This window comes from Vreelandella sp. V005 (assembly GCF_052645115.1).
In genome coordinates, this window is sequence record NZ_JBQXYA010000003.1 from 57,672 (window position 1) to 171,478 (window position 113,807).

Below are 113,807 nucleotides of genomic sequence, written 5' to 3' on the forward strand. Positions count from 1 at the left end.
CGGCACTAGAAACGGCAACGTGCCACGCATGCATTTTTCAAAAGAGATGCCGGACACCCGCGACAGCACATACAGCACCATGCCCACCGGTGGCGTTAGCAAGCCGATCATCAGGTTGAGCACCATGATCACGCCGAAGTGCACCGGATCGACACCGGCGGTAACGGCCACCGGCAACAATACCGGCACCAGTATGGTGATCGCCGCGATGGTCTCCATAAAGCAGCCCACTAAAATCAGCACCAAATTGATGATGATCAACGTGACGATGGGATTATCGGCAAATGGGCCAAGCAGGGTAACCACATGCTGAGTGACTTGGTTGCTAGTCAATATCCAGGCAAATATCGAGGCACCAGCGACGATCAGTAGGATAACGGCGGTGGTTTCGATCGTTTCCATGCTCACCTTGAGCAGGCGGCGCCAGGTTAGGCTACGGTAAACTACGCCCCCCAGTACCAAGGCGTACACCACTGCAGCAATCGCCGCTTCGGTGGGCGTGAAGGCCCCTGTCATGATGCCGCCGACGATGATGACCGGCGTTAGTAGCGATAAAAATGCACGCTTGAACGTATGACCAAGCACCGGAAGCGAGAACACCGCATCGCGGGTGTAACCGCGGCGCCGGGAAATGATCGTGATCATGGCCATGAGCACCAGCCCCATCAACAGGCCCGGCACCAGGCCGGCGACGAACAGCTGGCCGACCGACACTGACGCCATGACGCCATAGATAACCATTGGCAGACTCGGCGGAATAATCGGGCCGATGGTCGAAGACGCCGCGGTGATCCCCACCGAGAACTCTTCGTCGTACCCGGCATCTTTCATGGCCTTGATTTCAATGGTACCCAGCCCCCCTGCATCGGCGACTGCGGCACCGGACATGCCGGAAAAAACGATGCTGGCGCCCACATTGACGTGACCCAGACCGCCCCGCATCCAGCCCATCAACGCTTTGGCAAAATCAAATATCCGCACGGTAATGCCGCCGTTGTTCATCAAGTTACCGGCAAGTATAAAAAACGGAATAGCCAACAGAGGAAAGCTGTCGACACCGTTGATCATACGGTGCATCACCACCACATCGGGCACTCTGCCGGTCAGCAGCACATACAGCAGGCACGAGCCAGCAAGACTGATGGCGATCGGCACCCCCATCACCAACAGAGTGAAGAGCGCCGCAAACAGGAACAGTAAGTAGTGCTGGGTGACGGCCAGGGCGATACAGCCGAGTATCGCAATAGCCGCGACCAATGGCGGTACTATCGCACCGCCGCGCCGCACAGCCAAAATGTTGGGCATTGGGGTGATCTCCGAGAGAGTAGCGTGTTGGCGTGTTGTTATTGGGTATCGAGTAGTTCACTGGTGCCCGAGCGCCAGTGACGAATAGCCACCTGCACTCCTCTCACCAGCATGAGGATAAAGCCCACCATCACTAGGTAGTAAAGCCAGCTTTTAGGGATATCCACCGAGGCCATCATGGCACTGGTGCGATCAGCCAATTTGAAGGTGATCCAGGCCATGCTGGCGAAGAAGGCAATGTTGATCAGATCTACCAGCGTCGACATCACGCGTCCCAGCCACCCTGGCATGTAGCGATAGAAAAATTCCACAGCGATATGCGACCCTTTTCGCACCGCCATGGTGCTACCCATAAAGCCCACCATGACCAATAAATAGCGCGCCATCTCCTCCGTCCAAGCGATGGAGTTACCCAGCACATAGCGGCTGAAAAATTGCATAAAGACATCCAGTGCTAGCAGCCAGAAGATCCCAAGCGTCACGAAATCCTCCACGGCATAGTCACGAATGTTAAAAGAATCATCATCGAGGCCGGCGAGGCTGGTCTCGTCAGTGGGGTCAGTTTGGTGCATGAAAGGCTCCCCCTGCGCCCCACCCAAGGCTTGGGTGGGGCGCATCTTGGTCTACGAAAAAAACGATCCCGGCAACGTATGGATTCAGGAAAAACCAGGCCTCACGGTATTACTGGCCGATCGCCTGAAGACGATCATAGGTTTCCTGATCCCATGTCGCCGCTTCACCGTTATGGGCCGGAATCGTGGCTTCGCGGAAGGGTTCGATATCCACCTCATTGACGGTCACACCCTGCTCTTCGAACCAAGCCACCAGCTCTTCCTCGGATTGAAGGATGTCCTGGGTGATGCGCTGACCCGCTTCGGTGTAGACCTCACGGAAAATCTCGCGATCTTCCTCGGAGAGACGGTTCCACAGCGGACCACCGGCAATGGTAATTAGCGAATCGGTAATATGCCCGGTCAGGTTGATGTAGTCCTGTACCTCATGAAACGCTTTGGCGCGAATGGTCGGCAGCGGATTTTCCTGAGCATCCACGACGCCCTGCTGGAGTGCCAAATAGACTTCAGCGAAAGCGATAGGGGTCGGGTTAGCACCCACCGCTTCGGGGAACATCATGTACATTGGCGCATTGGGCGTACGAATTTTCAGGTCTTGCATGTCCTCCGGCGTATTGATCGGTTCATTGGAGGTCACATGACGGCGGCCATAGTAATTCATGGCTAACGGTACGTTACCGGTTTCATCCTGGTAGCCCTGGGCGATTTCATCGAACAAATCGCTATCAGCGTAAGCCTGCCAATGCTCAAAATCGCGGAACATATAGGGCGCACCGGCAATGCCTACCGGGCCATAGAAGCGTCCAGCAAACTGGTTACCGGTATAGATCAGATCGACGGTACCAAGCTGCAGCCCTTCGTTGATATCCGATTCCTTACCGAGCGAAGACGCCGCATGCACATTGATTGAATAACGACCGTCAGTGCGTTCCTCGATTTCATCCGCCGCCCACAGCGCCCACTCGTGGTAGGGCTCGGATGTCTCATAGACGTGAGCGAAGTTGAGTTCTTCCTGCGCATGCACAGCGCCGGTCACTGATAGCCCCCCGGCGATAAGCGTGGCCGTTAGCAGGCGGGCCATCTTCAGCGAGTGTTGGCGTTTGTGGCTCATCGTGTACTCCTCATAACCATTGGATTTATTGTTGGCTATTGTGATCTGCAGTTAATTATTAGGTGAGCAGTGGTAGACGACATAACCGACCATAGAGCTGTATACGTGTCATACCACCAGTTTCAAACCTAGTTGGTCACCTACCATTGCGCAACCTTCTCACTCAGGATTTTCATCGTCATGATCACGATTCAGGCGAAGAGTGAACTGTTCATGTAAGCGCACTAGCAGCCGTGGATCGCCAAAGCCCCCCGCTTTGGTCATCACACGGCGCTGGGGATCGCCATCGATATAGCCGAGCGCTACGCCGGGTGACCACTCGGCTTCAACGCCAATATGGCTCGCGCCTAGCCGAGACAGCACTGCCATGGCGATATCTCCACCGGTTAAAAACAGCAGGCTCTCATCATCCTGCTGCCAGTTCGAGGTGATCGACGCCACCTGGGCGGCTATTTCCTCGGCTACCTGATTGGCCGTACGCTCGGATTCACCACCGCCAGGCACCACCACACACGCATTTGAAGCGTGAAACCCATTAGGCTTATCTCCACACGCATCAATGACAGCTAAATGGGGAAAGCGTTGGCGCAGCTGCCTCAGTTGCTCACTAGCGCGTGCGCTTCTCGACCCCACCGCATAAAGCACCGCGTTGATACGATGCAGGGAACGACACGGCAGTTCAGATGCGCCAAAGTGACGCTGCGCTATCGCCGTTGCCAGCCCCGCCGCCCCGGCCAGTACACGGCAACTGCCAGTATCGAGGAGGGCATAAATGGCGGTGAGCTCCTCGTCACTGGCGGCATCGGCGATACAGTCTTCGCCTGGGAGTGGCGTTGCCTGCCCTGGGCAATAGCGTTGCAGGGGCAAGCCACCGGCGGCAAAAGCGACATCGATGGGGCCTGCCAGCGGCGCTGAGCGGGCATCCTGCTGGTAGCCTGTTTCTGCCAGTGGGTAACCATCTACCCATACTCCTGCGTCGCGAACGGTTCTACCCTGGGTGGGCACCGCAGGCGCCAGCAGCAGGGGTAAACCAAGCGACGCTCGCAGCACTTTACACTCAGCAACTACTTGGCCACGCAGGGTCGAATCGACTTTTTTAAACCACTGCTGCGGTGCTACTCGCCTGAGTAAACGCACTGCTTCACTTACCCGATGCGCCGCCTCCTCGGATGGCAGATGGCGGGATTCGGTATTCACGGCGATGATCGCTGGCCACTGACCTTGCCACGACTCCAGCGTTGTTGCTAATGCCTCCAGGCTGATCACCGCGCGGGCATCTGCGCCTTGCGCGGCGAACGGGGCGGCCGTGTCCAGCGCGCCTGATAGATCGTCGGCAATAATCACCAATCGGCAGCTACTCATGCCCTGGCGCCACTGGCTAACCGCCGGGCGTAGGCAATCGCTGATCCCATGTTGGTGGCATCGGCCTTACCCTGCCAGGCAATATCAAAGGCGGTGCCGTGATCCACCGAGGTGCGCTGAAGCGGCAAGCCGAGGCTGACATTCACCGTGGTATCAAAGGCGATCAGTTTGACGGGAATATGCCCCTGGTCGTGATACTGGGCGATGACCAAATCGAACTCACCTTTTGAGGCGCGGTAAAACACCGTATCCGCAGAGATAGGCCCGCTCACGTCAAAGCCACGCTCGCGCAAGTGCTCCACCGCTGGGGCGATACAGCGGCTATCTTCATCGCCAAAAATACCGCCTTCACCGCAGTGGGGGTTGAGGCCTGCGACAGCAATGCGCGGTGCCTGCATGCCCAACGCTAGCAAGTGCGCATGCCCCGCCTCAACGGTGGCAATGATCCGTTCGGGCGCGACCCGATCGATCGCATCGCGCAGCGAAACGTGAGTGGAAACATGCAGCGTCGAGAGCGTTTCCGATGCCAGCAGCATGAACGACGAGGGCGCATCAGTCAGCGACGCCAGCATTCCGGTGTGGCCATCATAGTGGTGCCCGGCTTCATGCAGTGCGGCCTTGTTCAGTGGCGCGGTGACGATCACCTTCGCCTGCCCCGACTGCACCAATTCCACGGCTTTGTGAACGCAGCGAAACGCCATATCACCCGCCCCGGCGCTGATTTTTCCATCGGGAATCTCAACGCCTTCCGGCATCTCGACCACACCAACCGCCACATGATCCTTACCGCTTTCTGCCTGCTCCAGTGGCACGAATTCCAGCGCGGCGCCAATACTCGCCGCCGCCCGGCGATAAATCGCCGGGTCACCGATGATCATCGCCGTGGCGCGCTCAGTAGCGGACATAGCACTCAAGGCGCGGCAAATGATCTCCGGGCCAATACCGGCAGGATCGCCCATGGTGATCGCAATATCGTAATATTTTTGACGTTCAACAGGTGGCGAGCTATTCATGGCATTAGCTGCCCGCCGTTGACCTCGATGATCTGGCCGGTGACATAGCCACTCAGCGTCTCTGTTCCGAGGAAAACATAAGCTCCGACACACTCTTCCGACGTGCCCAACCGGCCCATCGGGATCGATGCCCGCGCTGCATTGAGGTGCGCCTCGCTTGAGTGACGATCATGAAAATCGGTGGCAATCGTACCGGGGGCAACGGCGTTAACGCGGATATTATCCCCTGCCAGCTCCTTGGCCATATTGCGGGTGATGGTACTCACAAAACCTTTGGCAGAGGCATACAACCCAGCACCTCCTCCACCGCCGTTGCGTGCAGCAATCGAGGTGGTATGGATGATGTTACCGCCACCGGCGCGCTGGAAATGTGGTAGCGCTGCACGGCTGGCCATGATCACCGAGCGAACATTGAGATCCATGACCCGGTCATACTGGCCATCGTCCATCTCATCCAAACCTACCCGCCCCAGCATGTCCCCCGCGTTATTGATCAATAGATCTATACCGCCAAGCCACTCGGCGGCATCGTCGACGAGTTTTTGGGTTTCTCGGGTGTGGCTGACATCTGCTTTCAGCGTAAAAGCGTCGCCACCCGCATCGCGAATCGCCTGAGCCACTGCCTCGGCAGGCCCTTCACTGCTGTGATAGTGCACCGCGACGTGGGCTCCCAGCGCCCCCAGCTGTTTCGCAACCGCCGCGCCAATGCCACGGCTGGCGCCGGTGATCAATACGCGCTTTCCTTTCCACTCGTCTAACATGCCATTCTCCTGACCACTTTTTGTTTTATGGTGAGCGTTGTACTAAGCGCCGGCGTCATCGCGATAGATTTAACTATCGACCCGAAATGGAGCGGTGCGCTAAAGTAAGCCTATAACTGGCATACCTGTCATACAACACGACATCTATAACATGATAGGCCATGGCGTACTAACCGCCAGCCAACCTCACTGCTAACGTTTAATAACGACTTATAAAAAGCTATTTTTTAATAAAGAGCTTTAAGAACGAATGGAGACGCACATGAAGCCCCTTTCATCGACTGACACACTGCCTGAAGATCTGGGTAATGCACTGCTGGTTGGCCGCGTTTGGCTGGAGGGCAGTCACCCCGGCCCCGCGCTAGTGACGGTCAACAACGGTCAGGTCATCGACATGACCGCCTTCGGCCCCACCATGGCTGACCTGCTGGAACGCGACGATCTACAGGAAGTCGTGCAACGGGCGGAAGGGCCCCATCTGTGCAGTGTCGAGGCACTGCTGGAAAACTCTCAGTTATCCCAACCCCAGGCGCCCTACCTGCTTGCGCCTTGCGATGTACAGGCCGTTAAAGCGTGCGGCGTCACCTTTGCGGTCAGCCTGATGGAGCGCGTGATTGAGGAGCAAGCGGGCGGCGACCCGGCTCGGGCGGTGGAGCTTCGCGACGATTTGCAGGCACTGATAGGCAAAGATCTTTCTAAAATTAAGCCGGGCTCTGACGAGGCGATGTCGCTGAAAAAGGCGCTTCAGGCACGCGGGGGGTGGTCACAATACATGGAAGTCGGCATCGGCCCCGATGCGGAAGTGTTCACCAAATCCCAGCCACTCTCATCGGTGGGTTTCGGCACCCCGGTGGGCTTGCACCCCTCTTCTCAGTGGAATAACCCCGAGCCGGAGATCGTGCTGGCCGTCGATAACCGTGGCCAGGTGCGCGGTGCCACGCTGGGCAACGACGTTAACCTGCGCGATGTCGAGGGGCGTAGCGCCCTGTTGCTCGGTAAGGCGAAAGATAACAACGCCTCCTGCTCACTCGGCCCGTTCATTCGCCTGTTTGACGATCACTTCGATATCGACAGCGTGCGCAACTGCCAGGTATCGCTGCGTATCGAGGGCGAAGATGACGATTTCTTACTACAGGGCGAGAGCGACATGCGCGAGATTAGCCGCGACCCGCTGGATCTGGTTAGCCAAACCATCGGCGCCCACCACCAATACCCGGACGGTTTCATGCTGTTCCTGGGCACCATGTTCTCGCCCATTCAAGACCGCGACGGCCAGGGCCAGGGCTTTACCCATCACCTGGGTGATCGCGTCACTATCGCCACGCCAGCACTGGGCGCACTGGTCAACGGGGTAGGCAGAAGCGATCAGCTACCGCCCTGGACCTACGGCATTCGCGAACTGATGCGCCACTTAGCGCAACGCTGATACTGACAACCAACACGCCACTGATGGCACCGCCAAGGAGAGCACAATGACAACGATTACTCGCATCGAGATTCAAGACATTCGCTTCCCCACCTCGCGCTCGCTAGATGGCTCGGACGCCATGAATGCCGCGCCGGACTACTCCGCCGCCTACGTCATCCTGCACACCGATGACGGCAGCCCCGAAGGGCATGGCCTGACCTTCACGATTGGTCGCGGTAACGAGATTGTCGTCACGGCACTGCAGTCGCTGGCGCCGCTCATTGAAGGGAAAACACTTTCCTCAATTACCGACAACATGGGCACCTTCTGGCGGGAAATCACCGGCGACAGCCAGCTACGCTGGATCGGCCCCGATAAAGGCGCGATTCACTTGGCGACCGCCGCCATCGTCAACGCCGTGTGGGATATGTGGGCGAAAAAAGAAGGCAAACCGGTGTGGAAACTGCTGGTGGATATGACACCGGAGCAGTTGGTTCGCTGTCTCGACTTCCGTTTTGTGACGGATGCATTAACGCCAGAAGAAGCGATCTGCCTGCTACGCCGTCAAGCCCCTGGCAAAGCAGCACGGGAAGCCGAAATGCGCAGTGACGGCTACCCCGGCTACACGACCTCCGCAGGCTGGCTGGGTTACAGCGACGAGAAAGTGCGTGGTCTGGCGCGTGAAGCGCTGGCCGAGGGCTGGACGCACTTCAAACAGAAGATTGGCGGCGACATCGAAGAGGACGCCCGCCGTGCAGCGCTGCTGCGCGAAGAAATCGGCTGGGATAACGTGCTGATGATGGACGCCAACCAAGTGTGGGAAGTCGACGAGACGATCACCAAAATGCGCCGACTAGCCGAGTTTGATCCACTATGGATCGAAGAACCCACCAGCCCTGACGATATTCTCGGCCACGCCGAGATCCGCCACCGCGTGGCACCCATTGGCGTCGCTACCGGCGAACACTGCCACAACAAAGTGATGTTCAAGCAGTTCTTCCAGGCCGATGCCATCGACTACTGCCAGCTTGATGCGGCGCGATTGGGCGGACTAAACGAGGTTATTCTAGTGGTACTGATGGCCGCTAAATTCGGCGTACCGATTTGCCCCCATGGCGGCGGCGTTGGGCTATGCGAATACACCCAACATATCTCACTGTTCGACTACATCGCGGTATCCGGCAGCCTTGAAGGCCGCGTGCTTGAGTACGTGGATCACCTTCACGAGCACTTTATCGACCCAGTGGTCATCAACCGTGGCCGCTATCAGGTGCCCGAAGCGCCGGGTTACAGCATTGCCATGCACGCAGAATCCCAAGCACAGCACCGCTTCCCCGAGGGTGCAGCCTGGCAGGAAGAGCGTTAATGACCGACACCACACCCTTTTTAAATGAGTTAACCAGCCTGCTCGGCGAGCGGGGTTTACTGCGCGAACCTGACGCCATGGCGCGCTATATGAGTGATTGGGCGGGCGATACGTTGGGCATGCCGCTGGCCGTGGCTCGCCCGGCCAATACCGCTGAAGTCGCCGAGGTAGCAAAGCGCTGCTATGCACAAGGTGTCGCGATGACGCCACAAGGCGGTCATAGCGGCCTGGTGGCAGGCGCCTTGCCCGCCGCCCATGGCCAGGAGCTAGTGATCAGCTTGGAACGCCTAAACAACGTGCGTGCCATTGACCCGATCAACTTCACCATCACGGTAGACGCAGGCTGCATTCTTGAGAACGTCAAGCTGGCCGCCTTTGATCATGACTGCGACTTCCCCCTCTCACTAGGCGCGCAAGGCAGTTGCCAGATTGGCGGCAATATCGCGACTAACGCAGGCGGGCTTAACGTGCTGCGCTACGGCATGATGCGCGAACTGGTGCTGGGCCTTGAAGTAGTGCTACCCGACGGACGTATCTGGGAGAGCCTGAATGCGCTGCACAAGGACAATCGCGGCTACGACCTTCAGCAGCTGTTTCTGGGCAGCGAAGGTACCTTGGGGATCGTTACTGGGGCGGTGTTAAAACTATCACCGCGACCCACCCAGAACCGTACGGCGCTGCTGGGCCTTCCTTCTGTTCAGGCGGTGATTGACCTTTACGGTTTGGCGCGTCGGGAGTGCTGCGATCTGCTGACGGCGTTTGAGCTGATTCCCCGCCGCTGTATCGAGCTGGCGATCGAAGCGACCCCCCAACTGCGCGACCCGCTGGATAGTGCCTACCCCTGGTACGTGCTGATGGAAGTCGCCGCCACAGGGCCCGTGGACCTGACCGCCTTGCTGGAAGCGCTGCTGGAAACCGGCATGGAGCGCGAGCTGGTGCTGGATGGCGCGCTGGCTGGCAGTGATACGCAATCGGCCCAGCTTTGGCAGTTCCGCGAAAGCATGCTGGAAGGCCAACGGCGGCGCGGCGAGCACCTGCGCACCGATATCGCGGTACCCATCTCAGCGATTCCCGACTTCGTTAGCCGGGCAAGCGAGGTGGTGATGGCGGCGTCACCCGAGTGCGAAATTATTGCCTACGGCCATGTGGGCGACGGCAATCTGCACTTCAATATTCTACCGCCCACGGCCATGGCGGATAGCGATAAGAAAGCCCATCTGCATGTTTTGGAGGAGCGGCTTTTTGAGGTGCTCGACGATGTTCACGGCAGCATCAGCGCAGAGCACGGCATTGGCCGCACCAAGCAAGCGCCTTATCTGGCGCGGCTATCGCCGATTGAGCGTGAGATGGTCAGCGGCGTTAAAGCGCTGTTCGACCCCAAGGGGCTGATGAATCCTGGGAGGATTTTGCCTGCTGGGGAGTAATCCCCAGCGTGGTTCACACTATTTGGTTCATTCCTGCCTGAAACGCTCCGCTAGACTGCGCAACGCATTGGCGTAAAGCAGCGTATCAATGCCGACACCCACGAAGGTACAGCCCGCGGAGAGATAGCCGCGGGCTGCCTGCTCGTCCACCGTGACGATACCCGCTGCCTTACCCGCAGCAAGTATTTTGGTAATAGCATCGCTGATCGCCACGGTTACCTCGGGATGCCCAGCATTGCCGAGATGCCCCATAGACGCCGACAAATCCGCCGGTCCAATAAACACCCCATCGACACCTTCTACTGCAGCGATGGCCTCCAGATTAGCAAGCGCCTGGGGGCTCTCCACCTGCAGTATTAGGCAAATTTCGTCATCGGCGCGTGAGAGATAGTCTTCTGCCTGCCCCCAACGCGAGGCGCGTGCCAGCACATGACCAACGCCGCGAATACCGTGGGGTGGATACCGGGTAGCCGCTACTAACTCAGCCGCTTGCTCGGCGGTCTCGACCATGGGGATAAGCAGGTTTTGCACGCCAATATCCAGGTAACGCTTGATCAGCACCGCATCGCCAGTGGGCGGACGCACCACCGGGTGGCTTGGATACGGGGCCAGCGCCTGCAGCTGAGCCAGCAGGCTGGCGAGATCATTAGGGGTATGTTCCACGTCAATCAACAGCCAGTCGAAGCCCGCCGTGGCGGCAATCTCAGCAGTATAAGCACTGGTCAAACCGAGCCAAATACCCGTTTGGGGCTGGCCCGCCTGTAGCTGTTGCTTAAACGCGTTGCGCGGCATTTTCATGCAGGTTCCTCAATAGCCCATGATATCCGGCAGCCATGTAGCCAGCCCCGGTAGGGCGATCAACAGCAAAATGGTGGCAATGATCGGCAGCAGGAACGGCAAGATGGCAGTGACTACCTGGCCGTAGCGTAGCCGAGTAATACCCACCATCAAGAACAGCACGGTTCCGAACGGTGGCGTAATGACCCCCACCGATAGCGTGATGACCATCACGATACCGAAGTGTACGGGATCCAGACCGGCGCTGAGTGCCGCTGGCACCACAATCGGTGTAAAAATCAGGATGCTTTCGATCACCGACATAAAGCAACCGATCAGCAAAAAGAACAGCGCAAAACAGAGCAGGAGTGCAAACATCGGCATATCGATGCTGGCGACCTGGCCCGCTAACGCCTGAGGAATGCCCATGCGCACCAGTATCCAGCCATAGAAACTGGAGACTGCGATAATCAGTAGGATGACCGCACTGAACATCAGGGTGCGGCGAAAAGCGCTGAAAAGGTCCCGCCAATTCAAATCACGATACACCAGCCCGCCCAGGATCACCGCGTAAAGCGATGCAATGGCGCCGGCTTCCGTCGGAGTGAAAAAACCACCCCAAATACCGCCAACGATAATCGCTGGCATCATCAGTGGCAGAATGGCGCGCTTGCCGGTGCGGACGACTTCACGTGCGTCAAAGGGTGTGGGTTTAGGCATCACCACCCTACCACTGGCAGACAGCAGCACGGTCATACCCATTAGCAGCAGCGCCATCAAGATACCCGGCAGCAGCCCCGCCATGAACAGCCCGCCAATACTAACATTGGCCAGCCAGCCATAAACCACGAGCGCGATACTGGGCGGCAGAATTGGCCCAATCACGCTAGAGGCGGCCGTGATGCCGGTTGAGTAACCCAACTCATAGCCACGCTCTTTCATCGCCTTGATTTCGATACTCCCCAGCCCGGCAGCGTCGGCTACCGCGGTGCCCGACATCGTAGCGAAAATGGAGCTGGCCACCACGTTGGCGTGGCCAAGGCCACCTTTGGTGAAACCCACCAGCGCGGTAGCAAAATCAAAAATCCGCGTGGTGGTGGAGCCAATATTCATGATATTGGCGGCCAGAATGAACAGCGGAATTGCCAGCAGAGTAAAGTTATTGAGGGTTTGCACCATGCGCAGCGGCAGCAACTCGACGGGTAGCCCGCCGGTACCGGTCGCCACCAAGGCGATAAAGGAGGTCACGCCAATGGCGACCACCACGGGCAAGCCAATGGCCATTAGAACTAACAGGCCACCGACGAAAATCAGTAGTTCGGTCATGGCTTGGCTATCTCCTCATTACGCTCCTCATCATGGGACGTTTCCAACCACACCACCGGGCCGCGCAACGTTTGCCAAAAAGCAATGAGTGCCATGCCCAAAAAGCTGAAAAAGATGCCGTAATAGAGATAGCTGAAACTGATACTTAACGAGACGGTTTTATTGTTGGCGCTCATGTCCGACATGATCCAAGCCCCCCAGGCGGCCAATGCAAAAAAGCCGCAGGAGATCAGCGCGGTGAGCCGGTACTGGATATTTTTACCCAGCCCGGAAAGCTTATGGCTGAACAAGTCGACCACCAGATGCTCGCTGCGTACCCAGGCGGATAGTGACCCAAAGCCAATCGCGTAAATCGCCAGCATGGACGCCACTTCTTCGGTCCAGGGCATCCCCACCCCCAGCAGGTCACGGGCAATCACGGCCGCCACGATCAGCAGCAGAATGGCGGCCATCAGCGCCACGCCCACGCCATCGCACAGGCGTGTAACGCCGCGCAGCGTATAAAAAGCAATTCGATCCGGCCCCTTGTTGGGCACTACCGCGTCTTCCACAGGAGAACTCCTTACCCTGACGTCTTCTTGCTCGTGGATGAAAACTTATTGATCTTGAAACTTAGTGATCATGAAAGCTTAAGGGACAGGAAAAACAACGACGGCCCAATGGGCCGTCGCGGTGGTTGTCCGGTGCCGCGTTATTCGCTGTCGTTACCCAGCGCATCTTCACGAACGCCCTCGGCCATGTCGGCCATCACACGATCGATAGCCGGTAACGCTGCCTCGCGGAAAGGAGCAACATCCGGCTCGATGACGGTCATGCCTTCATCCTGCAGCGCTTGCAGATAGAAATCATCGAGTTCGCGTTCTTGCTCTGACCCGTACTGGCGGGCCACCTCAATGGCCTCTTCGATCAGCGCTTGATCTTCCTCTTCTAAGCCATCCCACCAACGAGAACTGGCCACCCAGCTCCACGGAAACTGCACGTGGCTGGTCATGATCAGGTAGTCCTGCACTTCCCATAGGCGCCGGGTATAGGGGGAGGAGAGCGAGTTCTCGTGGCCATCGACCTGACCGGTCTGCATGGCAAGATAAATCTCAGGTGCGGGCACGTTGACTACCTGAGCACCAATTTCTTCCCACACTTCCAGCCATACCGGCAGTGAGGGCAGGCGCAGGCGGAAGCCTTCCAAATCCGCCGGGGTGTGGATCTCTTTATTTGCGGTCATGTGGCGGGGCCCGCGGTGCTGCAGCCCAAAATATTTCAGACCGCCCTGGCTTTCTGCTTTCTCGACCAATGCTTGGCCGGAAGGGCTCTCCATATAAGCGTCGACTTCATCCCAGGTAGTGAACACAAAAGGAACCGTAATGGCATCGTACTCAGGCGCATATTGTTGACGCCAGTTACCACCGGTCAGAGAGAGCTGGGTTTGGCCCAGGTTAAGCAGCTCCAACACGGCATTCTCACCGCCCAGAGAACCCGCTAAAAAGGGACGCACCTCAAAGCGGCCTGGCGCCTGCTCTTCTAAATATTCCGCAAAGCGTTCCACCGCGGCACTTTCCGAGCCGCCTTCGCTCATGGTGTTGTTGACTTGAATTTCGATGGGGTCAGCCAGGACGAACGGCGCCGTCGTTAGCATTCCTAGGGTAGCCAGCGTGGCAAGCAATTGTTTCCGCATGGGATCACTCTCTACGGTTGTCGTTGTTGGGTGTGGTGCCTGGGTAGCTCCTGTCGGCAAGAGCTGATGTCGCTTGTCTGATCTTGAAACAAGCAGCCGAAGGGCTCAAATCGACGTTCAAGAAGGATGACTTCGTCGAATACGATGGCTAGAAACGCCGACATGACGCGCTTTTTAACCGATGCACTTGTGACCATACGACCAAAGGTGAATGGCCGGCCACCTTCAAAGCTCTCTTTAGAGGCAGTGTTGGCGCGTTTCAGCGGCACGTTTCAGCGCCGCCATTCAGGGTATGGTGCCACCCTAGATATTGGCCAGCTTTCACAAAGCGCGAAGCCATGCGCAGGCATTTGCCGCTAGCGCTCGTCTGTATTCTGGGTGAGGTGGTCGACAAGATGCCGTGCCGTCACGTGCAGCGAGGCGTAGCGGCGCATGCCAATCACCAGTTCACGCTGGGCCCAAGGGTCGCTAAGCGGAATACTTTTAAGTTGAAGATCACCCAAATCGCGGTAGATGGTCTGCTCGGGGAGTACGCCAACGCCCATGCCGTGGTGAATCATCCGGCAAATAGCGTCAAAGCTACGTACCTGAATGCGCATACGCAGCGCTTTGCCTGCTAGGTTGGCTTGTTCATTCAACAGCGATTGCAGCGAGGCATCCTGCTGCAAGCCAATAAAATCGAAGGCCAGCGCTTCGTTAAAAGCGATGCTTTCTCGCTTAGCCAAGGGGTGATCAATGGGTGTCATCAACACGAGACGGTCATGTCGATAAGAGAGCTGCTGAAGGTCTGGGGCGGGCACATGCCCAGCGAAAATGCCGATATCGGTCAACCCATCGCGCACGGCGGCAATGATTTCACTACTGACCCGCTCCTGCAGGTCGATCTTGATTTCAGGATAAAGTCGCGAGAAAGCACTGAGGTCCTGAGGAAGAAAGGCAATGATTGCCGAGGTATTGGAGTGGATACGCACGTGGCCGCGCACCCCTTCGCCGTACTCGCTGAGTTCGGCATGAAGGCGCTCGATGTTATCCAGAATACGCCTAGCATGGTGCAAAAAAGCCTGCCCGGCGGGCGTCAGCTCAACACCGCGCGGGCGACGATACAGCAGCGTGGTACCTACCAGCGCCTCCAGATCACTGATCCGCTTGCTCACCGCGGCGAGCGCCAAATGCTCACGCTCAGCGGCGGCGGTCAGGCGGCCTTCATCCGCCACGGAGATAAACAGCTTAAGAGTGACGAAATCGAAGCGGCGCATGACACATGACTCCCGTAAGACAAGCGCATTATGCTAACGCACCCCTTCGCTAACCACGAACCCTTTGTTACCGATTGCCTAATTGTCGGCCTGTATTGGCTCACGCATGCTGAACATCAATGACGATAACGACAAAGAGAGGAAAGCCTAGATGAACGCTACCGAAGCCCGCCAGCTTCCGCTAAGGGGCTTAAAAGTGCTTGAGCTTGGCCAACTGATTGCTGGGCCTTTCGCCACCAAACTGCTGGGGGAATTCGGCGCCGACGTCATCAAGATCGAACCACCCGGCACCGGCGACCCACTTCGCAAATGGCGAATGATAGAGGATGGCACCTCGCTCTGGTGGCATGTGCAGACCCGCAACAAGCGCTCGGTGGCGCTGGATTTAAGAAGCGAGGAGGGCCAGGCCTTAGTGCGAAAGCTCGCCACCGAGGCAGATGTGGTAGTGGAAAACTTCCGCCCCGGCACGCTGCAAAATTGGGGGCTGGGCTGGGAAGCGCTCTCTACACTCAATCCACGACTGATCATGGTGCATATCTCCGGCTACGGCCAAACCGGGCCTTACCGTGATAAACCCGGTTTTGGCGTGATTGGCGAAGCCATGGGTGGGCTGCGTTACCTCACCGGCCAGCCGGGCGAGCCTTCGGTACGTGTAGGGGTAAGTATTGGCGATTCACTTTCCGCGCTCTACGCCGTCATCGGTACGCTGCTGGCGCTTCAAGAGCGTAACCGCAGCGGCCTGGGCCAAGAGATCGATGTTGCGCTGTATGAGTCGGTGTTTTCGATGATGGAGAGCCTGCTGCCTGAGTTCGATGCCAGCGGCCAGGTGCGCGAACCCAGCGGCAGCGCCCTGCCTGGCATTACCCCTTCCAACGCCTACCGCTGCCTGGGCGGCGATTACGTGCTGATTGCCGGTAACGGCGACAGTATCTTCAAACGCCTGATGGGCGTGATAGGCCGTGACGACTTAGCCAACGACCCGGCCCTGGCCCACAACGATGGGCGTAGCCAGCAAGCTGAGATGATTGATGCAGCGATTCAAAGCTGGACCGAAGAGCGCCCACGCGATGTCATTCTGCAAGCCTTGGATGACGCCCGGGTGCCCGCGGGCTATCCCTATACCGCAGAAGACATCGCCTTTGATCCCCACTACCTGGCGCGCGAGATGATTCAAACGTTCACTCGTCCCAACGGCAAACCGCTCAAAGTACCTGGGGTACTGCCCAAGCTGAGCGCTACCCCAGGTCAAATCGGCGATGGTGGCCCCACCCTTGGCCAGCATACCGACGACGTATTGGATGAGTTGGGGATTGATCACGAAACCCGCACCAAGCTGCGCCAAGCGGGCATTATTTAAGGAACACATCATGAGCCAGCCAATGCCCTGCCCTGCAAAGATCGAAATCAACGAAGTCGCCCCCCGGGATGGCCTGCAAATCGAGGCACGCTTTGTACCCACCGAAGAGAAAATTCGCTGGATCGATGCGCTCTCTACCACTGGCCTGCGCCGCATCGAAGCAACATCGTTCACCTCACCCAAAGCGATTCCCAACCTGCGTGATGCCGCCGACGTAGTCACCGGCATTCAGCGCCGGGATGGCGTTGATATCACCGTGCTTGTGCCTAACGCAAAAGGCACCGAGCGGGCGCTAGCCTGCCAAGTGGATGAGATCAATCTGGTGATGTCCGCCAGCAATAGCCACGGACTGGCCAACCTGCGCATGACACCGGAACAATCCCTTGAGCAGTTCGCGGCGATTTTGGAGGTCAGCAAGCATTTCGATAACGGTAAAAATAGCGGTGTGTTTATCAACGCATCGCTTTCCACGGCCTTTGGCTGCCCCTTCGAAGGCGAGGTGCCCGAGGCGCGGGTATTAGCGCTTGTTGAAAAGCTGATTGGCCTTGGCATTCAGGGCGTCACACTCTGCGATACCACCGGCATGGCCAACCCGGCACAGGTGAAGAGCCTCTGCGAAGCCGTGCTTGAGCGCTGGCCGCAAACGCCGTTCACGCTGCACTTTCACAACACTCGCGGGATGGGATTAGCCAATGCATTGGCCGCTTGGCAGGCAGGCATTAACCGGTTCGATGCCTCGTTAGGCGGGCTGGGCGGCTGCCCCTTCGCCCCAGGGGCAACGGGCAATGTGTGTACTGAAGACCTAGTGCATATGTTCGAATCCATGGGTGTCGATACTGGCGTCGATCTGGATGCCCTGCTGGAAGTCGCCGCCACCCTCCCCGACCTCATCGGCCATGATGTGCCGGGGCAGGTGGTCAAAGCTGGGAAGTCGACCCGCCGTTATGCGATGCCAGCAGCCCATACCTGATACTCAAAACGGAGAGTTAAGTAACGACGGTAAACTGCCGAAGCAGATTTATGCATTTTTTACAGATGCTACTAACATAAAGATTGGCCTATGAGCCGTACAACATAATTACAATAAGGACAGCCTGTCATGACACTCCCTGTATTAACGCGTCTGACCCTCGCCATTTCCGCCGCCAGCCTTATGTTGACAAGCACCATGAGCGCCGCGGAAGAACAACAAGCCCCTGCCTGGGCGCAGGGGCGCTCGGCCGAGATGGCCGAATCACCTTTGGCGCCTCACGCCACCCCGATGACCACGACTACAGAAGAAAATATTCCTGTTGATGACATTCGTTTACCAGACGGCTTTAGTGCTGAAGTTTGGGCTCATGGCATGCCCGGAGCAAGGATGATGGCGTTGGGCGACGATGGCACCTTGTTCGTAGGCACAAGAAGCATTGGCCGCGTCTATGCCGTGCAGGATAATGGCGAGGAACGCGAACATCAGATCATCGCTGAAGGGCTAACTCAACCCAACGGCCTCGCCTTTAAAGATGGCAGCCTGTACGTTGCCGCGATCAACCGGATTTTGCGTTATGACAATATCGAATCGCAGGTAGCCGATGGCGATATTGCCGAACCTGAAGAGCTAACAGACGCCTTTGGCTTGCCTGATGACGAGCATCATGGGTGGAAGTTTCTCGCTTTCGGCCCCGACGACCGGCTGTACATACCGGTGGGCGCGCCCTGCAATGGCTGCGAAGTCGATGAAGACACCCATGCCACCATCAACAGTTTCGAGCCGGACGGGTCAGACATGCAGGTTGTTGCACGCGGCGTTCGCAATAGCGTTGGCTTCGACTTTCATCCCGAAACAGGTGAACTGTGGTTCACCGACAATAACCAGGATTGGATCAGTGAGCATGGTCCCAATGACGAGCTTAACCGAGTAAGCGAGCCCGGTGCGTTCTATGGCTTCCCGGTTTGTCATGGCGTTGGCGTTGTCGACCCAGCGCTGGGGGCAGAAGGAGCCTGTGAGGGGGTTACCATGCCGGTAGCGACGATGGATCCCCACAGCGCGCCACTTGGTATGCGCTTCTACGACGGCGAGATGTTCCCAGAGGAGTACCAAAACGCCATTTTTATTGCTCGCCGGGGTTCTTGGAACCGTTCGCTCAGCGCAGGGTATGACGTTCAGGTAGCCAAAATCTCCGAGGATGGCGAGCGCGCTGGCCTGTCGCCCTTCATGGTGGGATTTCACGATCCACGTGAAAACGATTTTTCGGGTCGTCCGGTAGATGTCCTACAGATGCCCGATGGCGCACTGCTGGTGGCCGATGAGCAGAACGGTGCAATCTATCGCATCAGCTATGAGACCCCTGACTACAGCGCGGAGTAATCATTATGCCATTATCCCAGCGCGCGCCCCTGTGGCGCGCACTGCAGGCAATGACGTTTAGCGCATTTGCACTGCCTTTTGCAGCCGCTGCAGACGAGACCTCGCCAGCAGCGGGCCTGCCATTGGACGAGCAAGTTCAGTACTGCGGGTCATGCCACGGAAGCGACGGAAATTCGTCTCAGGCAGGCACGCCTTCGCTCGCGGGGCAACCAGCGCTCTCGATCACCAATCAGTTGATCTATTTTCGCGAGCGGCTGCGTCAATCCGAGATAATGACACCTCAGGCGAGAGGTCTCGCTGACGAGGAGATCCAGGCCCTGGCTGATCATTATGCCGACCAGCCGGTTGCTGAGCCCACCGAAGAGCGTGACGCCGACCTAGCGACAAAGGGCCAGGATATCGTCGCGAGTAGAGGGTGCGCCAGTTGCCATAGTTCCGACTATAGCGGCCGCGAACAGATGCCCAGACTCGCCGGGCAGCGTGAGGACTATTTAGCTGGGGCGATGCAGGCCTATCGAGACCGCACGCGCGGCGGCCCCGATACCACCATGATTGACATCATGCGCGGCTTTTCAGATGAAGAGATAGAAGCGATGGCCCATTACCTAGCCCACTTTGAAGAGTGATGGAGTTTTCGAGCTGCACTATCAGGCAGCAGGCCCAATCACATGCTTCACTTCCAGATAAGCACTTAGCCCCCAAGGGCCCAATTCACGACCAATGCCGCTGCGCTTGAAGCCGCCCCAGGCGGTTTCGGGTAGCACCAACTGCTCGCTGTTGTACCAGATGCTGCCAGCCTTGAGCTGGCGGCCGATGCGTTTTGCCCGCTCAGGGTCACCGCTGATGACCGTTGCTGCCAGGCCAAAGCTGCTGTCGTTGGCGAGCTGAATGGCCTCGGCTTCGCTTGTCACGCTGTGGGCGCAGAGCACCGGGCCGAAAATCTCCTCTTTCCACAGGCGGCTCTCGAGCGGCACGTCCCGGTAAAGCGTGGGCGCCAGGAAGTAGCCCTGGGCCGGCAGCGTGCGGTGTTTAGCATCGCGTACGACTGTCAGTCCTTCCTGTTCGGCCAGATCCAAATAGCGCTGTACCGCGTCGCGCTGTTTGGCGCTGGTCAGCGGGCCTAAGTCGGTGCCTTCGGCAAGCGGGTCGCCTAGCGTTAGCGCATCCATTCGCTCTCCAAGCGCGGTATAGAGCGCTTCCGCAATGTCTTCGTGTACCAATAGGCGCGACGTTGCTGAGCAGATTTGTCCGGCATTGAAGTAAATGCCCGCCATTACCCAGTCAGCGGCTTGGGCTGGGTCGGCGTCTTCCATCACTAGAATGGGGGATTTTCCGCCTAGCTCCAGCGATACACTCGCGGTGCGGGCGCTGGCTGCCTGCATGACCGCTTCGCCCACGCGGTTGCTGCCGGTAAAGGAAATTTTATCCACATCCGGATGGTTGGTCAGCGGTGCGCCAATGCCCTCACCGTCGCCGTTGAGCAAGTTGAGCACACCCGTGGGCAGGCCAATCTCTAGAGCGATTTCTGCCAGCACTAACTCAGGGAGCGGTGTCACTTCCGATGGTTTAAGCACCGCGGTACAGCCAGCGGCCAAAGCAGGCGCTAGCTTCCAGGCGCTGGTGACAAGTGGAAAATTCCACGGCGCAATCAGTCCCACCACGCCCACTGGGTCGTGATAGGTGCGCGCTTCAACACCCTCCATTTCAACACTGACTAACTCACCCTGGCGGGCATCCAGCGCTTTAGCCTGCTTGGCGTAGTAGCGGTAGCAGGCAATGGCATCTTCCAGGTCGATCCCCGCCTCCGCCAACGGCTTACCATTGTTGGTCGCTGACAGCGTGGTAATCGAATCAAGGCGGGCTTCCAGTGCATCGGCGAACCCTTCCAAATACTTTGCACGTGCGGCACCACCCAACGCCTGCCAACCAGGCTGCGCCTGCTGGGCGGCTTGTACCGCCGCATCGACGTCGGCTGCGTCCCCAGCGGTTACTTGGGCAATACGCTCTTCGCGGTAAGGGTTCATCACGTCGAGTAGGCGCGTGCCTTTTGAGGGCACCCAATGGTTGTTGATAAATTGCTGGTTGAGTAACTGCATGATGGGATCCTATTCAGAAAATGCGCACGCACGCTGCCAGGCAGCGGCGTCAATTTCGATCAGCAGCGGCCCGTTGGGCTCGCGATTGTCGAGCGCTTTGGCAAGTTCGGCGGGGCTCTCTACCAGCATGCCGGGGCAACCAAAGCCTTCGGCCAGGGTGAGGAAGTTGGGCGCCTGAATATCCACCCCTAAGCGCGCTACGCCGTTTGCGTCCATATAGCGACGGATCTCTTCGTAACCGGCGTTGTGCCACAAAACGATGACGACTGGTAGGCGGGCTTCCACGGCCGTGGCGATTTCCGACAGCGTGAACATCACACCACCATCTCCCACCAGCGCCACCACCGGCAGGTCAGGCTGCGCCAGCTGTGCTCCCAATGCCGCGGGTAACCCATAACCCAAGGTGCCGTAACCGGTAGAGGCATTGAAATAGCGACGTGGTGCAGGCTGGCTGACCAAGTGGTTACCGGCATACACCGGCGCGGTGGAATCGCCTACCAAAATGGCTTCGGGAAGGCAGTTGGCAAGCGTTGTATAGAGGGGCACGAAATCGCTAAATGCAGAATCGTTTGCCAGATCAAGCGCGCCCAACGCTGCAGCGGTTCGCTCAATGCCTTGACGATTGAGCTGCTCGGGGAAGTAGCCAAGCAAAAGCTCCAAACTACGCCCTGCATCGCCCACCAGACCCAGCGTGGTGCGCTGGTTACGCACCAGTTGTTCGGGATCAAGATCAATCCGAATCAGCGTGCCGTTGAGGTGGAAACCATCGTCAAAGACAACGTCGTAGTCGGTTTCACCCAGTTCGGTCCCTATCGCTAGGATGACGTCCGCCTTGGCGGCAAGCTCACGAACCGCGGGCAGCGCGGCATTGGCGCCCAAATCCAACGAGTGATCGCGGCCTAGCAGCCCTTTGGCGTTGATAGTCGTTACCGTAGGGGCATCAAGCTTTTCTACTAATGCTCGTGCTGCTTCAGGCGCTGAAACGCAACCACCGCCCAATAGCACCAGGGGCTGCTTCGCTGCTTTTAGCAAACGAGCCGCCTCGGCAAGCCCTTCCGGGTCGGGGGCAGCTCGGTAAAGTGTCGGCGCTTGCCAGTTAGCTGGCACGCTGACCGGCGCATTGAACAGATCGATGGGGATTTCGATATGCACCGGGCCTGGGCGCGCCCCATTGAAAACGGCAAAGGCGCGGGCCAGCACCTCAGGTAGCGTGCTGGCATCCAGCAGCGTGTGGCTAAACCGCGCCACGCCGCTAATCATCTGCTGCTGGCTGGGCAATTCGTGCAGCCGCCCTTGGCCTAAGCCCAAAGTATCGCGGCGGTTCACGCTGGAGATCACCAGCATGGGAATGGAGTCCGCCAGGGCTTGGCCCATGGCGGTGGCAATGTTGGTCATGCCCGGTCCGGTGATAATCAGGCACACCCCAGGTTGGCCGCTGGCGCGGGCATAGCCGTCGGCCATAAACCCCGCGCCCTGCTCATGGCGCGGCGTTATATGCTGCACATCGCTGCCTTCCAACCCGCGATAAAGCTCTACCGTATGGACACCGGGAATGCCAAACAGCGACCGCACGCCGTAAGTATCGCGCAGCAGGTGAATCAGCAATTCGGCGCAGGTCATTGTCTTGGACTCTTTCATGCATGGCCCCTTAGAAGAAAAACGTGTGGGCCATAAAGGCGATGATTGGCAGCGTAATCGCGGTACGCAGCAGAAAGATGGCGACCAGTTCCCAGAGTTTGATGGGGATTTTCGACTTAAGCAGCAGCGCGCCTATTTCTGACATGTAAATCAGCTGGGTCAGGGAAAGACAGGCAATCACAAAACGAGTGAGCTCGCTTTCAATATTGGTCGCTAATACCGCCGGGAGGAACATATCGGCAAAGCCTACCAGCGTTGCGGGGGCTGCCGCTTCTGCCTCTGGGATACGCAGCAGTTCCAGCACCGGTACCATCGGATAAGAGAGCCAGGTAAACAGCGGGGTAAACTCCGCCAGAATGAGTGCCACCGTGCCAATGGCAAATACTAAGGGCAGTAACCCGAGGAAAATATCCATCACGTTGAGCAGCGCCAAACGTGCTAGCTCGCGAGGACCGGGAGCGCCAGCGGCGCGATTGGTGGCTTGAATCAAGCTATAACGAAACAGGCCGACCTTTTCGGTGCGTTCTTCGTTTAACTGACAGCCAACCGGTTCATAGTAATCATTGGACTTGCGCGATAGCGGCGGGATACGCGGCACAATGACCGCAGCGATTAATCCTGCCACTACGACCGTCGTGTAAAACTGTACAAACAGGTGATTAATATCGACGAAGCTGGTCACTAACAGCGCAAAGGCAATGGAGACCACAGAGAAGTTGGTAGCAATCACCGAGGCTTCGCGGCCATTGTAATAGCCCTGCTCATACTGTTGTGTGGTAATGAGCACACCCACGGTACCTGACCCCATCCATGAAGCAGTGGCATCAATGGCGCTGCGTCCCGGCAGGTTAAAAATTATCCGGAACGGTTTGCGTACCATGCTGCCGATAAACTCCATAAAGCCAAACTCGACCAGGAACGGTAGCAACAGCGCGGCAAAGAAGAAGAACGTTAAGAGCACCGGCGCAAGGTCATTGAGCATGACGCCACCAGTAAAAGAGGCAGTGACGAACTCAGGCCCAAACTGGAAATAGGTCATCACCGCAAACAGGGCGCCTAAAGCACGCATTGCCAACCACAGCGGCCCAACATGAAACATCTCGTGCAACATGCCTTTTTTGGCCCAGCCAGGGTTAGCTAGCTTGGCATAAACAGTGACTACCACTGACAGACAAAGCACGACTACCGCGATAGCAGGCAGCGCTGAGCCTAATAGCGTTTGCAACCCCTCCGCCATAAGGCCCATACCAATATTGATGGTATCGCCAAATTGAAAAGGGACGAGGAACAGCAGAACCCCAATTAAAGAAGGCACTATAAACTTCAGTAAATGCGCCTGGGGGATCGGCCCCGACGAGGTCGGCTCTTCGGTCTTAACGGTGCTATTCGACATAGGGTTCACCTATTGGAAGTGATTATTGGAGGTGGGCTAGCGGCGTCCTGGCAGGAAGCAGTACTTCCTGCCATATGTCTTTTTTATTAGCGCCTTGTTAGATCGGCGCTTTTTGAATCAAAACTGTTTTAACAGCGGCTTAGTCGCCACGCTTCACGCCCGGCAGGACGCAGAGCATTTCATACAGCAGCGTGGCGCCCATCAGCGCCGTGTTGCCGCTGGGGTCATAAGGCGGCGAGACTTCAACCAAATCACCGCCGACGATGTTCAAACCCGCCGCGCCGCGCACAATCTCGAGCCCTTGGGCGGAGGTCAGGCCACCCATTTCCACCGTGCCGGTGCCGGGCGCGACCGAGGGGTCCAGTCCATCGATATCGAAGCTGATATACACTGGGATATCGCCCATCTTCTCGCGCACTTCAGCCATCAACGGCGCCAGCGAGCGATGCCAGCACTCCTCAGCCTGCACCACACGAAAGCCCTGCTCGCGACACCAGTCGAAATCTTCAGGGGCGTAACCGGTCCCGCGCAGGCCGATTTGCACGACTTTGTTGTGGGCCAGCAGCCCCTCTTCCTGGGCACGACGAAACGGCGTCCCATGGGCAATCGGCTCGCCAAACATATGCTCGTTCACATCGGCATGAGCATCGATATGAATCAACCCCACCGGGCCGTGCTTTTTGGCCATGGCGCGCAGAATCGGCAGCGTCAGCGTGTGCTCGCCACCTAGCGTCAGCGGAATGCAGTCATGCTTTAACACGTCGTCGTAGAAGGCCGTGATGATGTCGACGCTTTTCGGCAGGTGGAACGTATTAATCGGTACATCACCGATATCGGCTACCTGCAGACTTTCAAACGGCGCGGCGCCGGTGGCCATGTTGTAGGGGCGTAGCATGCGCGACTCATCGCGAATCTGCCGCGGCCCAAGGCGTGTGCCGGGGCGATTCGAGGTACCGATATCCATGGGAATGCCAATAAAGGCGGCATCCAACCCTTGGGCGTTCTCTTGCGTGGGCAGGCGCATCATAGTGGCGGGGCCTGCAAAGCGCGGCATGGTATTACCGCCCAGCGGCTGATTAAACTCTGACATCGTTATCTCCTTGGATTTATTGTGGCGTTTAGGCACGGCTTATCCATGCTGCCTAGTTGAGTTCTTTGTCTTCTTGGGTTTTTTGTCTTCTAAGACACTGCACAGAACGTGCCAACCCTGCGCTAGCGATAAACAGGTAGGATTGCTGGCAAAACGATGCAAAAATGAATCAAATAGGCACACCAACGATTCATAAGTGAATCAATCATTCATTTATGAATTACTTGGGCAAGACTGGCTGCCATGAGAGATGGCGTGAGAGAAACAGAATGAGTGAAATAGACAAGCACGTACTGCAAACCATTGTAGAAACCGCCAACGATCACTTCTTTATCGTCAGTGGCGATGGGCAGATCGTGGATGTCAGCCCAGGGGCCGAAGCGGTTTATGGAGTGTCGAGAGAAGAGCTACTTTCCAGCAGCGTTCAACAGCTTCAGGCCGCTGGGGTATTGAAGCCCTCCATCACCATGGAAGTCATGCGCACCCGCCAGCCCGCTCAATTGATGCAAATCACGGGTACGGGCCGCCGCGTCATTGCGGAAGCCTATCCGGTGTTCGTAAATGGCAAGCTGGAACGCATTATCAGTCGCTCGCGAGATTTAACCGATCTGCAGTTGCTGCAAGACGAGTATGCGCTGCTACAAAAACGCTTTAGCGAACACTTAAAGCGCAGCCAGGCCGCACCGGATGCCGAAGAGCAGGCATTGGATGACGCCCTGGATAACCTGCAGGTCAGAAGCCATGTGATGCGGGAAATTGCCCTGCTGCTCAAGCGGGTCGCCCCTTCAGACGCCAATGTGCTGATGCTGGGGGAGTCAGGGGTGGGCAAGACCGCTTTTGCCAAGCAGCTACACCGCTGGAGCCAGCGCCATAACGGCCCTTTTATCGATGTCAACTGCGCGGCAATTCCTGAAAACCTGTTCGAGTCCGAAATGTTTGGCTACCAGCCCGGCGCATTCAGCGGTGCGGCACGGCAAGGTAAAGCCGGGTTATTGGAGCAGGCCGAAGGGGGCACGCTGTTCCTAGATGAAATCGGCGAGCTGCCGCTGTTGATGCAAACCAAGCTGCTCAAAGTCATTCAGGATGGCAGTCTGACTCGCTTGGGCGATACGCGCTCGCGCCGGGTCGATTTTCGCTTGGTGGTGGCAACCAATCAGGACTTGGGTAAACAGGTGGAAGCCGGGCTATTTCGCTTGGATCTTTACTACCGTCTCAACGTGATCCCAGTCACCCTGCCGCCGCTGCGCGACCGCCGCGAGGATATCCCCGATCTGGTCGAAGCGTGCTTAAAACGGCTGAACCAGCGTTATGGGCGGCAAAAAATTCTCGGCAATCAGGTATGGTCGACCCTGATGGGCAGCGACTGGCCGGGGAATGTTCGCGAGCTGGAAAACTGGCTGGAGCGGGCCTGGCTATCAAGTCCTACCGATCAAATTGAAGCCCCTACCGCACAGGCACCTACCGAGCAGCGCGCCGACAGCTTGCCGAGTGGCTCCCCTGCACCGCTGGTAGCACCGCTTGCGCCGGAAGAAAACCTCAAACAGTACCTCGAACGCTTAGAGCGTGAAGCGCTACAAGCGCTATGCCAGACGCTCCCCAGCACCTACGGCATCGCCGAGCGGCTGGGCATCAGCCAATCCAGCGTGGTGCGAAGGCTGCAGCGCTACGGCATTAAAGTCACCAAATGATTTTCTGCTTGACACAACGGCTGTCATAAACGATCCATATAAGTGTCATGCAACGGCAACACCTTCAACACAAGCTGACCTAATAACAACCAACAGCCGGTGATGTGTGTGCTATGTCTAATCAATCGCGTATCCGCCTGGAACACGTCACCAAACGTTGGGACGCGGCCACTGCTGTCGATGATATTTCCTTCGACGTTGCGCCTGGGCAATTTGTCATTCTGCTGGGCCCTTCGGGCTGCGGCAAATCAACCACGCTGCGTATGATCGCAGGCTTGGAAGAAGCAAGTAGCGGGCGCATTCATATCGGCGAGCGCGACGTCACGCGCTTGCCGCCCGGCGACCGTGGGCTGAGCATGGTGTTTCAGTCCTATGCCCTGTTTCCGCATTTAAGCGTTGCCGATAACATCGTCTTTGGCCTACGCAGCCGCAAGGTGCCCAAAGCTGAACAGCGCGAACGGCTGACCAAGGTGGCTGAGCTAGTCGATCTCACCGATTACCTGGACCGGAAACCTGCCAAGCTTTCCGGTGGACAGCGCCAGCGAGTCGCCCTGGCACGCTCGATTATCTCCGAACATCCGATCTGCCTGATGGACGAGCCGCTCTCCAACCTGGATGCCCGTCTGCGCAGCGACATGCGCCGGGAAATCAAAGCGCTCCAGAGCCGCCTGAACATGACGGTGATCTACGTCACCCACGATCAGGTCGAAGCCATGAGCATGGGCGACCGTGTCATCCTGATGCAACACGGCAGAATCGTACAAGACGGCTCTCCTGACGAACTTTATAACCGCCCCGCGAGCACCTTTGCCGCCAGTTTCATCGGCAGCCCGGCGATGAACCTGTTGCCACTGGTAGCGGGTGAAACAGGCGCTGTTATAGAAGGCGAGCCAACGGCCCCGGTCGCGCCTTTTGAAGCCGTGGGTGGCCAGCTGGGCATTCGCCCCGAAGACATTGAGTTACGTTCTGCCTCGGCTCCCGGTGTGCCTGCCAGGGTGTTGAGTGAAGAGTACCTGGGGGCGGACACGATTGCGTATGTCGCGGTGGGATCGCACAGCTTACGCGTTCGGCTCAGCGGCAAACAGACGTTGAGCGGGCAGTCATGCAGCCTCACCTGGGCGGCGGAAAATACGCATCTTTTCGATATAGACGGCTTGCGTCGTGATGACATGCCACCGGGCGTTATCGCGTCCGCTTATCGAAGCGTTCCTCGCCCACCGGCCGTGGGTTCTTTCCAACATTGATCACCGTCAACCCCTGATCACTTTCTAACCTTGGAAACTGATCTGATACTAGTGGAGTCTTTTATGTGTGCGCGGATCCCTTTTGCGATGACGGCCCTGGCAGCGGGCTTATTAAGTGCTGCCCAGGTTAACGCTGATAGCGTCGACTTGACCATGTACTACCCGGTCTCGGTAGGCGGAGCACTCACCGATGTGGTGGACAACCTAGTGGCGGAGTTTGAAAGCGAACACCCCGATATCAACGTCGAAGCGATCTACGCCGGCAACTACGATGATACCCGTGTACGCGCCATGTCGGCGATGGAAGCAGGCGACACGCCGCAACTGTCCGTGATGTTCTCCATCGATCTGTACGAGTTACTTGAGCAGAATGCCATAGTGGCTTTCGATGACCTGGTGGAAACCGACGAGGAGCGCGAATGGCTGGATAGCTTCTACCCCGGCCTGATGGAAAACGGCAAGTTGGATGGCAAAACCTACGGCATCCCCTTCCAGCGCTCCACTATCGTGCTGTTCTGGAACAAAGACGCTTTTGAAGCCGCTGGCCTAGATCCCGAAACACCGCCTGAAAACTGGGAAGAGATGGCCGAGATGGCCGCCACTGTTCGGGAAGCCTCCAACGGCGAACAGTGGGGCGTGATGGTGCCCTCTACCGGCTACCCCTACTGGATGTTCCAGGCCTTCGCGTTTCAGAACGGTCACCGGCTAATGAGCGAAGATGGCACCGAGGTCTACTTTGACGACCCCGCCGCGGTTGAAGCGCTGGAGTACTGGGTATCGCTTGCTGACGAGCATAATGCCATGCCCGATGGCACCATCGAGTGGGGCACGCTGCGCCAGAACTTCTTGGAACAGTCCACCGCCATGATGTGGCATACCACGGGCAACCTGACCGCCGTGCGCAGCGAAGCTGATTTCGACTTTGGCGTTGCCATGCTGCCGATGAAAACCCAGCGCGGCAGCCCCACCGGTGGCGGTAATTTCTACATCTTTGAAGAAGCCAGCGAAGAAGAGCAGCGCGCGGCGATGACATTCATCCGCTGGATGACCGCCCCCGAACGTGCCGCGGCCTGGTCGATTGAAACCGGCTATATGGGTGTTAGCCCCGCTGCCTACGAAACCGAGGCGCTAAACAGTTATGTTGAAGAGTTTGCGCCCGCGGCGGTGGCCCGCGATCAGCTTGAGCACGGCACTGCCGAGCTTTCTACTTACCAAGGTGGCCGTGTGCGCCGCGCACTGGATAACGCCGTGCAAGCGGCACTGACTGGCCAACTGACGCCAGAAGAAGCGCTAAGCCAAGCGCAGCAAGAAGCCGATAGCGTGCTGCGCCGCTACGCCCGCTAAGCGTTATAGGTTTCACTGTTCGCCGGGGCTCGCCCCGGCTTCTTTCACTTGTGGTGTGCCATCATGTCCTTAACCGCCTACCATAAAATGCAGCTTTACGGCGCGCTACTGTTGTTACCGGCGGCGGTACTGCTGACGACTTTCGCTTACCTTCCGACGATCACGACGGTGATCAACAGCTTGTTTTTACCCGGCTTTCGCGGCGCACCCACTGAATTCGTAGGCCTTGAAAATTATCAGGTGTTGTTCGATGACCCGACGTTTTGGAAAGTAGCTCGCAACAACTTAATCTACGCCGTCGGTACGATCCCCACCTCTATCGCGCTGGCCTTATGCATGGCGCTATTCGTTAACGGCAAACTGCGCGGGCGCGGCGTTGTACGCATGGCCTATTTTACGCCGACCATTCTGCCGATGATCGCCGCTGCCAATATTTGGATGTTTTTCTATGCTCCCCAGATTGGTCTATTTAATCAACTGCTGGGTATCCTTGGGTTTTCCGGCGTTAATTGGCTCGGTGACCCCAGCGTTGCATTGGGTTCCGTGATTGCGATGTCGGTATGGAAGGAGGCCGGCTTTTTTATGATCTTCTACTTGGCGGCGCTGCAAAGTATGCCACCCGAGCTAAAAGAGGCATCCGACCTTGAAGTTACCAGCCGCTGGAGCTTTTTTTGGCGGGTCACCTTCCCCCTATTGATGCCCACCACACTGTTTGTGCTCATCAACGCCTTGATTAACGCGGTAAGGGTGGTGGATCACTTGTTCATTTTGACCAAAGGCGGCCCGAATAACGCCACCAACCTACTGCTCTACTACGTCTACGAGAACGCCTTTTCATTTTTTGACGGCACAACAGCCGCCACTATTACGGTGGTTATTCTGCTGGTACTCGCCGTCGTTGCCACGCTCAAGTTCACGATTCTAGATCGTAGGACGCACTACCAATGAACACCGCCACCTATGCGTCCCGCTCCCGTTTCGACTCCATTCCAGCACTGGAAACCGTGGCCGCGTGGCTGTTGGCGATTATTTGGATTTTTCCGTTGCTCTATGCCTTTTGGGCCGCCTTTCACCCCAGCGAGTTTATGGTGAACTTCGAGCTTTTCGCCCCGCTGACGCTGGAGAACTTCGCCAACGCCTGGTCGCAAGCGCCCTTTGCCCGCTACTACCTGAATACCTTCGCCCTGGTGACGGGGGTGGTGATCGGTCAGTTTGTGGTCTGTACCCTGGCGGCGTTTGCCTTTGCGCGCTTCCCGATTCCCGGCAAAAACGTTCTGTTTATGCTGGTGCTGATCCAGCTTTTCGTGTTCCCCGAAGTGCTGATTGTAGAGAACTACCGCATCGCCAGTGAGTTGGGCCTGATCAACACCATCACCGGGATTGGCCTGCCCTATGTCGCCAGCGCTCTGGGTATTTTTCTGCTGCGCCAAACCTTTAAAACCATCCCAAGGGAGCTTGAAGACGCCGCCCGCATCGAAGGCTGCAACTGGCTGGAAATTCTCTGGAAGGTGTACGTACCGCTCGCTAAGCCTACCTACCTGGCTTATGGGCTGGTCTCGATTAGCCACCATTGGAACAACTTTATCTGGCCGCTGGTGGTGACCAACTCGGTAGAGAGCCGCCCATTAACCGTAGGGCTAGGGGTCTTTTCCGCTCCCGAAACCGGCGTTAACTGGGCGACCGTCAGTGCCGCAACCCTGCTCAGTATCGCCCCGCTGCTGGTCGCCTTTCTGCTGTTCCAGCGCCAGTTCGTACAATCATTTTTACGGGCGGGGATTCGCTAGGCCAACTCCTTTGAATTTTCGTGCGACAATTCGCTATCTAGCACGAGACAAGGAGAGCATTGATGCACGGCGACCCGGCAGCCCTCAAGGTACTGCAGGAGGTATTTGGCTACGACAGCTTTCGTGGCCCGCAGCAGGCGATCATTGAGCATGTGATCGCCGGTGGTGATGCGCTGGTGCTGATGCCTACCGGTGGAGGCAAGTCGCTGTGTTATCAGATCCCGGCACTGCTGCGCGAAGGCACCGCCATTGTGGTCTCGCCGCTGATCGCGTTGATGCAGGATCAGGTGGCAGCGCTTAAGCAGAACGGGGTTAGGGCGGACTACCTCAACTCCAGCCTCGACTATCACGAGGCAGTCGAGGTAGAAAATCGGCTACGGGCAGGCGAGCTGGACCTTTTATATGTCGCGCCCGAGCGGCTGGCCACGCCGCGTATGCAGATGCTGCTGGAACAGACTCAGATTGCGCTGTTCGCGATAGATGAAGCCCACTGCGTCTCCCAGTGGGGCCACGATTTCCGCCCGGAGTATCGCCAGCTTTCCCACCTGCATCAGCGCTTTCCCCATGTACCCCGCATCGCCCTAACCGCCACCGCCGATGTGCCTACCCGAGGCGATATCATGGAGCATTTGCAGCTCCAGGAGGCGGCGCTTTACAACAGCGGCTTTGACCGCCCCAACATTCGCTACCATATCGCCGAGAATCAGGGTAACGCCAAGGAGCAGCTGCTGCGCTTTATCCGCGAACACCATGACGGCGAGGCGGGTATCGTCTACTGCCTTTCCCGGCGCAAGGTCGAGGAGATCGCTGCCTGGCTGGAACGCCAGGGACTGACGGCACTGCCCTACCACGCGGGGCTTCCCCCCGAACAGCGCCAGCACCACCAGACACGCTTTCTGCGAGAAGATGGCGTAGTGATCGTTGCCACTATCGCTTTCGGCATGGGCATCGACAAGCCCGACGTGCGCTTTGTCGCGCACCTTAATCTGCCTAAAAGTATCGAAGCCTATTACCAGGAGACGGGGCGCGCCGGGCGGGATGGCCTACCCGCCGACGCCTGGATGGCCTATGGGCTTCAGGACGTGATCACGCTGCGCCAGATGCAGCAGGACTCAAGCGCCGCCGACCAGCAAAAGCGCATCGAGCAGCAGAAGCTAGATGCCATGCTGGGACTGTGTGAAATCATCAGTTGTCGCCGGCAGGCGCTTTTACACTACTTTGGCGATCACCTGGACGCCCCTTGCGGCAACTGCGATAACTGCCTGATCCCACCCGAGACCTGGGAGGCCACCGTGGCAGCGCAAAAGGCACTGTCGTGCGTCTACCGCACCGAGCAGCGTTTCGGCGTGACCTACCTGGTGGATGTACTTCTAGGCAAAAGCAACGAGCGTATCAGTCGCTTTGGCCATGATCGCCTCAGCACCTTCGGCATTGGTAAGGAGCTCACCGCGAGAGAATGGAAGGCGCTTTTTCGCCAACTGATTGCCAGCGGCTTTTTAAGCGTGGATATGGAAGGTCACGGCGGCATTAAGCTCACCGCCAATGCCAAGCCGGTGCTGCGCGGCGAGCAGAGCCTGACGCTACGCAAACCCCACAAGACCCAGGCCAACCGGCGAGGCAGCAAAGGCGCCACTTCCCCACAGGGCCACGGCCCGCTGTGGGAAGCCCTACGCCAGCACCGCAAGGAACTGGCCGACACCCAGGGCGTGCCTGCCTATGTGATTTTCCACGACGCCACCCTGGCTGAACTGGTCGAGCAGAAACCCCAGAGCCTAGCGGCACTGGGCGATATCTCTGGCATCGGTGCACGCAAACTGGCGGATTACGGCGAGGCCTTTCTGGCTGTCATTCTGGCGCATCAGGAAACCGAACCAAGCAGCTAAAACCGGCCGGTGGCGTTAGCGACTCACCTGGGTGATTGCAGTCACGCTAATCGGCATCGATCCGCTCATGATCCCAATACGGTTGCTCGCCTATCTTTGCGAACAAATATTCTAAAAAGGCAGCTACTTTTTGTGAGCGCAGGCGATTTTCAGGGTAGATAGCATGAATGCCTTCGCGCGTCGCTTCGCCGAGAGCTTCATAGGTTTCTAGTATGGGCGTTAGGCCGCCAGCGCGCAGCGCATCAAATAGCAGCCAAGTAGGGAACACCACAATACCTTGGCCTTGCAGAGCAGCTTCCACAAGGCTTTCAGCATTATTACTCGAAAGATTGCCTTTGACCGAGTGGCGCTGCGCTAGCAGATCGTTTGGGGCCTTGAAATACCACGGCTGCACGCCCCTCGTTCCCTTATAAACCAGGCAATTATGGTCACTCAACTGGTCTGGATGAAGCGGCGCGCCGTGTCGCGTTAAATACGTGGGAGCCGCACAAGCAACAAAGCGCTGGGTCGCCAACTGCCGGGCCACCAGGCTTGAATCCCCCAGCGATCCCACGCGAATCACAACATCCGCTCCCTCTTGCACCGGGTCGATAAAAGCATCGCTCAACGTTAGCTCTACTTCCACGGCTGGGTTGGCCTGCTGAAAGCTCGCCAATAAAGGCGCTATATGGCGACGCCCAAACGCCACCGGTGCATTAAGACGCAGTAGCCCCTGAGGTTCTCGGGCACCACTGACCACTTGCTCGGTGGCGGCATCCAAACTTTCCAGTACTCGCTTTACTTCCTGAAAGTAGCGCTCACCCGCATCGGTCAGCCTTACCGCCCGGGTGTGGCGGTAGAGCAAACGCTGACCCAGCGAACGTTCCAATCCGGCGATATGCCGCGAGACCGACGAAGCCGGTAGATCGAAATAGCGCGCGGCCTCGGCGAAGCTGCCACTTGCAGCCACTCGCACAAAAAGGCGCAACGCTAACAGGCGAAGCGAGTTGTCCAAAGTGCAATAGTCCTTTGCAGTTTTAACGCATTGTAGCAATAACGCTTTCTCTCTACAGTACGCGCTTCTTTTACTTAGCGGAGCCACCTATGCGTCATGCACTTATTCTGCTCGGCGTACTCATCGCCGGGATGGGGCTGTCGGTCGAAGCTGGTTTGCTTGGCCCTCTTGGTGAGCAGGTCGGGCATTTATCGGCCACGTTGTCGATCTTTATGGTGGGCGCACTGCTGCTCTCGTTAGCACTGGTGTTTTCACCAAAGCGCCACTTAGGCACCCTCTTTAAGCAGCCTCGCTGGCTGCTAACGGGCGGTATCTTAGGCCCGGTCTACGTCATTGTGTTGACACTTGCGACTCCGCTGGTCGGAGTGGGTATGACGATGGTAGGCATATTGTGCGGCCAAGTCGCGGCTAGTGTTGCCATCGACCACTTTGGCTGGCTAGGAAGCGAGCAGCGTAAGGTCGACGGCTACCGTGTTGGCGCCTTAGTGATGATTCTTGCCGCCCTGTGGTTAATGTAACGGTTAACATATTAAGGAGCTAAACCATGCTACTCCCTCTTATCTTTATCTTACTGCTCGTGGGCGGTGCGGTGCTGGCAGCCCAGTCCTCCATCAATGGCCGGTTAGGGGCTAAAACAGGCGTCATCGAAAGCGCTTGGTTGACCTTTATAATGGGTGCTGTACTGACATTTTTACTGATGTTCTTTTTTGAGCCAACCCAACAGGCAACGCTTTTCAGCGTACCAAATTGGCAGTTAACCGGCGCGCTGTTTGGCGTGGTCTATATGCTGGCAATCGTATTTGCCGTACCCCGAGTAGGCACTGCGGCGGCCACGGTGGCCGTTATTTCTGGCCAACTGTTGATGAGTCTGCTGATTGATCATTTCGGCTGGTTGAGCAATGCAGTGCGCCCATTAGATGCTTCGCGCTATGTGGCAATGGCGCTGCTCATCGGTGCTATCGGCTTAATCTACCTAAGCCATCAGCAGCGTCACCGTCGGATGGTGAACCAGGCAAGTTAACCATCCGAATGACGTTGCGCCCCTGCAGTTTGGCTTCATAAAGCGCTCTATCCGCTGTCGATAATAAGTCGGTAGGGGTAAGCTCATCGGTTGGGCAAAGCACGGCCACGCCAACGCTGACGGTAATATAGGCTTGGTGGGAGACACCGGGATTAGGAATGCGCAGGGCCTCTACACTAGAACGAATACGCTCTGCGGCTGAGTTGGCCGACTCCTTCGAGGCATTCACCATTAGCACCACAAACTCTTCGCCGCCAAAGCGCACCACTAAATCGACATCGCGGCTATTAACTTGCATGGCCTTGGCCACCTGCTGTAAGCAGATGTCTCCCTGCGGGTGCCCATAAAAGTCGTTATAAGCTTTAAAATGATCGATATCGATCACCATGAGCCCCATACAAGTCCCTTTATCGGCGGCCTCTTTCCACCGTACGGGTAACACCGTATCTAACTGACGACGATTGGCGAGGTTGGTTAAGGGGTCGGTGATCGATAACTGAGATAGCTTTTGATTATCTATTAAGTAGTAGCCAGCGCGGATTTTCTCTTTTAGCACATGCAAGTAAGAGGTTCGCTCACTGAGCTCGAAACGGTAGTTCGCTACAAGGCTAAAAACCCCCATCGCGATAATCGTAAAGATAGCCAAACGCTTGGCTTCAACGGGCATTGGCTCGTAAGGCAACACAAAGGCCAGAATGATAACGATGCTCGCCGCGGAGGATGCACAGGCATAGCTGAACCGTAGCGAGTAAACAATGTTACCCACCAACAAAATCAATCCAAACGAAAAAACATCTAAATAGGAATAGGGAGCTATCGATTTAGTAAAAATAAGACAAGAAACCACCGTGGCGACGATCACGGTACTCGCCATCATGGTTTCACGCAGCACCGGCGATACACCACGATGCACCCACCACAAGATTGGCAAACCAAAGGGAAGCATTACCCCCATGCGCAGTTGAACGGCGGTAGCAAAGGCCTCAGGACGAAAGCTATAGTCGTTGATTAAAAAGAGGCAATAGATAATCGCTGAAATCACCCCTGCCAACACCATATTACGGCTGCGCTGACGCTGGGTATCTGCTTCGAATCGCGCTTCAACGTCCTCAGCAAAGCGTAATCGGCAATGCGCGCCCTCCAACTCATCCTCGACAGCTTTCAGCAGTGCATCATTGACCATTACGCTCCCTCAGCTGCTTACTCCATTACTGACAACTTTCGCGCACCATTAATCAATACTAAAAAGTCAGCTTTCCCTTTTCCTGTAATGATAGTGTGCCACACTAACGTTTAGTTAAAATCAATATTGCTTTAAATATTAAACGGTAACTCACCAATACATATTTAAAGAAATAGTTACACATGGAGGCAGTGAATGCGGCGCGAGCAGAACCCACGAACCCGCGATTGGACATTTACCATCGGGCACAAAGAGTTAGTGGTGCATCAGCGCTATGAGGTGTTGAGTATCCTCAATGATTTCTTATTGGGCCTTTGGTTCACCTTCGGCAGTATCTGTTTCTTTTACGAGGGCAGTCTGAAGACTTTTGGTGTTTGGTTATTCTTGATTGGTAGTGTGCAACTGCTTCTACGCCCCACTATTCGCTTACATCGCTATATCTATTTCAAGCGCCTGCCGGATACAGATCACGACGCTTAAACGCAAACGGGCCCCTTAGCCACTCTGTTTAGGGAAATACGCTCAACGCAACTGGCTGTCTTTGCTGCCGCGACGGTTATAGCCGCTAAAAGTGGACTGTCCTTTATCCCGCTCTTCCTGACACGCCACGCAGAGGCGCACACCGGGAATAGCCTTGCGACGCGCCTCGGGAATGATATCGCCGCACTCCTCACACATCTCAAGGCTATTCCCTGAGGGCAGTTGGCTACGCGCACGCCGCACCGCATCGTCCAGTGTGCTTTCCATCTGTTCTTGCTCGGCGCCGTCCTTTGCCCATCCACCGGCCATAGCGTGTTACTCCTGTGCTTATTCACAATCGTTTAGCATAGCAGCAATAGCGTCACTCACCGTTACCCCAAAAATCTTACGCCTTTTGCCGCCAGTGGGCTTCTCAACTTATCCGCTAGAGGAACATCGGTGACGACGGCGTCGTAATCACCTAAGTGACCTGCTGCGCAACGTAGCGGCAAATCGAACTTGGTCTTATCCATCACTAACACGCGATAACCGGCATGCGCTAACAGTGCTTCACGGGCCATTACTTCATCGTCGTTATAATCATAAAGCTGGCCATGGCTATCCATGCCCCCTACGGACACAATGCCGATATCGGCACGGTAACGCTGAAAAAAACGCCAAGCATCACCACCAATGACATCCTGATCGCGACGTCGCACCCGGCCACCGGCGACCACCAACTCACATTTCAATTGGCAGAGTTTTATCAGTGCATGCAGATTATTGGTCATGATATGCAGGCCTTGCTTATCACTTAGCGCATCGGCCAACTGCTCAACCGTCGTACCCGTTCCTAAAAAGAGCGCTTGATGGTTCTGCACTAAGCTGGCCGCGCGAGCCGCAATCTGCCGTTTACCTGCCATATTGACGATCTGACGCTGGTCATAACCGATGTTTTCCTGCTCTGGGAATGGCAGCACCTCCCCATGGCGGCGCAGTACTAAGCCCTTCTCGGCCAAATGGCGAATATCCCCACGCAGGGTTTGTACAGAAACCCCGAACTCTCCTGCCAAATTATCTACCATCTGGCGGCCTTGGCTGTGGACTCGTTCCAGCAGCCGTTGTCGACGTTCGAACTGGCGCATCCTCACCTCTCAGCACAACGAAAGCAAAAAGCGTGACAAACGAAAGCCACAAAAGGTTGAACGAAAGCGTACTGTCACTTTGTTGTAAGCAGATGACAGTAGCTTAGGTAGGGTTCACTCATTGGAGGTTTACCCATGTCGAAGCGCCCTCTGTTATCTATCCCGGTATCCGCCCTGACGGCTGCCGTGGCGGTTGCCAGCTTTTCACTGTCGGCTCAGGTCGCCGCAAATGAGACGCTGACGCTCTACACCAGCCAGCCCAATAGCGATGCCCAGCAGACCGTGGACGCCTTTGAAGCGGCTTATCCCGATATTGACGTGGAGTGGGTACGCGACGGTACGACGCGCTTGATGACCCGGCTGCGCTCAGAGCTTTCAGCCGGGGTGAGCAACCCCGATGTGCTGCTGATTGCCGACAGCATGACGATGGAGTCGCTCAAACAAGAAGGCCACCTGCAGGCCTACTTGAGCGATGAGCGTAATGGCTACGACGCCGAGCTGTATGACCCAGAAGGCTACTACTACGGTACCAAGCTGATCACCACCGGGATTGTCTATAACACCGGCGCTGAACATCAGCCGCAAAGCTGGCAAGATCTGCTAGGGCCCGACTATGAAGGCTTGGTCACCATGCCTAGCCCGCTTTACTCCGGCGCGGCACTGATTCATATGGCGGCGATCACTGCCAACCCTGACCTTGGCATGGCGTATTACGAAGCGCTCCATGAAAACCGCACCGAAGCCCAGGGTGGAAACGGCGGCGTGTTTAACGCCGTGGCCGCGGGCACCAAGCCCTACGGCATCGTGGTGGATTTCCTGCCGATTCGTGAAGCTGCCAAAGGCTCGCCGGTCGAATTCGTATTCCCTGAAGAGGGCGTGAGCGCGGTCACCGAGCCGGTCGCCATTATGCAGGGGGCAGAGAACGTCGATGCGGCGCAAAAGTTTGTGGATTTTGTGCTTTCCCAGCAGGGCCAGGAACTGGTCAGCCAGCAGGGCTACCTGCCTGCCCACAACGATGTAGCCCCGCCGGAAGGCTTCCCCGAGCGCGATCGCATTGAGCTGATGCCAGTCGATACCGAGCAGGCATTGGCGCAGGAAGCAGAGCTCAAACAGCGTTTTAGCGATCTGTTCGGCGGTTAACCATGACGCCCGCCATGACCTATGACACCAAGTACGGCAGCCAGCATCGCTGGCTGCTTTCGAGCCTGCTGATCGCCATTGTTCTGCTCAGCCTGGCTCCCAGCCTGCGCCTGCTGATCGAGGCGTTGAGCGATCTTACTCAAGGCAGCCAATCACCGCTGTGGCAGGTGCTCAACAGTGTCAGCACTTGGCGGGCACTCTGGCATAGCGTTTATACCTCCGGGCTTGGCATGCTGATCGCGCTGGTGCTGGGTAGCCTGTTCGCCTTTGCCATCACGCTCACCAATGTGCGCGGAAAAGCGTGGCTGGTGTTCTGCTTTATGCTGCCAATGATGATTCCGCCGCAGGTCACCGCTTTGAGCTGGTTGCAGCTATTCGGCCCGGCCAGCCCGCTACTGAAAAGTATTGGCATGGCGCCGCCACTAGGCAGCCCGCAACCGCTCTACTCCGCTGAAGGCATCGCCTTACTGCTGGGCATCCAGAGCGCCCCGCTGGTGTTTCTGGCTCTGCGCACCAGTCTGCTTTCGCTGCCTCGTGAGCTGATCGAAGCCGCCCGTATCAGCGGCGCCAAACAGACCCAGGTATGGGGGCATATTATTCTGCCCGTGACCCGTAGCGGCTTGATCGCCGGGGGCGCGATGGCGTTTATCTCCAGCCTCGGTAACTTTGGCATCCCCGCCATGCTGGGTATTCCCGCCGGCTATTACGTGTTGCCCACGCTGATCTACCAGCGTATGGCCAACTTCGGCACCGGGGTGCTAGCAGAGATGGCGGCGCTCTCCCTGCTGATTGGATTACTGGCGCTGGCCGGGGTGGCGCTACAACAGCAGTTAATGAATCGCAGCCGTTTCGGGCTGGGTGGCCATAGTGGGCGCTCCCACGATTTCACCCTGGGACGTTGGCGCTCGCTGGTGACCACCACACTGGTCGGAATCTTACTGATTATTCTGGTCGCGCCGCTGCTAGCCCTAATCATCAGCTCGCTGGTGCCTGCCATGGGCGTGCCGTTAAACGCTGAGACCGCCACTCTGAACGCTTACGCGGAAGTAGTGGGTCGCCAAGGCGCCACATGGCGAGCGGTAAACAACAGTCTGTGGCTGGCGGGCAGCGCGGCTGTGGTGTTGATGCTACTGAGCCTGCCACTGGCTTACCGGCTGCAGCGCCTGCCGGAGCGCTGGCGAGGTGTGGTGCTCAGTGCCATTGAGATTCCCTATGCGCTTCCGGGCGTGGTCTTAGCGATTGCCTGCATCCTGCTATTTGTACACCCGCTGCCGATTATCAATGTGGCGCTCTACGGCACCCTGGGGCTGATTTTTATCGCTTACCTGGCGCGCTTTCTGGTGGTCTGCGTCAAGCCTGTCGCGGCCAGCTTGGCGCAGCTGGATCCCTCTCTTGAAGAGGCTGCCCAGTTAGCCGGGGCAGGTCCCTGGCGACGCCTGGGCAGCATTATTTTACCCCTGGTGGCGCCCGCGCTGTTTGCCGGTGGTCTGCTGGTGTTTCTGCTGGCGGTCAACGAACTGACCGTGTCAGCCCTGCTATGGAGCGCGGGTAACGAAACTCTCGGCGTACTGATTTTCAACCTCGACGAAGGCGGCGAAAGCGTGCTGGCCTCTGCGGTGTCAGTGCTGGTGGTCATGATGGTCGCCTCGCTGATGCTGACGCTCAGCTTGCTGGCGCCGCGCTTACCTAAAGGAGTCATTCCATGGCAGAGCTGAACACATCAGGGGCAAACACAGCAGGGCTTACGATTGATCGCGTTACCAAATACTTCGGCGAGCAGACGGCAGTCGATGCGCTGTCGCTGACAATAAACCCCGGCGAGTTTGTCGCCCTGCTCGGGCCCAGCGGCTGTGGCAAAACCACCATGCTGCGCATGCTGGCGGGTTTTGAGACGGTCAATGATGGCAGTATTCAATTAGGCAATCGTACCCTGGCCAGTGCTGATACCCATGTGCCGCCAGAACAGCGCAACATGGCCATGGTGTTCCAGTCTTATGCGCTGTGGCCGCATATGAGCGTAGCGGACAATGTGGGCTACCCGGTCAAACTGCGTGGCCTGCGCGGGGCGGCGTATCACCAAAAGGTGCAGCAGGCCCTTGCCTTGGTGGAGCTCGATGCCTACGCCGATCGTATGCCCCAAGCCCTCAGCGGCGGTCAGCGCCAGCGGGTAGCCCTGGCACGCTGTTTAGTCAGCGACCCGTCAGTGGTACTGCTGGATGAGCCGCTGGCCAACCTTGACCGTCACCTGCGCGCTACCATGGAGCACAGCTTTCGCGATTTTCACCAACGCACCGGCGCCACGCTGGTGTATGTCACCCACGACCAAACCGAAGCCATGGCGCTGGCGGACAAAATCGGGGTGATGAAAGCGGGCAAACTGGTTCAATGGGGCGCTCCGGAGACTCTTTACGGCCAGCCGAGAACCGCCTGGGTAGCGGGTTTTATTGGTCAGGGCAGCCAATTAAAGGTCGCCGCCGGTCACCCTGGGAAGCGCCTTGAGAGCGCAGCCCTGATGCGCGGACTGAACGCCATCGAGTCCGAGCGAACCCAAAGCGTACTGGTGCGCCCGGAGCATATTCAGATCGATTCCTCTCCGACTACCTCAAGTCAACTTATCACTCAGGTAGAAAGCGTGATTTTCCGCGGCGAACGCTATGAGCTCAGCCTGCGCCTGCCCAGTGGGGAAACACTGCTGGCCTACCACCACAGCGCGCCTGATTTGGGTAGCCAGGTTGCCGTTAGCCTTCAGCAGGGCTGGTGTCTGGAGCCCGGCCAATGAGCGCCACTATCGAGATTCTCAGTGGTTTAGGCGACAAAGGCTCGGCGGCGATAGTCGTTGAAGCGCAGGGTAAACGGCTGCTGTTGGACGCAGGCGGCGCGCTGCACCCAGGCGACACCATCACCTGGGCGAACGATCTGGACGTGGACGCCGTACTAATAACCCACGACCATATTGATCATATCGGTGGCGTGGCCGAGCTAGCGGAGAGTGTGCCCCTTTACTGCACACCGCTCGTCGCCAAGGCCTTGCCTCATAACCGCGCCTGGCACCCCCTCCCCGAACGCGGCACGCTAGAGGTGGAGGGCATTACCATCACCACCGGTCAAGCGGGGCACTCGCTAGGCGGTGTATGGCTGCATTTAGCGGTCGAGGGCGGTATTTTCTATAGTGGCGATGCCTGCTTTGAGTCGCGACTCTTTCCCTTTGATACGCCGCCACCGGCACGCGTTGCGATGCTAGACGCTTCCTACGGCAGCTACGATCTATCTCAAGCAAATTGCGTTCAAGTGATCGCTGAATACCTTGACCAACCGCTGGCATTTCCGGTGCCCGAAACCGGTCGTGGCCTTGAAATGGCCCTCTGGTTAGTGGAAGAGGCTGACCGGCGCCAGTTAACACTCGCTATCGACCCAGTGATTCGCGATAACCTAGCCGCGCTATTGGCCCTGCCTGCCACCTTGCGCAGGCAGGGGTACGACGACGCCATTCGCTCGCTTTTAGCGCGGAAAAACGTTGACCAGCCAACGCTGTGGCTGATTCGTGATCTCAACGATACGCCGGAACATTGGCCCGATCACCACCTGCTCCATACCGGTTACCTCACCCCTGAACGCTGCAACGAACTAGCGGCAGGTGACATAAGCTGGCAACGCTGGAATGTCCACCTGCGCGCATCGCACCTGGTGGCCCTCGCCAACCAACTGGGCGCCGTTCAAGTGGTGCCGCTATTTACCCCGTTGAGCGATAACGAACTAACCGCGTGGCGTAGGCTGCTGAGCGATCGTCTCTGTACTGATCAGCGTTTCTCTGCTCAAGCCTGCCCAGCCACCTCTTCTTCTTTAGGGAGTTTTGTATGACCGCAGTGATTGTCGATGTCGATGGCACGCTCGCCGAGTTCCACCCTCATCAGGTCAGCGATTGGGTACTGGGTAGCCAGAAGCAGTGGGAGCCCTTCTTTGCCCACATGGCCGAAGCACCGGTGATAGAAGCAGTCGCCAAGCTGGTTAAAATACTCAAGGCTCAGGGACAGCAGATCATTATCTGCAGCGGTCGCCCAGATAGCCATCGGGTGCATACCCAGCGCTGGTTGGAGCGTCACACGATTCCTTTTGACGCCATGTACCTGCGCCCAGAAGGTGACGATCATGTGGATGATGAAGCGGTAAAAGAGGCCCTATTGGCGCGTATGCGCAACGACGGTTTCGCGCCCTGGCTGGTGCTGGATGACCGCGATGCCGTGGTCGCCCAGTGGCGCGCGCTCGGGCTTACCTGTTTACAGTGCGCGCCCGGGGATTTTTAAGCGCTCGCCAGCCTTGCGCGACGTTGCCACACTAGCACCACCAAAGGCACCAGCGCGACGGGAATCAACAGCAAGTTAAGTGTCGCCCAGCCCAAGCCGCTAACCAAGGGGCCAGCGAGCAACGCCGTCGTCGCGGCGGTGCCAAACACTAAAAACTCGTTGGCAGCCTGAGTACGCGCTTTATCCACCGGACGGTAGCTCTCGGTGAGCAGCCCGGTGGCGGGCAAAAAGGTAAAGTTCCAGCCCAAGCCCAGCAAAATCAGCGCCACGTTAAAGCCAGCGATCCCCACACCCAACTGAGCAACCAAGGCGCTTGCCACCAGCAGCAGGCAGCCTGCCACAATGACCTGTTTAGCCCCGAAACGGCTGGCTAAATGGCCCGTAAAGAACGAGGGTAAAAACATCGCCACCACATGCCACTGAATGGTCATGGAAACGTGGTTAAAGGAGTGCCCAGCTCCCGCCATGGCGAGCGGCGTGGCGGTCATGGCCAGATTCATCACGCCGTAACCAACCATCGCCGCGCTTACTGCGAGAAGAAACGCGGGTTGGCGAACAATCTTACCCAGTGGCAGTGCGGTGCCTTCACCATGGGTGCGCGAAGCGGGCGGCAGTTGCGTCAGCATCAGCACCACCAGCGCCAGAGCGTAGAGCGCTGCCAAGCCCACAAAGCTGCCCAGAAACGCCACCTCGCCCAGCTCACGGCTCACCCTGGCCAACCACGGCCCGGCAAACGCGGCCAGCACACCTCCCCCCATTACCAAGCCAATCGCCCGATCACGCATCGGCGCAGGAGCAGCCTCCACCGCAGCAAAGCGATAGAGCTGACCAAAGCCAATGCCGATTCCGATTAGCCAGGTCGCCAGTAAGAACAATCCGAACCGCTCGCCAACCAGCGCCTGCACGGCAACCATTGCGCCGATCAGACCAACGAGATTGCCCAGCATGAAACCACGCTTACGGCCCAGTTTGGCCATCATCAACGAAGCAGGAATGGTCGCGCACATCAATCCAAGCCATTGGGTGGCGACCGGCGCAGTCGACCAAGACGCGCTGGGGGCTAACGAAGCACCAATCAGTGGCGAGACGGCGATCAACAAGACATTACCAGTCACCAGCAGCGCTTGGCAGATCGATAGGAGGGTGACGGTTAAAGGCATGATGAACTCTCCTGAAGTGAATCGGTGTGGGAAGACGTAAAGCGTTGGCGATAAACCGAAGGAGAGATGCCGTAGTAGCGCTGAAACTGACGGCGTAGTTGCTCTGCGCCGCCCAGCCGCCAGCGCTGTGCGAGCCGTTCAAGGGAGACCGGCTCGCGTTTGCTGAGCAGTGCCAAGCGTGCTTGTTCCAGGCGAAGTTGAGTCAGGTAAGCGGCAGGAGTGGTGTTTAAGTAGCGTCTAAAGAGCCGGGTTAAATGGCGTGGGGAGACGGCCATTAGCTCGGCCATGCTCTCAAGCCCATGATCTACGCTGGGGTCGGCGTGGAGTTGATCCAGTAAGCGACGCAGCGGCCCTGCCGTCTGCTGGCGGCGCAGTATCTCACTGAACTGGGATTGTCCGCTTGGCCGCTGCAAAAACACGACGAGTTCACGGGCCACTCGCCCGGCCAGCCCGGCACCATGATCCGCTTCCACGAGCGAAAGCGCTAAATCAATTCCGGCCGTTACACCAGCGCTGGTGTAACGGCCGTTGCTTTCGATATGGAGCGCATCAGGCTCGACTAATAGCGCGGGATACTCATCGGCTAGTTGCTCCGCATGACGCCAATGGGTGGTGACGCGACATCCATCTAGCAATCCTGCAGCTGCCAGCAAAAACGCGCCGGAGCAAATCGACCCCAGCCGTCTCACCGCTGGGGCGATCTCGCAAAGGACCTGCTTCACCGCAGCTATATCTCGTTGCTGAATAACGCCGCTACCGCCCGCCACCAGCAATGTATCCAGAGGCAGTAGTTGGGGAAGCTGATGATAGGAATGGGTAGCGTGAACAGCAAGACCGCCATTAGTAGCTACCGGCCCAGCGGTATCGGCTATCAGGGTGAGCTGATAGAGCGGCTGGGAGCTTAACGCATTGGCGCTGGCAAACACTTGCCAAGGGCCGCTGACGTCCAGCACTTGGCAATCGGGGTAGGCAAATAGCGCAACATGGCGGGTCACTGTCTCTCTCCGTAAAGGGATTATCAAAGCATTAGAGAGAGTGTCAGTGCTGCGCCCCAGGTCGGCAAGGACCATTACCCCACCGATTCGGACATGAGACTACGTCAACCATCAGCGGGCCAAGATCAGCCCGTCCTCTCTAGCGGCCCCTCCATCCTTCTCACGCTGGAAACGAAGTCGCTAAAGCGCTCGCCCTGGATCAACACATGGTCACTCAGTGCCCGCTGAGCCGCCACCGGGTCGCCCTGCTCGATCGCCTCGACGATAGCCTGATGCTCACTGAGCGAATTATTGACCCGTTGCCGCACCTGCAACTGTAGGCGGCGGTAGGGCTTTAAGCGCTGCTTGAGTTGACGCGCTTCGCTGGCCAGAAAGGCGTTGTGACTAGCGGTGTAGATACAGTCGTGAAAGCCTTCGTTTTCGTAGTAATACTCGTCGCTGTCGCCGGCCAGGGCAGCGGCTTCACAGCGCTGGTGCGCTTCACGCAACGCAGCGAGTTCCTGCTCGTTGATCCGACGCGCCGCTAAGCGACCGCACATGCCTTCAAGCTCGGCCATGACCTCGAACATTTCGATTAACTGATCGATACCCACTTTGGCCACGAAAGTGCCTTTTTTAGGCGAAACAGTGACCAAGCCGCTGGCCACCAATTGCTGAAATGCTTCACGCACGGGCGTCCGCGAAACCTGGAACTCACGACCTAACGCCTCGGGGTCCAAGCGTTCTCCAGGCACACGGCGGCCATTAATGATGTCATCTTCAAGCGAATCTCTTAATCGCTGAGCGTTGGAACGCTTGCTGCCCGTCATGTTTTACCTCCGTGGATCGCGACTCACCTTAGCCGTGTTAATGCTGTCATACAGTTGACATTAGCATACGTAACGCCTATTGATATATATATCAGCTCGACTGATAGATACATATAGTCAATCCAAACACACAACAACAAATGTTGGAGACGCCACATGCAACGCTATTTGATCTCAACTGCTGCCGCTCTCGGTCTCGCCATTGCGGCTTCCCACGCTTCTGCCGATACCGTGCTTCGCGCGTCGCATCAATTCCCTGGTGGCCAGGGGGATGTTCGCGATGAAATGGTGCAAATGATGGCCCGCGAAGTCGCCGATGCAAATGTAGGGCTGACCATAGAAGTTTACCCGGGCCAATCCCTGTTCAAAGCGCGTGAACAGTGGGGCGCTATCGCTCGTGGTCGCCTTGATATCACCTCTCTACCGCTGGACTACGCTAGCGGTCGGCATCCGGAATTTTCGGCTACGCTGATGCCGGGCTTAGTGCGTAATCAGGCCCATGCTCAACGCCTAAATGACTCTGAATATATGGACATGATTAAAGAAGTCATTCGCGAAGGCGGCGCTCGAGTACTTGCAGATGCTTGGTTATCCGGAGGCTTTGCATCTAGCGAACAGTGCGTTACCTCCCCAAATACCGTCGAGGGCCAAAATTTCCGCGCTGCCGGACCTGCGTTTGAAGAAATGCTTGAGGCCGCTGGTGCCTCGATTGCCTCCATGCCCTCTTCCGAGGTGTATACCGCCATGCAAACCGGTGTGCTGGATGCCGCGAATACATCGTCGATGTCATTTATCTCTTACCGGCTTTATGAACAGGTTGAATGTTTGACCGAGCCGGGTGATTTCGCGCTCTGGTATATGTACGAACCCATTCTTATTTCTGAGCAGGTATGGCAGAAGCTTAACGAGGAACAGCAAGCAGCGTTGATGGAAGCCGGTGAAGCCGCCGAAGCATTCTTCGCTGAAGAAGCTACCGCCATTGATCAAGAGATGGTCGACCTCTACGAAGAGAATGGTGTGGAGGTGGTCAGTATGAGCGAAGACGACTACAACGCCTGGCTCGATATCGCCAAGGAAACCTCCTACAAAAACTTTGCCAATAATGTTCCCAATGGCCAAGCCATTATCGATGCAGCGCTGGCCGTCGAGTAAGCAACCCATGAATGCCTAACGGCTCGGCTGCCCTTCGGGGTGGCCGTTTTCAACTGATGCTTGCCTTAGCCTGGTGAAATAACCAGCTTGACGAGGGACATATGGCACCTGCAACGACTCACAATGCCCTTCCGCGTGGGGGCATCATCGGCGGCTACATTCGCGTTATGGATAAGCTCTCGCGGCTTTCCGCCTATTTAGCCTGCGCCATGTTTATCGCTGGCGTATTAGCGATTTGCCAGATGGTATTTATTCGCTACTTACTCGGAATGAGCACCAGTTGGCAGACCGAATTCACCATCTTCTCAGTCACCGGCGCCATGCTGATGGGCAGCCCCTACGTCTTGATGACCGGCGGCCATGTCGCCATCACCATTGTTCCCGATGCGCTGGGCGGTATTACGCGCACCATCATGCGTTTGATCGCTTCCCTGTTTGGATTAGGTTTCTGTGCTGTCCTAGCGTATGCCAGCTGGATCTATGTATTTGAGGCGCTACACGGCGAATGGACCACCGGCTCGGTGTGGAACCCGCCCCTGTGGCCCGCCCTGCTGCCCATGGCCGTCGGCGCTACCCTTCTGTCGCTGCAGTATGTGGCTGAAATTTTACGTGGGGAGGGGTGAGCATGGATCCCATTACCTTAGGCATTATTGTTGCCATTGCACTGATTGCGCTGATGGCTATCGGCACCCCTATCGCGTTTGCGCTGGGCGGCGTATCGCTACTCGCACTGCTCTATGACCGCGGTCTCTCTGAGCTCACCTACTTCGGTGAAACGTTTTTTGACCGCATCGCGGAGTTTGGCTTTGTCGCCATTCCGATGTTCATCCTGATGGGCGCGGCGGTGGCCTCCTCCCCCACCGGACGTGACCTTTACCGTTCGTTGGACCTGTGGATGGGCAAGCTGCCCGGCGGCCTGGCGGTTTCCAATATCGGCGCCTGCTCTATTTTTGCGGCCCTATCGGGCTCTTCTCCGGCCACCTGTGCGGCGATCGGCAAAATGGGCATTCCTGAAATGCGCAAGCGCGGTTACCCAGATGGCGTTGCCGCAGGTTGTATCGCCGCTGGGGGCACCTTAGGCATTCTGATTCCGCCGTCGGTCACCATGATCATCTATGGCATTTCCACCGAAACCTCCATCGGTCGGCTATTCATTGCCGGGGTGGTGCCGGGCTTTATGCTCGCGGGTCTGTTTATGATCTGGACCATGATTGCTTGTAAAATGGCCGGTGGTTACAACAACCCGGTAGCAGAGTCCGTGGAACGGCTTAAAAACAATGTTAAGCAGAATGTCGATACCAACTTAAAAGCTTTGGTGCGCGTGCTGCCCTTCTTGGGCGTGGTCGCGGGTATTCTTTTTGCGCTGTACGGCGGGGTCGCGACTCCTTCAGAAGCAGCGGGCGTGGGGGCATTTCTCTGCCTAGCGTTGGCCATTCTCATCTACCGCATGTGGCAGCTAGGCCCGATCAAACTGATCATGCGCGACTCACTGCGCGAAAGCGTGATGATCATGCTGGTGATCGCCACCGCCGAAGTGTTCGCCTATGCGCTCTCGTCCATGTTTATCACCCAAACCGTGGCGGCCGCGATTGCTGACCTGGAAATTAACCGCTGGGCACTGATGGGGGTGATTAACCTCTTCCTTCTTGTCGCTGGTTTCTTTCTGCCGCCCGTGGCGGTGATCGTCATGACCGCACCGATACTGCTGCCCATTATCCTGGCGGCCAACTTCGACCCTTATTGGTTTGCCGTCATTTTGACCATCAACCTGGAGATCGGCCTGATCACGCCGCCAGTGGGGCTCAACCTGTTCATTATTAAAGGCATCGCGCCGGATATCTCGCTGCGCGACATTCTGATGGGAAGCTTGCCCTACGCACTCTGCATGGTGCTGGGTATCTTGCTGCTGTGTCTTTTCCCAGGCATCGCGCTTTGGCTTCCCAACTTGATCATGGGGTAAGGAGTTCGACCATGAACATGATGTTTTTGCAGGAGCTGTTCAACAACATCACCCAGCGTGATGCGCTGTTGCGCCGCCGCCATCCCGAAACGTTGACGCCGGATCATCAACAGTTAGTCAAGGCGTGCCACAAGCTGCTGGAAAGTGACGGCGAAGCCTCCAGCATCGCGCTGGCAAGCCGCGCATTGGCTATCTACCAGCGGCTGCCAGCGGCTGAGAAGAGCCGCTTCTTTGGCCGTTTGACGGCCGATTTCGCAGCGGAGCCCGGCCCCATTGATGCGGCCTACACCGCGTACCAGGAAGCCCGCGACAACCAATCGCTACAGCGCCTCTTCGAAGCCTGCGAGCCCAGGCGCCAAGAGCTTTTCCGACGTTTGAACCTGGCCAGCGACGGTACCTATGAATTGGTCAAAATGCGGGAAGACCTGCTGGGGCTATTACGCGAACAGCCGGAACTAGCGGCCATTGACGACGACTTCGCTCACCTGTTTGGCTCCTGGTTCAATCGCGGCTTTTTGATGCTCAAGCGCATTGACTGGAACACACCTGCGTCGATTCTCGAGAAGATCATCCGCTACGAAGCCGTGCACGAAATACAGGATTGGGACGATCTGCGTCGGCGGCTGGATGCGCGCGATCGACGCTGTTTCGCCTTTTTCCACCCGGCTATTGGCGACGAGCCGCTGATTTTTGTGGAAGTCGCCCTGCACAAGGGTCTGCCAAGCCGAATACAGCCCATTCTGTCTGGCGAGAGCAGCCATAGCAAAAAAGGGGTCGACGAACCCGAAGACGCCGACACAGCCGCATTCTTTGGTATCAGCAATTGCCAGACCGGCTTGCGCGGCATCTCGTTTGGTAATTTTTTGATCAAGCAGGTGGTGCAAGAGCTCTCTCAGGAACTGCCGCAGCTTAAGTACTTCGTCACCCTCTCGCCGGTGCCCGGCTTCGCCCAGTGGTTACAGGAACAGCGTGATGATGAGCAGCTTCCCGAATCGCTACGCAAATCACTCAAAGGGCTTGAAACGCCGGGCTGGCATCAAGATCAAACCCGCGAGGAGACGTTGAAAGCCGCGATCCGACCATTGGCCGCGCGCTACCTGGTCGAAGAGAAGAACCGTCACGGCCTACCACTCAATCCGGTGGCTCGCTTTCACCTTGGCAATGGCGCCGAGCTGCACCGCATTAATTGGCTGGGCGATATCTCTGCCAAAGGCTTTAAACAGGCTGCAGGGTTAATGGTCAACTACCTCTACGTGTTGGACGATATCGAACGCAACCACGAAAACTATACTGCCAAGGGCACCGTTGCCTGCTCCAACGAGGTGCGCGACCTTGCTCGGCGCGCTCGTAAGCTGGCCAAGGGAGAAACCACCAAATGAGCCATAATTTATTCGAAACGTTTGCGGAAAAAATGCGCGAGCGCGCTGACGCTGATTTTATTACCACCCGTGAAGGCCGCCGCTACAGCTACACCGATGCACTAGATATCAGCGCTAAGCTTGCCGGTGCGTTGACCAAGCTGGGCGTTAAGCAAGGCGACCGTGTCGCGGTGCAAGTGGATAAAAGCCCTGAGGCAATACTGCTTTACCTTGCCTGCCTACGCATCGGTGGGGTCTATTTACCCCTCAATACGGGCTATACCGGCGATGAGATCCGCTACTTCTTAACCGATGCCGAGCCTGCGCTGTTTGTCTGCCGGCCTAAGCTTGAAGAGCAAGCACGGGCGATTGCCTCTGAAACCAGCTGCCCAGCAATCGCTACCCTGGGTAGCGCCGCTGATGGCAGCCTGATGGAGACGGCTAAAAAGGCAACCCCGCGAGAAGATATCGTAGCGCTTGATGAACGCGACCTGGCTGCCATTCTTTATACTTCGGGCACCACGGGGCGCTCTAAAGGCGCCATGCTAACGCACAAAAACCTAACCTCTAACGCCGAGACCCTGGCGAAGGCGTGGCACTTCAGCGCTGATGATCGGTTGATCCATGCACTGCCGATTTTCCATACCCATGGCCTGTTCGTCGCCTGCAACGTTACTCTAATGGCGGGCGCCAGCATGCTGTTCCTGCCCAAGTTCGATGCCGATGTGATCTTCGCAGAGCTGCCCCATGGCAGCGTGATGATGGGAGTCCCCACGTTTTATACCCGCTTAGTGCAGGATGAGCGACTGACGCCCAAGGTAACCGCCCAGATGCGGCTGTTTGTTTCTGGTTCCGCCCCGCTCACTGCCGAAACCCACGAAGCGTTCGAAGCCAAAACCGGCCATGCCATTCTTGAGCGTTACGGCATGACCGAAACCAACATGAACCTCTCCAACCCCTACGACGGCGCCCGTCGCGCGGGCACCGTCGGGATGCCGCTGCCGGGTGTGGAGATGCGCATTACTAATCGCGAAAATGGCGATGAAGTGCCTTTGGGCGAGATTGGCATGCTGCAAATTCGCGGCCCCAACGTGTTTATTGGCTACTGGCGGATGCCCGAAAAAACCCGCGAAGAGCTGTTGGACGATGGCTTTTTCATCACCGGCGATCTCGCCATGGTCGACGAACAGGGCTATGTGCATATCGTCGGGCGCGATAAAGACCTCGTCATTTCAGGCGGTTATAACGTCTACCCCAAAGAGGTGGAGCAGGTCATTGATGAACTTGACCAAGTCGCTGAATCGGCGGTGATCGGCCTGCCGCATCCCGACTTTGGCGAAGGCGTCACAGCAGTGGTAGTGTGCCAGCAAGGAGCTGAGTTAGAAGAAGAGAAAGTGATCAAGCACCTAGATGGTCGACTAGCCAAGTACAAACAGCCCAAGCGGGTATTTTTTGTCGATGAGCTGCCGCGTAACACTATGGGAAAGGTGCAGAAGAACGAACTGCGTAAGCGATTTAACGACACTTACCGCGCCTCCTAATTGCCCCACCTACCCATATAAGCATCCTTCCCTTTTTGCCCCGCACCCCGCGGGGCTTTTTTTGGCATGCGATAAGACGCTTAAATGAACCATTTGCGCTACTAAGTGTTAAGGTAAAATGACTTACCGAACGATGGAGCAAAACGCCTTGACTACGCCTACCGTCACTAGCGGCATCACCGCCAGCGAGCTATATCAATTAGTAAGCCAGCCAGCGCCCAGCATTGATGGAGACGCGGCCATCGAGTGGCCTCAAGCGACGATCAGCTTGGATGAGGTTAATCAGACCCTAGTCTGGGAGCTTACGGATTACGGCAACTTGCCAATCACCCTGTCGCGCAGTGAAAATGAATGGATCGCTATGGCGCCCATTGTGAAGGTGGCCAGCGTCAACAATAGCGCTGAATTAAATGAGGTTTTGCTACGTCAGGGCATTGCGTTACCGCTAGCCTCTGTGGGGATTGTCGACATCGACGGGCATGATTTTTATGTCGCTTATGGGCAACTGTTCGGCGACTCCAAGCTCGAATCTATTTGCGCTGAACTGCATGCCACCGCTGGCGCCGCCATGGAAGTGGCTGAACTGATTCAAACACACTTTGCCTAACGCGGGTGCGCCTAATTCGCCCGACTCTTTTTACCAGTGTCGCTCTCTAAGTGACTTATCAGCGAGATTTTTATGTTAAGTAAAATTATGACCGCTCTGCGCGGTAAAGCGAATGAAACCGGACAAACGGTGGTGGACTCCCAGGCGCTGCGTATTTTGGATCAGGAGATTCGCGACTCGGAAAAACACTTGAGCCAATCTAAAACCGAACTGACCCGGCTCATGGGCCAGCGCCAGCTTAACAGCAATAAAGCCGATACCCTGGAAAGCAAAATTGCCGAGCTGGAAAAAAGTGCTGAAGCGGCGCTGGATAAGGGCGAGGAAGCGCTGGCGGTAGAAGTGGCTGAGCGCATGGTCGCCCTGCAGGACGACCTGGAAGCGGAGCGCGCGATCGTTAGCGAATATGACGCCAGCATCGAAAAGCTGCGGGGCGCGATTCGTGGCACCGATAACCAGCTTCGCCAGCTCAAGCAACAGGTCAGCGTGGTCAAAGCGACCGAATCAGCGCAAAAGGCGCAGTCTGCGGTGGCGTCTCGCCACTCTGGCCAAAACAGTGCCATGAGCAGTGCCATGGAGTCACTGGAACGCATTAAAGAGCGCCAGCAGCTTAATTCAGCGCAAATGAGCGCCGCTGACGAAATGGCGGCGGAAGAGAGCGGCAGTTCTCTGGAAGCGCGCCTAAAGGCGGCCGGTATTGGCGGTCAAGAACGTAAAGCAGACGATGTGCTCGCGCGCCTGAAAGCGAAGAAAAATACGCCCCAGGCGTAAGCTCGCATTCAAGCCAGCTCAGCTTTTCCCATGCACTCACGAGGCAGGCCATGCTTAATAACCTTAAAGCTCTTTTTCGCGCTACCACGCAGCAGCCGCCTGAGTCGCCCACGGGTCGTCCGGTAGCCGCCGGCCTGCCAATGGACGTCAGCCAGGAAGATCTTGAGGGCCTGCGCCTGGATGGGCGTGTCAATATCAAGCTGATCGGCCTACGCGCCCATCAGGATGCGCTGTTTCGCTGGGACGACGATGCTTATCATCATATCGCCGCCGTTGGCCACGTTAATCTAGGCCAGGGGGCGCACCTGGTGCGCTTCTATCTGGATAACGATACATGGCTGCAGGCCAACATCGAGCATGGGCAGGTACTTGAATATAAGCTGTTCGACTTTTACCGTGTTGCTCACCTCTCGGATAGTGAATTCGATGGTGTGATTAACGGCGACGATAAGCAGCCCAACAGCCTGGGTGCACAAACCATTGCGCTTACGTCAACAACCGATGAGGCCCGCGAATGCACCTATCAACGGGTGTGGGGCAATGGCGACAGCCTATGGTCGCCAGCGGTCGTGTTTGAAGAGCAGATGATATCTACCGAGAGCATGTCTGCCCGTTCTGTGACCCATCATGCGATGCTCTACGAGCGCACCATACAAGACACTGAACGCATGGAGTACTTACTGGTAAGCGCTGAAAGCGATGGTGAAGGCAGCTTTATGGTTGTGCACAACGTCGGGGTGGATGTCGCCTCTGTCGATATCGACGCAATGTAATAGGATCATCAAAAGCCGATTCTAAAAACGGTTTTAACGTGCTTAAAAGGAACTGACAACATGGTGAATTATCTTTACGGCCTGCCATCATTTATTGCCTATTTAGTCACGGCAATTGTGCTGCTTGCCGCCTTTATGTACTGCTATAGCCGCATTACCCCACACAACGAGTGGACGCTGATTCGTGAAGGCAACGCTGCTGCGGCCTCCGCCTACGGCGGCTCGATTATAGGTTTTACCATCCCGCTTTATAGCGCGATGGCGCACTCCATCAATTTTATTGATTTTGTGCTTTGGGGTGTGGTCGCGTTTATCGTTCAGTTGGCCACTTTCTTTGCCGTTAAGCTCTTTCTGCGTAAGCAGGGAGAAAGCTTGTCTCAACATATTACCGAAGGCCATCAGGCCTATGGCATTTTAATGGCCAGCGTGGCGGTAGCCGTCGGCTTACTCAACGCCGCTTCGATGACTTGGTAACGACGACGTGGTAAAGGAGAGCCCGCATGTCTAAACACGATCACACGCCCCACCTGCCGCGACGCAAGCGCAGCGCACGCCTGTCGCTGGCCATGATGGGCGCCAGCGCCTTTGGCCTTACCGCCTGCGGTCAACCGCCTCAGGAAGAGCAGATCACCGATATCGAATTTGACCAGCCACGCAGCTTTCAAAGTGTCGAAGAGTGCGTCGCGGAGAATGTTTACACGCGCAGTGCTTGCGAAGACGCCTATGAAGCCTCGCTAGAGGAAGTGCCGCGCTATAGCACCCTTGAAGAGTGTGAAGCTGAAAACGGCGAAGGCGCGTGTACGGCCCCCACCGAGGCGCAATCTCAGGCAGCCACCGGCAGTACGGGTGGTAGTTGGTTTATGCCTGCCATGATGGGGTATATGGTCGGTAGTATGATGTCCAATACCAACCGTGGTCGCTCTTTTGAGCGGGTTTATCAGGAACCGGTGTACCGCAATCGGCAAAATCAGGGCAACTGGAATACCGCGACCAATCAAGCCACCCAGCGGGTTTCCCAGCGTAACGAAGCGATGCGCAACACCGTGGCAACCTCTCAGCGCCGCGGCTTCGGTTCTCGCTCTTCGGCCCGCGGCGGCTGGGGTTCATAACCTCTAGGCAAACATCACCATGCTGCGCATTGATATCCCTGAACGCAAAGAGTGGAAAACCCTGGCCCATGAATTGGGCTTCCATTTTCATACTATCGACGGTGAGCCTTACTGGAAAGAAGATGCCTACTACCAGTTCACCATGGAGCAGGTAGAGCGAGATATTGAAGGCCCTACCGAAGCGGTGCACGAGATGTGCATGGAGCTGGTCGATAAGGTTTGCCACTCCAATGCACTGATGCAGCGCTTGGCACTGCCCGAGCATATGTGGGACAGCATCCATCACTCTTGGCGATCAGGACAGCCGCATCTGTATGGACGGATGGATTTTGCTTACGCTGGTGATGGCCCCGCCAAACTGCTCGAACTCAATTACGATACGCCTACCTCACTTTACGAGGCGGGCTTTTTTCAGTGGGTGTGGCTTGAGCAAGCCATCAGCCAGGGGATCCTGCCCCGCCATGCGGATCAGTACAACTCCATTCAAGAGCGCTTGATCAATGCCATGGCGCATCTGGGCGATCGTATTGACGCGCGCACGCTGCACTTCTCGTGCATCAAAGATAACGCCGAAGAGCGCGCCACGGTTCACTATTTACAGGATGTCGCGGTACAAGCGGGTCTCAAGGCGCCGTTTATCTATATGGAGGATATCGGCCTGCGCCCAGGTGCTGAACACTTCGTCGACCTGGATAACCAGCCCATCCACGCGCTGTTCAAACTCTACCCCTGGGAAGAGATGGCCGATGATGCGTTCGGCGAGGTCATTCCCCAATTAAATACCCACTGGTTTGAGCCCCCCTGGAAGGCCATTCTTTCCAATAAGGGAATTTTGCCCCTGTTATGGGAACACTTTAAAGGCCATCCCAACCTGTTACCGGCCTTTTTTGAAACCTCCGAAAGCCCAGCGCTGCCAGCTGGCTGGGTACGCAAACCATTCTTCTCTAGGGAAGGCAGTAATGTGGAACTGATCACGCCTGCAGGCCAGCGCGAAGCGGTTGGCGGCCCTTACACCGACAGCCCCTGGATTCGCCAGGCCTACCACCCGATGCCGCGCTTTGGTAACAATCACGCGTTAATCGGCAGTTGGGTCGTGGGCGACCGCGCATGCGGCATGGGTATTCGCGAAGATGTTGGCCGCATCACCAAAGACTCCTCCTGCTTTGTTCCCCATGCCATTGTATAAAAGCGCCCTCTCATTCTCGCTGACAAAAACTGGACATCTCTCATAAAAAAAGCTGAAATCATGATAGCTGATTTAAGTGTTACTCTTACGCGCAGAGTAGCAGAAACCTCATCACCTCTTTACCCTGAGCGTTACTTAATAGTGTTGTTGCGAGCCACGCTGCGCTATCAGGGCCAGCGCTTTGCACTGCTCGGCAGCGCAGTAAGTGAAATTTTACCCAGCGATCAGCCTGTCTATTACGTCCCAGGGCTTCCCGCCTCGACCGAGGGCGTGCAGCACTTGCGCGGTAAGATTGAATCGGTCATTAGCCTGAATTCACTGCTCGGTTTACCGACGCCAGAAGCCCCGCCTAGCGGCATGATTTTATTAGTCAACGCGGCAGAAATTCGAAGCGGCGTCCGCATCGAGCCGCTGGTTGACCTTGCGCGATACGCCAACCGCCAGTACTTGGCAGTTGGGGGTGAATGGCGAGATTACGCTACAGCAACTACCCGCCAAGTCACTTTACCCATTACCAACACTGCTCCAGTCCCGCCATCACTCACCTGCACTATGCGGCGTTACCTTCGTTGGGGAGCAATTGGTACTACTGCTGGATGCAAACAAGCTAAGTCTTCAAAAGCCCTAGCCAGCCAACCATAAACAGCTAATCGTATCGCCTTCTGCTATTTCGCTGTGGGGCGGAATCACCGCGAAGGCGTCCGCGTTGATGCACGACGAAAGCACGCCAGAATTCTGGTCCTCAAACGCCACTGCGGTCACGCCGCGAGGCGTAAATGTCAGCGTTACTCGCATATAGTGCTCGCGAGGCCCCGTCGAGGTGGCAAACCCAGCGTTAGCGGTAATGTTTGGCAGGGCACTCAGTGCCCGACAGTTCAGCATTGCCCCCAGCAACGGACGCAAAAAAAGCCAAGCCCCGACAAAACCTGAAACCGGGTTGCCAGGCAGGCCCACAAAACGCGCCTGACTGCCATCAGAGCGAGGCAAACGGCCTAGTGCCAGCGGCTTACCGGGACGAATGGCGAGCTTCCACATATCGAGTTGGCCAATCGCTTCCAGCGCTGCTTTGACGTGATCCTCTTCACCAACACTCACGCCGCCGGTGGTCACTACTAAATCCGTTTCATCGGCAGCAGCCGTTAACAGTTCAACGGTGCGGGCATAGCTGTCTGGCACGCTAACGGTGCTGACCACGTCGGCGCCAAAATTTTCCAGCAAGCGCTTGAGCATCGGCCGGTTGGAGTTATACAGCTGGCCCGGCTTTAACGGTGTGCCAGGATCGATGATCTCATCACCGGTCGAGAGCAGCGCCACACGAGGCCGTCTGCGCACGCTCACTTGCGTCACGCCTTGGCCTGCCAAGTGGCCCAGTGCCGCCGCTTCGAGGCGCTCACCCGCCTTTAATAGTACGCTGCCCTGGCGCACGTCACGGCCGCGGCGGCGAACGTTATCGCCCGCGGGAATGTCGGTAGGCATGCGCGCCGATTCGGCCTCTACCTCAACGCGCTCTTGCATCACCACGCAGTCCGCACCGGACGGTATCTCACCGCCGGTAAAAATTCGTGCGCAACTGCCGGGCGCAAGCGCCTGGGCCGGTGTGCCTGCCGCAATGCGCTGGCTCACCGGTAGCCATTTTCCAGCATCGGCAGCGCGCAAGGCATAGCCATCCATCGCGCTATTATCAAACGGCGGTACATCCATTTGCGCGGTCACAGCTTCAGCAAGCACACGCCCCGCTGCAGCTTCTAGCGAAACGCTCTCTGCGCTGAGTGCACTAACGTCTGAAAGAAGCGCTTCCAACGCGGCTGAAAGCGGCTGTAAATCAGCCATGTTGCCCCCGGCCTGGGATGACCAGGTTGGCGAAGTTGCAAGGCTTGTGGCGGCTATCCAATTGTTCAGCCAGTATGCCATCCCAGCCGGTGCGACAGGCGCCGGTGGAGCCCGGCAAACAGAATATTACCGTGGCGTTGGCTAAACCGCCTAGGCAGCGGCTCTGGATAGTCGAACTGCCGATCTCTTCCCCGCTGAGTTGGCGAAACCGTTCACCAAAGCCTTCAATGCGCTTGTCGAGTAGAACGGATATGGCTTCGGGGGTAGAGTCTCGGCCGGTAAAACCGGTGCCGCCCGTAGTGATCACTACCTGTACGTCTGCATCGGCTATCCAAGCGGCGACCACCGCGCGAATGCGATAGACATCGTCAGGCACAATGCGCTTTTCGGCCAGCGTGTGGCCTGCGTTGGTTAGCCGTTCCACCAGGGCTTGACCACTTCGATCCGTCTCCTCGTTACGGGTATCAGAGACCGTTAACACCGCAATATTCAGCGCTACCATTGGCTCCATGAGCTTACTCCTTCGTGCCTTTTCGGGCTTGCCGCGCGTCTAGCGCTGCCAGTTGTTCCGGCGTCGCCTTACCTTGGTAAAGCTCCTTCCACTCGCTATAGGGCATGCCATAGACATACTCGCGGGCCTCTTCATAGTTAAGCGATTCATCTTTAGCCTCAGCGGCGGCGACCAGCCACTTGGATAGGCAGTTGCGGCAAAAGTCCGCCAGGATCATTAGATCAATGTTTTGTACGTCTTTGTTATCGTCCAGGTGTTGTAACAAGCGACGAAACGCAGCGGCTTCAAGCTCTGTACGTGTCGAGGGGTCCAATTCATCAAACGCTGACATTACCGTTCCTTTAACAAAATGATGTGGGTTCAGCATAACAAAAGACACCGCCGGAAGGCGGTGTCTTAGGTGTTAATCATGGGTCGTTAACTGGGACGAGGCGCCGATGGCTCGCTGCTGCCACCAGCTGATTTTCGAGTAGCTACCTCTTCTTCCGATAGCGTCTGGTCTTTGACCTCTTCATACCACAGGTTGTGGTGCTCCTTCGCCCAGGTCTCATCGACGTAGCCGGTGGTCATCCCCTCTAGGGCGCCCTCGGTGCCTAACGTACCGATGTAAATATGGCCAAAAGAAACGGCCGTTAGCCCCAATGCCCCCACCGCGTGGATAATATTCGCCCACTGCATGGTGTCGCGGCCTTGATTGAAGTTGGGGAAGTCAAGCACAAACCCGCTGGCGATCACCAATAGGCCTACCGTTGCCAACAGCCAATACCATGCTTTTTCGCCGCCATTGGCAAAGCCTGCGTCAACATGCTTTTTGCCAATCATGCCGCCGCCTTTCTTGAACCATACCCAGTCGTGCTTTTTGGGAATGTTCTCTTTGATCAGACTGACCAGCAGGATCACCAGCAGAATGCCAAAAATTGGTCCCAGGTAATTGTGCAGCACTTTTGTGGCCGCGATCATCCATGCCCAAATCCCATCGCCAAACAGGGGCCGGAACACGAACTTGCCGAACAGCAGCGTCATGCCGGTCAGCGCCAGAATGATAAACAGCGTGGCTACCGTCCAGTGCAGCGCGCGCTTCATTAGCGTCCAGCGCAATAGCAAACGACCTGTCCGCGGTGCTTCAAGCTCCTTACGTCCCACAATGAAGTAGAACAGAGCGATCAGCGCCGCCATGCCAAATACGGCAATCAATCCAAAGGGTGACACCCAGCGGTTACGAATTTGCCGCCAGGTCTCGCCGCTTGAGTTGATCAGACTGTAGTTACTGTCAGCGCGTGAATCACGGTAGTTGGGGCCGGTTTCTCCACTGCGCACTTGGCGCCACTGGTCCGCAGTAATACCGGGCGCAGCGGTGGTCATTTCGCGGTCGGGGTCCGCTTGGGCCACCGCCACTTGCGTAAAGCCGAGACTTAGCACCAGAGCAAGCGCCACCAACGTAAAGCGCCAAATACCCAGTGCGAGCCCTTTACCTGAGCGTGGCACCCTGCCGGGTGCCTGTGCAGTCAACAGGTTCATGACACGCCTCCTTACCCTTTATGGGCAGCATCATAGGCTAGGTTGTCGGCACTGGCCTGAGGGTTATTGGACCAGGCGCCATCTTTATGGCCGCGGTGAACTACCCGCTGGCGGAAGATGTCGGCAACGTCTTGGGCATCGCCCGCCAGTAGCGCTTTGGTAGAGCACATTTCGGCACATAGCGGCAGTTTGCCTTCGGCAATGCGATTGGAGCCGTACTTCTCGTACTCCTCTTCTTTACTTTCGGCAGGGCCGCCCGCACAGAAGGTGCATTTATCCATCTTGCCACGTTCGCCAAACGCATCCTGCTGGGGAAACTGCGGAGCGCCAAACGGGCAAGCGTAGAGGCAGTAGCCACAGCCAATGCAGAGATCTTTGTCGTGCAGCACGATGCCATCATCGGTCTTGTAGAAACAGTCGGTCGGGCAGACGGCCATGCAGGGGGCATCGTCACAGTGCATGCACGCAACAGAAATGGACATTTCATCCGCTTCACCGTCGTTCAGTGTCACTACGCGACGGCGCTGAATGCCCCATTCGACATCGTTGGCATTTTTACAAGCGGTGACGCAGCCGTTGCATTCAATGCAGCGTTCGGCGTCACACATAAATTTCATTTGAGCCATGTTGTTCTCCTCATGCCGGTGCGGGATGGCTCCCGCACCGTCGTGCTGTCAGGTCGGTCGGTCTTTTTTCTAGACTCAGTTTTTCTAGACTCAGGCGCGCTCAATGCGGCAAATGGTGCACTTGGTCTCTTGCATCAGTGTCACCGGGTCGTAACCGTAGGTGGTGGCGGTGTTGGCCGCCTCACCGATGACGTAGGGAACAGTCCCCTCCGGATAACGGTCGTGCAAGCTTTCGCCTTGGAACATGCCGCCAAAGTGGAACGGCATAAACGCGACGTTACGATCAACACGAGGCGTGACCAGCGCTTTTACTTTCACTCGGCCCCCTTCAGCCCCTTCGACCCAGACCTGATCGCCATCGGCAATACCAAGGTCGTTGGCATCCGCCGGGTTGATCTCGACAAACATCTCCTGCTGCAGCTCAGCAAGCCACGACATGGAGCGCGTCTCTTCGCCGCCACCTTCGTATTCAACCAGTCGCCCAGAGGTGAGGATCATTGGATACTCGCCGCTGTTGTCGCGATCCTGAATGGTTTTATACATGGTCGGCAGACGCATGATGGAGTCGAAGTCGTCCCAGGTAGGGAAGCGTTCAACCAGATCACGACGCGTGGTGTAAAGCGGTTCGCGATGCTTTGGTACCTGGTCAGGGAAGGTCCAGACCACGGCGCGTGCCTTGGCGTTGCCGTAGGGCGCACAGCCATGTTCAATGGTGACACGCTGGATACCGCCGGAGAGGTCGGTTTTCCAGTTTTTGCCTTCCGCCGCCTGCTTCTCATCGGCAGTTAGGTCGTCCCACCAGCCCAGGTCTTTGAGTAGTTGGTCGTTGAACTCTGGATAGCCGTCGTCGATATCACCGCCTACAGGAGCGGAGCCTTCCGCCAGCAGGTTAACACCGTCACGCTCGATACCGAATCGGGCGCGGAAGCCCATCCCGCCTTCCATTACCGGCACGCTGGTGTCGTACAAGTTCGGCGAACCGGGATGCCTAAACTCTGCGGTGCCCCAGCAGGGCCACGGTAGACCGTAGTAATCGCCATCTGCCGGGCCACCTTGAGCGCGCAGGTTCTCAAAACTGAACGTGTGCCAGTTTTTCTGATGCTCCTTGAGTCGCTCTGGGCTTTGCCCGGTGTAGCCAACCGTCCACATCCCGCTGTTAATTTCGCGCAGAATATCGTCAATGAGCGGCTCATCACCGTTCATCTGATAGTTTTTCACCAGCTCATTACCGAAGCCCAGCTTGCGAGCAAACAGATACATGATTTCGTGGTCTGGCTTGGACTCGAAAAGCGGCTCGATCACACGGTCACGCCACTGAAGCGAGCGATTCGTCGCGGTAACGCTACCAGTAGTTTCAAACTGGGTGGCGGCGGGCAATAGATAAACACCGTCGGTGCGGTCGTGCATAACGGCGGCAACAGTGGGATAAGGGTCGACGATGACCATCATTTCCAGTTTCTGCATCGCTTTCTGCATTTCGACGCCACGGGTCTGGGAGTTAACCGCATGGCCCCAGTAGAACATCGCTTTTAGCGCGGTACGCTGAGAGATATTCTCGTCGTCTTCGAGCACGCCATCGACCCAGCGCGATACGGTGATACCCGCGGTGTACATGGGCTTACCATCGGCATACTCGGTATCGTCATAGCGGCCTTTAAGCCACTCGTAATCGAGATCCCATACCTGCGCCCAGTGCTGCCAGGCACCTTCCGCCAAGCCGTAGTAACCCGGCAGCGAGTCGCAGCCAAGACCAAGATCAGTCGCACCCTGCACGTTATCGTGGCCACGCAGGATGTTGGCACCACCACCGGCGACACCAATGTTGCCCAGCGCCAGCTCAAGAATGCAGTAAGCGCGGGTATTATTGTTGCCGGTGGTGTGCTGGGTGCCGCCCATGCACCAGACCACGCAGCCAGGCCGATTGTCGGAGAGGCGTTTGGCGACATCGTACATCTCGGCTTCGGGTACACCGGTCACTTCTTCCACGACGCTGGGCGGGAAGTTGGCCACTTCGGCACGCACCTCGTCCATCCCATAAACACGCTGATTGATGTACTCGTTATCTTCCCAGCCGTTCTCGAAAATATGCCACAGCAGGCCCCAAATATACGCTACATCCGAGCCAGGCCGCAGACGTACGTACTTGTTAGCCTTGGCGGCGGTACGGGTAAAGCGTGGATCGGCGACGATAATGTCGCAATTATTGCGCTCTTTCGCGATAAGGATATGTTGCATCGCCACCGGGTGGGCTTCACTGGGGTTAGAACCAATGAACAGAATCGCCTTACTGTTATGCATGTCGTTGAGCGAGTTGGTCATCGCCCCGTAACCCCAGGTGTTCGCCACGCCCGCCACCGTCGTGGAGTGACAGATACGTGCCTGGTGGTCAGTGTTGTTGGTACCCCACAGCGAAGCAAGCTTGCGCATCAAGTACGCCTGCTCGTTATTGAACTTCGCCGAGCCCAACCAGTAAACGCTGTCCGGGCCGTGCTCTTCTCGCAGTTCGAGCAGCTTGTCGCCGATTTCGTTAACGGCGTCTTCCCAGCTCATGCGCTCCCACTCACCGGCCACAAGTTTCATCGGGTACTTAAGACGACGCGTTGAGTGACCGTGCTGGCGCAGCGAGGCGCCTTTCGCGCAGTGTGCGCCACGGTTAATGGGGTGATCAAAGGCGGGTTCTTGCTTGGTCCAAATGCCCTCTTGAACTTCGGCATAAACGCCACAACCTACTGAACAGTGGGAGCAGATGGTGCGTTTGACCTCTACTGGAGAGTCCAGCACGGGGGTTTTGTCGGCCGACTCGGCGCGCCGCATCATCGGAGCGCCCATGAAGCCCACAGCAGCCACACCGCCGGTGGCTGCACCGCTACGCTTGAGGAATTGGCGGCGGGAAATACCCAGCCCGGAGGCCTTGGGGGTGTCTGTTTTGCGAGTTAAGCGCATGGCAAATCTCCTGGCATTCCGCCGTCAGTCACGCAGCGAGGCGTAGTAAGCACGGACGTGATCAGTCTCACGGTAGTTAACCGCTTGTTTTTCTTTTTTCACCGGGGCAGTATCAGCCTGAGCCAGGGTGACATGACCGACGGCCGCCGCAGCGCCTGCAGCGGCGGTACCCAACCCTACGGTTTTCATAAAACGGCGGCGCTCAGAATTGTGTGGCTGGTGCATGGGTTTCTCCTCTTGCATGCTTTTTATACAGGGCCTTTTAACCGGGGCTTTTATAAAGAGCTTTTGATTATTAAGAGCTTTTAGCTTTTTATTATTAGGTTGCTGCTGTTATCAATGGCTTCGGGTTTCCACCCTCAGCTCTTCTCTCAGGCTTAGCACGATACTGCCTGTGCCGTCAGTGTTAACGTTCAACGATACGCACTGGCGTATGGCCCACATCTACTTGCATGCGAGCCTCTTCACTCTCCATAAAAGCGCTACCTAACTGCCCCAGCGCTGCATAGAAAGCGGTGTCTACCTGCCCTAGGTCAGCAAAACAGCTGGCCGCCCAAGGGGCTAAATGTTGGCTAAAGAAATAGGCCTGCTCGTGACTGGCAGAGTCGATCAGCATCGCCATGACTTCGCATAGTGCAGCCAAGTGATCTTCAGGATCCCGGGTATGCTCACTACGTTCAAAGCCGAGTGCTCTTAAATCCTGGCGCAGCGCCACTAGCGCTGCTTCCATCAATTCGCCATTGCGGTACCAAGAAGCATAGGGCACGACTTCACCCTGAATCACACCGACCAAAAGGCGGAAATGGGCTTGCTTTAGTCGCTCGCTGTCAGCGCTCTTAGCGGCGCCTGACAGTGCATGCCAGCACTCGGCTAAGCGACTGCCGTCTTGTTCAATATCCAGTTCAGCCAACCAATCTAACAACTCGGTATCGGGCGCCTGACGCAACAAGGTGGCCAATAGCCGATAGATATCGCCGCGTAGCGCATCCGCTTCATTCAGCGTGGGCAGTGCATCCGTCATCGGCTTATACCTTCAGTTGCGCGTCGGGATCGCGGATCATGGTTTTCCAGACATCTTTTACCCGGCAGTCCTCGCACATTTCCAGGCGAATCATGGCATCACCTGCAAAGTAAGGATGGTTGGCCAACTTCTCTTTAATAGTAGCTACCGTGCTGACAGTGGCAAACGGCTTGCCGCAGTTGATGCATGCAAAAGCGGCTTCCTCGTGGCAAATATGACGCGTGTCACGGGCACTGGATGCCAAGAAACCAGGCAGCAGCGTAATCGCATCTTCCGGGCAGGCTTGTTCACATAAACCACACTGCACACAGTCAGCTTCCAGAAAGCTAAGTGCAGGCGTTTTACCGCCTGACTTGAGTGCCGGGGTGGGGCAATTACTAACGCAGGCGTGGCAAAGCGTGCAGGCATCGCTGTCGACTTGAATGGCACCATACGCAGCGCCCGCCGGTACCGCGGCCCGCTGCTCGTCAGGGTTACCCAACTCTGCTAACCGGGCCAGCACACGGTTCAAGCGTGCACGTTTTTCTGGCTCTGGCAGGTTAAGCGGCGCATCGGTCAGCGGCGTACCTACCGGCAGTGCGTCGCGCGCGGCCCCATCGGCAATCTCGATCAACGAGACCCTCGCGCGGTCATGGCCCAGCGCTGCTAATAAGGCATGCGCTTGGGCGACCTGAGCGGTCAAAAAAGCACTCAAGCGGGCGGGCATCCCCGGATGCAGTTGAATACGCACTTCGGCGGCACCAGCAGCCAGCGCCGTTAGCCACTGGTCGTGGCCGGCGGCGCCTAACTCTTCTAGCGGTGCATCAATGACATGCCCGGCGGGTACTACCCCGGCAGCACGCTCGGCGTCTTGGGACTCATGGGTAACAAAACGCAGCACCGGCACTTGACCGCCGGCTTCACGGTAAGCCGCTAACCACGCGGAGAGCGTATCTTGCTGGCGGCGTGTTTCCGGTAAGCGAAACTCAATGGCCCCCGTGGGGCACGCGCTGGTGCAACTTCCCACGCCTTGGCAAAGGTAGGGGTCAATCTCAATGCGAGACTCAATACGGCCTTTAACACTGGAAATAGCATCCGCTGGGCATACATCCAGGCAGCGGGTACAGCCAATGTTACCGCTGGTGGAGTGGGCGCACAGGTCGCTATTGACCTGGAAATAACGCGGCTTGTCGAACTCACCCACTAGCCCCACAAAACTGTCGAGGATCTCGCTGCGTTGCTCAACATCTTGCCACTGCATGACGACATAACCCGGAGGCGGTAGCTCCCAGCGCTGGGTATGAGTGGTTGACGCAAGATCGAGAATTAGATCGAAGCTGTCGCGCTCAATCAACGCGCGGGCAAGATCCAGCGGCGCATCTTCCTCGTCAAGCTGAACGCGAAAAGCCCCGAGATAACCATTGATGCGCAGCTGGGCCAATTGATGGCTGCTAAGCGCTTGGGTGACAACCGGTTCGCTGGCGACGGCTGTATCTGCTATCTCGCTGTCCTGGCCATGGGCGGCAGGCCCGGTCATTAGCAGCGTGAGCGAGGCCAGACCGCGGCCTTGAAGCGCGCGCGCAGCAGCGTTTACGTCAGCGGAAGTACCTATCAACAGGGCATGACCACGGCTGTGATAAGTCACATTGGCAGGCGTTAAGTTGGCAGGCCAAGAGATACGTCGGCGTACCGTTTCTCGAGCCTCGGCATTACGCTGGTCGTCTACAGACGCCAGTTGGATTCGTTGATTCATGCATTCTCACGGTCAGTGAATAATTCTTATTATATTTTTGAGTTATATATTTAACTATTGTGGCATAACAATGTGCGGAAACTAAGTTAAGCCTATGGCGAAAACCACTATTTGCCAAATTAATTACCGTCAACGCTTCCAACGCTTGAGCTATCAGCATCATTCAATGCTTTGTTTTACATCTACTTTCAACAAAGGCTAGGTGTTTTTTTCTCGGTCAGATGAATAATCAGACTGGTCGTCTAGTGAGGCATTTTTTGAGCTGCTGTCCTCAGCAGGTAGAGACGCTTCTTGCTCGCCGATGTCTTTTGCGCGCTCGGGTTGGGTGTCAGTTACTTGTTTATCGACGGCTTCTTCTACTTTATGTGTCCACTGGCGAAGCTTACCGGCAAGTTCTGACGACATCGGTTTCAGCAGTTTATGGTAGTCGGCGTCGTAATCGTCTAAACCATCGCGCACGTTGTAGTTACCGGTGGCCCAAAGCCGCTTAAGCGCTTGACGACGCAAAGCACCGCTGACGCCCGGCACCATGTACGCGCTGAAGTCACTGCCCGCTTGCAGCGTCTCAGGGTCTGGCAAGGTGTGGTCTAAGCTGCCGGGTTCAGGCGCCTGCGCAGGCGGTGTCAGGGGGTGTTCATTCTCCGCCTCAAGCTGACCGGCCTCATCATGAAACGCCGCTTCTGGGTCAGCGGGCAGGTCATCAATGGCCGACGCCTCTTCTGTTTCAACGTTGCGCTTCAACCGCGACCAGCGTTCCAAGCGGCTCATTACGGCTGCTCCTGGGTAGGCGTATCTTTGGCACGTCCCGCCCCTTTGCGTTTTTTCTTGCGCATTTCCATCGGCGCTTCTCCATGACGTGCCAGATAGCTCTCAAGCCAAACCTGAATGGCCAGTGGCATGGCGGCTTCCAGCACCTGCTGCTCGCCGTCCATCCAACCGGCCGCCACGTCCTGGCTGGCGGTGATGGCATCTGGCTTGGGTGTTTGCCCAGAAAAGCCTGCCCGCACAAATAATCGCGGCGTAGTCGATGTTAAATTGAACCGGTAAGCAGCACGCTCGGTCATCGAAAGCTGTAGATTGACCACATTGTCACCCTGATCGCTCAGCGCAAGCTCTGCTATGCGCCACTGGGTCAGCGTAAAACGTTTCACCTGCTTGGCCTCAGCCACCAAGGTAATACTGATTGGGCGTAAGTTATCGCTCATAATTTTAAATACCCTGAACCTTACATGGATGGCACGTGAAGAAATGGCATTCGAAAAAATCGTCGTTAGAAAAAACGCACAGATAAGGATAGCGCTTGAATGGGTAGACAAGTAAGCATCCCCAGCGCCATCATCGTCAACCCTGTCGTTCTGCGAGAACTCTTTTGTGAGGTTCATGGATGCCCGCCCTTCAGCCTACCCTTCAAATAAGCCGAGCCCGCCTACCGGCCACCACCGAAATCAGTATCGTTGATGAATACGGCGATACGCGCCAGCAGGCAATCGCCGCTGAACGGGCACTCACCGTGTACCTTAATAAGCGAGAGATCGTCACACTGATGACGCTGGGCGATGATCCGGAAGCATTGGTCGTGGGTTATCTACGCAACCAAGGCCTGTTGCGTGCCGCGGCTGACTTAGCCGCCGTGCAGGTCGATTGGGAAGTAGAAGCCGCGGTCGTGATCACACGCCACTTACCCGAAGATTTAGAGGCGCGGTTAAGCACTCGTACCGTCACGACTGGCTGCGGCCAGGGCACGGTCTTTGGTAAGCTACTCGATCAAACAGCGCTCACAGCACTACCCAAGACTCAATTGACACAATCATCGCTCTATCAACTACTGCAAAATCTTAACGCCTATAATGAAACCTACCGTAGCGCAGGCGCCGTTCACGGCTGCGCACTTTGCCGTCAAACCGAGGTGCTCGACTTTGTCGAGGATGTTGGTCGGCACAACGCGGTAGATACGCTAGCAGGGCGGCAATGGCTACAACAAGCCGGCAGTGCCGATGCCGACATCTTCTACACCACCGGGCGACTGACGTCTGAAATGGTACTGAAAGTGGCGCAAATGGGCATTAGCGTGCTGGTCTCGCGCTCCGGCGTTACCCAAAAAGGCGTTGAACTGGCCGAACGCTTCGGCGTCATGCTGATTGCCCGCGCTAAAGGCCGCCATTTTCAGGCTATTAATACCCACAATCGCCTGGCGTTGGATGCGATACCTAATCGTCCGCCCCAGACTCGTTCATCGAAAGAGGCAAGCTCATGATTCCCACTCACGAACTCACCGGCATGATCCTCGCGGGCGGCGAAGGGCGCAGAATGGGTGGCCGTGATAAAGGACTTGAGCCGTTCGCCGGCCTGCCGTTAGTCGGCCATGTCGTCAAACGCCTTAAAGGCCAAGTGGCTGAGCTGCTGATTAACGCCAACCGCAATGCCGACGCTTACCATTTCTTTGCCGATCGCGTGATTGCCGATAAAGAAGCGGGCTTTAAAGGCCCTTTAATGGGTATCTATAGCGGCCTTTGTGCGGCCAAAACGCCTTGGCTGCTGGTGGTTCCGTGCGACTCCCCCGCCCTGCCTGACGACCTAGTCGCACGCATGGTGGCAGGCATTGGTGATCATGATATAGCCGTCGCCTTTGATGGTGAGCGGTTGCACCCTGTCGTTGCGCTGCTGCGCACCTCGCTGGCCGATGATTTGGCCGCAACGCTTGCCGAAGGCGAGCGCAAGATTGACCGCTGGTACGCTCGCCATGCTTGGTGCAAAGTCGATATGTCGGATTGTCCCGACGCATTTGCCAACCTGAATACCGAGGAAGAGAAATTGCGCCTGGAAGCGGTGCTGCTGAAATCCTCTACGAAGGAGCCCAGATGACGCTCTCCTGTTTTGACCTTGGCGAGCGGATGCTCAGCGTTGACGAGGCGCGGCAAGCACTCGCTACGCTGATCGAATGCCCGCTAGACAGCGAACAGATTTCGCTGGCGCAGGCTCACGGCCGACGTTTGACAGCCGCCATACAGGCCCCGATCAACGTGCCGCAAAATACCAATGCGGCCATGGACGGTGTGGCGTTAGCCCTGCCCAAAGAAGGCGTTGGCGTCAAGCAAACGTATTGGCCGCTGGCCGGTGAGGTGTTGGCCGGGCAGTATCGCCGTGAGTTAGTACCTGCTGGCCACTGTGTCCGCATTACTACTGGCGCGCCATTGCCGCCGGGCACCGATACTGTGGTGATGAGTGAACAGCTGCGCGAACCGTTAGACGATAAGCCTGCGCATATGATCATTGAATCTCCAGAGCTCCTCAAGCATGGCCAGCATGTTCGCCAAGCTGGGGAAGACATTGCCATCGGCGAAATGGCGCTACCTGCGGGGGCGCGGCTCGATGCAGCGGCGTTAGGGCTGATCGCCGCATTAGGCTATGCCGAGGTAGCCGTCTATAAACGGCCCAAAGTGGCGATTTTTTCCACGGGCAACGAAGTCACAGCCCCCGGTGAAGCGCTGCCGGAGGCAGGTATTTATGACGCCAACCGTTTTACGTTGATCGGTCTGCTTAACGAGCAAGGCGCCGAGGTCATTGATCTAGGCATCCTGCCCGACGACTTAGAGGCAACCAAAACGGCGCTGCAGCAGGCCGCTGATCAGAGCGATTTAGTGATTACCAGCGGCGGCGTGTCGGTGGGTCAAGCCGATTTTACCCGCACCGCACTGGAACAACTGGGCCGCCTGGCATTTTGGCGCGTGGCGCTGCGACCAGGCCGCCCCATGGCCTGCGGCTGGCTAGGCGCAGCGCGCACGCCGCTTGTTGGCTTGCCCGGTAATCCGGTAGCGGTCATGGTAACCTTTCTACAATTCGTAATACCGCTGCTGGACCGGCTTCATGGGCAGCCCATGGCGCCACCCCATCGCCTGTTTGCGATCGCCGATAACCTATTAAAAAGTCGCTTAAAGCGTACTGACTTTATTCGCGGTGTTTACCATACTGATGAGAATGGACAGTTACACGTACACAGTACCGGCGCACAGGGCTCAGGTATTTTAACCTCAATGGTAGCTGCTAACTGTTTAATCGAACTTGCCGACGACCAGGACGGCGCGCAACCAGGAGAAGTGGTCAACATACAACCACTAACGGGATGGCTATGATCGAGCAACGACCGACTCAACAACCCGCTACCCAGCAACTGATCGACGACTTTGGCCGACGCATCAGCTATGTGCGGATATCGGTTACCGATCGCTGCGATTTCCGCTGCGTGTACTGCATGAGCGAGGAGATGACATTTCTACCCCGCGCCCAGGTACTCACGCTTGAAGAGATCGCCATGGTGGCCCGCGCCTTCACCGAGCTTGGCGTCGAGAAGATCCGCCTGACCGGTGGCGAGCCGCTGGTACGCCGCGGCATTGAGCAATTGGTCGATGAAATCGGGGCAATGCCAGGCCTTAATGATTTCACCATGACCACCAACGGCGCCAGCTTGCGCAAGCACGCCAAGCAGCTATATACCAGTGGCCTTCGGCGGCTGAACATTAGCCTGGATTCGCTGAATGCTGAGCGCTTCAAACAGCTCACCCGCACGGGCGATTTAGCCAAAGTGATTGACGGCATCCATGCCGCCCAGGAAGCAGGATTCAAGCGTATCAAGCTCAATGCGGTCATCTTGAAAGGGCGTAACGATGACGAGGTGGTCGATTTGGTGACCTTTGCCCGCCAGGAAGGCCTCGATATTAGCTTTATCGAAGAGATGCCACTGGGCGATGTATCGGATCACTCACGCGCGGAAACGTTCTATTCTAGCGATGATGTTCAGTCGCTAATTGAAACCCGTTATCCGTTGACGCCTACGACCGAAACGACTTCTGGCCCTTCGCGTTATTTCAAAATGACCGATAGCGACAGCCGCATCGGTTTTATCTCGCCCCATAGCCACAATTTCTGCGATACCTGCAACCGTGTGCGGGTGACAGTCGAAGGCCGTTTACTGCTGTGTTTAGGCAATGAGCACTCGGTGGATCTTCGCGCTGTGCTACGTCGCCACCCCGGCAATATGCAGGCGCTGAAAGAGGCGATTATCAACGCCCTGCCGCTCAAACCAGAGCGCCACCACTTTACGACCGATGGTGACGTCCAAGTGGTGCGCTTCATGAACATGACAGGGGGCTAGACGTTGGCGGGGTTGGCAAAAAAAACGAAGAGTAACGTGCCGGTACATATCATTACCGGCTTTTTAGGTAGCGGCAAAACTACGCTTATCCACAGCCTGATCGAGCAGAAGCCTGTGGATGAAACGTGGGCTATCCTAGTCAACGAGTTTGGCCAGATCGGCATCGACCAAGCGATGTTCGATGCCCGCGATGATGTCGTTATCAAAGGCTTGCCCGGCGGCTGCCTGTGCTGCCAGCTCGCCTTTGTATTACAAGCGGCGCTGGTGAATTTATTGTCCCGCAGCCAGCCGGACCGGGTCATCATCGAGCCATCCGGCCTTGGCCACCCGGCAGGCCTCCTCGATTTACTGCGCGGTGATGCCTTCAGCGAAGTGGTAGAAGTGCGCGACATTATCGCCACCCTTGACCCGCGCCGGCTGGATGATCCCCGCGCAAGGCAACACGACACCTTCCGCGATCAGCTCGACATGGCCGATGCCGTGGCGCTGACCATGCTTGATCAGAGCACTCCCGAACAGCTCGACGCTGCTCACTCCTTTGTGGCTCAGCGCTGGCCACCACGCAAATGGGTGCATGCAGCCACGCAGGGCAAGCTTCCTTTTGCGCTATTAGCACAGAGCGGGCAGGCGAAAGGAAGTGATCTTAGCGTGCCCGCCAACCATCAACAGTTGGCGGCAACGCCAAGCCTAGAAGGCAGCTTTTTTGACTTCCCCCCGGCGCCAGGTAAGCCGCAGCGGGAAACCGGCGCCGCGTTGGGCTATACCAGCACCGGTTTACGCTGGCATCCCAGTGAACGCTTTGATCTAGATCGCTTGGCGACTTGCTTGGGAGAACTGCCTCCGGAAGCGCGCATTAAAGGCGTATTCCACACCAGCAGTGGTTGGAAGCGTCTCAATCGTGCACAAGGCACACTTAGCGTCGAAAGCAGCGCCTGGCGGCAAGACTCCCGCTTGGAAATTATCCTTCCCGATGCCCTGGCGCCTCATGACAAGACTATCGAAGCCCGCTTGCTCTCAATGGCGATGGTTTAAAGGGGGGGGGGGGGGCGAAGGTCCACAGGAGTGATTTAGTGACCTGCTATCAGTCTCTCAATCTCCTCGGCGGGGGCGGGGCGTCCAAACAGGTAACCTTGATAGGCATGGCAGTCATGCGCCAATAGCCACGCCTGCTGCGCCTCTGTTTCGACGCCTTCCGCGATTACCTCTAAGTTAAGACTCTCGGCCAGGACAATAGTACTCTCTACAATCGCTGCATTGGCTTGGCTTTCGAGCACCTGCTGAACGAACGATTGGTCAATTTTTAGCTGATCCAACGGCAACTGAGCCAAGTAAGCCAACGACGAGTAGCCGGTACCGAAGTCATCCAGTGAAAAGCGTATGCCGTGTGCTTTAAGGGCCAGCATTTTATCCCGCGCATCATCTCGCGCCTCCACGAACAATGATTCGGTCACTTCTAGCTTTAGCTGGCAAAGCGGCGCCTGGGCACGCGCAAAAGCCCTCTCCACACGCAACAAAAAGTCTTCGTCGCGGAACTGTAGCGGACTGATATTAACCGATATCGTCAATTGGCTTAGCCGCGGATGCTGTGCCCAATGCGCCAATTGCAAGCAGGCATTCTCCAATACCCACTCGCCCACTTCGTTAATCAGCTCCATGCTTTCCAAAAGCGGAATAAACTCGCCTGGAGAGACTATGCCTCGTTCCGGATGCTGCCAGCGCAACAATGCTTCAACACCGGTAATAGTACCGTGACGATCCACTTGAGGCTGGTAATAGAGCTGCCACTGTTTATTGGTCTGCGCTTGGCGCAAATCTGACTCTAACTTCACATGCGCCAGTAGCGCTGCCTGCATGGATGGATTAAAAAAACAAAGACTATGACGACCACTACTTTTGGCTTCAAAGAGCGCCATATCCACTTGCTGCAGGTAGTCGTCTACGCTGTACTCATTGCTGGCCATCATGGCAATGCCAATACTGCCGGTAACGATCACACTCTCCTTAGCGAGCGTAATTGGCTCATTGAGCGCTGCCAGCAACTTGTGCGCAATACGTTCAGCAAGCCGCGTGGTTTGCGCGTAATTGCTATCAATACCTTCAATGAGTACCGCAAACTCGTCCCCGCCCAGTCGCGCCAGCGTATCGGTATCGCGCAACATTTGTCCCATCCGCCGCGCCACACTCTGCAATAGTTGGTCTCCGGTATAGTGCCCTAGAGTGTCGTTAATCTGCTTGAAGTTATCGATATCAATGAAGAGCAATACGCCAAAGCGCTGATGGCGATGAAGCTCCTTGAGTGCGGCATCCATGCGGTCCATAAACAGCCGCCGATTGGCGAGCCCGGTCAACGGGTCATAGAAGGCGAGTTGATGAATCTCCTGCTCAGCGGCTTTGCGCTCGCTAATATCGCTCATGGTGGCCACGTAATGGGTCAGCGCCCCCTCTGCGCTGTGTACCGCGCTAATGGTGAGCCACTCAGGAAAGAGCTCGCCATTTTTACGCTGACTCCATATTTCTCCTTCCCAATTACCGGTTCTGCTAACGCTTTTCCATAGTCGACGATAAAACGTGGCATTTTGGAGCCCAGCGCTAAACATGCGCGGGTTTTTACCTATTATCTCAGTTTCGCTATAGCCGGTAATTCGCGTAAACGTCTCATTAACCTTGAGAATAGAGCCCCGCGCATCGGTAATAAGAATCCCTAAATGCGTCTGGAAGGCAGCAGCGGCAATTTGCGCCTCGGCCCGCGCCTGTTCACGCTCCTCGATTCGCTGACGCAGTTGATGCGCTAATGCTAAGCGATTGAGGTAGTGGCGAACCCCCCAGGCTCCTATCAGCGCAATCACACCCATTACAAGCGTTAGGATCAATGCACGCTGGCGCCACGCTGCCAACAATTCGTGTAGATCAATGCCTACCACCGCCAGCATGGGGTATTCACCTACTCGCTGAATGCGAAATAGACGCTCACGGCCATCAATAGGGGACACAGCGGTTAACGCGAAAGTGGCTTCGCCACTGGTTAGCCGCTGCACTGTTTCGGTACTTTCAATTTGCTTGCCAACCGTAAACTGCTCGCCGGGTAGCGGATAGCGAGCAATAAACTTTAAACCGGAATCGACCAGCGCAATACTTTCACCGTCGTAAACGCTCATCTGCTCAAGGGAGTCGGCAAAGAGTTCAGGAAGGATGCTAGACACTGTCACACCCGCAAAATCACCGGTGAAGGTATTGACGCGCCGACCATGGTACAAATAGAAGCGCTGATCGCTTTGAGACCAGTAAAGCGGCGTAATCTGTTCCTGCCGTTGGCTATGCTGAAATACTTTAAAAAAACGCGACTCGCCGATGGTCATACCCGCTGGTCGATCAGCTCTGCTGCTCGCAATTAAGCCACCTTCGGCATCGAATACGGCGACCTCATCAATCATCGAGACGTAGGCGGTTAGGTTTTCTAGTGAACGCCGTAATACCTGCGTATTATCACTTGTGGGCATGCCTTGTAACGCCAGGATTTCAGTGAGTCCAAAAAGGGCTTGTCCACTCTGTGCAAAGACCCCTATAGCCCACTCCGTCACGACATTGGCCCGCGCGGCAATGCGTGATTCAGCGGCCTTGATTTCCTGTCGGTACTGGGCGTTAAGCAGCCAGGCAAAAAGGAACGTCATAACGAAAAGCGCTGACAGATAAGCCGCCACCACGTTTCGCCGCTGGCGGCGGTAGGTAGGAGTAGCCTTCAATGTATTATCACTTACATCATTGGGAGTAACAGACATCGCACAGAGGCCTTATTCAGGTATCCAACCAGGACACCTGATACAGTGTAAAAAAACAGCAACGATACACCACACGCGCTGAGACGTGGCTTAAACCGATAGTGCCGGGGTGCTTATGGGTTGTATATCAGTTTTTATCACAGGCAATACGTTAAAAAGCGTGACGTTATAGGTTAAGAGGCTGCGTACTAAGGAATTGCTATGGCATCGCTGAGCCAAATGAGCGACTACGAGATTCGTCTCATTCGAATTTTCAAAACGGTGGTTGAATGCGGCGGTTTTACGGCAGCGGAAACCACGCTTGGCATCAGTCGTTCGGCGATTAGTCAGCACATGAACGATTTGGAAGGCAGGCTGGGGTTCTCACTCTGCCAGCGAGGCCGTAGCGGGTTTAGTTTAACCGAAGAAGGTAAAGAGATTTACCAGGCGGGTTTGACGCTACTTACCGCGCTGGAAACGTTTAAAAGCGACGTCAACGCCTTACACCATACCGTCAAAGGCGAGCTGAATATCGGCATTACCGATAACCTCGTCACGCTACCCGCGATGGACGTGACCCACGCGCTGGCAGCGCTCACTGCGCCTCATCACGAGGTAATGGTTCATATTCATATGGAGCCATCCGATGCGGTGATTCGGGGCGTGATGGACGGCCATTTACACGTCGGGGTGGTACCTGCAGTGAACTTGCCCACCAGCTTGGAGAGTCGACACCTCTATGACGAGCCTTCGTTCCTCTACTGCGCAGCCGGTCATCCGCTGTTTAGCGTGCCCAATGAGGCACTGAGCCTCGCCCAGCTCAACAACCACCCAGCGATTCGACCTCGCTACCCCCTACCCGATACCGCACGCCAAGCGCATGAAGCGCTCAATCTGCAAGCGTCTGCCTCTGATCGCGAAGGCGCGGCATTTCTGATCCTGACCGGGCGATTTATCGGTTTTCTACCCGAGCACGTCGCCGAACAATGGGTAAGCGCAGGCAAAATGCGCACCCTTCATGCCGACTCCCAGCACTACCGTGTTCCGTTTGTACTAATCACCCGCCACGACAGACGCCCCAATCGGGTGGTGGATGCGTTTCTGGGGTTTATCAAAGGTGCTGAATAGACACAGCAAATCTCAGCGCTCAGCCGAGATTTGCCCTATTCCCGCTTGCCCCGCCTAGGTATTAGGAGTGCTTGGATACCTCACTGGCCATGATGGGCGCAGGCCCCGCTTGGGTAGACGATGCCAACATTTGGCTCGCGACAAAATAAACAATGGCGCCTAGCGCAGAGCCAGTGAACCAGCCGTAATCGTAGAACCAGTTCATTGTACCGGTTAGCAGGGAGATCAAGGTAAGCAGTACTGGCACCCCAAACGCAATAAAGCCGGCCACATTCACCGCTGGGTAGGCGTGGTTGTCCAGATAAAGACTCGGCACATCCAAACGCTGTTTTTTAATTAGAAAGTAGTCGACCGCCATAATGCCCGCTATCGGGCCGAGTAGGCTGGAGTAACCGAGCAGCCAGTTGGAGTACATCTGCTCGAGTGACACGCCCGGAGGAATCACACCTGCCTTTTGCAGCAGATCGTAGCCCATCAGCAAAACACCCACCGCGCCGGTCATTAGCACGCCGCGGGTCTGATTAATCAGTTTGGGCGCAATATTCTGGAAATCATTGGTAGGCGAAACAATATTCGACGCTGTGTTAGTGGAAATCGTAGCAATGATGATCAGCAGCATCGCCATGACGACCCAGAAGGGGCTGTCGATATAACCAATCAGCCGCACTGGATCGGCAACGGTTTGTCCCACCAGCGTCTCAGACGCCGCAGTTAACACGACACCCAGGGCGGCAAAGAAGAACATTGTCAGCGGCAGTCCGATGATCTGGCCAGCAATCTGGTCTTTCTGGCTTTTGGCAAAGCGGCTGAAGTCAGGGATATTCAGTGACAAGGTGGCCCAAAACCCCACCATGGCGGTCAAACCCGCAAAGAAATAACCATAAACGGAAGCACCCTCTGGGCGTGACGGCGGCTGCGCCAGCAGCTCTGTCATCGACATGTTTGGCCACGCCCACATCATCAGCCCAACGCCCACTGCCAACAAAAGCGGTGCGGCCAAGGTTTCCAGCCATTTGATGGATTCTGCACCGCGGATCACCACATACAGGTTCATTGCGCCGAATACGAAAAAGCCAATTACCTCCCCCACGCCGCCAAGCGCCGCCCAGGCAGGAATTAACTCCGAAAGCAGCAAATGAATTGCCAAGCCACCGAACATGGTTTGAATACCGAACCAGCCACAGCCGACTAACGCACGCACCAAGCAGGGCACATTCGAGCCTAGAATGCCGAACGAAGAGCGCAGCACAACGGGGAAAGGGATACCGAATTTGGTGCCTGGAAACGCATTGAGCGTCAGTGGAATCAGCACAATCACGTTGGCCAGCAAGATGGCAAAGAGCGCCTCGCCAACGCTTAAGCCAAAGTAGGCGGTCAATACGCCACCCAGTGTATAGGTGGGAACGCAGATCGACATCCCGACCCACAGCGCCGCAATGTTCCACTTGCTCCAGGTGCGCTCGCTGGCCTGGGTAGGAGCAATATCCTCATTGAAGCGAGGACTATTGCGCACATCCTCACCGACTTTAAGTTCAATCAGCCCCTCTCTGTCGATCATCTGGGTTCTTGAGCCAGTCATTTTATTCTCCTCAGCAGCGATATTGCCGATCGCATTCACGGGTTCAGCTCTCGTTACAGCAATAAACATGCCTAAAAACAAAGCATGCCCGTTAACTTATTGAACAAAAAGCTGACTTAAATGACAGTTAGGCAATCACTCCCTATTAAATTGTTATTGTTTTAATCAACACATAGAAACTCCCCTAAAAAACATAGCTGGTTAAAAAAATAACGCACCAAAAAGATACATTAAATTTCAGAAAAATCGCAAATAACAATAATAACCAACTGATATTTATAACTATAAATAAATCACCATTTATGTGCATGCATTCACCAAATAAGTAAAATTGATGATAAAAGACAATATTTACATATAAAATCAATTAGTTAATAAAAACTAACGCCCATAGTAAAAAAACCTTGAAAAGCGACTGCATAAAGGACTATGTTCAAAAAGCTGTCAATTATGACAACTTTACTCATAACAATAATCCGTCGGCATTTAGCCGATGTCACTACACGCCAAGCAATCAACGCTAATGGCTCATCCATAGCGGCTCACAAACATTAGCAATACCTGATTACTGCGGACCGTTACTCCCACTACAAACGAGCCAACGGTTGGCGCGTAGGACACGAGAGGGCTTTTGTATGCAGAAAATGAAAATCGGCCTGATTCAAATGGGTCTAAAAACCAGTACGGATTTGGAACCGGCCGCGATTCGCGATGCCATGAACGAAGCGCACCTACCCATGATCCAGCAAGCGGCTGAGCAAGGTGTGCAGGTACTGTGCTTCCAAGAAGTGTTCAACCAACCCTACTTTTGCCCCAGCCAGGATGGCAAATGGTACGCCGCCGCCGAGCGCGTACCGGAAGGCCCCACCTGCCAAATGATGCAAAAACTCGCCGCCGAACACCGTATGGTCATTATCGTGCCGGTGTACGAAGAAACCGAGACGGGCGTTTACTACAACACCGCGGCGGTCTTCGATGCTGACGGTAGCTACCTAGGTAAATATCACAAAACCCATATTCCCCAAGTGGCCGGTTTTTGGGAAAAATTCTTCTTCAAGCCAGGCCAATCCAACTGGCCAGTGTTCGATACCACCTACGGCAAGATTGGCGTGTATATCTGCTATGACCGCCACTTCCCCGAAGGCTGGCGGGCGCTGGCGCTCAACGGCGCCGAGGTGATCTTCAACCCCTCAGCCACCGTCGCTGGGCTTTCCCAATATTTATGGGAGCTGGAACAGCCCGCTTCAGCCGCCGCCAATGGCTGCTTTATCGCTGCAATCAACCGTGTGGGCACCGAGGCACCCTGGAATATTGGCGACTTTTACGGCTCCAGCTACATCGTTAATCCGCGCGGCAAGATCGAAGCCCAGGCCAGCGACACCGACGACGAACTGCTGGTACACGAGATCGATCTGGATATGGTGCGCGAGGTGCGCAACAACTGGCAGTTCTTCCGTGACCGCCGCCCCGAGACTTATACCCGCCTCACCGACGGCGAATAAGCCGCAGCCAGCCATTATTGAGGGAGTGCATCATGAGCTTATTGATCAAGGGCGGCACTGTCGTCACCCACGCCGACACCTACCGCGCCGACGTACTCTGCGTCGATGGAAAAATCCATGCCATCGGCACCGATCTCGATATTCCCGAAGGCTGCGAGATCGTCGATGCCAGCCATCAACTGGTAATGCCCGGCGGCATCGACCCCCACACCCATATGCAGATGCCGTTTATGGGCGCGGTGGCCAGCGAGGATTTTTACACCGGCACCGCCGCGGCCATGGCGGGCGGCACCACGACCATTATTGACTTTGTGATCCCCAGCCCCGGCCAGTCGCTGCTGGAAGCCTTCGATACCTGGCAAGGCTGGGCGGAAAAAGCCGCCACCGACTTCGCTTTCCACGTGGCGATCACCTGGTGGGACGAGAGCGTGCGAGAGGAGATGGGCACCCTGGTAAGCGAGCACGGCGTCAACAGCTTCAAGCATTTTATGGCCTACAAAGGTGCCATCATGGCCACCGATGACATTTTGGTGGAAAGCTTTTCGCGCTGCTTAGAGCTGGGTGCGATCCCCACGGTACATGCGGAAAACGGTGAGCTTGTGTACCACATGCAGCAGAAACTGCTCGCCCAAGGCATTACCGGGCCGGAAGCTCATCCGCTGTCTCGCCCGCCGCAAGTGGAAGGCGAAGCCGCCAGCCGCGCTATTCGTATTGCCAGCACGTTAGGCGCGCCGGTCTATCTCGTCCACGTGTCTACCAAAGATGCCGTGGATGAAATCGCCTACGCCCGCCAGCAGGGCCATCCCGTATTTGGCGAGTGTTTAGCCGGGCATTTGGTGATCGACGACAGCGTGTACCAGCACCCGGACTGGGCCACGGCGGCCGCTCACGTGATGAGTCCGCCCTTCCGCCCTAAAGGCCATCAAGAGGCGCTATGGCATGGCCTTCAATCGGGAAACTTACAAACCACTGCCACCGACCATTGCTGCTTCTGCGAAGAGCAGAAAGCCGCCGGTAAAGATGACTTTACCAAGATTCCTAACGGCACCGCAGGTGTGGAAGATCGCTTAGCCGTGCTGTGGGACGAAGGCGTGAATACAGGCAAGCTCTCGCCCCAGGAGTTTGTCGCCGTCACTTCCACCAATACCGCCAAGATATTCAACCTCTACCCACGCAAAGGGGCGATTCAAGTGGGTGCCGATGCGGATATCGTGGTGTGGGACCCGAACGGCACACGCACGATCTCTGCCAAAACTCACCATCAGAACGTCGATTTCAACATCTTCGAGGGCAAAACGGTGCGCGGTATCGCTCGCCACACCATCAGCCAGGGCAAATGGACATGGCGCGACGGCGAACTGCATGCCGAGCGGGGCGCAGGACGCTACTTGAAGCGCCCCGCCTACCCCGGTGTATTCGAGCTGCTCGCCAAACGCGCCGAGCTGAATGCCCCTGTGGCGGTGTCGCGCTAACACCGGCCCTCATGAAGAATAGAGCAATGGAGAAACGACCGTGACCCATTCACTTGATCACCTGCCCAATGCAAAAGAGGTCGGCACCTACGACCCTGCGACTCTGGCACATAATTTCAGCGATCTTCACCCACCGCTGACGCCGCGTCAGGCCATCATCGAAAGCCAACGCTGCCTCTACTGTTATGACGCGCCCTGCGTCGAGGCCTGCCCGTCGGATATCGATATCCCAAGCTTCATACGCCAGATCGGCGAAAACAATATTAATGGCGCGGCGGAGACCATTTTGGAAGCCAACATTCTGGGCGGCAGCTGCGCCCGAGTTTGCCCTACGGAAATCCTCTGCGAGCGCAGCTGTGTTCGCAACCACGACGCCGAGTGCCAGCCGGTGCTGATTGGTTTGCTACAACGCCATGCGACTGACCACATGCAGTTTGAGAGTCACCCGTTCAAACGCGCCGCCAGCACTGGCCGCCACATCGCCGTGATAGGTGCCGGGCCTGCCGGGCTCTCCTGCGCACATCGCCTCGCCATGCTCGGCCACCAAGTAAGTATTTTTGAAGCGGAGCAAAAGCCCGGTGGGCTAAACGAGTACGGCATCGCCCGCTACAAGATGACCGATGACTTTGCCCGCAAAGAGGTCGCGTTTTTACTGGAGATCGGCGGCATCGATATCCAGTACGGGCAGCGCCTAGGGGAACACCTCACCCTCGATACGCTGCGCCAGCAGTACGACAGTGTTTTTCTAGGCCTGGGGCTCGGTGCCAGCCGTGCGTTGGGGCTCACAGGAGAAGACGCCCCTGGCCTGATGCCCGCAGTGGATTACATCAAAACCCTGCGCCAAACCGATGACTTGGGCAGTCTAGCCGTGGCCAAGCGCTGTATCGTGATTGGTGCGGGCAATACTGCGATCGATATGGCGACCCAAATGGCACGCCTGGGCGCTGCAGAAGTCACGCTAGTCTATCGCCGGGGCGTCGAAGCGATGTCGGCCACCGACCATGAACAGGAGATCGCCAAGGCCAACGGCGTGCGCATGATCACCTGGGCACAGCCCGACGAGATTCTGTTGAATGAGCAAGGCCGAGTGGCGGGCATGCGCTTTGCCAAAACCGCTGAGCAGGGAGGCCGCTTAGCGGCCACTGGAGAGACTTTTGAGATCGTCGCGGATGCCATTTTCACCGCCATCGGCCAGGGCTTCGAGGGCGAAAGTTTGCGTGACGCCACCGCGTCTGAACTCGCCCGCGACGGCGAACGCATCCACGTCAACGAGATGTTCCAAACCTCACTGCCCAACGTGTACGCCGGCGGCGACTGTGTAAAACCCGGCCAAGATCTTACCGTACAAGCCGTGCAGCACGGCAAGCTGGCGGCCCACGCCATTCATCAAGCGCTCACCGCCCAGCAGGAGGCAGCATGAACACGACACCTTTTACTCCTCTCTCTTTTCCAGGGAAGAAAAACAGCGACGACAGTGTGGTGAATGGCGTTGACCTGTCGGTGAATTTTGCCGGTATAAAAGCCCCCAACCCTTTCTGGCTGGCTTCCGCCCCACCCACTGACAAAGCCTATAACGTGGTGCGCGCTTATGAGGCCGGCTGGGGCGGCGTGGTATGGAAAACCCTGGGTGAAGAACCACCGGCAGTGAACGTTTCCTCGCGTTACTCGGCCCATTACGGCAAAAACCGCGAAGTGATCGGCTTTAATAATATCGAGCTGATTACCGACCGCTCGCTGGAGATTAACCTTCAAGAAATCACCCAGGTGAAGAAGGATTGGCCCGACCGAGCGCTGATCGTTTCTATCATGGTGCCCTGCAACGAGGAGGCCTGGGCTTATATCCTGCCGCTAGTGGAAGCCACCGGCGCAGACGGAATCGAGCTAAACTTAGGCTGCCCCCACGGCATGCCGGAACGCGGTATGGGCGCAGCAGTAGGCCAAAACCCCGACCTGATCGAGAAAGTCACCTACTGGTGTAAAAAACACTACTCGAAGCCAGTGATTGTGAAGCTAACGCCCAATATCACCGATATCCGCGTAGGCGCCCAGGCGGCACTGCGGGGCGGTGCGGATGCGGTATCGCTGATCAACACCATCAATTCGATCACCAGTATCGATCTCGACAACATGGTCGCCAAACCCACGGTCGGCCATCAGAGCACCCATGGCGGCTATTGCGGCAGCGCCGTGAAGCCTATTGCAATGAATATGGTGGCCGAAATTGCCCGCGACCCCGCCACCCCAACGCTGCCCATTTCCGGCATCGGCGGCATTTCCACTTGGCGGGATGCGGCTGAGTTTATCGCCCTCGGTTCCGGCAGTGTGCAGGTATGTACCGCGGCGATGCTCAACGGCTTTCGCATTGTGGAGGAGATGAAAGATGGCCTCTCCCGTTGGATGGCGGAAAAGGGCTATGACTCAATCGAGGCATTCTCGCGCAAGGCGATACCGCAAACCACCGACTGGAAACACCTGGATATTAACTTCAAGACCATCGCCAAGATCGATCAGGATCTATGTATCGAGTGTGGCCGCTGTTATATCGCCTGCGAGGATACCTCCCACCAGTCAATTGCCAAGCTCACCGAGCAGGACGGCGCGCGGCGCTACGCAGTGATCGAGGATGAGTGTGTAGGCTGTAACCTCTGCCAGATCACCTGCCCGGTAGAGAACTGCATCACCATGGTGCCCCAGGAGACCGGCCAACCCTTCCTGGCATGGGATAACGACCCACGCAATCCTTTCCGCGTTGCCTCTTAATCCCCTTCCATTCCCCCTCTTAAACAGCTCTAGCGCTACCTGCCGCCCTCAGCTTGTGAGGGCGGTCGCGTTTTCTGCAACATACTGTTCCTTCACCCAATAGAGACAAGAGACAGCGCCTCTGAGAAAATGAGAAAATATCGCATATAGAATATTTTCTCATAAAAGGAAGCTCAATGAAGTTCGCTATCACTACCATCGCTATGCTATTAGCTACTGCCAACGCCACTGCGAGCGCCGACCAACGAATCGCCACCTTCGATTTAGGCAGCCTGGATACGCTGGATGCACTCGGTTTAAACGAGCAGGTCGTGGGTGTACCGAAAGCCAGCCTGCCTGACTATCTTGAGCAGTATGCAGCCGATGACGTCACCGATATTGGTGGTCTGCGCTCACCGGATATGGATTCCCTTGGCGAAAGCGAGCCTAGCCTCATTCTCTACACCGGACGCCAAGGTGAGTGGGAAGAGGAACTTGGCGAGATCGCTCCGCTGCTCAATACCAGTCTTCAGGGTGACGACTACCTGACTTCTTTTGACGCCAACGTACGCGAACTGGCGAGTCGTTTAGCAGTGGAAAGCAAGGCTGAAGAGGCGCTGGTAACACTGCACGCCGAGATTGAGACCCAGCGCGAAGCGCTAAGCAACGCTCCTCGCACGCTGGTGGTAACCCACAACGGCGGCAACCTGATGCTGAATCAGCACCCGGTCGTTCACGACGTGCTGGGCATAGCTACCGTTGAGATGCCTGCTAGCGTGACATCAGAAACCCGCGGTACCCGTACCTTTACCCCGCTTTCACCTGAAGCGGTTAGCGAAATTGATCCAGAGGTTGTGCTGGTGGTTGATCGCAGCGCCGCGATTGGCGATGAGCCCGCCGATGCGGATGCCTTAGCGAAAACGCTCTTAGATGCGGGTGCTGAGAAAGCGCGGGTCGTTATGCTAACCCCCGCGCTCTGGTATCTCTCCGGCGGCGGCCTGCAAAGCCTTGCGCTGCAGGTCGAAGAAGTCGCTGCAGCGCTGAACTAATGCTCACGACTAATCGGCATGTATCTTAATACGGTAAAGCACGCAGTAAACCACCGGCAGAACGACGAGGGTTAGCAGCGTGGCGACACCGAGACCACCGATCAGAGCCACCGCCATGCTGGCAAAGAAGGCATCGCTAATCAGCGGGATCATTCCCAGCATGGTGGTCAACGCCGCCATCGCTACCGGACGTACCCGGCTGACCGCTGCCCGCACCACCGCGTGATAGCGGTCTTGATGCTGGGGCAGTTGCACATTGATCTCCTCTACCAGCACGATGGCGTTCTTAATCACCATACCAATCAGGCTAAGTGTGCCCAGCAGGGCCATAAACGAGAAGGGCAGCCCGGTGAGCAGCAGCGCACCGACAACGCCGATAATCGTCAACGGCACCAGCGACCAGATGGCCAGTGGCTGGCGGAAGTTATTGAAGAGCACCACGGTAAGAATAAACATCATCGCGATACCCAGCGGCAGCGACGCAAACAGCCCACTCTGCGCTTCGCCAGCCGTTTCGTACTCTCCGCCCCACTCCAATCGGTAACCTGGTGGCAGCTCCAGTGCCTCCACCTGGGGGCGAATGTCGGCTAATACGCTGGCGGCGGTAATACCGCTTAATGGGTCTGGTTCGCCATACACCGCCAGCATGCGTTCACGATTGCGGCGCATGATCAGCGGGTCCGTCACCTGCGTGGTGATGTCGCTAATTACCTGATCGGCGGTAATATAGCGCCCTTGTTCTTCGCTCCAGACATTGAGCGAGCCCAGGTTATCCACGTCGTGTCGCTGCTCGGGAATCGCCCGCGCCACCATGGGGATGAGATCGCTGCCATCACGGTAAACGCCCACTTGGCGGCCACTGGTGCTCAGTGCCAGCGTGCCGGCCAAGTCTTCGCGTGTCACGCCCAGCCGACGCGCGGTATCTTCCAGAAAAACGGGTTCAATCACCTGTACGCGGTTACGCCAGCTGGAGCGTACGCTGGTCATGTTCGGTGTCGCGCGGAACATGGCTTCGACCTGGTCACCCAGTTGGCGCAACACTTGCGGGTCGCTGCCATAGAAGCGCGCTTCAATCTTGGCTTTGGGCGCAGGGCCGACTTCAAGCGGCGCTATTTTGTAGTCGATATCGCTGTGGTCGCGCTTCATTACCCTTTCGACATCGGCCATGCGTTCGCGCTGAGTCGCTTTATCACCGGTTTCAACGATCAACTGTGCATAGCTTGCGTAGCGGTCTTCCGGCGAGTAAGTCAGGGTAAAGCGCTGCGCGCCACCACCCACGGTAGTCGTGAGGTGACGAATGCCCGGCATCGCCATCACGCTCTCTTCTAGCTCGCTAACACGGCGCTGGGTTTCGAGGATATCGGTGCCTTCCGGCGTGCGATAATCGACAAAAAAGATAGGCGTGTTCGAGGCCGGGAAGAAAGCATTCTTGACCGAACCAAAGCCGACTACCGCCCCCGCTAATCCGATTACCACCAATACCAGCGTCACCCAGCGAAAACGAATCCCGGCGACGATAACGCTGGCTACCCAGCGATAAACAATTCCTTTATAGGGATCCTCTTGACCATCGCCAGGCGAGATATTGCGGAAAAAAAGCTTGAAGTAAAAAGGCGTTAACGTCAGTGCCGTGATCCAGCTCAGCAGCAGCGAGTAAAGCAGCACAAAGAACAGCGATCCGATAAATTCCCCGGTCGTATCCGGTGATAAGCCGATAGGCGCAAACGCAGCGATGGCGATCAGCGTGGCAGCCAGCAACGGCCAAGCATTTTGGCGGATCACTTGGTGCGCAGAATCGCGAATCGTGTGACCGCGCTTCAAGCCCACTAGCATGCCTTCAGTCACCACAATGGCGTTATCTACCAGCATGCCGAGCGCAATAATCAGCGCCCCGAGGGAGATTTTCTCCAGTTGCAGCCCATGGAAGCGCATCATCATAAAAGTGCCGATAATAGTAATCAGCAGGATAAACCCCATCAACAGACCGCTGCGCCACCCCATAAACAGCATCAGCACCACAATGACGATGGCTACCGCCTGAATCAGGCTCACCAGGAAACCAGACACCGCATCATCCACTACCTCAGGCTGGTTGTAGACGATGTTCAGTTCCATTCCCAGGGGCGTGCGCGCTTGAAGTTCATCCAGCCGCTGCTGTAAGTGTTCGCCGACCTCAACCACGTTGACACCGCTTTCAAACGAGATGCCCAGCGAGATGGCTGGCCGGCCCATATCGCGGTAGAGCTGCTGAGGCTGTTCGGCCAGCTCGCGGCTCACGTCGGCGATATCGCTCAATCGCACTAACTCGCCATCGCCTTCGCTGACGATCAGCGCACGCAGGTCATCGATATTTGCTGCACTGCCCGTTGGGGTAATACGGAAACGGCGACCATCCTGCTTGAGGTGCCCGGCATCGGCCACGGCGTTTTGAGTATCCAGCAACTGTTGCAGCCGGGTGAGCGGGATATTCAGCGCGCGTAAACGCTCACGGTCGACCTCTATGTAAATGCGCTCCTCTTGCTCCCCGCCCAACGATACTTTCTCGACCCCTTCCACCAGGGTCAGCTCACGCTTGAGAAAGTCCGCATGGTCGGCCAGGTCAGGCATGCTGTACCCTTCACCAGTGAGGTTGACCATAAAGCCAAACACATCGCCAAAGTCGTCGTTGACGCGGGATTGGCTGGCCCCAGGCGGTAAGGCTGCCTGGGCATCCTGCACTTTACGGCGCAGTGAGTCCCAGAGCTGTTCGAGCTCTTCATTCTGGACGGTGCTTTCGAGCTCCACGGTAATTTGCGAGAGACCATCGGAGCTGACCGAACTGATCCGCTTGATCGATGACATCTCCTGAATGGACTGCTCTAGCGTCGATGTCACTTCCTGCTCGACCTCTTCAGGAGTCGCGCCGGGATATTGCGTGGTAATGAGGGCATTACGAATAGTAAATTCGGGAAACTCAAGCTGACCCATACCCAAAAATGACAGTGCACCGCCGGCCAGGAGTACCACTGTCATTAAATAGCTGGCCGCCCGGTGGCGTAAGAAGTAGTCGACCATGTTATAGCCCCTGCTCCTTTTCCCACGGCGTCACTTTGATATCTGCCGTCACGCGGTGAGCCCCTGCCGCCACAATACGCTCCCCGGCGGCCAAATCTCCGCTAACCTCCAGCCCTTGCGACGTTAATGGCCCTACGCTGACGGGCACCGCTTCAACATGATCTGCACCGGTGTATCGCCAGACTTGGGCTTGGTCGGGATCGTCGCCCGCATAGCTCACCGCTTCAGGCGGCAAATGCCAAACCGGCGTCGCCGAGTTAGGCTGCAGTGCGCTCAAGTCGAGCCGCACATTGGCGCTCATGCCATCCAACAAGGTGATGTCATCGGGCTGGGGGAGCGTCAGCGTGACTTCATAAGCCAGACTCTGCGCGCTGGCCTGGGTAGTATAGGAGGCTAACTGGGCAAGATAGGGTTTGTCGCTGTTTCCGAAGCGCACTTCATAGGCCAATTCATCGCCTAAGGGCGAGCCGTTATTACGCGGCATGCGCTGTACAATTTGTTCGGGGAGATGAAACACCACATCTAACTTCCCTGGCTGTTGAATGACTGCGACGGTTTCCTGTACCTGAACAATTTGACGGTTATCCACCGGCACTTGGGCGATCACGCCATCGTAGGGAGCACGTAACTGAGTATGTGACACCTGCTCTTGGGCCTGCTCAAACGTCGCCCGGGCAGCCCGCCATTCGCTCTCCGCCTCATCAAACTGGGATTGACTGACCGCGCCGCGCTCCAAGGTATAACGCATGCGTTCCAGCATTGCCTCAGCCAACTCTAAGCGAGAGCGAGCACTATCCAACTCGCTCTGGGCATTGCGATCATCAATACGCGCAATCACCTCGCCTTCGCTTACTCGTTGACCTGGACTGACATTGAGCGCCAATAATTCTCCGGCCATGCGAAACGATAGATTACTGCGCTTGGAAGCTTCTACCCGCGCCGGGAATTGCCGTAAGGCGTCAGCATTGGCCGACGCCAAGGTCATTAATTTGACTGGCCTAGTCGTGTCATTTGACTGCGCCTGAGGCTGCTCGCAGCCCATCAGCATAAGCAAAGCCAGTGTGATTGGCAGGAAACGGAGAAGAAAAGGCACGGCAGGCTCCTTGATGGCGGACAGTGCAGCTTTGTAAACCTGAATTCAATCAACAGAACAGATAGGATACACATTCACTGACATTCATGAATGTCAGTGAATGTGTATAATAATCACCATGCGGCGACATTGCTATCTTTCAGTGCCAAAATACCGCTAATGCCATTAACAGGAGTCGCTATGTCCCGTCGAAAGGCTGAAGCAGAACGAACACGCGAAGCGATTCTTGATGCTGCAGAAAAGACATTTCTCGCACAAGGCGTTTCGCGCACCACACTGGCACATATTGCGCAGGCGGCAGGCGTGACGCGAGGCGCTATTTATTGGCACTTTGAAGATAAAGCGGCGGTATTCGATGCGCTGTTAGAACGCGTCAGACTCCCTCTGGATGGGATTGTCGATGATGCAGTATTGCGCCTCGGTGCCAGGCCGGTCGAATGCCTGCGAGAAATAGCTAAACGCTCATTGGCGGGAATTTGTCATGACCTACCGCTGCAGCGGGCCGCCACCATCGTGCTGCACCGCTGCGAAAAATTGGAAGATGAACACCCTCGAATTTGCATGATCACTCAGCTCCCCAAACATGCTGAAGCACAGGTGGAAGCACTATTTGATCGAGCGCAAGCAAAAGGCAGCCTACGTGTCGACCTCACCCCAGCCAGCGCCCGGCGTCAGTTTCATGGCTTTTTAATTGGGGTTTGTTTTGATTGGCTGCAAGACCCTCAAGCGTATTCTCTGGTCGACGAGTGCGACGGCATCGTAGAAACGTTAATGCGGGGATTGTTAAACACCCAAAACGCTTAACGTGACTGATAGCACTAGCGTGAAACCATAGTGCGCAGGGCCGTAAAGTGTTCAGCCAACACCTCACTCATGGGTATATCAAGCGTAATATCCTTCCCCGGCAAAGGCTGCTGAAACCATTGATAGTAAAGCGGCGGCATCTCAGGGCTAGTGTATATATGCTCGAGGGCTTTATTAACCTCTACGGCGAAGGCGTCATCCGCGAGGCGCATCATAAAACCGAGCGGCTCTGTCGAGGTGATGGCCTCCTCTGAAAGCACATATGCTTGAGGTTCATCTGACTCGGCGATCATGGCGCTGAGCAGCACATCGTCCATCGCAAAGGCGGCTACACGCCCCTCGGCCACCAAATCAAACGCGCCTTGCAGTGTTTCCACCGGCACTACCGATAAGTTTAGCTGTTGTTTGCGGTTTGCTTGGTTGATCTGGCTGACATTAACGGTGCCACGCGCCACACTCACGCTGCGCCCGGACAAATCTTCTAGCGTGGTAAACCCACTCGATTTCAGTGCTACATAGCGCACGGATACAAAGTAATGGCTCAGCGCAAACTGTGCACTGCGTCGACGCTCTTCAGTGTTGGTACTGGCATTACACTCAATATCGATTTCGCCACTGTTAAGCAGCTGTATACGGTTGCTTGGCGTGCGCGCCACATAGGTGATATCAAGCGCCGGAATATCCAATTGTCTCTGCAGTTGCCCGGCTAGCTGTTGGCAAATATCAATAGAGTAGCCCACCACCTTGCCGTGATCATCGACATAAGAGAAGGGGGCTGTATCACCGTATCCAACACGCAATACGCCCGTTTCCTTAAGTCGTTCAAGCGTATTGAAGGCTTGCCCGGCATGGGCGGAACCACCACCTAGCAGCATGATTAGCAAGCTACACCACCCGACTAGTGTTCTCTGGCACATCATCTCTCTCCTCTTTACTCTACTTGCTGCGCTAAGCTTTGTTTTACGTACTGCTCAGGATTGGCAAATATAGCGGCAAGTTCAGGCGCTAACGGCAAATTAAGCACGCGATTATCCGGGGGAACAGGCTGTAAAAACCATTTGTCATAGAGAGCCTGGATGCCGTTACTTCGATAAAACGTGCTTAGCTGCTGATTGACCAGTTCAACAAAAACAGGGTCGTCAGGCGGCATCATCAAGCCATACGGCTCAGCACTACTTAGCGTTGCTTGCGAAATATGAAACGCGGCAGGGTCTGAGGCTGAAGACACCAGCCCCGCTAGTAAAATCTCATCCATCACAAACGCCGATGCCTGCTCAGAGGCCACCATGGCAAATGCTTCTTCATGATTTCGGCTTAGTATGACCGAGATATTCAACCCTTCGGTACGGTTGAGTTCATTAAGCTGGCCGATATTAATGGTGCCCGTAGTGGATACCACGCTGCGGCCAGCTAAATCCTGGACGCTATCCATATTCTGCTCGGCGAGCGATACATAGCGTGTAGCCGTTAAAAAATTCGGGTAGGAGAAGGCCGCTTGAAGGCGACGTTCAGGCGTATTGGTGGTTACACCGCACTCGATATCCACGTCACCGTTACGCACCAATATAAATCGATTAGCAGGCGTCACCGGCACATAATTCACGTGGATATCGGTTAAACCCAACGCCTCCTGCAAACCGTCGATAACCTGTAGGCAAAGGTCAATCGCATAGCCGGCTGGTTGACCAGCCACTTCATAGGAAAAGGGTATCTCGCTGCTTCGATGCCCAATGGTAATTTCGCCCGTTGATGCAATACGCGACAACGTGGGCGAGTTGGCTAGCTGCGCGCTACTGGCAGCGGCTGCACTTTGCCAACTCAACGTGCTTACCATAAAAACGGCTAACCAGCGCATTGTTCATCTCTCCCTAATCGTATTGGGTGTCATCTTCATCCCAAGGGTGAAAAGCATATAGCGATCGCGCCCTTCCGCCTTCGCAGCATATAGCGCAATATCAGCGTTACGCAGCAGTTCATAGCTGTCATCACCATCAGTGGGTGCCATCGCTATACCAACGCTCACGCCTATTTGGATGACCTGCGCATCAATGTGGAAAGGCGCATGTAGCGTGGCAACAATTTGGCCCGCCAACGCCTTGGCCTCTTCCAGCGCACTACGCGAAACGCTCTGAATGATGGCGAATTCATCGCCGCCTAAGCGCGCCACTAAGTCGTTCTCTGTCAGCAACCCCTGCACTCGCTGGCTGACTTCTATCAACAGCGCATCGCCCGCCGCATGGCCCAAGCTGTCGTTTACTTCTTTAAAGTGATCAAGGTCGAACAGCATGACGTTAAATACGTCGCCTTGAAGCAGTGAGCGCACCGCCGCTTTTAAAGCATCATTAAGCTGTATACGGTTAGGTAATTTGGTTAACTCATCGTGATGGGCAAGATGTTGAAAACGCAGGGCCTCATCTTTCACATCAAGCAGGTGCTCACGTTCAATAACCTTCTTGCGCAGGGCATCAATAGCATTTGCCATACGGCCAATCTCATCTTTGCGTTGCGTGTAAGGCGTAGTGCTTTGGGTTTGGTTTTTAGCGATGGCGGTTAGCGCCCGTACCAATACAGGTACAGGTCTAAATAATCGTCGCATCAAAATACTTAACAGCAACGCTGTGGCAAGCAGTACCGCTAGAAGCGCCAAAAACGCTTTTTGGATTAGATCGTTGCGTATCTGATAAAGAGACGCTTTCTGGCCAATAGTGGAAACCACAACACCCAATAGCTGGCCTTCAGAGGTCACAATCGGCAGTGAACTAATAAAATGCTCTTCATTACCAATTTTGGCAAACCCCACGTAAAAGTCAGCCGCTTGCGACATGGACCGCCAACTACTCACCGCCAGTAAAGCGTTAGACTCAACGGTATTACGGGCATCCACCATCTTCTCTAGTTTGCCTTGCGGCGACTCGGCAAATAACCAGACATTGTTGCGAGTTTGGGCACTGGCCAATGCTAAGACATCAACTGGGCTAAACCCTGTTTCAAGCACTGACTCCTCATCGCCAATCGCGCGTGGTGAGATAATATGCGTCACCTGCCCTGTATCGTCTGTTTTAACCGCCACAGAGGTATAGATACGCCGAATGGTGGCACTAACGATCTGGGTGTTCACTTGCGCTTCACGCCACCACTGTTCGCGCGCGCCCCGTTCCACCATCAAAAAACCTGACAACGCGCCCATCAAATAGGCAAACAGCACGCCCAACAGCATAAAAATGACCAATTTCCCTACTAGCGAACGGTGCCAGGAAAGGTTAGCAGTAGGCGGTGAAGCGTTCACAGGCTGCGGTGCTTGCATTTAGTCGGGTTCCTTATCGCTACCACGCAATGACTCAATTAGTCATTGCACTAAGCAATATTCTTTTTTGTACACATCGCTCTGTACGAATCGTTTTTTTCATATTGTTTACATCGGTAAATAAAACGAAATTATTAGCCTTTATTTAATAAAGTATCATTAAAAAGAGTGAATATGTTTTAAAAAACACGCTTTGCACTTCTTTGAGGCTAATTATTTTTGGCACGTCTTTTGCTAGTAAGTTATTAGCTAATCACTTTACTTACTTACGTTAGGAGATCGTGATGCACCAGTCTGATTACCCGCTCAGCGAAGTCCCTACCCATGCTCGGAAGGGGTTGCTCTCCGCTTCTGCCGTACTGCTAGGCTTTACCTTTTTTACCGCGACCATGTGGGCGGGTGGCTCCTTAGGACAAGCTTTCCCAATTGGTAAGCTGTTATGGATCATACTCATAGGCAATTTGCTGCTGGGTACGTATGCCGCAGCGCTTGCCTATATCGCCTGTAAAAGTGGGCTTAATTCAGTGTTGATGGGGCGCTTCTGTTTTGGCGAAAAAGGCAGCAAGCTCTCTGACTTTATCCTCGGCTTTACCCAAATCGGCTGGTATGCGTGGGGGACAGCAACCATCGCACTGGTACTGGTGCGCACCATGGGAATGCCTGAATGGCTGGAAATCCCCTTAATGGTGCTTTTTGGTTTTGGCTTCTGTGTGACCGCCATGATCGGTTACAAGGGTATGGACTGGCTGTCGCGCTTTACTGTCCCTGCCATGATGCTGTTTATCTTGATCAGCCTATTCACCGGGCTCGTCGATGTGCGCGGCTTTGCCGGGTTAAGCCAACAAACGCCCTCGGAGAGTATGAGCGTGGCAGCAGCGGTGACGGTCATCATCGGCACCTTTATTAGCGGTGGCACCCAAGCCACCAACTGGAGTCGTTTTGCCAAAACGCCCAAAACTGCGGTCATCGCAACGCTGGCAGCGTTTTTTGTCGGTAACGGCTTAATGGTCCTAACAGGCGCGCTCGGCACCATGATTTACCAGCAGGCGGATATCGTCGATGTGCTGATCGCTCAAGGATTTGTGTCTATCGCCGTACTCATGCTGTTTCTTAATATCTGGACGACACAGGACAACACTATCTACAACTTCGCGGTAGCGGGCTGCAATTTGCTGCGTACTGAAAAACGCCGCTTAGTCACCGTAGCAGGTGCTGCCATTGGTACGGTGCTAGCGGTCGGCGGCATGTACAATCTGCTAATCCCCTTTTTAGTCCTACTTGGCACCTTTATTCCCCCCATGGGCGGGGTCATCATGGCGGATTTCTGGCTCAAGTATAAAGGCCGCTATCCCGAGCTAAACGCTGCTCGGCTACCCGATTTCAATCGCCGTGGGCTAGCCGCCTACGCGATAGGCGCCAGCGCTGCCTACCTTTCACCTTTGTTGCCGCCCTTAGTGGGGGTGGCGGTAGCAGCGGGCAGCTACGCCGTGCTGCTGCGTTTAAAACACGCTACGCTGAGCGATACGCTTCCTTCACCCGCCAAACAATAAGTGAGCGCTTTTTTATATGTTCATGCAGATCATTAACGCCCGCCTACGCCAGCGCCCAGAGCTTTATCGTCTCGTCGTGGAAGACGGCACGTTCAGCTCGATTACTATTCAAGATGCACCGCAAACGCCAAGCGAAGGTCAAATCGATGCAGGCGCCAAGCTGGTCTGCGCGCCATTTATTGAGCCTCATATCCATTTGGACGCTGCGCTAACGGCAGGCGAGCCTAGCTGGAACCAAAGCGGCACGCTGTTTGAAGGCATTGAGCGCTGGAGTGAGCGAAAGCCTATGCTCACAGAGGCGGACATTCGCGAGCGCGCGCTGAAGACGCTTAATTTATTGATCGGCAATGGGGTGCAGTTCGTGCGCACCCACGCTGACACCAGCGACCCAAGCCTGGTTGGCCTAAAAACGCTGTGTCGTTTGCGCGACGAGCTAAAAGATAAAATCGATATTCAAGTGGTCGCTTTTCCGCAAGATGGCCTGCTCTCCTACCCGGGCGGCGACAAACTGATGGAGGAGGCGCTGGAATTCGGTGCCGATGTCGTCGGCGGCATTCCCCATTTTGAATACACCCACGAACTGGGCGTGGCGTCCATGAAACGGGTGATCGAACTTGCAATCAAGTATGACCGTTTGGTGGATGTTCACTGTGACGAGATCGATGATCCCAACTCACGTTTTTTAGAAGTGCTGGCCTGTGAAGCGCTATTTAATGATTTGGGCAGCCGTGTGACCGCCAGCCATACCACGGCAATGCACTCTTACGACAACGCCTACTGCTCCAAGCTTTTCCTGCTTCTCAAACGCTCGGGCATTAATTTCGTCTCTTGCCCTACGGAAAGCATACATTTACAGGGGCGCTTCGACACTTACCCCAAACGGCGCGGCGTCACACGAGTAAAGGAACTCAACGAGGCGGGTATCAATGTCTGCTTTGCTGAAGACTCCATCTTTGATCCCTGGTATTCGTTGGGAAATGGCAAGCTCTTACGCACGCTGGATTTCGGCCTGCATATCTGCCAAATGATGGGCTATCAGGATTTCAGCCAGGCGCTTTCACTGATTACCGACAACAGTGCCCGCTCGCTAAATATTGAAGATCGTTACGGCCTCGAAGTGGGCAAACCGGCCAGCTTCAACCTGCTAGAGGGCGAGGATGATTACAGCGTATTGCGCACCCAAGGCGAGGTGCTGCTTTCGGTGCGTCATGGCGAGATCATCATGCAGCGTGACCGCGCTAAGATCACCACACCGCCTTGGCTCAGCTTTTAGAATAAGCGTAAAATGGGTGGGCTGATATTCAGCAAAGTTCTCAGGGCGGGGTGAAAGTCCCCACCGGCGGTGATGCGGCCTTTAAACCGGGCGGCTAAGCCCGCGAGCGCTCAAACAAGCACTTGTTTGAGGTCAGCAGATTCGGTGAGAAACCGAAGCCGACGGTGATAGTCCGGATGAAAGAGAACGGCACCCTAGACAGGCGATGCAAAAGCGGCTTTGGCTGCCTTTGTGGCTACCTGACGACCGGTTCCGCGTGCCCTGATTCTGGTACACCTTAGCCAAGAGAATGACCATGAATCAGACATTTCCGCTGACCCTTTCTAACCACACTACGTCTCAACGCATCGCCTTTATCCAAGGCCACTGGCATCAGGATATCGTCGAAAAGGCCTATGAAGCCTTTATTGCAGAAGTCGAGCGCGGTGGCCTGAACGCCGAACAAGTAGACACCTTCATCGTTTCCGGTGCTTACGAAATCCCCTTACAAGCCAAGATTCTCGCCCAGAGTGGCCGCTACGGCGCCATCGTGGGGGCTGGCTTTGTGGTCGATGGCGGTATTTATCGTCACGACTTTGTGGCCCATGCGGTCATTGATGGCTTGATGCGCGTGCAGCTAGACACGCAAGTGCCGGTGATCTCGGCAGTGTTAACACCGCACCACTTCCATGAGCACAGCACACACCACGACTTCTTCACCCAGCACTTTGTCACCAAAGGGAAAGAAGCCGCGCAGGCGTGCCTGAACACCATGGAAAATCTGCATAGAGCGCGCAAACTAAGCGAGGCTTGATGCACTGCGGTTCAGGCTCGGCGAGGCGCCGGGCCTGAACTGCTTGACTCACTTCACATCAAGCAAGTAACCATAAAACGCCGTGTTGCGCTGCCAGCCTAATGACTCATAGAGATGCTGAGCGCGCTCGTTCTCAACCTGCGTCATTAATATCAACCGCGCGACACCATGCTCATGGGCAAGTTGGGTGGCAGCCTCCATTAGCGCCCTGCCGGTGCCTGTGTCACGGCACTCTGGCAACACAAACAGATCATTTAGCGTCCAGCGTGCATTTAATCCCACGGTGGAAACCCCAGGATAAAGCTGCACAAAGCCAGTCAGTTGGCCTTCCTTACTCTCACTAACGAGAATACGTGAATCCGCCTGCTCAAATCGTTGGCGCAAAAAGGTACGAGCGGCCTCCACATTACTAGGCTGAGCGTAGAACTGCCGATAACCATCTAGCAGCTCCGTTAGCGTATCAAGGTCATTAATCGTGGCAGGGCGAACAAATGTCATACTCATCTCCAGGCTCGATTGCTATCACACCAATAGCGTTATAGTGAGTTAACACCTAATTGCTCACTGAAAACAGCTTTTATCACCTGCTAAGGAAATGCCCTATGACCGACTTTATCGCCCCTGATGGCCATCCCCGCTGCCTATGGTGTGGGGGCGCGGCGGAGTTTTTGCCTTACCACGACAACGAGTGGGGCTTTCCAGTGGCTGACGACCAGCGGCTGTTCGAGAAGCTGTGCCTGGAGAGTTTTCAGTCCGGGTTGAGTTGGCTCACCATTCTTAATAAACGCGAGAACTTCCGCGCCGCTTTTCATCATTTCGATTTTCAAAAAGTTGCCCGCTTTGGCGAAGACGATGTGCAGAGACTGCTGAAGAACGCAGGCATTATTCGCCATCGCGGAAAAATCGAAGCGGTGATTAATAATGCTTTAAGAGCGCAAGAAATGGTCGAACAGGAAGGCGCGTTAGCCGCATTCTTTTGGCGTTTCGAGCCTGACGCCGACTCACTCCCCCCGCCGCAAACCCAGACCACCTCGCCTGAATCCATCTCGCTCTCTAAAGCGTTAAAAAAACGTGGCTGGAAATTCGTTGGCCCGACGACCGCTTTTGCCTTTATGCAGGCGATGGGGTTGGTCAATGACCACTCGCTAAACTGCATCACCCGCGAGCAGGTGGCTCAGGCGCGACAGCAATTTAAGCGGCCGATATAAAAAAACAGTGATAGGGTATGGTTTTTGGCACGCTAATCAATAAACCGAACAGCAAGGGGACAACGCGTTCCCAATGGGGTCAACGTGGTTCAATCATTCTCTTCGCATACAGAATCACGCACCTCACGATATAAAGCTTGGAGCGTGCATATATTCACCGCCAGCGGTGTACTGCTTGGCACAATGGCGCTGCTCGCACTGGTCGACAATAATCCCGTCGCCTGCCTACTCTGGCTGGGTGCTGCGATGATGATTGATGGTATCGACGGCACATTGGCACGCAAGTATGCAGTGAAAACCATCCTGCCCCATTTCGATGGCTCGACCCTTGATATGGTCATTGATTACCTGACCTGGGCCTTTATCCCCGCCCTGTTTATCTACTACTTTATTGAATTGCCGCCTTATTTGGCACTGCCTTCAGTGTTCATCATCCTGCTGTCATCGATGTTCTGTTTCTGCAATGTCGATATGAAAAGCCAGGACAACTACTTCGTTGGCTTTCCAGCCGCCTGGAACATCACCGCCGCCTATTTTTACGTTATTGATTTACCGCCTTTAATTACCTTTATCACTATCGTTGTTCTCGCCATTCTCACCGTGACTAAAATGAAGTTTCTGCACCCCTTTCGCGTGCGTCTGTTCATGCCACTCAATATCACTGTCACCCTGTTATGGTGTGTGTGTGCGACGTCACTGATACTTTCAAGCCCAGAGCACACCGCCTGGGCACTATGGGGGTGGGGCATTGCCTCTGTATACTTCGCCGGGATGTGCCTATGGCGTACGGCGCAAGAGTGGTTTGTTTGAACAAGCCGAACGACTGCAGCAAGGAGCATGGCAGATGTCATTGACCCCGCGGCAACAGGAAAAATTCAGAGCGCTGGCGGCAGACATCGAAGGAATCGATGTCGAGGTTTACCAGCGCTTCGAGCGCGACCCGCTGGAGCCTATCATCGGCCTTGGCAAGCCTAACCAGCGCATTGGCTTTTTTGGCCGCGATCCAGGGCGCGATGAGGTTCGCCATGGTGAGCCCTTTATTGGTGCGGGCGGGCAGTTGGTCAGAAAGGCGCTGTATGAGCACCTTTATGATGAGAAAATGCCTGATTTCGAGGCCTCGCGCGCCGTGGGCGAGCACTTTTTCTGGATCAATACCGTGCCTTACAAGCCCGTCGGTAACAAGGCGTGGTCTATGAAGATTAAGCGCCACTTTCACGGCCTGATGAACGAAGTCCTGATCTCACGCTGGGAAGGGCGAACCCTAATCACCTTGGGACGCGAAGCCTTCCTGTGGTTCGGTATCGGCCGCTCAAAAGAGGAGCGTGCCCGCTTGGAGGCGTTCTGGAAGCGCGAGGACCGCTTTGAAAGTAGTATCGAAGTAACGCTTGAGGATGACCGGGGCGAAGCACAAACCTTTCAACTCTATCCGCTGCCCCACCCCTCTCCGCTCAACCAGACTTGGTATTCTCGCTTTCCGGGTCTCTTAAAGCAGCGCTTAGAGCAATTAGATGTGCGCGAGGCCAATCTCACGCTGTAAAGATAAGATTAGCGCCCAACTTCTTTTAGACCTCTTTTCGCCAAATACCGCTGAGCGAAAGCATAAAGGGTAAGAAAACCCCGCTCGCATTAGAAATGTTTACTCAGCCTACAAAACAAACCCTCCTGCCACCTAGCGATGCGAGGTGGCAGGAGGGTCATTCACTTGGCGGCCATCGTTGATCTGCCCGCCTGAATCAAGTCGTTTATGGCATTAACACGCTATCAATCACGTGGATAACGCCGTTCGCCTGAGCCACATCCACCACCGTGATATTGGCACTGTTGCCCTGAGCATCCATGACCATCAGATTATTACCATTGCGCGAAACGGTAAGGTACTCGCCTTGTACGGTTTTGAAGGCCACGGTGCCATCGTTTTCCATGGTTTCTTCCCACAATGCGTCCCGATTCATGTTGCCAGGCACAACGTGATAGGTCAGAACCGTCTGTAACTGCTCTTTATTCTCAGGTTTCAGCAAGGTATCAACCGTGCCTGCTGGCAATGCCGCAAAAGCTTCATCGGTCGGAGCAAAGACGGTAAAGGGGCCTTCACCTTGCAGCACATCAACCAGTTCAGCCGCTTGAACGGCGGCCACTAGCGTTTTATGGTCACCCGAATTAACGGCATTTTCGATGATATTGCGCTCAGGAAGCATGCTAGCGCCGCCTACCGTGGTAGGCCCATGATCGGCAACGACGGCACCGGTATAGAGGGCAGCAGCACACAAGCTAGCAGTAAGAAGTTTGAGTTTCATTGGGGCATCTCCTGGTTGTTATTAAAAGAGCTCAACCATGCAAGCTCACTAACACTTACGTGCCTGATGCCTCAGTGGATGCAAACATTTCATCAATATTTTATTCGCTGCTTAGTTCTCGCCTATTGCCTTCAACGGCTGACTCACCAAGACTGACGATTCGGTTTACTGTGCAGAGATGCCCGAATGCTAGATGCCACACAACGCCACCAATATCTTATTGAGCAACTAAACGGCTGCGCTCAGGGCGATCGACGAGCGTTTGAACGTCTTTATCGTGTCTCTAGTTCGCATCTATATGCTCAACTGCTGCGTATAGTAAGAGATGAAGGTGCCGCACAGGATTGCCTACAACATGTTTTTATCAAAATCTGGCAGGCTGCCGATCAATACGATGCCAGGCGTGCCAAGCCGATGACCTGGCTTTCAACGCTCGCACGCAATATTGGCATTGACTGGCTGCGCCGCCAGAAACCCCAGGACGCAACAGCCGATGAACCCTTATTAGCGACGCTCTTGGGAACCGACGATCCTGAAGATGACAGCATCAATCATGAACAAAACGACAAACTGAACGACTGCCTCGATACACTCAGTCATCATCAGCGCCAGTTAATGGAAATGGCCTACTTTCAGGGTATGACTCACAGCGAGCTAGCGAGCTCTCTGTCCCAACCGCTGGGCAGCGTCAAAAGCTGGATCCGCCGTGGACTTGAGAGGTTAAAAACATGTCTAACCAATGGGATTTAAGCGACCCTGACGATCGCCATCTGGCGGCTGGCGAGTACGTGCTGGGCGTGTTGGATCGTGATCAGAAAGCACGCTTTGAAGCGCTGTTGGCTGTCAGCCATGACCTACGTAACGACGTGGAAGAGTGGCGAGAACATCTCCAATTGTTCAACGAACGTTTGGACCCAAAGACACCGCCTAAAGAGGTCTGGCAGCGCATTACCACTGCGACCGGGGCATTACCTTTACGCTGGTGGCAACGCCTGGGTGCATGGCAGTCCATGGCGGCCAGTTTTGGGGTAATCGCTGTCGCGCTGGGCCTTCTGTGGCAACAAGCTGAGCTGAACCAGCTGCCAGACGGCGAAGCAGTGTTTGTGGTTCAGGACGAATCGCGCACGCCAGGTTGGATTATTAGCGCCACCCAGGAGGGAGAGCTGGTCGTACAAGCGGTTCAACCAACCCAAGTTGGCAACGAGCAGACCGGCGAGCTGTGGCTGATTGCCGATGGTACCCCCATTTCGCTAGGACTACTGCCCGGGCAAGGCAGCCGACGCCTCCAACCCAGCGCTGAGCTGCGCGCGCAGTTATTCAATGCCGATTTAGCCGTCAGCGTTGAGCCCCAAGGGGGCGCTCCCGAAGGCCAGCCAACCGGCCCCATTATCGACCATGGCCGTTTGACGCCTGTGGCGGGAAGCACCCTTATTTTTTGATAATACAGCCACTTTTATTAGTTCCAAAAGAGCCTGTTCGCATGAAGCCAAAAATCAGCTTGATCACTCTTGGTGTACACGACTTGCAACGCGCCATACGCTTCTACCGTGAAGGTTTGGGATTACCCGAGCACGAAACGGACAGCGCCGAGGTTGCATTTTTCAAGCTCGAAGGGGCTTGGTTATCACTTTTCCCGCGTAAAGAGCTGGCAAAGGATATCGGCATTAAAGATGACTCGCCCAGTGGTTTTAGCGGTATCACCCTTGCGCACAATGTCGCCAGCCAAGACGCTGTTGATCAGGTACTCCAACAAGCGGTTGCCGCAGGTGCCGAGCTAATCAAGCCTGCTGAAGAAGTGTTCTGGGGTGGCTATTCAGGCTACTTCCGCGACCCAGAAGGACATTACTGGGAAATCGCCTACAATCCGTTTATGGATCTGACGTAACGCCGTCCTCATTGCTCAAGAGTTGATAAGTTCAGAAGCACTTTCTGACTAATCGGGCGAAGCGCGCTCTCGACTGCTTGCCTCCATTCCTGACCCGGAAACACTTGATAATCAGGCATCTCAAATTGGGCTAACAGCTCCCAAACAGTCAAAAATTTTTGCTTCCAAGCTTCTGCAGACATCCTGGCCAAACTATCGCGTAGGTGAAACCTTTTATAGTGAGCGTAAGGTTTGGAGTCCAATTTTATTGCCTGCCCCGTCAATAGCCCATAAGCGATAAAACTCGTTCCCAGTGCCATTAGTTGCCATATTTTTGCCGCCATTGGCCCTCCTAAAGCGTCAAACACTATGTCCGACTCACGAGCCACATATGAGATCTGCGGTGCGTCTTGGATAGATACCGGTTTGATACCGAGCTGTTCCAGACGAGCAACTCGACTCTCAGAGCGGTATATGCCGATAACTTCCCTAGCGCCATTCTGATATGCCCATGCCCCAAGATAGTCAGCGCAATTGGAACCCGCTCCACTGAGAAGGACACGCTTTCCCTCGACAGGCCAGTTACCAAGCATAGTCAGGGCAGCCAAGGGGTTAATGTAAGCTCGTGCGGCAACGGCGTCAGGAATGGTATCGGGGACGGGGATTGCGAGTGCCGCATCACAATCTAGAACTGTCTGCCAAGTACCTTCGCCTCGCAATGGGAGCACTCGCTTTCCGATCAGAGAGGCATACTGCTTAGTTGCATCAATAACGCGCCCCACTCCTTCGTAGCCGGCGACCGCGGGAAGCGTTATACGATGCGAGTACGCACCGCTAATTGGAATCAAATCGGATGGATTCACAGGAGCACATAACATCTTCACTCTGAGCTTGCCCTCACCCCTGGGTGGAACTTCCGCTGTTTCCATGTTCAATGTTTCAAGCGGCTTTCCGAATGACCGGTAGGTAAGAGCGTGACGACGCATGGACACCTCGAATGATGAATGAATCTAGGAGGTACCCACCGCATGCAACTGGGCTTCTTCTACCATTTCGGTGGCAAACTCGCCCACCGTGCGCACGGCCGCTTCGATCTCAGAGGTTAGCGTAAACGCATAGTTCAAGCGCAAACATTGGCGGAACTTACCCGAGGCAGAGAACAGCGAGCCCGGCGCCACATGGATCGCATGCTGCGCCAAGCGCTGGTTGAGTCGCACGCAATCAACAGCAGCGGGTAGCTCTACCCACAGCAAAAAGCTGCCGTGTGGGTAGCTGATACCCGCCCCTGCGGGGAAGTAGCGCTGCACCCAACTGATCATAATATCGCGCTGGCGTTGATATTGACGAGTAGCGTAACGGACATGGCGCTCGTAATGCCCTTTAGCAACGAACTCCGCTACCGCCAGCTGTGGCAGCGTGGCTGAGGCGCCGGTGGAGACATACTTCATATGCAGTGCTTGGTCGCGATAGCGGCCCGGCGCCAGCCAACCTACCCGTAACCCAGGCCCCACCGTTTTGGAAAAACCGCTGCACAGCATCACACGACCATCGTCATCGAAGGATTTTACGGTGCGCGGCCTAGGCAGGTTAAATGACAAATCGCCGTAGATATCATCCTCGATAATCGCCACATCGAAGCGCTGGGCAAGCTGAAACAGCGCCCGCTTGCGTGCTTCAGGCATGGTGTAGCCCAGCGGGTTATTGAAGGTCGGCGTGACCTGTATCGCCCGAATCGGCCATTGCTCTAATGCCAACTCTAAAGCTTCCAGACTGATGCCGGTTTGTGGGTCGGTAGGAATCTCCAGCGCTTTTAAGCCGTTGGCCTTGAGAATCTGCATGGTGCCGTAAAAGCTGGGCGAGTCGACGGCTACCACATCGCCAGGCTGGGTGAGGGTGCGCAACGCAATCGAAAGCGCCTCCTGGCAGCCGGTGGTAATCACAATGTCGTCCGGGTGTAGCAGGCAGCCAGAAATAATTGCCAGTCGTGCTACTTGTTGACGCAACTCGGGGCTACCGCTCAGCTTGTCGTAATTGAACCCGTGTAGGTCACTGCTGCGATGCAAACCAGCGAGGATTTTCGACAACGGCCGCAGCGTCTCATACTCAAAATTCGGTACGCCACGCCCCAGCAGTAGCCGCACGTCATCTCGCTGAGTGGCGACGAGTTCCAGCACTTGATCCCATTGGGAAACATCCAACGGTCGCTGGGCGGGGCGGGAGACTGAAGGCAACACCGTAGGCACTCGGCTAGGAAGCACGAAGTAACCTGACTTGGGCCGTGACTCGATCAGAGCTACATCCATCAGTTGCCGGTAGGCCTCCTGGGCCGTCGAAATGCTGACGCCCAGTTCCTCACACACCGCGCGAATGGAAGGCAGGCGATCACCGACACGGTAAATACCGTGCTCGATACGCTCGCGTAAAATCGTGGCGACTTCTTCATAGCGTGTCATGACACTCCCTCGCCCACATTCCGACAACCATACAGATACCTTATTAATTGACGATACAGAGCACCAGCACATCCTTCTGTATCTTAAAAACACTACAACCTATATCTGTATTGAAATAGTAGCACTAAGTAAGCTGGTTGAGCAGATAACTAGGAGGATTAGCCATGAAACGTTTCAACCTTACCCAGCTTCGCTACCAGTTGCGTTATCAACTGCGCCAGTATCGTCACTACCGGCGCAGCCGTCACCAACTGCTATCCCTTGATGACCGGCTATTAGACGATATTGGTGTTAACCGTACCCAAGCACTGAAAGAGGGCCGCAAAGCGTTTTGGAAACATGGACCAAAAGAAGGTGGGCACTATGAAAACCGCTGAGTATTACCTGCTTGACGTCTTTACCGACCAGCCGTTTACCGGCAACCCATTGGCCGTTTTTCTAGAGGCTGATGGGTTGGCAGCCAGTACCATGCAGGCACTGGCTAATGAGCTTAACCTGGCCGAAACGGTGTTTCTAGGCGCGCCTACTGGACCGAATCACTACCCGATGCGTATTTTTACGCCAACCCGTGAGTTGCCTTTCGCAGGTCACCCCACGGTTGGCACCGCGCATCTGTTAGCAGAGCTGAATCTAGTTAACCGCGCTCATGACATTGTTCTTCAGCCCCCTATCGGCGAGCTGGTGGTTAGTTATAAACAGGGAATAGCCACCTTTACCACCGCCCAGCCGGCCACGGTCATGGACAGCACTATTGATCATGCCACCGCGGCTAAGCTACTCGGATTGGAAAGCAACCAAGTGAATGGCAGCCCCGTATTTTCGTCCTTCGGGCTGCCCTTTCATCTGATCAAGTTAGCCGATCAAGACGCATTGGCGCGTATCAGCATCGACACCGCGCTATGGCAAAGTTCGGTGATGACGAGCAGCGCAGAGCAGGTCTACCTATACGTGACGGGGCCCTCAGACAACGCAGCCATCAAGATCAGCAGCCGTATGTTCTGCATGCACGCCAGTATCTGCGAAGATCCTGCCACCGGCAGCGCCGCCGCCGCTTTAACCGGCTACTTGGCATCACTCCAACCAGATGCCTTGCAGTGCACGATTCATCAAGGCGTTGAAATGGGGCGGCCCAGCGTTATTCACACCGCCGCCAATGGCGAGATCAAGCGCGGTTTCGTCACGGTGGGCGGTAGCGCCGTCTTGGTCGGTCAGGGCGTGTTTAAACTGCACCAATAAGTGCGTGCATAAAAAAGACGCCCTGCCTTATTACTTGGCCCTACGGCGCTAGGGATAGTGGCTGCAAGGTCAGGCTATCGTCACGTCGGAAGAGAGATACACATCCTGGATGGCATGCAGCAAGTCAACGCCTTCCTGCATCGGCTTTTGGAATGCCTTGCGGCCAGAAATCAGCCCCATTCCCCCGGCGCGCTTGTTGATCACCGCCGTGCGGACGGCTTCGCCTAAGTCAGAATGCCCTTTGGAACCGCCACCGGAGTTAATCAAACCCGCACGGCCCATAAAGCAGTTGGCAACCTGGTAGCGAGCCAGATCGATCGGGTGATCTGTCGTCAGCTTACTATAGACATCATCGTGGGTATGGCCGAAACCAACGGCTTTGTAGCCGCCATTATTTTCAGGCAGTTTCTGTTTAACGATATCCGCCTTGAGGGTCGCTGCCATATGGTTGGCTTGGCTGGTGAGGTCGGCTGCCACGTGGTAATCGGTGCCTTCCTGCTTGAAATCCGGGTTGCGCAGATAGGCCCATAATACCGTCACCATTCCCAACTGGTGAGCACGCTCAAAGGCTTCGCTTATCTCCATGATTTGGCGACGGCTCTCATGGGAGCCAAAATAAATCGTCGCCCCCACCGCCACGCATCCCATGTCGTGGGCCTGTTCGACATCAGCAAATAGCGTCTGATCGTATATCGCCGGATGGCTCAACGTCTCGTTATGGTTGAGTTTCAGCATCATCGGGATCTTGTGCGCATAGCGGCGTGATACCGACGAAAGCACGCCCAGGGTGGAAGCCACGCCGTTGCAACCGCCTTCAATCGCCAACTCGACAATATTGGCCGGATCGAAATAGCGCGGGTTAGGCGCAAAAGAAGCACCCGCTGAGTGTTCAATGCCCTGGTCTACCGGCAGCAGGCTAAGGTAACCGGTGCCCGCCAAGCGCCCATGGTCAAAGAATGCCTGCATGTTACGCAGCACCGCTGGGCTGCGGTCGCTATCGGCCATGACCCGGTCAATAAAATCAGGGCCTGGCAGGTGCAAGTCCTCATGACGAACACCCTGGCAGGTATGGTTAAGCAAACTATCGGCATCACTGCCAAGCAAAGTGGCTATATCGGTCATGGTGCGCTCCTATGCGGTTATTTTGTAAGAAAGTGTAAATCAACGCTTCTTTAATAGAGCATAGAGCTTAACGAGGGCAGAAGGAAAGTCCGACCCTCGCACAATAGGTAAAATACGGGGACGGTTAGTAGCGGCACCGCGTGAATGCCATTGCACTGCCATCGGGCAAAAAGCCGTCCAATAGTTGTCGAAACCAATCCACTTGGTGGAGCGAGCCGATTTCAAAATGCTTAAGATCGTCGAATATAGCTAACACCTTCTACATCAGACAGATGATCAAAAGAGGCCGCCACGCCAGAGAACAGCGCCTCTCAATCTGCAAAATAGGAGCGATCAGACGGCTTTCAAGGGGCTTATGAGCAATTTTTTATCGATTTAAGAGGGATCAATTTCCGCTGTACCCGGCAGCAAATCATCGCCTTTATAAGCCTCCATTAAATGTGATTTTTGCCAAAGCCTTGCCACTAGTTCCTGAATAAAGGTACGCACGATCAGCGAGGGACGACGCCCTGCCCGGGTCACGACACAAAACGGCGAAGCGATCTCGACTTGATCCGGCAGCAGCGCTTTGAGTTCGCCCCGCGCCACCCAGTGGCTAGCGTAGTAGTGGGGCAAGTTACCGATAAAGTGACCGCTTAAAATCAGCAGCGCCTGGGCCTCCATATTGGAGGCATGGGCGCCAACTTGCGCGCTGGGAAAGCTTTTAAGCTCCTGAAGATTGGCATAAGGACGCACTACAAAGGAGTGTTTGATCACTTCTTCAACCGTTAATTGTGCGCTATCGCGGCCAAACAGTGGGTGCCGTTTTGCGCAATAGATACCGTGCATCTCGGTATAGACCTGGCGGTGCTGCAGGCCTTCCATCTGTGCCGTTTCCGGAAGAATGCCTAATTGCACCTCACCATTAGCGATCTCGCCGATCAAGCGGTCAGGGCTGCCCACAGTGATATTGAGGCGGGCCTTGGGATTCTTGCGCAGGAACTCGCCAATCACACCCTGCAGATCAAGATCCACATCCATGATGGTGTTATCGACCACACCTAGCCGCAGCGTGCCGTAAACCGAGCTACGTAGCTCGCTCATTTCACTATCAAAATCGTCTACCGACGAGAGCAACAGTTTGGCACGCTCATAGACGATGGCGCCTCGCTCGGTCAGTTCAAACCCCTGCCTACCCCGACGACAAACGGTAAATCCCACCCGCTCTTCAAGCGCGCGGATATGAAAACTCACCGCTGACTGGCTCATGTGCAGTGCCGTCTGGGCACCGGCAAATCCACGATGTTCGGTAACGGCAAGAAATACGGAAAGGCTTTTAAGGTCGGCGGCGGAGAGTTTCATCAGCATGCTCCACGTTAGTGCAATTAACATCAATAAAACGGGTATGAACATCGAAAGATAGCAATTTTATTGTTGCATCACACCTGCTTAACTCAAGGGGTTCTTGTTCAACAGGCCTTCGCCTCTGTTTCGAGTATCACCACCCCGAGGAGCATCCCCATGCAACGCATCCCCACTATCACCGCTGGCCTCCTACTGGGCGTTAGTTTCGCCACTACCGCTCACAGCGATTTGCTAGAAGACATTCGCACAGATGCCACCTTTACCGTTGGCACGGAAGCACGCTTCGCCCCGTTTGAATACATCGAAGATGGCGAAATTGTCGGCTACTCCGCCGACATCATGGAACACATCATGCCAGAGCTTGAAGGCGTCGAACTGATCCGTATGGATCTGCCATGGCAGGGCATTCTTCCAGGGCTGGAGCGCGAGCGCTTTGACTATGTGATCACCTCGGTCACCGCCACGCCGGAGCGTATGGAGCGCTACCACTTAAGCGTGCCCATTGCCGATGCCACCATGGCGATTCTCAAGCGTGCGGGCGAAGAGGGTATCAGCTCACCAGAAGATATCGCCGGTAAGGTTGCCGCTGCCCAGTCAGGCTCCGCGCAGTTAGAAGCGCTGGAAGCGTTGGCCGCGGAGCTAGAAGAAGCGGGTACGCCTGTTGAAGATATTCGCACCTACACCGGCGTGGATGAGGCCTATGCCGAGCTGGGAACCGGCCGTGTCGATGTGGTGATCAACAGCCTTCCTAACCTGCTCGAAGCCGAACGCACCCGTCCTGATGTGTTTGAAGTGGTCGGCACCTTCGGTGACCCGGTTTACTTCTCCTGGGCTGGCCGCGACGACGAAGAGAGCGCGTCATTAAACGCCTTCATGGACGAGCAAATTCAACGCCTCAATGAAGACGGCACCCTAAATGAACTGCAGGAAAAATGGTTCGGTGGCCCGATGGATCTACCGCTGGAACTGCCTGCAGCTGAGTAAGACAGCTTGTCGTTGACCTAGCCGCGCTACTTCGCTTTCTGGATGACCCATGCTTGAGATCCTGTTCAACCACTACCCTGTGCTGCTTGAAGGCTTGGCCACCACCTTGGTGGTCTCGCTTTCCGCCATCGCCCTGGGCCTGGTGTTAGGTGTCTTACTGGCCTTCGGCTTGACCAGCCGCTATGGCCTAGTGCGCTGGCCCTGCGGGCTTTACCGCAGCTTTTGGCGTGGCACCCCCATTTTACTGCAACTGCTGTTGGTCTATTACCTACTGCCCGAAATCGGCATTGAAATCGCGCCTATTACCGCCGCCATTTTGACGCTGACGCTGAACACGGCAGCCTTCCAATCGGAAATTTTCCGCAGCGGCATCAGCCATATACCCGCTGGGCAAATCGAAGCGGCGCGCATGGCGGGCATCTCTGCATGGCAAACCCGCAGGCGCATCATCATGCCTCAGGTCTTTCGTCTCACTCTGCCACCGCTGACTAACGAGATCATCACCATCCTCAAGAACTCATCGCTGATCTCGGTCATCGCGGTGACTGAACTGATGCGCGTTAGCGAGCAAATCGCCTCGCGTACCTTTCAGCCGCTGGAAACGTATTTGGCTGCCGCGCTGCTGTATCTCGCGGTCAATTTGGTGTTGGCAAGACTCAGCGCTTACTTAGAACGCCGCATGAGCGGCGGCCTAGCCACCGAATAGGGGAGTGTCCTTTATGTTTGATATTGCCCTGTTATGGGAATCCCGCGAGCTTATCCTGCAAGGTTTGTGGAATACGCTGTGGATCTGCTTTTTAGGCTGCTTACTGGCGCTTTCGTTGGGATTGGTGCTCGCCGCGCTAAGGCTGGCCAACCCACGCCTGTTTAGCTATCCGGTGGCCTGCTATGTGGAAATTTGCCGCGGCATCCCACTGCTAATTCTGCTGTTTTTGCTCTATTACGGTGGCCCCAGCATTGGCTTGACGTTGAGCGCCAGCGTCGCTGGCGTGGTGGGAATCGGCCTCTACGGTGCCGGCTACTTTGCAGAAATTTATCGTGGCGGCTTTAAGTCCATTCCCAAAGGCCAGCTTGAGGCGGCGCGAATGCTCGGCATTTCTTCCTGGCATTCGCTAATACGCATTCAGATTCCTCAAATGGCCCGCCTGATCGTACCGCCCGGCACCAATCAGCTAATCATTTTGGTGAAAGAGTCCGCGCTGATTTCGATCATCTCAGTGGATGACCTGACCAAAAACGCCACCACCATCGTCAATCAGACCTTTCAAGTCATCGAGCCCTATTTGGCCGTTGCCCTGCTCTACTGGCTAATGATTGAGCTTATTGCCCGTGGCGGCTATGCGCTGGAAAAGCGTCTGGCCAATCGTCAACCGCGCCCTGCCGCTCAACAAGGAGCTACTCCCCATGTCCATGGCTGACACGCTCTACCCCTCATCGCCCGCGCGCCAAAAGTCGATTGTCGAGGCACACGGTATCAGCAAGCAGTTTGGCGATCTGGAAGTGCTGACCAACATCGATTTCAGCCTCAACCCTTCCGAAGTGGTCTGCGTAATAGGCCCCTCCGGCTCGGGTAAATCGACGCTGCTTCGCTGCCTCGCCTTTTTGGAGCCCTACGACCACGGTAGCGTCTATATCGACGGTCAGCTATTGGGCTTTGAGGATCGCAGCGGTAAACGCGTGCGCACCAGTGAAAAACGCGTCGACGAAGTACGTGCACCGGTGGGCATGGTCTTCCAGCACTTTCACCTATGGCCCCATCGCACCGCGCTGGAGAACGTGACCGAGGCATTGCGTCTGGTCAACGGCCTTTCCCGCCGCGACGCCGACACGGAAGGCATGGCCATGCTCGAACAGGTCGGCCTGGCAGATCGTGCGGGGCACTTTCCAGAGAGTCTTTCCGGTGGCCAGAAGCAGCGAGTGGCCATCGCGCGGGCGCTCGCCATGAAACCCAGAGTGATGCTTTTTGATGAGCCCACCTCAGCGCTTGACCCTGAACTCGTTGGCGAAGTGCTGGATGTCATGAAAAAGCTGGCCGCCGATGGCATGACCATGGTGATCGTCACTCATGAAATGGGCTTTGCCGCCAAAGTCGCTGACCGCGTGATATTTATGGATCAAGGCCGCGTGGTAGAGAGCGGCCCGCCCGCGACCCTGTTCCGCCAGCCGAAAAGTGAGCGTCTGCAGCAGTTTCTTAACACCTGGCGCGAGCGCCATATTGACTGATTCAGTCACCTAAACACGATTAAAACACCTGGAGCATCCCATGAGTTCTGATACACGCTTTAATCACGCTCGCATTGAGCAACTGCCGCGCAGCAACAGCGAACCTTGCGGCCATAACCACAGCTTGGAAAACCCCATCTCTCCCGACGGCACACCGGTGTTAGGCGAGTGCTACGAAGTGGCCGCCCGTGGCGGCCGAGCGGTGCGTCTTAAAGCGGGCCAAACCATCCGCATTATCAATACCCACGGTACCCAAGTGTGCGATACCTGGGCGTTTAGCACCGATAACATCAACGAGTTCATGTCTTGGGAGCACGGGCGTGCCTGGTTGAGCGCACTGATTCCCCAGGTAGGTGATCCGTTGATAAGTAACCGCCGCCGCCCGATCATGACCCTCACCGCCGACACGTCGCCGGGTATCCACGACACGCTAATGGCCGCCTGCGACCTGTTCCGTTATATGACGCTGGGCGTCGAGGGCTACCATGACAGCTGCGCCGACAACCTGCGGTTAGCCATGCAAGCGATAGGCGTTGTCACCCCTGAGGTACCCCAGCCACTCAACCTATGGATGAATATTCCGGTCAATGGCCAAATGAAGGTCGACTGGTGCCCACCCGTTTCCAAACCCGGTGATTATGTGGAGCTACGCGCCGAGATGGACTGTATCGTCGCCATGTCCGCCTGCCCACAAGACATTATTCCCATCAATGGAGCAGACTGTGTACCTGTCGAGGTACATTTCGAAGTCTACGAATAAACATCGCCCAGGAGAGCCTGATGACAAGCCGCCTTAATGAGCCAACCGACAATCCCGCTATCGACCTGGCGACTATCGCCGCAGCGGTAAGTCCAGAACGCCTGGCCAATGACCTGGCAAACATAGCGATGATGGGCGGCCGTTCAGATGGCGGCGTGGCGCGTTTGGCGCTTGATGATAACGACACCCGCGCCCGGCTTTGGTTGATCAAGCAGGCAAGCGCCCTGGGTGCCAAGGCCAGTGTCGACGCTATCGGCAATGTGTTTCTTGACGTGCCAGGTAGCGACCCCACGCTTGAGCCTGTCGTCACGGGCAGTCATTTGGATAGCCAACCGGCGGGTGGCAAGTACGATGGCGCGCTGGGCGTGCTGGCAGGACTCGAGGCACTACGCGCGCTTAAACAGGCGGGGTTTACCCCGCGCCGCCCGCTATCGCTGGTGAGCTGGACCAATGAAGAGGGGGCGCGCTTCTCACCTGGCACCTCCGGCTCGGCGGTATTCTGCGGCGTACGCAGCATGGAGGAAACCCGCCAGATCGAAGACGGCGAAGGCGTCAGCCTGGGGAGTGCACTGGATGCATGCCTGACGGAACTGGATTCAGCAGGCGTTCCCCGCCGCCCGCTGGCAACGCCGATGCACGTCTTTCTTGAGCTGCATATTGAGCAAGGCCCGATTCTGGAACGTGAAGGGGCTGCCGTGGGCGTGGTCGAAGGTATTCAGGGTGTCAGTTGGTTTGAAGTCACCGTTTCCGGAAGCGCCAACCATGCGGGCACCACTCCACGAGCCATGCGCCGCGATGCGTTAGAGGGCGCCTGCGCGCTGGCAACCGCGCTACGGGAGGCCGCCAGGGATAGTGAAGACCGCGTGCGATTTACCATTGGCAAGTTTGCTGTCAGCCCTGGCTCGGTGAACACCATTCCCGACCATGTCACCTTCACTATTGATTTACGCCACCCCGAAGCGGCAACACTCAAAGCGCTGGACGCCGAATTCGATGCGCTCGCCCAGCAGACC

108 protein-coding genes and 1 riboswitch (2 of these 109 cut by a window edge) are annotated in these 113,807 nt (G+C 56.1%); of the genes, 62 read left to right on the plus strand and 46 right to left on the minus strand.

Going from position 1 to position 113,807, the window contains the following annotated elements; all coding sequences use genetic code 11:
• The 6 genes from ACUN8H_RS08865 to ACUN8H_RS08890 form a co-directional block, all read right to left on the minus strand.
• Positions 1–1,305, minus strand: the 5' portion of a protein-coding gene (locus tag ACUN8H_RS08865; protein WP_445531776.1) for a TRAP transporter large permease. The gene continues 75 nt to the left of window position 1, outside the view; 1,305 of the gene's 1,380 nt are visible here — the first part of the coding sequence; the start codon lies at positions 1,303–1,305; the stop codon falls past the left edge of the window.
• Positions 1,306–1,343: 38 nt separating this feature from the next.
• Positions 1,344–1,877 (minus strand): TRAP transporter small permease, encoded by a 534-nt coding sequence (locus ACUN8H_RS08870; protein ID WP_445531777.1) that lies wholly within the window; start codon positions 1,875–1,877, stop codon positions 1,344–1,346.
• A gap of 109 nt (positions 1,878–1,986) precedes the next feature.
• A complete protein-coding gene (locus ACUN8H_RS08875; protein ID WP_445531778.1) occupies positions 1,987–2,988 on the minus strand; it encodes a sialic acid TRAP transporter substrate-binding protein SiaP in 1,002 nt (333 codons plus the stop codon).
• Between the two features lie 159 nt (positions 2,989–3,147).
• Positions 3,148–4,350 (minus strand): four-carbon acid sugar kinase family protein, encoded by a 1,203-nt coding sequence (locus tag ACUN8H_RS08880; RefSeq protein ID WP_445531779.1) that lies wholly within the window; start codon positions 4,348–4,350, stop codon positions 3,148–3,150.
• Positions 4,347–5,363 (minus strand): 4-hydroxythreonine-4-phosphate dehydrogenase PdxA, encoded by a 1,017-nt coding sequence (gene pdxA, locus ACUN8H_RS08885; protein WP_445531780.1) that lies wholly within the window; start codon positions 5,361–5,363, stop codon positions 4,347–4,349. Before pdxA ends, ACUN8H_RS08880 begins: the two co-directional genes overlap by 4 nt.
• The gene (locus ACUN8H_RS08890) at positions 5,360–6,124 is read right to left on the minus strand and encodes an SDR family NAD(P)-dependent oxidoreductase (protein WP_445531781.1); all 765 of its coding nucleotides are present in this window, start codon (positions 6,122–6,124) and stop codon (positions 5,360–5,362) included. Before ACUN8H_RS08890 ends, pdxA begins: the two co-directional genes overlap by 4 nt.
• 262 nt (positions 6,125–6,386) lie before the next feature.
• Here ACUN8H_RS08890 and ACUN8H_RS08895 point away from each other — a divergent pair, with 262 nt between their 5' ends.
• From ACUN8H_RS08895 to ACUN8H_RS08905, 3 genes are read left to right on the plus strand one after another with little or no spacing between them, the layout of a single operon-like run.
• On the plus strand, positions 6,387–7,550 hold the full coding sequence (locus tag ACUN8H_RS08895) for a fumarylacetoacetate hydrolase family protein (RefSeq protein ID WP_445531782.1): 1,164 nt from the start codon (positions 6,387–6,389) through the stop codon (positions 7,548–7,550).
• A gap of 46 nt (positions 7,551–7,596) precedes the next feature.
• Positions 7,597–8,898, plus strand: coding sequence for an L-fuconate dehydratase (locus ACUN8H_RS08900; protein WP_445531783.1), 1,302 nt, complete (start codon positions 7,597–7,599; stop codon positions 8,896–8,898).
• The gene (locus ACUN8H_RS08905) at positions 8,898–10,322 is read left to right on the plus strand and encodes an FAD-binding oxidoreductase (RefSeq protein ID WP_445531784.1); all 1,425 of its coding nucleotides are present in this window, start codon (positions 8,898–8,900) and stop codon (positions 10,320–10,322) included. The genes ACUN8H_RS08900 and ACUN8H_RS08905 overlap by 1 nt, the downstream gene beginning before the upstream one ends.
• 27 nt (positions 10,323–10,349) lie before the next feature.
• Here ACUN8H_RS08905 and hpaI read toward each other — a convergent pair whose 3' ends face one another.
• From hpaI to ACUN8H_RS08930, 5 genes are all read right to left on the minus strand, one after another.
• The gene (hpaI, locus tag ACUN8H_RS08910) at positions 10,350–11,120 is read right to left on the minus strand and encodes a 4-hydroxy-2-oxoheptanedioate aldolase (RefSeq protein ID WP_445531785.1); all 771 of its coding nucleotides are present in this window, start codon (positions 11,118–11,120) and stop codon (positions 10,350–10,352) included.
• Between the two features lie 9 nt (positions 11,121–11,129).
• A complete protein-coding gene (locus ACUN8H_RS08915) occupies positions 11,130–12,425 on the minus strand; it encodes a TRAP transporter large permease (protein ID WP_445531786.1) in 1,296 nt (431 codons plus the stop codon).
• Entirely contained in the window at positions 12,422–12,976 is a 555-nt protein-coding gene (locus tag ACUN8H_RS08920; RefSeq protein WP_445531787.1) for a TRAP transporter small permease, read from the minus strand. The genes ACUN8H_RS08915 and ACUN8H_RS08920 overlap by 4 nt, the downstream gene beginning before the upstream one ends.
• A gap of 140 nt (positions 12,977–13,116) precedes the next feature.
• Positions 13,117–14,097, minus strand: a complete 981-nt coding sequence (locus tag ACUN8H_RS08925) for a TRAP transporter substrate-binding protein (protein WP_445531788.1) — start codon at positions 14,095–14,097, stop codon at positions 13,117–13,119.
• A 356-nt stretch (positions 14,098–14,453) separates the two neighbouring features.
• Positions 14,454–15,353 carry a LysR family transcriptional regulator gene (locus tag ACUN8H_RS08930; RefSeq protein WP_445531789.1) on the minus strand — a complete coding sequence of 300 codons (900 nt, stop codon included), beginning with the start codon at positions 15,351–15,353 and terminating at the stop codon, positions 14,454–14,456.
• Positions 15,354–15,504: 151 nt separating this feature from the next.
• Between ACUN8H_RS08930 and ACUN8H_RS08935 the strand changes: the two genes are divergently transcribed.
• The 4 genes from ACUN8H_RS08935 to ACUN8H_RS08950 all read left to right on the plus strand — a co-directional run bounded on the left by ACUN8H_RS08935 (position 15,505) and on the right by ACUN8H_RS08950 (position 19,686).
• Positions 15,505–16,710, plus strand: coding sequence for a CaiB/BaiF CoA transferase family protein (locus ACUN8H_RS08935; protein ID WP_445531790.1), 1,206 nt, complete (start codon positions 15,505–15,507; stop codon positions 16,708–16,710).
• Positions 16,711–16,720: 10 nt separating this feature from the next.
• Positions 16,721–17,680 (plus strand): hydroxymethylglutaryl-CoA lyase, encoded by a 960-nt coding sequence (locus ACUN8H_RS08940; protein ID WP_445531791.1) that lies wholly within the window; start codon positions 16,721–16,723, stop codon positions 17,678–17,680.
• A gap of 129 nt (positions 17,681–17,809) precedes the next feature.
• A complete protein-coding gene (locus ACUN8H_RS08945; RefSeq protein WP_445531792.1) occupies positions 17,810–19,060 on the plus strand; it encodes a PQQ-dependent sugar dehydrogenase in 1,251 nt (416 codons plus the stop codon).
• 5 nt (positions 19,061–19,065) lie between these two features.
• Positions 19,066–19,686: a c-type cytochrome gene (locus tag ACUN8H_RS08950; protein ID WP_445531793.1), complete on the plus strand. Its 621-nt coding sequence runs from the start codon at positions 19,066–19,068 to the stop codon at positions 19,684–19,686.
• Positions 19,687–19,707: 21 nt separating this feature from the next.
• On the opposite strand, the gene ACUN8H_RS08955 is transcribed toward ACUN8H_RS08950, so the two are convergent.
• The 4 genes from ACUN8H_RS08955 to speB form a co-directional block, all read right to left on the minus strand.
• On the minus strand, positions 19,708–21,156 hold the full coding sequence (locus tag ACUN8H_RS08955) for an aldehyde dehydrogenase family protein (RefSeq protein WP_445531794.1): 1,449 nt from the start codon (positions 21,154–21,156) through the stop codon (positions 19,708–19,710).
• 9 nt (positions 21,157–21,165) lie between these two features.
• The gene (locus tag ACUN8H_RS08960; RefSeq protein WP_445531795.1) at positions 21,166–22,794 is read right to left on the minus strand and encodes a 5-guanidino-2-oxopentanoate decarboxylase; all 1,629 of its coding nucleotides are present in this window, start codon (positions 22,792–22,794) and stop codon (positions 21,166–21,168) included.
• 10 nt (positions 22,795–22,804) lie between these two features.
• A complete protein-coding gene (locus ACUN8H_RS08965) occupies positions 22,805–24,187 on the minus strand; it encodes a YjiH family protein (RefSeq protein WP_445531796.1) in 1,383 nt (460 codons plus the stop codon).
• A gap of 139 nt (positions 24,188–24,326) precedes the next feature.
• Complete coding sequence (gene speB / locus ACUN8H_RS08970) at positions 24,327–25,277, minus strand: agmatinase (RefSeq protein WP_445531797.1); 951 nt, start codon at positions 25,275–25,277, stop codon at positions 24,327–24,329.
• Positions 25,278–25,546: 269 nt separating this feature from the next.
• Here speB and ACUN8H_RS08975 point away from each other — a divergent pair, with 269 nt between their 5' ends.
• From ACUN8H_RS08975 to recQ, 6 genes are all read left to right on the plus strand, one after another.
• Entirely contained in the window at positions 25,547–26,965 is a 1,419-nt protein-coding gene (locus ACUN8H_RS08975) for a sigma-54 interaction domain-containing protein (RefSeq protein WP_445531798.1), read from the plus strand.
• A gap of 113 nt (positions 26,966–27,078) precedes the next feature.
• Positions 27,079–28,209: an ABC transporter ATP-binding protein gene (locus ACUN8H_RS08980; RefSeq protein ID WP_445531799.1), complete on the plus strand. Its 1,131-nt coding sequence runs from the start codon at positions 27,079–27,081 to the stop codon at positions 28,207–28,209.
• 63 nt (positions 28,210–28,272) lie between these two features.
• Entirely contained in the window at positions 28,273–29,553 is a 1,281-nt protein-coding gene (locus ACUN8H_RS08985) for an ABC transporter substrate-binding protein (RefSeq protein ID WP_445531800.1), read from the plus strand.
• Between the two features lie 63 nt (positions 29,554–29,616).
• Positions 29,617–30,501 (plus strand): carbohydrate ABC transporter permease, encoded by an 885-nt coding sequence (locus tag ACUN8H_RS08990; RefSeq protein ID WP_445531801.1) that lies wholly within the window; start codon positions 29,617–29,619, stop codon positions 30,499–30,501.
• Entirely contained in the window at positions 30,498–31,337 is an 840-nt protein-coding gene (locus ACUN8H_RS08995) for a carbohydrate ABC transporter permease (protein ID WP_445531802.1), read from the plus strand. Before ACUN8H_RS08990 ends, ACUN8H_RS08995 begins: the two co-directional genes overlap by 4 nt.
• Before the next feature lie 62 nt (positions 31,338–31,399).
• Positions 31,400–33,220: a DNA helicase RecQ gene (gene recQ / locus ACUN8H_RS09000; RefSeq protein ID WP_445531803.1), complete on the plus strand. Its 1,821-nt coding sequence runs from the start codon at positions 31,400–31,402 to the stop codon at positions 33,218–33,220.
• Positions 33,221–33,266: 46 nt separating this feature from the next.
• Here recQ and ACUN8H_RS09005 read toward each other — a convergent pair whose 3' ends face one another.
• Entirely contained in the window at positions 33,267–34,214 is a 948-nt protein-coding gene (locus ACUN8H_RS09005; RefSeq protein ID WP_445531804.1) for a LysR family transcriptional regulator, read from the minus strand.
• Between the two features lie 89 nt (positions 34,215–34,303).
• Between ACUN8H_RS09005 and ACUN8H_RS09010 the strand changes: the two genes are divergently transcribed.
• Together ACUN8H_RS09010 and ACUN8H_RS09015 are read left to right on the plus strand one after the other, a co-directional pair.
• Positions 34,304–34,732, plus strand: a complete 429-nt coding sequence (locus ACUN8H_RS09010) for a DMT family transporter (protein WP_445531805.1) — start codon at positions 34,304–34,306, stop codon at positions 34,730–34,732.
• A gap of 26 nt (positions 34,733–34,758) precedes the next feature.
• Complete coding sequence (locus tag ACUN8H_RS09015) at positions 34,759–35,235, plus strand: DMT family transporter (RefSeq protein ID WP_445531806.1); 477 nt, start codon at positions 34,759–34,761, stop codon at positions 35,233–35,235.
• On the opposite strand, the gene ACUN8H_RS09020 is transcribed toward ACUN8H_RS09015, so the two are convergent.
• On the minus strand, positions 35,171–36,418 hold the full coding sequence (locus tag ACUN8H_RS09020; protein ID WP_445531807.1) for a diguanylate cyclase domain-containing protein: 1,248 nt from the start codon (positions 36,416–36,418) through the stop codon (positions 35,171–35,173). The genes ACUN8H_RS09015 and ACUN8H_RS09020 overlap by 65 nt on opposite strands.
• 195 nt (positions 36,419–36,613) lie before the next feature.
• On the opposite strand from ACUN8H_RS09020, the gene ACUN8H_RS09025 reads away from it, so the two are divergent.
• The gene (locus ACUN8H_RS09025; RefSeq protein ID WP_445531808.1) at positions 36,614–36,898 is read left to right on the plus strand and encodes a YrhK family protein; all 285 of its coding nucleotides are present in this window, start codon (positions 36,614–36,616) and stop codon (positions 36,896–36,898) included.
• Positions 36,899–36,940: 42 nt separating this feature from the next.
• On the opposite strand, the gene ACUN8H_RS09030 is transcribed toward ACUN8H_RS09025, so the two are convergent.
• Positions 36,941–37,207, minus strand: a complete 267-nt coding sequence (locus ACUN8H_RS09030; protein WP_445531809.1) for a DksA/TraR family C4-type zinc finger protein — start codon at positions 37,205–37,207, stop codon at positions 36,941–36,943.
• Positions 37,208–37,269: 62 nt separating this feature from the next.
• Positions 37,270–38,022, minus strand: coding sequence for a DeoR/GlpR family DNA-binding transcription regulator (locus ACUN8H_RS09035; RefSeq protein ID WP_445531810.1), 753 nt, complete (start codon positions 38,020–38,022; stop codon positions 37,270–37,272).
• A 135-nt stretch (positions 38,023–38,157) separates the two neighbouring features.
• Here ACUN8H_RS09035 and ACUN8H_RS09040 point away from each other — a divergent pair, with 135 nt between their 5' ends.
• Genes ACUN8H_RS09040 through ACUN8H_RS09060 form a run of 5 tightly spaced genes read left to right on the plus strand, consistent with a single transcriptional unit; the run spans position 38,158 to position 43,463 of the window.
• Positions 38,158–39,162, plus strand: coding sequence for an ABC transporter substrate-binding protein (locus tag ACUN8H_RS09040; protein ID WP_445531811.1), 1,005 nt, complete (start codon positions 38,158–38,160; stop codon positions 39,160–39,162).
• 2 nt (positions 39,163–39,164) lie between these two features.
• Positions 39,165–40,877, plus strand: coding sequence for an ABC transporter permease (locus ACUN8H_RS09045; protein ID WP_445531812.1), 1,713 nt, complete (start codon positions 39,165–39,167; stop codon positions 40,875–40,877).
• Positions 40,865–41,941 carry an ABC transporter ATP-binding protein gene (locus tag ACUN8H_RS09050; protein WP_445531813.1) on the plus strand — a complete coding sequence of 359 codons (1,077 nt, stop codon included), beginning with the start codon at positions 40,865–40,867 and terminating at the stop codon, positions 41,939–41,941. The genes ACUN8H_RS09045 and ACUN8H_RS09050 overlap by 13 nt, the downstream gene beginning before the upstream one ends.
• On the plus strand, positions 41,938–43,020 hold the full coding sequence (locus ACUN8H_RS09055) for an MBL fold metallo-hydrolase (protein ID WP_445531814.1): 1,083 nt from the start codon (positions 41,938–41,940) through the stop codon (positions 43,018–43,020). Before ACUN8H_RS09050 ends, ACUN8H_RS09055 begins: the two co-directional genes overlap by 4 nt.
• Positions 43,017–43,463: a phosphatase domain-containing protein gene (locus ACUN8H_RS09060; protein WP_445531815.1), complete on the plus strand. Its 447-nt coding sequence runs from the start codon at positions 43,017–43,019 to the stop codon at positions 43,461–43,463. Before ACUN8H_RS09055 ends, ACUN8H_RS09060 begins: the two co-directional genes overlap by 4 nt.
• On the opposite strand, the gene ACUN8H_RS09065 is transcribed toward ACUN8H_RS09060, so the two are convergent.
• The 3 genes from ACUN8H_RS09065 to ACUN8H_RS09075 form a co-directional block, all read right to left on the minus strand.
• Entirely contained in the window at positions 43,460–44,623 is a 1,164-nt protein-coding gene (locus ACUN8H_RS09065; protein WP_445531816.1) for an MFS transporter, read from the minus strand. The genes ACUN8H_RS09060 and ACUN8H_RS09065 overlap by 4 nt on opposite strands.
• Positions 44,614–45,618: a GlxA family transcriptional regulator gene (locus tag ACUN8H_RS09070; protein WP_445531817.1), complete on the minus strand. Its 1,005-nt coding sequence runs from the start codon at positions 45,616–45,618 to the stop codon at positions 44,614–44,616. Before ACUN8H_RS09070 ends, ACUN8H_RS09065 begins: the two co-directional genes overlap by 10 nt.
• Before the next feature lie 125 nt (positions 45,619–45,743).
• A complete protein-coding gene (locus tag ACUN8H_RS09075; RefSeq protein ID WP_445531818.1) occupies positions 45,744–46,427 on the minus strand; it encodes a GntR family transcriptional regulator in 684 nt (227 codons plus the stop codon).
• A gap of 156 nt (positions 46,428–46,583) precedes the next feature.
• Here ACUN8H_RS09075 and dctP point away from each other — a divergent pair, with 156 nt between their 5' ends.
• From dctP to ACUN8H_RS09135, 12 genes are all read left to right on the plus strand, one after another.
• Positions 46,584–47,579 (plus strand): TRAP transporter substrate-binding protein DctP, encoded by a 996-nt coding sequence (dctP, locus tag ACUN8H_RS09080; RefSeq protein ID WP_445531819.1) that lies wholly within the window; start codon positions 46,584–46,586, stop codon positions 47,577–47,579.
• Between the two features lie 101 nt (positions 47,580–47,680).
• Positions 47,681–48,202, plus strand: a complete 522-nt coding sequence (locus ACUN8H_RS09085; RefSeq protein ID WP_445531820.1) for a TRAP transporter small permease subunit — start codon at positions 47,681–47,683, stop codon at positions 48,200–48,202.
• A 2-nt stretch (positions 48,203–48,204) separates the two neighbouring features.
• Positions 48,205–49,539: a TRAP transporter large permease gene (locus tag ACUN8H_RS09090; RefSeq protein WP_445531821.1), complete on the plus strand. Its 1,335-nt coding sequence runs from the start codon at positions 48,205–48,207 to the stop codon at positions 49,537–49,539.
• An 11-nt stretch (positions 49,540–49,550) separates the two neighbouring features.
• Positions 49,551–50,918 carry a malonyl-CoA decarboxylase gene (locus ACUN8H_RS09095; RefSeq protein WP_445531822.1) on the plus strand — a complete coding sequence of 456 codons (1,368 nt, stop codon included), beginning with the start codon at positions 49,551–49,553 and terminating at the stop codon, positions 50,916–50,918.
• Entirely contained in the window at positions 50,915–52,438 is a 1,524-nt protein-coding gene (locus ACUN8H_RS09100) for a malonate--CoA ligase (RefSeq protein ID WP_445531823.1), read from the plus strand. The genes ACUN8H_RS09095 and ACUN8H_RS09100 overlap by 4 nt, the downstream gene beginning before the upstream one ends.
• A gap of 148 nt (positions 52,439–52,586) precedes the next feature.
• Entirely contained in the window at positions 52,587–53,045 is a 459-nt protein-coding gene (locus ACUN8H_RS09105) for a DUF2170 family protein (protein WP_445531824.1), read from the plus strand.
• Positions 53,046–53,117: 72 nt separating this feature from the next.
• Positions 53,118–53,813 carry a PspA/IM30 family protein gene (locus ACUN8H_RS09110; protein ID WP_445531825.1) on the plus strand — a complete coding sequence of 232 codons (696 nt, stop codon included), beginning with the start codon at positions 53,118–53,120 and terminating at the stop codon, positions 53,811–53,813.
• Positions 53,814–53,863: 50 nt separating this feature from the next.
• A complete protein-coding gene (locus ACUN8H_RS09115; RefSeq protein ID WP_445531826.1) occupies positions 53,864–54,586 on the plus strand; it encodes a DUF2491 family protein in 723 nt (240 codons plus the stop codon).
• A 60-nt stretch (positions 54,587–54,646) separates the two neighbouring features.
• Positions 54,647–55,060 carry a DUF350 domain-containing protein gene (locus ACUN8H_RS09120; RefSeq protein ID WP_295709922.1) on the plus strand — a complete coding sequence of 138 codons (414 nt, stop codon included), beginning with the start codon at positions 54,647–54,649 and terminating at the stop codon, positions 55,058–55,060.
• 26 nt (positions 55,061–55,086) lie between these two features.
• Positions 55,087–55,695 (plus strand): DUF1190 domain-containing protein, encoded by a 609-nt coding sequence (locus ACUN8H_RS09125; RefSeq protein WP_445531827.1) that lies wholly within the window; start codon positions 55,087–55,089, stop codon positions 55,693–55,695.
• 19 nt (positions 55,696–55,714) lie between these two features.
• Entirely contained in the window at positions 55,715–56,881 is a 1,167-nt protein-coding gene (locus tag ACUN8H_RS09130) for a glutathionylspermidine synthase family protein (RefSeq protein WP_445531828.1), read from the plus strand.
• 60 nt (positions 56,882–56,941) lie between these two features.
• Positions 56,942–57,523 (plus strand): chemotaxis protein CheW, encoded by a 582-nt coding sequence (locus ACUN8H_RS09135; RefSeq protein ID WP_445531829.1) that lies wholly within the window; start codon positions 56,942–56,944, stop codon positions 57,521–57,523.
• Here the strand turns inward: ACUN8H_RS09135 and ACUN8H_RS09140 are convergent.
• From ACUN8H_RS09140 to ACUN8H_RS09190, 11 genes are all read right to left on the minus strand, one after another.
• Entirely contained in the window at positions 57,506–58,711 is a 1,206-nt protein-coding gene (locus ACUN8H_RS09140) for a molybdopterin molybdotransferase MoeA (protein WP_445531830.1), read from the minus strand. The genes ACUN8H_RS09135 and ACUN8H_RS09140 overlap by 18 nt on opposite strands.
• Complete coding sequence (gene moaB / locus ACUN8H_RS09145) at positions 58,704–59,222, minus strand: molybdenum cofactor biosynthesis protein B (RefSeq protein ID WP_445531831.1); 519 nt, start codon at positions 59,220–59,222, stop codon at positions 58,704–58,706. Before moaB ends, ACUN8H_RS09140 begins: the two co-directional genes overlap by 8 nt.
• A 4-nt stretch (positions 59,223–59,226) precedes the next feature.
• Entirely contained in the window at positions 59,227–59,553 is a 327-nt protein-coding gene (locus ACUN8H_RS09150) for a DUF1244 domain-containing protein (protein WP_445531832.1), read from the minus strand.
• 86 nt (positions 59,554–59,639) lie between these two features.
• Positions 59,640–60,740: a formate dehydrogenase subunit gamma gene (locus ACUN8H_RS09155; RefSeq protein WP_445531833.1), complete on the minus strand. Its 1,101-nt coding sequence runs from the start codon at positions 60,738–60,740 to the stop codon at positions 59,640–59,642.
• 11 nt (positions 60,741–60,751) lie between these two features.
• Positions 60,752–61,366: a formate dehydrogenase FDH3 subunit beta gene (fdh3B, locus tag ACUN8H_RS09160; RefSeq protein ID WP_022521832.1), complete on the minus strand. Its 615-nt coding sequence runs from the start codon at positions 61,364–61,366 to the stop codon at positions 60,752–60,754.
• 90 nt (positions 61,367–61,456) lie between these two features.
• Positions 61,457–64,309, minus strand: coding sequence for a molybdopterin-dependent oxidoreductase (locus ACUN8H_RS09165; RefSeq protein WP_445531834.1), 2,853 nt, complete (start codon positions 64,307–64,309; stop codon positions 61,457–61,459).
• A gap of 24 nt (positions 64,310–64,333) precedes the next feature.
• Positions 64,334–64,534, minus strand: coding sequence for a twin-arginine translocation signal domain-containing protein (locus ACUN8H_RS09170; protein WP_445531835.1), 201 nt, complete (start codon positions 64,532–64,534; stop codon positions 64,334–64,336).
• Between the two features lie 181 nt (positions 64,535–64,715).
• The gene (locus ACUN8H_RS09175; RefSeq protein ID WP_445531836.1) at positions 64,716–65,330 is read right to left on the minus strand and encodes a TorD/DmsD family molecular chaperone; all 615 of its coding nucleotides are present in this window, start codon (positions 65,328–65,330) and stop codon (positions 64,716–64,718) included.
• A gap of 4 nt (positions 65,331–65,334) precedes the next feature.
• The gene (locus tag ACUN8H_RS09180) at positions 65,335–67,062 is read right to left on the minus strand and encodes a 4Fe-4S binding protein (RefSeq protein ID WP_445531837.1); all 1,728 of its coding nucleotides are present in this window, start codon (positions 67,060–67,062) and stop codon (positions 65,335–65,337) included.
• 198 nt (positions 67,063–67,260) lie between these two features.
• Entirely contained in the window at positions 67,261–67,830 is a 570-nt protein-coding gene (locus ACUN8H_RS09185; RefSeq protein ID WP_445531838.1) for a DUF3306 domain-containing protein, read from the minus strand.
• Complete coding sequence (locus ACUN8H_RS09190; protein ID WP_445531839.1) at positions 67,830–68,267, minus strand: DUF3305 domain-containing protein; 438 nt, start codon at positions 68,265–68,267, stop codon at positions 67,830–67,832. Before ACUN8H_RS09190 ends, ACUN8H_RS09185 begins: the two co-directional genes overlap by 1 nt.
• 179 nt (positions 68,268–68,446) lie before the next feature.
• On the opposite strand from ACUN8H_RS09190, the gene ACUN8H_RS09195 reads away from it, so the two are divergent.
• Genes ACUN8H_RS09195 through ACUN8H_RS09215 form a run of 5 tightly spaced genes read left to right on the plus strand, consistent with a single transcriptional unit; the run spans position 68,447 to position 73,243 of the window.
• Complete coding sequence (locus tag ACUN8H_RS09195; RefSeq protein WP_445531840.1) at positions 68,447–69,316, plus strand: formate dehydrogenase accessory sulfurtransferase FdhD; 870 nt, start codon at positions 68,447–68,449, stop codon at positions 69,314–69,316.
• The gene (mobA, locus tag ACUN8H_RS09200; protein WP_445531841.1) at positions 69,313–69,924 is read left to right on the plus strand and encodes a molybdenum cofactor guanylyltransferase MobA; all 612 of its coding nucleotides are present in this window, start codon (positions 69,313–69,315) and stop codon (positions 69,922–69,924) included. Before ACUN8H_RS09195 ends, mobA begins: the two co-directional genes overlap by 4 nt.
• Positions 69,921–71,192, plus strand: a complete 1,272-nt coding sequence (gene moeA / locus ACUN8H_RS09205) for a molybdopterin molybdotransferase MoeA (protein WP_445531842.1) — start codon at positions 69,921–69,923, stop codon at positions 71,190–71,192. Before mobA ends, moeA begins: the two co-directional genes overlap by 4 nt.
• Positions 71,189–72,211 carry a GTP 3',8-cyclase MoaA gene (gene moaA / locus ACUN8H_RS09210; protein ID WP_445531843.1) on the plus strand — a complete coding sequence of 341 codons (1,023 nt, stop codon included), beginning with the start codon at positions 71,189–71,191 and terminating at the stop codon, positions 72,209–72,211. The genes moeA and moaA overlap by 4 nt, the downstream gene beginning before the upstream one ends.
• A 36-nt stretch (positions 72,212–72,247) precedes the next feature.
• Positions 72,248–73,243 (plus strand): CobW family GTP-binding protein, encoded by a 996-nt coding sequence (locus ACUN8H_RS09215; RefSeq protein WP_445531844.1) that lies wholly within the window; start codon positions 72,248–72,250, stop codon positions 73,241–73,243.
• A gap of 35 nt (positions 73,244–73,278) precedes the next feature.
• On the opposite strand, the gene ACUN8H_RS09220 is transcribed toward ACUN8H_RS09215, so the two are convergent.
• Complete coding sequence (locus ACUN8H_RS09220; protein WP_445531845.1) at positions 73,279–75,987, minus strand: bifunctional diguanylate cyclase/phosphodiesterase; 2,709 nt, start codon at positions 75,985–75,987, stop codon at positions 73,279–73,281.
• A gap of 201 nt (positions 75,988–76,188) precedes the next feature.
• Here ACUN8H_RS09220 and ACUN8H_RS09225 point away from each other — a divergent pair, with 201 nt between their 5' ends.
• Complete coding sequence (locus tag ACUN8H_RS09225) at positions 76,189–77,094, plus strand: LysR family transcriptional regulator (protein WP_445531846.1); 906 nt, start codon at positions 76,189–76,191, stop codon at positions 77,092–77,094.
• 61 nt (positions 77,095–77,155) lie between these two features.
• Here ACUN8H_RS09225 and ACUN8H_RS09230 read toward each other — a convergent pair whose 3' ends face one another.
• Positions 77,156–78,673: an NCS1 family nucleobase:cation symporter-1 gene (locus ACUN8H_RS09230; RefSeq protein WP_445531847.1), complete on the minus strand. Its 1,518-nt coding sequence runs from the start codon at positions 78,671–78,673 to the stop codon at positions 77,156–77,158.
• A 635-nt stretch (positions 78,674–79,308) separates the two neighbouring features.
• Between ACUN8H_RS09230 and ACUN8H_RS09235 the strand changes: the two genes are divergently transcribed.
• The 5 genes from ACUN8H_RS09235 (at position 79,309) to ACUN8H_RS09255 (ending at position 85,435) form a co-directional block, all read left to right on the plus strand.
• A complete protein-coding gene (locus ACUN8H_RS09235) occupies positions 79,309–80,175 on the plus strand; it encodes a nitrilase-related carbon-nitrogen hydrolase (RefSeq protein WP_445531848.1) in 867 nt (288 codons plus the stop codon).
• 32 nt (positions 80,176–80,207) lie between these two features.
• Positions 80,208–81,647 (plus strand): dihydropyrimidinase, encoded by a 1,440-nt coding sequence (hydA, locus tag ACUN8H_RS09240; RefSeq protein ID WP_445531849.1) that lies wholly within the window; start codon positions 80,208–80,210, stop codon positions 81,645–81,647.
• A gap of 40 nt (positions 81,648–81,687) precedes the next feature.
• A complete protein-coding gene (locus ACUN8H_RS09245; protein WP_445531850.1) occupies positions 81,688–83,067 on the plus strand; it encodes an NAD(P)-dependent oxidoreductase in 1,380 nt (459 codons plus the stop codon).
• The gene (gene preA, locus ACUN8H_RS09250) at positions 83,064–84,407 is read left to right on the plus strand and encodes an NAD-dependent dihydropyrimidine dehydrogenase subunit PreA (protein WP_445531851.1); all 1,344 of its coding nucleotides are present in this window, start codon (positions 83,064–83,066) and stop codon (positions 84,405–84,407) included. The genes ACUN8H_RS09245 and preA overlap by 4 nt, the downstream gene beginning before the upstream one ends.
• A gap of 176 nt (positions 84,408–84,583) precedes the next feature.
• Positions 84,584–85,435: an ABC transporter substrate-binding protein gene (locus ACUN8H_RS09255; protein ID WP_445531852.1), complete on the plus strand. Its 852-nt coding sequence runs from the start codon at positions 84,584–84,586 to the stop codon at positions 85,433–85,435.
• Between the two features lie 9 nt (positions 85,436–85,444).
• Here ACUN8H_RS09255 and ACUN8H_RS09260 read toward each other — a convergent pair whose 3' ends face one another.
• On the minus strand, positions 85,445–88,489 hold the full coding sequence (locus ACUN8H_RS09260; protein WP_445531853.1) for an efflux RND transporter permease subunit: 3,045 nt from the start codon (positions 88,487–88,489) through the stop codon (positions 85,445–85,447).
• Between the two features lies 1 nt (position 88,490).
• Positions 88,491–89,582 carry an efflux RND transporter periplasmic adaptor subunit gene (locus ACUN8H_RS09265; RefSeq protein ID WP_445531854.1) on the minus strand — a complete coding sequence of 364 codons (1,092 nt, stop codon included), beginning with the start codon at positions 89,580–89,582 and terminating at the stop codon, positions 88,491–88,493.
• Between the two features lie 180 nt (positions 89,583–89,762).
• On the opposite strand from ACUN8H_RS09265, the gene ACUN8H_RS09270 reads away from it, so the two are divergent.
• The gene (locus tag ACUN8H_RS09270; RefSeq protein ID WP_445531855.1) at positions 89,763–90,386 is read left to right on the plus strand and encodes a TetR family transcriptional regulator; all 624 of its coding nucleotides are present in this window, start codon (positions 89,763–89,765) and stop codon (positions 90,384–90,386) included.
• A 14-nt stretch (positions 90,387–90,400) separates the two neighbouring features.
• On the opposite strand, the gene ACUN8H_RS09275 is transcribed toward ACUN8H_RS09270, so the two are convergent.
• The 3 genes from ACUN8H_RS09275 to ACUN8H_RS09285 are packed head-to-tail and all read right to left on the minus strand — an operon-like array spanning position 90,401 to position 93,690.
• Complete coding sequence (locus tag ACUN8H_RS09275) at positions 90,401–91,303, minus strand: amino acid ABC transporter substrate-binding protein (protein ID WP_445531856.1); 903 nt, start codon at positions 91,301–91,303, stop codon at positions 90,401–90,403.
• A 14-nt stretch (positions 91,304–91,317) separates the two neighbouring features.
• Positions 91,318–92,241, minus strand: coding sequence for an amino acid ABC transporter substrate-binding protein (locus ACUN8H_RS09280; protein ID WP_445531857.1), 924 nt, complete (start codon positions 92,239–92,241; stop codon positions 91,318–91,320).
• Positions 92,242–92,244: 3 nt separating this feature from the next.
• Positions 92,245–93,690: a diguanylate cyclase domain-containing protein gene (locus ACUN8H_RS09285; RefSeq protein WP_445531858.1), complete on the minus strand. Its 1,446-nt coding sequence runs from the start codon at positions 93,688–93,690 to the stop codon at positions 92,245–92,247.
• 284 nt (positions 93,691–93,974) lie between these two features.
• Here ACUN8H_RS09285 and codB point away from each other — a divergent pair, with 284 nt between their 5' ends.
• The 3 genes from codB to ACUN8H_RS09300 all read left to right on the plus strand — a co-directional run bounded on the left by codB (position 93,975) and on the right by ACUN8H_RS09300 (position 97,306).
• A complete protein-coding gene (codB, locus tag ACUN8H_RS09290; RefSeq protein WP_445531859.1) occupies positions 93,975–95,240 on the plus strand; it encodes a cytosine permease in 1,266 nt (421 codons plus the stop codon).
• A 16-nt stretch (positions 95,241–95,256) separates the two neighbouring features.
• Entirely contained in the window at positions 95,257–96,513 is a 1,257-nt protein-coding gene (gene codA, locus ACUN8H_RS09295; protein WP_445531860.1) for a cytosine deaminase, read from the plus strand.
• Positions 96,514–96,545: 32 nt separating this feature from the next.
• Positions 96,546–96,705: riboswitch (FMN riboswitch) on the plus strand.
• A gap of 103 nt (positions 96,706–96,808) precedes the next feature.
• Positions 96,809–97,306 carry a 6,7-dimethyl-8-ribityllumazine synthase gene (locus tag ACUN8H_RS09300; protein ID WP_445531861.1) on the plus strand — a complete coding sequence of 166 codons (498 nt, stop codon included), beginning with the start codon at positions 96,809–96,811 and terminating at the stop codon, positions 97,304–97,306.
• A 48-nt stretch (positions 97,307–97,354) separates the two neighbouring features.
• Here ACUN8H_RS09300 and ACUN8H_RS09305 read toward each other — a convergent pair whose 3' ends face one another.
• Positions 97,355–97,804, minus strand: coding sequence for a GNAT family N-acetyltransferase (locus ACUN8H_RS09305; RefSeq protein WP_445531862.1), 450 nt, complete (start codon positions 97,802–97,804; stop codon positions 97,355–97,357).
• A gap of 104 nt (positions 97,805–97,908) precedes the next feature.
• On the opposite strand from ACUN8H_RS09305, the gene ACUN8H_RS09310 reads away from it, so the two are divergent.
• The 3 genes from ACUN8H_RS09310 to ACUN8H_RS09320 all read left to right on the plus strand — a co-directional run bounded on the left by ACUN8H_RS09310 (position 97,909) and on the right by ACUN8H_RS09320 (position 100,051).
• Complete coding sequence (locus tag ACUN8H_RS09310; protein WP_445531863.1) at positions 97,909–98,514, plus strand: DNA-3-methyladenine glycosylase I; 606 nt, start codon at positions 97,909–97,911, stop codon at positions 98,512–98,514.
• 84 nt (positions 98,515–98,598) lie between these two features.
• Entirely contained in the window at positions 98,599–99,324 is a 726-nt protein-coding gene (gene pcsA / locus ACUN8H_RS09315) for a phosphatidylcholine synthase (RefSeq protein ID WP_445531864.1), read from the plus strand.
• A 34-nt stretch (positions 99,325–99,358) separates the two neighbouring features.
• Positions 99,359–100,051: a uracil-DNA glycosylase family protein gene (locus tag ACUN8H_RS09320; protein WP_445531865.1), complete on the plus strand. Its 693-nt coding sequence runs from the start codon at positions 99,359–99,361 to the stop codon at positions 100,049–100,051.
• Positions 100,052–100,256: 205 nt separating this feature from the next.
• Here ACUN8H_RS09320 and ACUN8H_RS09325 read toward each other — a convergent pair whose 3' ends face one another.
• Positions 100,257–100,808, minus strand: coding sequence for a fasciclin domain-containing protein (locus tag ACUN8H_RS09325; RefSeq protein ID WP_445531866.1), 552 nt, complete (start codon positions 100,806–100,808; stop codon positions 100,257–100,259).
• Between the two features lie 186 nt (positions 100,809–100,994).
• On the opposite strand from ACUN8H_RS09325, the gene ACUN8H_RS09330 reads away from it, so the two are divergent.
• Genes ACUN8H_RS09330 through ACUN8H_RS09340 form a run of 3 tightly spaced genes read left to right on the plus strand, consistent with a single transcriptional unit; the run spans position 100,995 to position 102,693 of the window.
• Complete coding sequence (locus ACUN8H_RS09330; protein ID WP_445531867.1) at positions 100,995–101,558, plus strand: RNA polymerase sigma factor; 564 nt, start codon at positions 100,995–100,997, stop codon at positions 101,556–101,558.
• On the plus strand, positions 101,537–102,247 hold the full coding sequence (locus ACUN8H_RS09335; RefSeq protein ID WP_445531868.1) for an anti-sigma factor: 711 nt from the start codon (positions 101,537–101,539) through the stop codon (positions 102,245–102,247). Before ACUN8H_RS09330 ends, ACUN8H_RS09335 begins: the two co-directional genes overlap by 22 nt.
• A 41-nt stretch (positions 102,248–102,288) precedes the next feature.
• A complete protein-coding gene (locus ACUN8H_RS09340; protein WP_445531869.1) occupies positions 102,289–102,693 on the plus strand; it encodes a VOC family protein in 405 nt (134 codons plus the stop codon).
• A gap of 8 nt (positions 102,694–102,701) precedes the next feature.
• Here the strand turns inward: ACUN8H_RS09340 and ACUN8H_RS09345 are convergent, their stop codons facing one another.
• Positions 102,702–103,658 (minus strand): zinc-dependent alcohol dehydrogenase family protein, encoded by a 957-nt coding sequence (locus ACUN8H_RS09345; RefSeq protein WP_445531870.1) that lies wholly within the window; start codon positions 103,656–103,658, stop codon positions 102,702–102,704.
• A gap of 24 nt (positions 103,659–103,682) precedes the next feature.
• Positions 103,683–105,125, minus strand: a complete 1,443-nt coding sequence (locus ACUN8H_RS09350) for an aminotransferase-like domain-containing protein (protein ID WP_445531871.1) — start codon at positions 105,123–105,125, stop codon at positions 103,683–103,685.
• 164 nt (positions 105,126–105,289) lie between these two features.
• Here ACUN8H_RS09350 and ACUN8H_RS09355 point away from each other — a divergent pair, with 164 nt between their 5' ends.
• A complete protein-coding gene (locus ACUN8H_RS09355; protein ID WP_445531872.1) occupies positions 105,290–105,502 on the plus strand; it encodes a DUF1127 domain-containing protein in 213 nt (70 codons plus the stop codon).
• A complete protein-coding gene (locus tag ACUN8H_RS09360) occupies positions 105,489–106,361 on the plus strand; it encodes a PhzF family phenazine biosynthesis protein (RefSeq protein WP_445531873.1) in 873 nt (290 codons plus the stop codon). The genes ACUN8H_RS09355 and ACUN8H_RS09360 overlap by 14 nt, the downstream gene beginning before the upstream one ends.
• Positions 106,362–106,430: 69 nt before the next feature.
• Here the strand turns inward: ACUN8H_RS09360 and ACUN8H_RS09365 are convergent, their stop codons facing one another.
• Both ACUN8H_RS09365 and ACUN8H_RS09370 read right to left on the minus strand, forming a co-directional pair.
• Positions 106,431–107,483 carry a class I fructose-bisphosphate aldolase gene (locus ACUN8H_RS09365; protein WP_445531874.1) on the minus strand — a complete coding sequence of 351 codons (1,053 nt, stop codon included), beginning with the start codon at positions 107,481–107,483 and terminating at the stop codon, positions 106,431–106,433.
• 375 nt (positions 107,484–107,858) lie between these two features.
• Positions 107,859–108,824 carry a LysR family transcriptional regulator gene (locus ACUN8H_RS09370; protein WP_445531875.1) on the minus strand — a complete coding sequence of 322 codons (966 nt, stop codon included), beginning with the start codon at positions 108,822–108,824 and terminating at the stop codon, positions 107,859–107,861.
• 159 nt (positions 108,825–108,983) lie between these two features.
• Here ACUN8H_RS09370 and ACUN8H_RS09375 point away from each other — a divergent pair, with 159 nt between their 5' ends.
• The 6 genes in view from ACUN8H_RS09375 to ACUN8H_RS09400 are tightly spaced (at most 49 nt apart) and all read left to right on the plus strand, a layout consistent with a single transcriptional unit that may run on beyond the window.
• Entirely contained in the window at positions 108,984–109,811 is an 828-nt protein-coding gene (locus ACUN8H_RS09375; protein ID WP_445531876.1) for a transporter substrate-binding domain-containing protein, read from the plus strand.
• Between the two features lie 49 nt (positions 109,812–109,860).
• Complete coding sequence (locus tag ACUN8H_RS09380; RefSeq protein ID WP_445531877.1) at positions 109,861–110,517, plus strand: amino acid ABC transporter permease; 657 nt, start codon at positions 109,861–109,863, stop codon at positions 110,515–110,517.
• A gap of 13 nt (positions 110,518–110,530) precedes the next feature.
• Entirely contained in the window at positions 110,531–111,229 is a 699-nt protein-coding gene (locus ACUN8H_RS09385; protein ID WP_445531878.1) for an amino acid ABC transporter permease, read from the plus strand.
• Positions 111,216–112,034, plus strand: a complete 819-nt coding sequence (locus tag ACUN8H_RS09390) for an amino acid ABC transporter ATP-binding protein (RefSeq protein WP_445531879.1) — start codon at positions 111,216–111,218, stop codon at positions 112,032–112,034. Before ACUN8H_RS09385 ends, ACUN8H_RS09390 begins: the two co-directional genes overlap by 14 nt.
• Positions 112,035–112,074: 40 nt before the next feature.
• The gene (locus tag ACUN8H_RS09395; protein WP_445531880.1) at positions 112,075–112,794 is read left to right on the plus strand and encodes a DUF1989 domain-containing protein; all 720 of its coding nucleotides are present in this window, start codon (positions 112,075–112,077) and stop codon (positions 112,792–112,794) included.
• A gap of 20 nt (positions 112,795–112,814) precedes the next feature.
• Positions 112,815–113,807 carry the 5' portion of a M20 family metallo-hydrolase gene (locus tag ACUN8H_RS09400; protein WP_445531881.1) on the plus strand. It continues 297 nt past the right edge of the window, so only the first 993 of its 1,290 coding nucleotides appear in the window; it begins with the start codon at positions 112,815–112,817; the stop codon falls past the right edge of the window.

Coding starts and splice junctions, on each gene's coding strand:
- ACUN8H_RS09155 (WP_445531833.1), bottom strand. CDS start 60,740: ATGAACCTGTTGACTGCACAGGCACCCGGCAGGGTGCCACGCTCAGGT.
- ACUN8H_RS08960 (WP_445531795.1), bottom strand. CDS start 22,794: ATGAAAGAGTCCAAGACAATGACCTGCGCCGAATTGCTGATTCACCTG.
- ACUN8H_RS09140 (WP_445531830.1), bottom strand. CDS start 58,711: ATGGCTGATTTACAGCCGCTTTCAGCCGCGTTGGAAGCGCTTCTTTCA.
- ACUN8H_RS09305 (WP_445531862.1), bottom strand. CDS start 97,804: ATGACATTTGTTCGCCCTGCCACGATTAATGACCTTGATACGCTAACG.
- ACUN8H_RS09350 (WP_445531871.1), bottom strand. CDS start 105,125: ATGACACGCTATGAAGAAGTCGCCACGATTTTACGCGAGCGTATCGAG.
- moeA (WP_445531842.1), top strand. CDS start 69,921: ATGACGCTCTCCTGTTTTGACCTTGGCGAGCGGATGCTCAGCGTTGAC.
- ACUN8H_RS08950 (WP_445531793.1), top strand. CDS start 19,066: ATGCCATTATCCCAGCGCGCGCCCCTGTGGCGCGCACTGCAGGCAATG.
- moaA (WP_445531843.1), top strand. CDS start 71,189: ATGATCGAGCAACGACCGACTCAACAACCCGCTACCCAGCAACTGATC.
- ACUN8H_RS08975 (WP_445531798.1), top strand. CDS start 25,547: ATGAGTGAAATAGACAAGCACGTACTGCAAACCATTGTAGAAACCGCC.
- ACUN8H_RS08955 (WP_445531794.1), bottom strand. CDS start 21,156: ATGCAGTTACTCAACCAGCAATTTATCAACAACCATTGGGTGCCCTCA.
- ACUN8H_RS09345 (WP_445531870.1), bottom strand. CDS start 103,658: ATGCGTCGTCACGCTCTTACCTACCGGTCATTCGGAAAGCCGCTTGAA.
- ACUN8H_RS08980 (WP_445531799.1), top strand. CDS start 27,079: ATGTCTAATCAATCGCGTATCCGCCTGGAACACGTCACCAAACGTTGG.
- ACUN8H_RS08935 (WP_445531790.1), top strand. CDS start 15,505: ATGAACGCTACCGAAGCCCGCCAGCTTCCGCTAAGGGGCTTAAAAGTG.
- ACUN8H_RS09230 (WP_445531847.1), bottom strand. CDS start 78,673: ATGACTGGCTCAAGAACCCAGATGATCGACAGAGAGGGGCTGATTGAA.
- ACUN8H_RS09130 (WP_445531828.1), top strand. CDS start 55,715: ATGCTGCGCATTGATATCCCTGAACGCAAAGAGTGGAAAACCCTGGCC.
- ACUN8H_RS09085 (WP_445531820.1), top strand. CDS start 47,681: ATGGCACCTGCAACGACTCACAATGCCCTTCCGCGTGGGGGCATCATC.
- ACUN8H_RS09040 (WP_445531811.1), top strand. CDS start 38,158: ATGTCGAAGCGCCCTCTGTTATCTATCCCGGTATCCGCCCTGACGGCT.
- ACUN8H_RS09090 (WP_445531821.1), top strand. CDS start 48,205: ATGGATCCCATTACCTTAGGCATTATTGTTGCCATTGCACTGATTGCG.
- ACUN8H_RS08925 (WP_445531788.1), bottom strand. CDS start 14,097: ATGCGGAAACAATTGCTTGCCACGCTGGCTACCCTAGGAATGCTAACG.
- ACUN8H_RS09065 (WP_445531816.1), bottom strand. CDS start 44,623: ATGCCTTTAACCGTCACCCTCCTATCGATCTGCCAAGCGCTGCTGGTG.
- ACUN8H_RS09370 (WP_445531875.1), bottom strand. CDS start 108,824: ATGAAACTCTCCGCCGCCGACCTTAAAAGCCTTTCCGTATTTCTTGCC.
- ACUN8H_RS09320 (WP_445531865.1), top strand. CDS start 99,359: ATGTCATTGACCCCGCGGCAACAGGAAAAATTCAGAGCGCTGGCGGCA.
- ACUN8H_RS09030 (WP_445531809.1), bottom strand. CDS start 37,207: ATGGCCGGTGGATGGGCAAAGGACGGCGCCGAGCAAGAACAGATGGAA.
- hpaI (WP_445531785.1), bottom strand. CDS start 11,120: ATGAAAATGCCGCGCAACGCGTTTAAGCAACAGCTACAGGCGGGCCAG.
- ACUN8H_RS09395 (WP_445531880.1), top strand. CDS start 112,075: ATGAGTTCTGATACACGCTTTAATCACGCTCGCATTGAGCAACTGCCG.
- ACUN8H_RS09010 (WP_445531805.1), top strand. CDS start 34,304: ATGCGTCATGCACTTATTCTGCTCGGCGTACTCATCGCCGGGATGGGG.
- codB (WP_445531859.1), top strand. CDS start 93,975: ATGCACCAGTCTGATTACCCGCTCAGCGAAGTCCCTACCCATGCTCGG.
- ACUN8H_RS09340 (WP_445531869.1), top strand. CDS start 102,289: ATGAAGCCAAAAATCAGCTTGATCACTCTTGGTGTACACGACTTGCAA.
- ACUN8H_RS09115 (WP_445531826.1), top strand. CDS start 53,864: ATGCTTAATAACCTTAAAGCTCTTTTTCGCGCTACCACGCAGCAGCCG.
- ACUN8H_RS09270 (WP_445531855.1), top strand. CDS start 89,763: ATGTCCCGTCGAAAGGCTGAAGCAGAACGAACACGCGAAGCGATTCTT.
- ACUN8H_RS09095 (WP_445531822.1), top strand. CDS start 49,551: ATGAACATGATGTTTTTGCAGGAGCTGTTCAACAACATCACCCAGCGT.
- ACUN8H_RS09285 (WP_445531858.1), bottom strand. CDS start 93,690: ATGCAAGCACCGCAGCCTGTGAACGCTTCACCGCCTACTGCTAACCTT.
- codA (WP_445531860.1), top strand. CDS start 95,257: ATGTTCATGCAGATCATTAACGCCCGCCTACGCCAGCGCCCAGAGCTT.
- moaB (WP_445531831.1), bottom strand. CDS start 59,222: ATGGAGCCAATGGTAGCGCTGAATATTGCGGTGTTAACGGTCTCTGAT.
- ACUN8H_RS09220 (WP_445531845.1), bottom strand. CDS start 75,987: ATGTCTGTTACTCCCAATGATGTAAGTGATAATACATTGAAGGCTACT.
- fdh3B (WP_022521832.1), bottom strand. CDS start 61,366: ATGGCTCAAATGAAATTTATGTGTGACGCCGAACGCTGCATTGAATGC.
- ACUN8H_RS08905 (WP_445531784.1), top strand. CDS start 8,898: ATGACCGACACCACACCCTTTTTAAATGAGTTAACCAGCCTGCTCGGC.
- ACUN8H_RS09170 (WP_445531835.1), bottom strand. CDS start 64,534: ATGCACCAGCCACACAATTCTGAGCGCCGCCGTTTTATGAAAACCGTA.
- ACUN8H_RS09055 (WP_445531814.1), top strand. CDS start 41,938: ATGAGCGCCACTATCGAGATTCTCAGTGGTTTAGGCGACAAAGGCTCG.
- ACUN8H_RS09075 (WP_445531818.1), bottom strand. CDS start 46,427: ATGACGGGCAGCAAGCGTTCCAACGCTCAGCGATTAAGAGATTCGCTT.
- ACUN8H_RS09255 (WP_445531852.1), top strand. CDS start 84,584: ATGAAGTTCGCTATCACTACCATCGCTATGCTATTAGCTACTGCCAAC.
- ACUN8H_RS09280 (WP_445531857.1), bottom strand. CDS start 92,241: ATGCGCTGGTTAGCCGTTTTTATGGTAAGCACGTTGAGTTGGCAAAGT.
- hydA (WP_445531849.1), top strand. CDS start 80,208: ATGAGCTTATTGATCAAGGGCGGCACTGTCGTCACCCACGCCGACACC.
- preA (WP_445531851.1), top strand. CDS start 83,064: ATGAACACGACACCTTTTACTCCTCTCTCTTTTCCAGGGAAGAAAAAC.
- ACUN8H_RS08880 (WP_445531779.1), bottom strand. CDS start 4,350: ATGAGTAGCTGCCGATTGGTGATTATTGCCGACGATCTATCAGGCGCG.
- ACUN8H_RS09060 (WP_445531815.1), top strand. CDS start 43,017: ATGACCGCAGTGATTGTCGATGTCGATGGCACGCTCGCCGAGTTCCAC.
- ACUN8H_RS08890 (WP_445531781.1), bottom strand. CDS start 6,124: ATGTTAGACGAGTGGAAAGGAAAGCGCGTATTGATCACCGGCGCCAGC.
- ACUN8H_RS09165 (WP_445531834.1), bottom strand. CDS start 64,309: ATGCGCTTAACTCGCAAAACAGACACCCCCAAGGCCTCCGGGCTGGGT.
- ACUN8H_RS08900 (WP_445531783.1), top strand. CDS start 7,597: ATGACAACGATTACTCGCATCGAGATTCAAGACATTCGCTTCCCCACC.
- ACUN8H_RS09375 (WP_445531876.1), top strand. CDS start 108,984: ATGCAACGCATCCCCACTATCACCGCTGGCCTCCTACTGGGCGTTAGT.
- ACUN8H_RS09120 (WP_295709922.1), top strand. CDS start 54,647: ATGGTGAATTATCTTTACGGCCTGCCATCATTTATTGCCTATTTAGTC.
- ACUN8H_RS08930 (WP_445531789.1), bottom strand. CDS start 15,353: ATGCGCCGCTTCGATTTCGTCACTCTTAAGCTGTTTATCTCCGTGGCG.
- ACUN8H_RS09015 (WP_445531806.1), top strand. CDS start 34,759: ATGCTACTCCCTCTTATCTTTATCTTACTGCTCGTGGGCGGTGCGGTG.
- recQ (WP_445531803.1), top strand. CDS start 31,400: ATGCACGGCGACCCGGCAGCCCTCAAGGTACTGCAGGAGGTATTTGGC.
- ACUN8H_RS09020 (WP_445531807.1), bottom strand. CDS start 36,418: ATGGTCAATGATGCACTGCTGAAAGCTGTCGAGGATGAGTTGGAGGGC.
- ACUN8H_RS08870 (WP_445531777.1), bottom strand. CDS start 1,877: ATGCACCAAACTGACCCCACTGACGAGACCAGCCTCGCCGGCCTCGAT.
- mobA (WP_445531841.1), top strand. CDS start 69,313: ATGATTCCCACTCACGAACTCACCGGCATGATCCTCGCGGGCGGCGAA.
- ACUN8H_RS09050 (WP_445531813.1), top strand. CDS start 40,865: ATGGCAGAGCTGAACACATCAGGGGCAAACACAGCAGGGCTTACGATT.
- ACUN8H_RS09175 (WP_445531836.1), bottom strand. CDS start 65,330: ATGACGGATGCACTGCCCACGCTGAATGAAGCGGATGCGCTACGCGGC.
- ACUN8H_RS08915 (WP_445531786.1), bottom strand. CDS start 12,425: ATGACCGAACTACTGATTTTCGTCGGTGGCCTGTTAGTTCTAATGGCC.
- ACUN8H_RS09100 (WP_445531823.1), top strand. CDS start 50,915: ATGAGCCATAATTTATTCGAAACGTTTGCGGAAAAAATGCGCGAGCGC.
- ACUN8H_RS09325 (WP_445531866.1), bottom strand. CDS start 100,808: ATGAAACTCAAACTTCTTACTGCTAGCTTGTGTGCTGCTGCCCTCTAT.
- ACUN8H_RS09195 (WP_445531840.1), top strand. CDS start 68,447: ATGCCCGCCCTTCAGCCTACCCTTCAAATAAGCCGAGCCCGCCTACCG.
- ACUN8H_RS09150 (WP_445531832.1), bottom strand. CDS start 59,553: ATGTCAGCGTTTGATGAATTGGACCCCTCGACACGTACAGAGCTTGAA.
- ACUN8H_RS09300 (WP_445531861.1), top strand. CDS start 96,809: ATGAATCAGACATTTCCGCTGACCCTTTCTAACCACACTACGTCTCAA.
- ACUN8H_RS09365 (WP_445531874.1), bottom strand. CDS start 107,483: ATGACCGATATAGCCACTTTGCTTGGCAGTGATGCCGATAGTTTGCTT.
- ACUN8H_RS09335 (WP_445531868.1), top strand. CDS start 101,537: ATGTCTAACCAATGGGATTTAAGCGACCCTGACGATCGCCATCTGGCG.
- ACUN8H_RS09045 (WP_445531812.1), top strand. CDS start 39,165: ATGACGCCCGCCATGACCTATGACACCAAGTACGGCAGCCAGCATCGC.
- ACUN8H_RS09310 (WP_445531863.1), top strand. CDS start 97,909: ATGACCGACTTTATCGCCCCTGATGGCCATCCCCGCTGCCTATGGTGT.
- speB (WP_445531797.1), bottom strand. CDS start 25,277: ATGTCAGAGTTTAATCAGCCGCTGGGCGGTAATACCATGCCGCGCTTT.
- ACUN8H_RS08875 (WP_445531778.1), bottom strand. CDS start 2,988: ATGAGCCACAAACGCCAACACTCGCTGAAGATGGCCCGCCTGCTAACG.
- ACUN8H_RS09360 (WP_445531873.1), top strand. CDS start 105,489: ATGAAAACCGCTGAGTATTACCTGCTTGACGTCTTTACCGACCAGCCG.
- dctP (WP_445531819.1), top strand. CDS start 46,584: ATGCAACGCTATTTGATCTCAACTGCTGCCGCTCTCGGTCTCGCCATT.
- ACUN8H_RS09260 (WP_445531853.1), bottom strand. CDS start 88,489: ATGGTCGACTACTTCTTACGCCACCGGGCGGCCAGCTATTTAATGACA.
- pdxA (WP_445531780.1), bottom strand. CDS start 5,363: ATGAATAGCTCGCCACCTGTTGAACGTCAAAAATATTACGATATTGCG.
- ACUN8H_RS08940 (WP_445531791.1), top strand. CDS start 16,721: ATGAGCCAGCCAATGCCCTGCCCTGCAAAGATCGAAATCAACGAAGTC.
- ACUN8H_RS08945 (WP_445531792.1), top strand. CDS start 17,810: ATGACACTCCCTGTATTAACGCGTCTGACCCTCGCCATTTCCGCCGCC.
- ACUN8H_RS09135 (WP_445531829.1), top strand. CDS start 56,942: ATGATAGCTGATTTAAGTGTTACTCTTACGCGCAGAGTAGCAGAAACC.
- ACUN8H_RS09025 (WP_445531808.1), top strand. CDS start 36,614: ATGCGGCGCGAGCAGAACCCACGAACCCGCGATTGGACATTTACCATC.
- ACUN8H_RS09185 (WP_445531838.1), bottom strand. CDS start 67,830: ATGAGCCGCTTGGAACGCTGGTCGCGGTTGAAGCGCAACGTTGAAACA.
- ACUN8H_RS09390 (WP_445531879.1), top strand. CDS start 111,216: ATGTCCATGGCTGACACGCTCTACCCCTCATCGCCCGCGCGCCAAAAG.
- ACUN8H_RS09225 (WP_445531846.1), top strand. CDS start 76,189: ATGGCATCGCTGAGCCAAATGAGCGACTACGAGATTCGTCTCATTCGA.
- ACUN8H_RS08995 (WP_445531802.1), top strand. CDS start 30,498: ATGAACACCGCCACCTATGCGTCCCGCTCCCGTTTCGACTCCATTCCA.
- ACUN8H_RS09190 (WP_445531839.1), bottom strand. CDS start 68,267: ATGAGCGATAACTTACGCCCAATCAGTATTACCTTGGTGGCTGAGGCC.
- ACUN8H_RS09125 (WP_445531827.1), top strand. CDS start 55,087: ATGTCTAAACACGATCACACGCCCCACCTGCCGCGACGCAAGCGCAGC.
- ACUN8H_RS08990 (WP_445531801.1), top strand. CDS start 29,617: ATGTCCTTAACCGCCTACCATAAAATGCAGCTTTACGGCGCGCTACTG.
- ACUN8H_RS09035 (WP_445531810.1), bottom strand. CDS start 38,022: ATGCGCCAGTTCGAACGTCGACAACGGCTGCTGGAACGAGTCCACAGC.
- ACUN8H_RS08985 (WP_445531800.1), top strand. CDS start 28,273: ATGTGTGCGCGGATCCCTTTTGCGATGACGGCCCTGGCAGCGGGCTTA.
- ACUN8H_RS09380 (WP_445531877.1), top strand. CDS start 109,861: ATGCTTGAGATCCTGTTCAACCACTACCCTGTGCTGCTTGAAGGCTTG.
- ACUN8H_RS09330 (WP_445531867.1), top strand. CDS start 100,995: ATGCTAGATGCCACACAACGCCACCAATATCTTATTGAGCAACTAAAC.
- ACUN8H_RS09275 (WP_445531856.1), bottom strand. CDS start 91,303: ATGTGCCAGAGAACACTAGTCGGGTGGTGTAGCTTGCTAATCATGCTG.
- ACUN8H_RS09180 (WP_445531837.1), bottom strand. CDS start 67,062: ATGAATCAACGAATCCAACTGGCGTCTGTAGACGACCAGCGTAATGCC.
- ACUN8H_RS09385 (WP_445531878.1), top strand. CDS start 110,531: ATGTTTGATATTGCCCTGTTATGGGAATCCCGCGAGCTTATCCTGCAA.
- ACUN8H_RS08965 (WP_445531796.1), bottom strand. CDS start 24,187: ATGTCGAATAGCACCGTTAAGACCGAAGAGCCGACCTCGTCGGGGCCG.
- ACUN8H_RS09235 (WP_445531848.1), top strand. CDS start 79,309: ATGCAGAAAATGAAAATCGGCCTGATTCAAATGGGTCTAAAAACCAGT.
- ACUN8H_RS09355 (WP_445531872.1), top strand. CDS start 105,290: ATGAAACGTTTCAACCTTACCCAGCTTCGCTACCAGTTGCGTTATCAA.
- ACUN8H_RS09110 (WP_445531825.1), top strand. CDS start 53,118: ATGTTAAGTAAAATTATGACCGCTCTGCGCGGTAAAGCGAATGAAACC.
- ACUN8H_RS08895 (WP_445531782.1), top strand. CDS start 6,387: ATGAAGCCCCTTTCATCGACTGACACACTGCCTGAAGATCTGGGTAAT.